Source organism: Noviherbaspirillum sp. (assembly GCF_035627455.1).
GTDB lineage: Bacteria > Pseudomonadota > Gammaproteobacteria > Burkholderiales > Burkholderiaceae_D > Noviherbaspirillum.
The window spans coordinates 57,066-166,239 of record NZ_DASPLS010000029.1 but is presented as its reverse complement, the minus strand read 5'-3'; the positions used below and the strand labels follow the sequence as shown (position 1 = coordinate 166,239).

General features: G+C 63.5%; 90 protein-coding genes, 2 tRNA genes and 1 pseudogene (1 of these 93 running past the window's edge). 49 read left to right on the top strand and 44 right to left on the bottom strand.

The window, feature by feature from the left end:
* From VEC01_RS05700 to VEC01_RS05680, 5 genes are all read left to right on the top strand, one after another.
* On the top strand, positions 1 to 152 hold a 152-nt coding region (locus tag VEC01_RS05700), incomplete at its 5' end, for a uroporphyrinogen decarboxylase family protein (protein ID WP_324899629.1).
* Between the two features lie 881 nt (positions 153 to 1,033).
* Positions 1,034 to 3,058, top strand: a complete 2,025-nt coding sequence (locus VEC01_RS05695) for a primosomal protein N' (RefSeq protein ID WP_324899619.1) — start codon at positions 1,034 to 1,036, stop codon at positions 3,056 to 3,058.
* 225 nt (positions 3,059 to 3,283) lie between these two features.
* On the top strand, positions 3,284 to 3,955 hold the full coding sequence (locus VEC01_RS05690; protein ID WP_324899617.1) for a glutathione S-transferase: 672 nt from the start codon (positions 3,284 to 3,286) through the stop codon (positions 3,953 to 3,955).
* Between the two features lie 113 nt (positions 3,956 to 4,068).
* Positions 4,069 to 6,231: a VTT domain-containing protein gene (locus VEC01_RS05685; RefSeq protein ID WP_414691418.1), complete on the top strand. Its 2,163-nt coding sequence runs from the start codon at positions 4,069 to 4,071 to the stop codon at positions 6,229 to 6,231.
* A complete protein-coding gene (locus tag VEC01_RS05680) occupies positions 6,228 to 6,977 on the top strand; it encodes an endonuclease/exonuclease/phosphatase family protein (RefSeq protein WP_324899613.1) in 750 nt (249 codons plus the stop codon). Before VEC01_RS05685 ends, VEC01_RS05680 begins: the two co-directional genes overlap by 4 nt.
* Positions 6,978 to 7,044: 67 nt before the next feature.
* On the opposite strand, the gene VEC01_RS05675 is transcribed toward VEC01_RS05680, so the two are convergent.
* The gene (locus VEC01_RS05675; protein WP_324899611.1) at positions 7,045 to 7,644 is read right to left on the bottom strand and encodes a hypothetical protein; all 600 of its coding nucleotides are present in this window, start codon (positions 7,642 to 7,644) and stop codon (positions 7,045 to 7,047) included.
* Between the two features lie 217 nt (positions 7,645 to 7,861).
* On the opposite strand from VEC01_RS05675, the gene VEC01_RS05670 reads away from it, so the two are divergent.
* Positions 7,862 to 8,512 (top strand): YsnF/AvaK domain-containing protein, encoded by a 651-nt coding sequence (locus tag VEC01_RS05670; protein WP_324899609.1) that lies wholly within the window; start codon positions 7,862 to 7,864, stop codon positions 8,510 to 8,512.
* A 105-nt stretch (positions 8,513 to 8,617) separates the two neighbouring features.
* Positions 8,618 to 9,859: a YsnF/AvaK domain-containing protein gene (locus VEC01_RS05665; RefSeq protein ID WP_324899607.1), complete on the top strand. Its 1,242-nt coding sequence runs from the start codon at positions 8,618 to 8,620 to the stop codon at positions 9,857 to 9,859.
* A 175-nt stretch (positions 9,860 to 10,034) separates the two neighbouring features.
* Here the strand turns inward: VEC01_RS05665 and VEC01_RS05660 are convergent, their stop codons facing one another.
* The 6 genes from VEC01_RS05660 to VEC01_RS05635 form a co-directional block, all read right to left on the bottom strand.
* Positions 10,035 to 10,508: an SRPBCC family protein gene (locus VEC01_RS05660; protein WP_324899605.1), complete on the bottom strand. Its 474-nt coding sequence runs from the start codon at positions 10,506 to 10,508 to the stop codon at positions 10,035 to 10,037.
* 43 nt (positions 10,509 to 10,551) lie between these two features.
* On the bottom strand, positions 10,552 to 11,757 hold the full coding sequence (locus tag VEC01_RS05655) for an EAL domain-containing response regulator (RefSeq protein ID WP_324899603.1): 1,206 nt from the start codon (positions 11,755 to 11,757) through the stop codon (positions 10,552 to 10,554).
* A 445-nt stretch (positions 11,758 to 12,202) separates the two neighbouring features.
* The gene (locus tag VEC01_RS05650; protein ID WP_324899601.1) at positions 12,203 to 13,327 is read right to left on the bottom strand and encodes an ABC transporter permease; all 1,125 of its coding nucleotides are present in this window, start codon (positions 13,325 to 13,327) and stop codon (positions 12,203 to 12,205) included.
* Positions 13,324 to 14,250, bottom strand: coding sequence for an ABC transporter ATP-binding protein (locus VEC01_RS05645; RefSeq protein ID WP_414691417.1), 927 nt, complete (start codon positions 14,248 to 14,250; stop codon positions 13,324 to 13,326). The genes VEC01_RS05650 and VEC01_RS05645 overlap by 4 nt, the downstream gene beginning before the upstream one ends.
* Positions 14,250 to 15,215, bottom strand: coding sequence for an HlyD family secretion protein (locus VEC01_RS05640; RefSeq protein WP_324899597.1), 966 nt, complete (start codon positions 15,213 to 15,215; stop codon positions 14,250 to 14,252). Before VEC01_RS05640 ends, VEC01_RS05645 begins: the two co-directional genes overlap by 1 nt.
* Positions 15,212 to 15,850 carry a TetR/AcrR family transcriptional regulator gene (locus tag VEC01_RS05635; RefSeq protein ID WP_324899595.1) on the bottom strand — a complete coding sequence of 213 codons (639 nt, stop codon included), beginning with the start codon at positions 15,848 to 15,850 and terminating at the stop codon, positions 15,212 to 15,214. The genes VEC01_RS05640 and VEC01_RS05635 overlap by 4 nt, the downstream gene beginning before the upstream one ends.
* A gap of 174 nt (positions 15,851 to 16,024) precedes the next feature.
* On the opposite strand from VEC01_RS05635, the gene VEC01_RS05630 reads away from it, so the two are divergent.
* From VEC01_RS05630 to VEC01_RS05615, 4 genes are all read left to right on the top strand, one after another.
* On the top strand, positions 16,025 to 18,082 hold the full coding sequence (locus VEC01_RS05630; protein ID WP_324899594.1) for a UvrD-helicase domain-containing protein: 2,058 nt from the start codon (positions 16,025 to 16,027) through the stop codon (positions 18,080 to 18,082).
* A gap of 231 nt (positions 18,083 to 18,313) precedes the next feature.
* Positions 18,314 to 19,327, top strand: a complete 1,014-nt coding sequence (locus tag VEC01_RS05625; protein ID WP_324899592.1) for a porin — start codon at positions 18,314 to 18,316, stop codon at positions 19,325 to 19,327.
* A 355-nt stretch (positions 19,328 to 19,682) separates the two neighbouring features.
* Positions 19,683 to 20,696, top strand: coding sequence for a porin (locus VEC01_RS05620; protein WP_324899590.1), 1,014 nt, complete (start codon positions 19,683 to 19,685; stop codon positions 20,694 to 20,696).
* Positions 20,697 to 20,866: 170 nt separating this feature from the next.
* Complete coding sequence (locus VEC01_RS05615; RefSeq protein ID WP_324899588.1) at positions 20,867 to 22,273, top strand: malonyl-CoA decarboxylase; 1,407 nt, start codon at positions 20,867 to 20,869, stop codon at positions 22,271 to 22,273.
* Between the two features lie 30 nt (positions 22,274 to 22,303).
* Here VEC01_RS05615 and VEC01_RS05610 read toward each other — a convergent pair whose 3' ends face one another.
* A complete protein-coding gene (locus VEC01_RS05610; protein ID WP_324899586.1) occupies positions 22,304 to 22,546 on the bottom strand; it encodes a hypothetical protein in 243 nt (80 codons plus the stop codon).
* Between the two features lie 158 nt (positions 22,547 to 22,704).
* On the opposite strand from VEC01_RS05610, the gene VEC01_RS05605 reads away from it, so the two are divergent.
* The 3 genes from VEC01_RS05605 to VEC01_RS05595 are packed head-to-tail and all read left to right on the top strand — an operon-like array spanning position 22,705 to position 23,926.
* Entirely contained in the window at positions 22,705 to 23,385 is a 681-nt protein-coding gene (locus VEC01_RS05605; RefSeq protein WP_324899584.1) for an SDR family oxidoreductase, read from the top strand.
* An 11-nt stretch (positions 23,386 to 23,396) separates the two neighbouring features.
* Positions 23,397 to 23,606, top strand: coding sequence for a SlyX family protein (locus VEC01_RS05600; RefSeq protein ID WP_324899583.1), 210 nt, complete (start codon positions 23,397 to 23,399; stop codon positions 23,604 to 23,606).
* A gap of 8 nt (positions 23,607 to 23,614) precedes the next feature.
* On the top strand, positions 23,615 to 23,926 hold the full coding sequence (locus VEC01_RS05595) for a DUF2288 domain-containing protein (protein ID WP_324899581.1): 312 nt from the start codon (positions 23,615 to 23,617) through the stop codon (positions 23,924 to 23,926).
* 258 nt (positions 23,927 to 24,184) lie between these two features.
* On the opposite strand, the gene VEC01_RS05590 is transcribed toward VEC01_RS05595, so the two are convergent.
* On the bottom strand, positions 24,185 to 24,403 hold the full coding sequence (locus VEC01_RS05590) for a hypothetical protein (RefSeq protein ID WP_324899579.1): 219 nt from the start codon (positions 24,401 to 24,403) through the stop codon (positions 24,185 to 24,187).
* Positions 24,404 to 24,584: 181 nt separating this feature from the next.
* Here VEC01_RS05590 and VEC01_RS05585 point away from each other — a divergent pair, with 181 nt between their 5' ends.
* A complete protein-coding gene (locus tag VEC01_RS05585) occupies positions 24,585 to 25,007 on the top strand; it encodes a flagellar basal body-associated FliL family protein (protein WP_324899578.1) in 423 nt (140 codons plus the stop codon).
* Between the two features lie 16 nt (positions 25,008 to 25,023).
* On the opposite strand, the gene VEC01_RS05580 is transcribed toward VEC01_RS05585, so the two are convergent.
* The 3 genes from VEC01_RS05580 to VEC01_RS05570 form a co-directional block, all read right to left on the bottom strand.
* Positions 25,024 to 25,926, bottom strand: a complete 903-nt coding sequence (locus VEC01_RS05580; RefSeq protein ID WP_324899576.1) for an NAD(P)/FAD-dependent oxidoreductase — start codon at positions 25,924 to 25,926, stop codon at positions 25,024 to 25,026.
* A gap of 24 nt (positions 25,927 to 25,950) precedes the next feature.
* Positions 25,951 to 26,397 carry a hypothetical protein gene (locus VEC01_RS05575; RefSeq protein ID WP_324899574.1) on the bottom strand — a complete coding sequence of 149 codons (447 nt, stop codon included), beginning with the start codon at positions 26,395 to 26,397 and terminating at the stop codon, positions 25,951 to 25,953.
* Positions 26,398 to 26,528: 131 nt separating this feature from the next.
* Entirely contained in the window at positions 26,529 to 28,307 is a 1,779-nt protein-coding gene (locus VEC01_RS05570; RefSeq protein WP_324899572.1) for a DUF4214 domain-containing protein, read from the bottom strand.
* Between the two features lie 212 nt (positions 28,308 to 28,519).
* Between VEC01_RS05570 and VEC01_RS05565 the strand changes: the two genes are divergently transcribed.
* The 3 genes from VEC01_RS05565 (at position 28,520) to VEC01_RS05555 (ending at position 31,080) form a co-directional block, all read left to right on the top strand.
* Positions 28,520 to 28,876: a hypothetical protein gene (locus tag VEC01_RS05565; protein ID WP_324899570.1), complete on the top strand. Its 357-nt coding sequence runs from the start codon at positions 28,520 to 28,522 to the stop codon at positions 28,874 to 28,876.
* 127 nt (positions 28,877 to 29,003) lie between these two features.
* The gene (dinB, locus tag VEC01_RS05560; protein ID WP_324899568.1) at positions 29,004 to 30,125 is read left to right on the top strand and encodes a DNA polymerase IV; all 1,122 of its coding nucleotides are present in this window, start codon (positions 29,004 to 29,006) and stop codon (positions 30,123 to 30,125) included.
* A gap of 43 nt (positions 30,126 to 30,168) precedes the next feature.
* On the top strand, positions 30,169 to 31,080 hold the full coding sequence (locus tag VEC01_RS05555) for a recombination-associated protein RdgC (RefSeq protein ID WP_324899566.1): 912 nt from the start codon (positions 30,169 to 30,171) through the stop codon (positions 31,078 to 31,080).
* 178 nt (positions 31,081 to 31,258) lie between these two features.
* On the opposite strand, the gene VEC01_RS05550 is transcribed toward VEC01_RS05555, so the two are convergent.
* Together VEC01_RS05550 and VEC01_RS05545 are read right to left on the bottom strand one after the other, a co-directional pair.
* A tRNA-Asp gene (locus VEC01_RS05550) sits at positions 31,259 to 31,335 on the bottom strand.
* A gap of 46 nt (positions 31,336 to 31,381) precedes the next feature.
* Positions 31,382 to 31,897 carry a DUF6622 family protein gene (locus tag VEC01_RS05545; protein WP_324899565.1) on the bottom strand — a complete coding sequence of 172 codons (516 nt, stop codon included), beginning with the start codon at positions 31,895 to 31,897 and terminating at the stop codon, positions 31,382 to 31,384.
* Positions 31,898 to 32,049: 152 nt separating this feature from the next.
* Between VEC01_RS05545 and pip the strand changes: the two genes are divergently transcribed.
* A complete protein-coding gene (pip, locus tag VEC01_RS05540) occupies positions 32,050 to 33,009 on the top strand; it encodes a prolyl aminopeptidase (RefSeq protein ID WP_324899563.1) in 960 nt (319 codons plus the stop codon).
* Between the two features lie 141 nt (positions 33,010 to 33,150).
* Here the strand turns inward: pip and VEC01_RS05535 are convergent, their stop codons facing one another.
* The gene (locus VEC01_RS05535) at positions 33,151 to 33,684 is read right to left on the bottom strand and encodes an SRPBCC family protein (RefSeq protein WP_324899561.1); all 534 of its coding nucleotides are present in this window, start codon (positions 33,682 to 33,684) and stop codon (positions 33,151 to 33,153) included.
* 208 nt (positions 33,685 to 33,892) lie between these two features.
* Here VEC01_RS05535 and VEC01_RS05530 point away from each other — a divergent pair, with 208 nt between their 5' ends.
* Positions 33,893 to 34,414, top strand: coding sequence for a TonB family protein (locus VEC01_RS05530; RefSeq protein ID WP_324899560.1), 522 nt, complete (start codon positions 33,893 to 33,895; stop codon positions 34,412 to 34,414).
* 255 nt (positions 34,415 to 34,669) lie between these two features.
* On the opposite strand, the gene VEC01_RS05525 is transcribed toward VEC01_RS05530, so the two are convergent.
* Positions 34,670 to 35,716 (bottom strand): hypothetical protein, encoded by a 1,047-nt coding sequence (locus VEC01_RS05525; RefSeq protein ID WP_324899558.1) that lies wholly within the window; start codon positions 35,714 to 35,716, stop codon positions 34,670 to 34,672.
* Between the two features lie 2 nt (positions 35,717 to 35,718).
* Here VEC01_RS05525 and VEC01_RS05520 point away from each other — a divergent pair, with 2 nt between their 5' ends.
* The 6 genes from VEC01_RS05520 to VEC01_RS05495 all read left to right on the top strand — a co-directional run bounded on the left by VEC01_RS05520 (position 35,719) and on the right by VEC01_RS05495 (position 40,467).
* Positions 35,719 to 36,252: a hypothetical protein gene (locus VEC01_RS05520; protein ID WP_324899556.1), complete on the top strand. Its 534-nt coding sequence runs from the start codon at positions 35,719 to 35,721 to the stop codon at positions 36,250 to 36,252.
* A gap of 189 nt (positions 36,253 to 36,441) precedes the next feature.
* Entirely contained in the window at positions 36,442 to 38,232 is a 1,791-nt protein-coding gene (locus VEC01_RS05515) for an ATP-binding protein (protein ID WP_324899554.1), read from the top strand.
* Between the two features lie 289 nt (positions 38,233 to 38,521).
* Positions 38,522 to 38,824: a DUF883 family protein gene (locus tag VEC01_RS05510; protein WP_324899552.1), complete on the top strand. Its 303-nt coding sequence runs from the start codon at positions 38,522 to 38,524 to the stop codon at positions 38,822 to 38,824.
* Between the two features lie 8 nt (positions 38,825 to 38,832).
* Positions 38,833 to 39,237, top strand: a complete 405-nt coding sequence (locus VEC01_RS05505; protein ID WP_324899550.1) for a phage holin family protein — start codon at positions 38,833 to 38,835, stop codon at positions 39,235 to 39,237.
* 8 nt (positions 39,238 to 39,245) lie between these two features.
* Complete coding sequence (locus VEC01_RS05500) at positions 39,246 to 39,614, top strand: hypothetical protein (protein WP_324899548.1); 369 nt, start codon at positions 39,246 to 39,248, stop codon at positions 39,612 to 39,614.
* Between the two features lie 130 nt (positions 39,615 to 39,744).
* Positions 39,745 to 40,467, top strand: coding sequence for an OmpA family protein (locus tag VEC01_RS05495; protein WP_324899547.1), 723 nt, complete (start codon positions 39,745 to 39,747; stop codon positions 40,465 to 40,467).
* Between the two features lie 93 nt (positions 40,468 to 40,560).
* Here VEC01_RS05495 and VEC01_RS05490 read toward each other — a convergent pair whose 3' ends face one another.
* The 3 genes from VEC01_RS05490 to VEC01_RS05480 all read right to left on the bottom strand — a co-directional run bounded on the left by VEC01_RS05490 (position 40,561) and on the right by VEC01_RS05480 (position 48,461).
* Positions 40,561 to 41,445, bottom strand: coding sequence for a c-type cytochrome (locus tag VEC01_RS05490; protein WP_324899546.1), 885 nt, complete (start codon positions 41,443 to 41,445; stop codon positions 40,561 to 40,563).
* A 233-nt stretch (positions 41,446 to 41,678) separates the two neighbouring features.
* On the bottom strand, positions 41,679 to 46,532 hold the full coding sequence (locus VEC01_RS05485; protein ID WP_324899544.1) for a hypothetical protein: 4,854 nt from the start codon (positions 46,530 to 46,532) through the stop codon (positions 41,679 to 41,681).
* Between the two features lie 36 nt (positions 46,533 to 46,568).
* Complete coding sequence (locus VEC01_RS05480; RefSeq protein ID WP_324899542.1) at positions 46,569 to 48,461, bottom strand: DUF4214 domain-containing protein; 1,893 nt, start codon at positions 48,459 to 48,461, stop codon at positions 46,569 to 46,571.
* A 986-nt stretch (positions 48,462 to 49,447) separates the two neighbouring features.
* Between VEC01_RS05480 and VEC01_RS05475 the strand changes: the two genes are divergently transcribed.
* Positions 49,448 to 49,523 (top strand) — tRNA-Arg (locus tag VEC01_RS05475).
* Positions 49,524 to 49,788: 265 nt separating this feature from the next.
* Here the strand turns inward: VEC01_RS05475 and VEC01_RS20615 are convergent.
* Both VEC01_RS20615 and VEC01_RS05465 read right to left on the bottom strand, forming a co-directional pair.
* A pseudogene (locus VEC01_RS20615) lies at positions 49,789 to 50,220 on the bottom strand (hypothetical protein); the annotation flags it as partial.
* 1,776 nt (positions 50,221 to 51,996) lie between these two features.
* Positions 51,997 to 52,773 (bottom strand): DNA-binding protein, encoded by a 777-nt coding sequence (locus VEC01_RS05465; RefSeq protein ID WP_324899538.1) that lies wholly within the window; start codon positions 52,771 to 52,773, stop codon positions 51,997 to 51,999.
* Positions 52,774 to 53,758: 985 nt separating this feature from the next.
* Here VEC01_RS05465 and mads1 point away from each other — a divergent pair.
* The 12 genes from mads1 to VEC01_RS05405 all read left to right on the top strand — a co-directional run bounded on the left by mads1 (position 53,759) and on the right by VEC01_RS05405 (position 78,458).
* Positions 53,759 to 53,971 (top strand): methylation-associated defense system helix-turn-helix domain-containing protein MAD1, encoded by a 213-nt coding sequence (gene mads1, locus VEC01_RS05460; protein ID WP_324899536.1) that lies wholly within the window; start codon positions 53,759 to 53,761, stop codon positions 53,969 to 53,971.
* Between the two features lie 63 nt (positions 53,972 to 54,034).
* A complete protein-coding gene (locus VEC01_RS05455) occupies positions 54,035 to 55,078 on the top strand; it encodes a DNA cytosine methyltransferase (RefSeq protein ID WP_324899534.1) in 1,044 nt (347 codons plus the stop codon).
* Positions 55,079 to 55,099: 21 nt separating this feature from the next.
* On the top strand, positions 55,100 to 55,543 hold the full coding sequence (locus VEC01_RS05450; RefSeq protein ID WP_324899532.1) for a very short patch repair endonuclease: 444 nt from the start codon (positions 55,100 to 55,102) through the stop codon (positions 55,541 to 55,543).
* A 35-nt stretch (positions 55,544 to 55,578) separates the two neighbouring features.
* Entirely contained in the window at positions 55,579 to 58,707 is a 3,129-nt protein-coding gene (gene drmD / locus VEC01_RS05445) for a DISARM system SNF2-like helicase DrmD (RefSeq protein WP_324899530.1), read from the top strand.
* Positions 58,704 to 63,068: an Eco57I restriction-modification methylase domain-containing protein gene (locus VEC01_RS05440; RefSeq protein ID WP_324899528.1), complete on the top strand. Its 4,365-nt coding sequence runs from the start codon at positions 58,704 to 58,706 to the stop codon at positions 63,066 to 63,068. Before drmD (VEC01_RS05445) ends, VEC01_RS05440 begins: the two co-directional genes overlap by 4 nt.
* Before the next feature lie 15 nt (positions 63,069 to 63,083).
* Positions 63,084 to 66,215 carry a DISARM system SNF2-like helicase DrmD gene (drmD, locus tag VEC01_RS05435; protein WP_324899526.1) on the top strand — a complete coding sequence of 1,044 codons (3,132 nt, stop codon included), beginning with the start codon at positions 63,084 to 63,086 and terminating at the stop codon, positions 66,213 to 66,215.
* Entirely contained in the window at positions 66,212 to 67,921 is a 1,710-nt protein-coding gene (locus VEC01_RS05430; protein WP_324899524.1) for a hypothetical protein, read from the top strand. The genes drmD (VEC01_RS05435) and VEC01_RS05430 overlap by 4 nt, the downstream gene beginning before the upstream one ends.
* Positions 67,922 to 67,987: 66 nt before the next feature.
* Complete coding sequence (drmA, locus tag VEC01_RS05425) at positions 67,988 to 71,995, top strand: DISARM system helicase DrmA (protein ID WP_324899522.1); 4,008 nt, start codon at positions 67,988 to 67,990, stop codon at positions 71,993 to 71,995.
* Between the two features lie 2 nt (positions 71,996 to 71,997).
* A complete protein-coding gene (locus VEC01_RS05420) occupies positions 71,998 to 73,854 on the top strand; it encodes a DUF1998 domain-containing protein (RefSeq protein ID WP_324899520.1) in 1,857 nt (618 codons plus the stop codon).
* A gap of 1 nt (position 73,855) precedes the next feature.
* Complete coding sequence (gene drmC / locus VEC01_RS05415; RefSeq protein WP_324899518.1) at positions 73,856 to 74,617, top strand: DISARM system phospholipase D-like protein DrmC; 762 nt, start codon at positions 73,856 to 73,858, stop codon at positions 74,615 to 74,617.
* 702 nt (positions 74,618 to 75,319) lie between these two features.
* Complete coding sequence (locus tag VEC01_RS05410; protein ID WP_324899516.1) at positions 75,320 to 76,351, top strand: hypothetical protein; 1,032 nt, start codon at positions 75,320 to 75,322, stop codon at positions 76,349 to 76,351.
* Positions 76,352 to 76,907: 556 nt separating this feature from the next.
* Entirely contained in the window at positions 76,908 to 78,458 is a 1,551-nt protein-coding gene (locus VEC01_RS05405; protein ID WP_324899514.1) for an AAA family ATPase, read from the top strand.
* 153 nt (positions 78,459 to 78,611) lie between these two features.
* Here the strand turns inward: VEC01_RS05405 and VEC01_RS05400 are convergent, their stop codons facing one another.
* The gene (locus tag VEC01_RS05400; protein ID WP_324899512.1) at positions 78,612 to 79,067 is read right to left on the bottom strand and encodes a hypothetical protein; all 456 of its coding nucleotides are present in this window, start codon (positions 79,065 to 79,067) and stop codon (positions 78,612 to 78,614) included.
* A 270-nt stretch (positions 79,068 to 79,337) separates the two neighbouring features.
* Here VEC01_RS05400 and VEC01_RS05395 point away from each other — a divergent pair, with 270 nt between their 5' ends.
* Both VEC01_RS05395 and VEC01_RS05390 read left to right on the top strand, forming a co-directional pair.
* Positions 79,338 to 79,523 (top strand): hypothetical protein, encoded by a 186-nt coding sequence (locus tag VEC01_RS05395; protein WP_324899510.1) that lies wholly within the window; start codon positions 79,338 to 79,340, stop codon positions 79,521 to 79,523.
* Between the two features lie 486 nt (positions 79,524 to 80,009).
* Positions 80,010 to 80,600, top strand: coding sequence for a hypothetical protein (locus VEC01_RS05390; RefSeq protein ID WP_324899508.1), 591 nt, complete (start codon positions 80,010 to 80,012; stop codon positions 80,598 to 80,600).
* Positions 80,601 to 80,759: 159 nt separating this feature from the next.
* On the opposite strand, the gene VEC01_RS20675 is transcribed toward VEC01_RS05390, so the two are convergent.
* Genes VEC01_RS20675 through VEC01_RS05370 form a run of 4 tightly spaced genes read right to left on the bottom strand, consistent with a single transcriptional unit; the run spans position 80,760 to position 82,326 of the window.
* The gene (locus VEC01_RS20675) at positions 80,760 to 81,110 is read right to left on the bottom strand and encodes a DUF7673 family protein (RefSeq protein WP_422656546.1); all 351 of its coding nucleotides are present in this window, start codon (positions 81,108 to 81,110) and stop codon (positions 80,760 to 80,762) included.
* A complete protein-coding gene (locus VEC01_RS05380) occupies positions 81,056 to 81,910 on the bottom strand; it encodes a hypothetical protein (protein ID WP_324899504.1) in 855 nt (284 codons plus the stop codon). Before VEC01_RS05380 ends, VEC01_RS20675 begins: the two co-directional genes overlap by 55 nt.
* Positions 81,907 to 82,077 (bottom strand): hypothetical protein, encoded by a 171-nt coding sequence (locus tag VEC01_RS05375; RefSeq protein ID WP_324899502.1) that lies wholly within the window; start codon positions 82,075 to 82,077, stop codon positions 81,907 to 81,909. The genes VEC01_RS05380 and VEC01_RS05375 overlap by 4 nt, the downstream gene beginning before the upstream one ends.
* A 54-nt stretch (positions 82,078 to 82,131) precedes the next feature.
* Positions 82,132 to 82,326: a hypothetical protein gene (locus VEC01_RS05370; RefSeq protein WP_324899500.1), complete on the bottom strand. Its 195-nt coding sequence runs from the start codon at positions 82,324 to 82,326 to the stop codon at positions 82,132 to 82,134.
* Between the two features lie 152 nt (positions 82,327 to 82,478).
* Here VEC01_RS05370 and VEC01_RS05365 point away from each other — a divergent pair, with 152 nt between their 5' ends.
* The gene (locus VEC01_RS05365) at positions 82,479 to 83,006 is read left to right on the top strand and encodes a type II toxin-antitoxin system PemK/MazF family toxin (RefSeq protein ID WP_324899498.1); all 528 of its coding nucleotides are present in this window, start codon (positions 82,479 to 82,481) and stop codon (positions 83,004 to 83,006) included.
* Positions 83,007 to 83,764: 758 nt separating this feature from the next.
* Positions 83,765 to 84,052, top strand: a complete 288-nt coding sequence (locus VEC01_RS05360; protein WP_324899496.1) for a hypothetical protein — start codon at positions 83,765 to 83,767, stop codon at positions 84,050 to 84,052.
* Between the two features lie 141 nt (positions 84,053 to 84,193).
* Here VEC01_RS05360 and VEC01_RS05355 read toward each other — a convergent pair whose 3' ends face one another.
* The 4 genes from VEC01_RS05355 to VEC01_RS05340 form a co-directional block, all read right to left on the bottom strand.
* Positions 84,194 to 84,937, bottom strand: a complete 744-nt coding sequence (locus tag VEC01_RS05355) for an ABC transporter ATP-binding protein (RefSeq protein ID WP_324899494.1) — start codon at positions 84,935 to 84,937, stop codon at positions 84,194 to 84,196.
* A 10-nt stretch (positions 84,938 to 84,947) separates the two neighbouring features.
* Positions 84,948 to 86,732 (bottom strand): branched-chain amino acid ABC transporter ATP-binding protein/permease, encoded by a 1,785-nt coding sequence (locus VEC01_RS05350; RefSeq protein ID WP_324899492.1) that lies wholly within the window; start codon positions 86,730 to 86,732, stop codon positions 84,948 to 84,950.
* Positions 86,729 to 87,784 (bottom strand): branched-chain amino acid ABC transporter permease, encoded by a 1,056-nt coding sequence (locus tag VEC01_RS05345; RefSeq protein ID WP_324899490.1) that lies wholly within the window; start codon positions 87,782 to 87,784, stop codon positions 86,729 to 86,731. Before VEC01_RS05345 ends, VEC01_RS05350 begins: the two co-directional genes overlap by 4 nt.
* A 249-nt stretch (positions 87,785 to 88,033) precedes the next feature.
* The gene (locus VEC01_RS05340) at positions 88,034 to 89,197 is read right to left on the bottom strand and encodes an ABC transporter substrate-binding protein (protein WP_324899488.1); all 1,164 of its coding nucleotides are present in this window, start codon (positions 89,195 to 89,197) and stop codon (positions 88,034 to 88,036) included.
* Positions 89,198 to 89,489: 292 nt separating this feature from the next.
* Here VEC01_RS05340 and VEC01_RS05335 point away from each other — a divergent pair, with 292 nt between their 5' ends.
* The 4 genes from VEC01_RS05335 to VEC01_RS05320 all read left to right on the top strand — a co-directional run bounded on the left by VEC01_RS05335 (position 89,490) and on the right by VEC01_RS05320 (position 93,540).
* The gene (locus VEC01_RS05335; RefSeq protein ID WP_414691415.1) at positions 89,490 to 90,656 is read left to right on the top strand and encodes an ABC transporter substrate-binding protein; all 1,167 of its coding nucleotides are present in this window, start codon (positions 89,490 to 89,492) and stop codon (positions 90,654 to 90,656) included.
* A gap of 131 nt (positions 90,657 to 90,787) precedes the next feature.
* Positions 90,788 to 92,140 carry a tannase/feruloyl esterase family alpha/beta hydrolase gene (locus tag VEC01_RS05330; protein ID WP_324899486.1) on the top strand — a complete coding sequence of 451 codons (1,353 nt, stop codon included), beginning with the start codon at positions 90,788 to 90,790 and terminating at the stop codon, positions 92,138 to 92,140.
* A 93-nt stretch (positions 92,141 to 92,233) separates the two neighbouring features.
* Complete coding sequence (locus VEC01_RS05325; RefSeq protein ID WP_324899484.1) at positions 92,234 to 92,521, top strand: PsiF family protein; 288 nt, start codon at positions 92,234 to 92,236, stop codon at positions 92,519 to 92,521.
* Between the two features lie 359 nt (positions 92,522 to 92,880).
* A complete protein-coding gene (locus VEC01_RS05320; RefSeq protein ID WP_324899482.1) occupies positions 92,881 to 93,540 on the top strand; it encodes an energy-coupling factor ABC transporter permease in 660 nt (219 codons plus the stop codon).
* Here the strand turns inward: VEC01_RS05320 and VEC01_RS05315 are convergent.
* Complete coding sequence (locus tag VEC01_RS05315) at positions 93,522 to 94,295, bottom strand: alpha/beta hydrolase (RefSeq protein WP_324899480.1); 774 nt, start codon at positions 94,293 to 94,295, stop codon at positions 93,522 to 93,524. The genes VEC01_RS05320 and VEC01_RS05315 overlap by 19 nt on opposite strands.
* Positions 94,296 to 94,515: 220 nt before the next feature.
* Here VEC01_RS05315 and VEC01_RS05310 point away from each other — a divergent pair, with 220 nt between their 5' ends.
* Both VEC01_RS05310 and VEC01_RS05305 read left to right on the top strand, forming a co-directional pair.
* Positions 94,516 to 95,445 (top strand): DUF4214 domain-containing protein, encoded by a 930-nt coding sequence (locus VEC01_RS05310; protein ID WP_324899478.1) that lies wholly within the window; start codon positions 94,516 to 94,518, stop codon positions 95,443 to 95,445.
* Positions 95,446 to 96,251: 806 nt separating this feature from the next.
* Positions 96,252 to 97,130 (top strand): DMT family transporter, encoded by an 879-nt coding sequence (locus VEC01_RS05305; protein WP_324899476.1) that lies wholly within the window; start codon positions 96,252 to 96,254, stop codon positions 97,128 to 97,130.
* A gap of 9 nt (positions 97,131 to 97,139) precedes the next feature.
* Here the strand turns inward: VEC01_RS05305 and VEC01_RS05300 are convergent, their stop codons facing one another.
* The 13 genes from VEC01_RS05300 to VEC01_RS05240 all read right to left on the bottom strand — a co-directional run.
* The gene (locus tag VEC01_RS05300; protein ID WP_324899474.1) at positions 97,140 to 98,036 is read right to left on the bottom strand and encodes a hypothetical protein; all 897 of its coding nucleotides are present in this window, start codon (positions 98,034 to 98,036) and stop codon (positions 97,140 to 97,142) included.
* Positions 98,037 to 98,114: 78 nt separating this feature from the next.
* Positions 98,115 to 99,074, bottom strand: coding sequence for a ChaN family lipoprotein (locus VEC01_RS05295; RefSeq protein WP_324899472.1), 960 nt, complete (start codon positions 99,072 to 99,074; stop codon positions 98,115 to 98,117).
* Between the two features lie 13 nt (positions 99,075 to 99,087).
* Complete coding sequence (locus VEC01_RS05290) at positions 99,088 to 100,263, bottom strand: hypothetical protein (RefSeq protein ID WP_324899470.1); 1,176 nt, start codon at positions 100,261 to 100,263, stop codon at positions 99,088 to 99,090.
* A complete protein-coding gene (locus VEC01_RS05285; protein WP_324899468.1) occupies positions 100,245 to 101,672 on the bottom strand; it encodes a VWA domain-containing protein in 1,428 nt (475 codons plus the stop codon). The genes VEC01_RS05290 and VEC01_RS05285 overlap by 19 nt, the downstream gene beginning before the upstream one ends.
* Positions 101,669 to 102,583 carry a VWA domain-containing protein gene (locus VEC01_RS05280; RefSeq protein WP_324899466.1) on the bottom strand — a complete coding sequence of 305 codons (915 nt, stop codon included), beginning with the start codon at positions 102,581 to 102,583 and terminating at the stop codon, positions 101,669 to 101,671. Before VEC01_RS05280 ends, VEC01_RS05285 begins: the two co-directional genes overlap by 4 nt.
* Positions 102,580 to 103,041: a DUF4381 domain-containing protein gene (locus tag VEC01_RS05275; protein ID WP_324899464.1), complete on the bottom strand. Its 462-nt coding sequence runs from the start codon at positions 103,039 to 103,041 to the stop codon at positions 102,580 to 102,582. The genes VEC01_RS05280 and VEC01_RS05275 overlap by 4 nt, the downstream gene beginning before the upstream one ends.
* Complete coding sequence (locus VEC01_RS05270) at positions 103,038 to 103,937, bottom strand: DUF58 domain-containing protein (protein ID WP_324899462.1); 900 nt, start codon at positions 103,935 to 103,937, stop codon at positions 103,038 to 103,040. Before VEC01_RS05270 ends, VEC01_RS05275 begins: the two co-directional genes overlap by 4 nt.
* Positions 103,934 to 104,905 carry a MoxR family ATPase gene (locus tag VEC01_RS05265; RefSeq protein WP_324899460.1) on the bottom strand — a complete coding sequence of 324 codons (972 nt, stop codon included), beginning with the start codon at positions 104,903 to 104,905 and terminating at the stop codon, positions 103,934 to 103,936. The genes VEC01_RS05270 and VEC01_RS05265 overlap by 4 nt, the downstream gene beginning before the upstream one ends.
* A 13-nt stretch (positions 104,906 to 104,918) precedes the next feature.
* On the bottom strand, positions 104,919 to 105,740 hold the full coding sequence (gene ccsA, locus VEC01_RS05260; protein WP_324899458.1) for a cytochrome c biogenesis protein CcsA: 822 nt from the start codon (positions 105,738 to 105,740) through the stop codon (positions 104,919 to 104,921).
* The gene (locus VEC01_RS05255; RefSeq protein WP_324899456.1) at positions 105,737 to 106,537 is read right to left on the bottom strand and encodes a tetratricopeptide repeat protein; all 801 of its coding nucleotides are present in this window, start codon (positions 106,535 to 106,537) and stop codon (positions 105,737 to 105,739) included. Before VEC01_RS05255 ends, ccsA begins: the two co-directional genes overlap by 4 nt.
* Positions 106,538 to 106,555: 18 nt before the next feature.
* Positions 106,556 to 107,497 carry a formylglycine-generating enzyme family protein gene (locus VEC01_RS05250; protein ID WP_324899454.1) on the bottom strand — a complete coding sequence of 314 codons (942 nt, stop codon included), beginning with the start codon at positions 107,495 to 107,497 and terminating at the stop codon, positions 106,556 to 106,558.
* A gap of 9 nt (positions 107,498 to 107,506) precedes the next feature.
* Positions 107,507 to 108,313: a formylglycine-generating enzyme family protein gene (locus VEC01_RS05245; RefSeq protein WP_324899452.1), complete on the bottom strand. Its 807-nt coding sequence runs from the start codon at positions 108,311 to 108,313 to the stop codon at positions 107,507 to 107,509.
* Positions 108,310 to 109,174, bottom strand: partial view of a hypothetical protein gene (locus VEC01_RS05240; RefSeq protein ID WP_324899450.1) — the 3' portion only. Its footprint extends 137 nt past the window's final position; only the last 865 of its 1,002 coding nucleotides appear in the window; the start codon falls outside the window, past its right edge; the stop codon is at positions 108,310 to 108,312. The genes VEC01_RS05245 and VEC01_RS05240 overlap by 4 nt, the downstream gene beginning before the upstream one ends.

The window sequence follows — 109,174 nt, the reverse complement described above, 5'->3', positions numbered from 1 at the left end:
AGCTGCTGCAAAGCTATGGCAAGCCGGCCGCCGGCCACGGCCATGTATTCAACCTCGGGCACGGCATCTCGCAATTCACGCCGCCGGAATCGGTGTCGGTGCTGGTGGAGGCGGTGCATGAGATGAGCCGCGAGATGCGCGAAGACAAGTAAGCGTCGCAGGCAAGACCTTGTCCGTCTGTCAGCACCAAATGAGACACTGCCGGACCGGTTTTGCGTCGCTTATTCACAAAATCCGATTTGTGCAAAGCAGCATAAAAATTTATGGAAAATAATTTTTCCTGCAAACATTCCTTTTGCAAGTCTTTGATTTTTAAGTCACTTTTTTTTGCTTTTCAATTTAGCATTTTGTTGGAACCCGCATGAATTCAGGCTTCCGGGGCTGTCAAGAGGCGGTTCTCCACAAAGTTATCCACAGACTTTGTGGATAGCAAAAAAACCTCTTACGAATCGGGCATTTAGAACGATTCTTTAAGATTTACATTAGGTATTGCATAACAGGTGACGATCGAAGAATCTTGACAGCAGATAAAAGCCTGGTCCTTTAATGCCGGGGGTCCAGTACCGGCGTAGCCTGACCAGTAAACACGTCGACCGGGGCTTGTAAGTCAAAATGGAAGTAGTTGACTGCCGGTTTTTCGGACTTATTCACAGAAACAAGTTGCCGGAATTCTTGTGAGGTATGTCAAGTATTTCTTATCAGAAATATTTTTAGTCAAGAATATGGCGTTTCAACGTACTGATTTTTAAGCAGTTTTTTTCTGCTTTTCAAATGAGCAATGTAAGAAAATCCGCATGAAATCGCGCTTTTCCGTGGATCAATGGTAGCTTCTCCACAAAGTTATCCACAGACTTTGTGGATTTCTCAAAAAGTCGTTACGAATCGGGGATTTAGAAGTCTTTTTCAAGAATTACATGAGGAGCGTTGGAGATCATGCTAGCCTGCGAGCCGGTTTTGGCGCGCTTGCCGCGCCGGCTGCGCAAGGCCCTCACTGCAGCCGGCCGCGCATCCTCTCTAACCCGCACCTGATCCTGTGACCACGCTCTACCTGACCATCGCCCTCGATACGCCGCTCGACACCTGCTTCGACTATCGCTGGATCGGTGCGCCTGCGGACCCGGTGCCGGTGCCCGGACAGCTTGCGCTGGTGCCGTTCGGACGGCGCCAGGCAATCGGGCTGATCGTCGCTGTCGGCGACAGCACCGCCGTCCCGGCCGACAAGCTCAAGGATGTACTCTCGGTACGCACCCAGCTGGCGCCACTGAGCGCGCAATGGATGGCGCTGTGCGCATTCGCGGCCGACTATTACCAGCGCCCGCTTGGCGAAGTCGCCGTCCCGGGCCTGCCGAAGAACCTGCGCGCGGAAAAGCCGGTCTCGCTCGACCGCGCGTTGAAAAAGCTTGCGAAGATCGAGCATGCGCATGACCCTTCACCGGCGGACGCGCCGCCGCTCAATCCGGCCCAGCAGCAGGCGGCCGATGCGATTGCCGCGGCCGATGGCTTTGCGCCGACATTGCTGTACGGCGTGACCGGCAGCGGCAAGACCGAGGTGTACCTGCAGGCCGCCGCGCAGATCCTCGCACGCAGCGACAACGCCCAGGTGCTGATCCTGATCCCGGAGATCAACCTCACGCCCCAGCTCGAAGGAAACATCCGCGCGCGCTTTCCCGGCGTGCGGGTGGCTACCCTGCACAGCGGGCTCGCCGAAGGCGAGCGCGTGACGAACTGGCTGGCGGCACACCTCGGCCAGGCGCGCATCATACTCGGCACCCGGCTGGCGATCCTGGCATCGCTGCCGAACCTCAGGCTGATCATCATCGACGAAGAGCACGACCCGTCGTACAAGCAGCAGGAAGGTCTGCGTTATTCGGCGCGCGACCTGGCGGTCTGGCGTGCGCGCCAGCTGCAGATCCCGATCGTGCTCGGTTCGGCCACGCCGTCGCTGGAAACCTGGCAGCATGTGCAGTCCGGGCGCTACCGCAAGCTCGAGCTGCGCGAGCGCGCTTCCAAGGATGCGGTGCTGCCCCGGGTGCGGCTGATCGACATGGAGCGCGACAAGCCGGGCGAAGGGCTGACCTCGACCCTGGTGTCGGCGATCAAGCTGCGCCTGGAGCGCGGCGAGCAATCGCTGCTGTTCCTGAACCGCCGCGGCTACGCGCCGGTGCTGGCCTGCGACGCCTGCGGCTGGATCGGCAATTGTCCGCGCTGTACCGCGTTCATGGTGCTGCACAAGCCGGAGCACCGGCTGCGCTGCCACCACTGCAGCCTGGAGCTGCGCATTCCGAAATCCTGCCCGACCTGCGGCAACGTCGACCTGCAGCCGCTTGGCCGCGGCACGCAGCGGGTCGAGGAGGGCTTGCAGCAGATCTTCCCGCAGGCGCGCATCATGCGCATCGATGCCGATTCGACACGCCTGAAAGGCAGCGCGCAGGCCGCATTCGACCGGGTGCACGGCGGCGAAGTCGACATCCTGATCGGCACCCAGATGGTCGCCAAGGGCCATGACTTCCGCCTGCTCACGCTGGTCGGCGTGCTCAATCCCGATACCGCGCTGTTCTCGCATGACTATCGCGCCAGCGAACGGCTGTTCGCGCAGCTGATGCAGGTCGCGGGCCGGGCCGGCAGGGCGGGGCGCAAGGAGGGCGGCAGTCCGAGCGAAGTGCTGATCCAGACCCGCTACCCGCAGCATCCGCTGTACGGCGCGGTGATGGCGCACGACTACGACCGCTTCGCCGGCCAGGTGCTGGAAGAACGGCAGCAGGCAGGCCTGCCGCCTTTCATGTACCAGGCGCTGCTGCGCGCCGAGGCACGCGAGCTGCAGACCGCGCTCGATTTCCTGCAGCACGCGGCGGTGTGTGTCGAGCATCCCGGCATCACCATTCACGATCCGATCCCGATGACGGTGACCCGGGTAGCCAACGTCGAGCGCGCGCAGCTGCTGGTAGAGTCGCCGTCACGTCCGGCACTGCAAGCCTTCCTCAAGGCCTGGATGGCAGCGCTGCGTGCCACGAAGACGCGAGCGAAGTGGTCGCTGGAAGTCGACCCGGTCGATATTTAACCGCGATGCCGTACAGCACTGCGACAGCACTGGCCGTTCCACGGTGCGGCGCTACCTTCCGATACAAAACCCCGATTGAAAAAGAGAGAGGCCGCCGGTGCCTACACCGGCACGGTGGATGCGTTCATCGCGTCGGTGCTGCACCAGGATCCGGCGAGGCCGCCCTGACGTCTTTCACCACTCGTGGGACAATAGGCCGCCAACGACAACAAGAAAAACCTTCCCATGATCATCGTTCATCACCTAAACAATTCCCGTTCCCAGCGCGTGCTGTGGCTGCTGGAGGAACTCGGCCTCGAATACGACGTGAAGCGCTACGAGCGCGACCCGAAGACGATGCTGGCGCCGCCGGCGCTGCGCGAAGTGCATCCGTTGGGCAAGTCTCCGGTGATCACCGATGACGGACTGACCCTTGCCGAATCGGGCGCGATCATCGAGTACCTGGTCGAGCGCTACGGCGAAGGCCGGCTGTCGCCGGCGGCGGGCACCCCGGAGCGGCTGCGCTATACCTACTGGATGCACTATGCGGAAGGCTCGGCGATGCCGCCGCTGCTGCTCAAGCTGGTATTCGACCGCATCGAACACGGGCCGCTGCCTTTCCTCGTGAAGCCGGTTGCAAAAGCGATCGCGCAGCGCGCGAAGAAGTCATTCGTGCTGCCACAGATCGAGCGCCACCTCGACTACCTCGAAAGCGAGCTTGGCAAGCAGAAATGGTTCGCCGGGCGCGCATTCAGCGCCGCCGACATCCAGATGAGCTTCCCGCTCGAAGCGGCGGCCGCGCGCGGCGGGCTGGACGCAAAACGGCCGAGGCTGATGGACTTTCTGGAACGCATACACAAGCGACCGGCATACAAGCGCGCACTCGAACGCGGCGGCACCTATGAACTCCTCGGCTGACGCCACGTATCCATTCTTCCCGGCGGCAACCCTGCACGGCGCAAGCCACAGAAACTAACGCACGAGCCGCGCGTCGAAAGGAAAAAGAAGACTTTCCAATCGACATCGTGAACCTGCCATTTCCCGAGGGGCGGATCGACAAGCCGTCCGCCCCGCCTGCCCTGCTGCAACCAGGGCACAACTGCTGGCGCATCGAACACGCGGACCGCTTTGCGATGCTGGTGGATGCGGACGCGTATTTCCGCGCGGTGCGCAATGCGATTCGCAACGCGCGCCACAGTATTTTCATACTGAGCTGGGACATCGACAGCCGCACCCGGCTCGTTCCGTGCGGCGCCAATGATGGTTTCCCGGAGCCGCTCGGGGATTTCCTGCATGCAGTGGTCGCGGCGCGTCCCGACCTGCATGCCTATGTGCTCAACTGGGACTTCGCGATGCTGTACGCGCTGGAACGCGAGTGGCTGCCGGTCTACAAGCTCGACTGGCGCACCCACCGCCGCCTGTCGTTCCGCATGGATGCGCGGCACCCGATCGGCGGCTCGCACCACCAGAAGGTGGTGGTGGTCGACGACAGCGTCGCGTTCGTCGGCGGTCTCGACATCACCCGCTGCCGCTGGGATACCCCGCAACACGCGCATGATGAACCCTTGCGCTGCGACAGCGACGGCAAGCCGCACGGCCCTTTCCATGATGTACAGGCGCTGGTGGATGGCGACGCCGCGCGCGCGCTGGGCGAACTGGCACGCCTGCGCTGGCAGAACGCGACCGGCGAAACGGTGCCGATGCCCGCGGTCGGCCTGCACGAGGCGTGGCCGGAAGGGGTGCTGCCCGACCTGACCGATGTCGAGGTCGCGATTTCCCGCACCGAGCCGGCTTTCGAAGGCCGCGCCGGCGTGCATGAAGTGCGTCAGCTGCATCTCGATGCGATTGCCGCCGCACGCCGCACCATCTTTTTCGAGAATCAATACTTTACCTCGGGCATGCTGGCCGATGCCCTTGCGGCACGGCTTGACGAGCCGGACGGCCCCGAGGTCTTCGTGATCTCGCCGAAGACACAGAGCGGCTGGCTGGAGCAGGCCACGATGGGCGTGCTGCGCGCGCGAGCGCACAAGCGGATCGTGGCGGCCGACCGCTACGGGCGCTACCGCATGTATTGCCCGCACGTGCCCGGCTTCACCGATCAGTGCCTGAACGTGCACAGCAAGGTGTTCGCGATCGACGATACCCTGTTTTCGATCGGCTCGGCCAACCTGTCGAGCCGATCGATGGCGCTCGATACCGAATGCAATATCACGATCGAGGCGCACGGCCCGGACGCGGCGCGCATCCGCACCGCGATCACGCACCTGCGCGACCGTCTGCTGGCGGAGCATCTCGACAGCACACCGGAGACGGTGCAGGCCGAAATCCGGATGCGCGGCAGCCTGCACCGCGCCGCGGCAGCGCTGCGCCAGTCGGAACGCACGCTGCACGTGCTCGAGCCGGAGACCACGCCGGAACTCGATGCCCTGATCCCCGAGCAGGCGCTGTTCGATCCGGAAAAACCGATCGAACCCGACCAGCTGGTGGCCGAATTCGTGCCCAAGGACGCGCGCAAGCCGGTACCGCGGCGCCTGATCGGTGTCGGCGTGCTTGCCATCGCGCTGGCGCTGCTTGCGGTCGCGTGGCGATGGACGCCGCTGCGCGACTGGGTCAACCTGGCGTCGCTGGTCGGACTCGCGCGCGACCTCGAACAACTGCCGTTTACGCCAGTCGCCGTCATCTGCAGCTACGTGATCGCGGGCATGGCGATGATTCCCGTCATGCTGTTGATCGCAGTCACAGGCATCGTATTCGGCCCCTTCTACGGCTCGTTATACGCGCTCGGCGGCACCATGCTCAGTGCAGCCGCCGCCTATGGCCTCGGGCACTGGCTGGGGCGCGACACCGTGCGCCGCCTGCTGGGTCCGCGCATCAACAATCTGAGCAGGCGCATCGGCAAGCGCGGCATACTGGCCATGGTTGTCGTGCGCATGCTGCCGGTGGCGCCGTTTACTGTCGTCAATGTCGTTGCAGGCGCTTCGCATATCGGATTTCGCGACTACCTGGTTGGCACCCTGATCGGAATGCTGCCGGGGATCACCATCACCGTGACCTTCGTGCATCATCTTGCGGAAGCGGTACGCAATCCGAGTCCTGGCACGGTAGCGGTGATGGCTGGTGTAGCGGCGAGCCTGATCGCGATCGCCCTTGGTTTGCAGAAGCTGCTGCGGCGCAAGGAGGACCAAGCCGCATGATGGATGATGTGACGGCGGATGTTGCACCACTGCGGCTGCGTGCCGCAGCCGACCTTGATCCTTGGCCGCTGACGGTCGCGACCTACAACATCCACGGCGCGGTTGGCTGCGACGGGCGTTTTGCGCCACAGCGCGTGGCGGACGTGCTGCTCGAGATGAACGCAGACATCGTCGCTTTGCAGGAAGTGCCGCTCGGCGGCAGCAGGACGCCGAATGTGCTGGCCGCGTTGCGCGATGCGACCGGTTTCTCCGCCGCCGAAGGTCCTGCCTGCGACACGCCGGAGCGGCGCTATGGGAACGCCGTGCTCAGCCGCTATCCGATCGTGTCGCTGCGTTCGATCGACCTCAGTTTCGGCAGCCGTGAGCCGCGCGGCGCACTCGACGCGGACGTCGACTGCCACGGCCATCTGCTGCGCGTGGTCGCCACGCACCTCGGGCTGCGCTTTGCCGAGCGGCGCGCGCAGATTCGCAAGCTGCTGCAGATGTTCGATACCGAGGAGATGCCGGTGATCCTGCTCGGCGACATCAACGAATGGTTCATTTGGGGCCGTTCGCTGCGCTGGCTGGCGTCGCATTTCCAGGCGGTGCCGGCACCCCGCACCTTCCCGTCGCGGCGGCCCCTGTTCGCGCTGGACCGGATCTGGATCAGGCCGCGCCATCGGCTGGTGCATGTGGAGGTGCATGGGACGCCGCTGGCGCGCGTCGCGTCCGACCACCTGCCGCTGATCGCGCACATCGACGGCTGACGGACTGACGGCTAACGGGAGCCGTCGCGCCGGGTGCCGCCGCGCAACAGCGGGTGCGGGATGCGCGCTATGCGCGCTGGTTTTGCCCGCCCGGACGTTTCTGCTCCGGCGCATTGCGCACAAGCTGCGGCGTGGAAGTCGGGTCGAAATCGGTCCAGTCGCCGTCCGCGATCGTGCCCTCGCTGCGTTCGATGTCGGCAGCGCCGAGTGAACGCAGCACATGGACCGCGCGGTCCTCGTACTCGCGATCGCCTACCGCGACGGCGAGCAGCATGCCGGCGTGACGCAAGGGAACCGCATTGTCCGCATCTTCCGCATCATCGCCGGTTTCGCCCTTGTCCTTCATCTCCGACAGTCCGCCGACCAGGCCGCCGACATGGGCGCCCAGCAAGCCGCCAGCCACCGTACCGACCGGACCGAGGAAAGGCGTTGCCGCGATCCCGACCGCGGCGCCGGCGGCGGCCCCTGTCGCGACCCCTTTGTCGGACGCATGCGCGCCGGCCGAGGTGGCATGATCGCCACCGATCGGATAGAGGTCGTGCTGTCCGGGCGGATTGACGTAGAAGTAGACAATCTGCGCCCGGTCGAATCCCGCGCGCACCAGTTCTTCGATACTGTCTTCGACTTGCGATTGCTGCTCGAACCGGCCTGCAATGATGACGCTCACGGCGAACTCCTCCGTTGACAATGACGAATACGTGTAAGAGCGCAAGCCATTGCATTAGTTCGACGCCGGCAAGTGACGGCCTCGCTGTAATTTTTTCGCTTCTAAGGTAAAAAAGGCCTGTGCTCCGCTACGTCATCGTGAACCGCACGCACGAAACTGCACGGCCCGGTCCTTGCATGCATTCGCTGTTCCCTTGACCCGAATGGGAAATCTCTCCATGGCGCACATCTCCGAACGCGGCGACATTGCCGCCTCACACGAAGGACTGGTCGGCGCGCGCGTGGTCGACACCGGCGGCAACGAGGCCGCAGTGATGGCAGTGCAGCCCGACGGCGGCGACAGTACCGCAGGTCCGCAGGCATGGATACGCGTGCAAAGCGGCGCGCAGGTGCTGGTGCCGGTCGGCTTGCTCGCGCCGCAGGATGACGGCAGTTTTCGCCTACCGTTCGCCTTCACGATTCCGTCCGGATCCCAGCAGCCGACCCAGCTCACGTTTCCTGTCATGGAAGAGCAAGTGCACGTATCCAAGCGCGTGATCGACACCGGCCGCGGCGTGCGCATCCACAAGACGGTTTCCGAACGTGAAGAGGTGCTCGACCAGCCGCTGTCGCGCGACCGTCTGGAAGTCGAGCATGTGGCAGTCGGACGCGTGGTCTCGGAATCGGACGTTCCGCAACTGCGTTACGAGGGCGAGACGCTGGTGGTGCCGGTGCTGGAGGAAGTACTGGTGGTGCAGAAGCAATTGCTGCTGCGGGAAGAAGTGCGGATCACCCGCTACCGCGAGGAAGTGCGCATGCCGGAAACCGTGATGCTGCGTTCCGAGCAGGTGCAGGTGGAGCGGTTCGATGAGGGCAGGGAACGCTCCTGACGGAGCGGGAAGGGCAGGCACGACTTATGCGTTCGCTACCCCCCTCTGGTCAAGGACGACCCCGGACGACCTGCCGGACAACCCCAGTTTAAGGAGATTGTGATCATGGAAAATACGGTAGTAGGCGTGTACGACAGTTATGCCCAGGCGCAAAACGTGATGAACGAGTTGCTCGCCAGCGGGTTCTCCCGCAGTGACGTGCAGTTGAGCCCGGAATCGGATCGCGCGGCGACCGGCGATACCACGACGACGACGACCGACCAGCATTCGGGCTCCGGCATCGGCCACTTCTTCCGCTCCCTGTTCGGGATGGACGACGACGAAGACCGTACGCACGGCGACATGTATTCGGAAGCGGTGCGTCGCGGCCATTGCGTGCTCACCGTTAACGCCGCCAGCGACGAGCAGCGCGAGCGTGCGGTGGAAGTGATGAACCGGTTCGACCCGGTCGATATCGATGAGCGCTCGTCCCAGTGGCGCAGCGAAGGCTGGACCGGCTATGACGCCGCGGCACCGATGTACACCGACAGCGAAGTCCAGAAGGACCGCTCGATGTATTCGCAGGGCCGCAGCAGTGCCGGCATGACCGCCGACAGCGGCACGACCGGCAGCACCGCCGGCATGAGCGCGATGTCGTCGACCGCGGATACCGGCCGCACGGCCCAGTCGACGACCGGCGAGCAGACCCGCATTCCGATCGTCGAGGAAGAATTGAAGGTCGGCAAGCGTGCGGTGCAGCGTGGCGGCGTGCGCATCTTCTCGCGCGTAACCGAAAGGCCGGTGCAGGAATCGGTCGACTTGCGCCAGGAACACGTGAGCGTCGAACGCCATCGGGTCGACCAGCCGGCGACCGAAGCCGACATGGCGGCCTTCAAGGAAGGTTCGGTCGAGCTGCGCGAAATGGGAGAAGAGGCCGTGGTATCCAAGACCGCGCGCGTGGTCGAGGAAGTGGTGGTGGGCAAGGAAGTCACGCAGGAGACCGCCGACATCAACGATACGGTACGCAGGACCGAGGTCGATGTCGAGCAGCTCGGCGCCTCCGGCAGCGGGACGATGCGCACCGATTACGCCGATACCTCGATGACAGCGGACGATTCCGACTTCCGCACGCACTGGCAGACCGCCTATGGCCAGTCGGGCGGCCGCTACGAGGACTACGACGCGGCTTATCGTTATGGATCGACCATGGCGGGCAGCGACGAGCGCTACAAGAACTATCGCTGGGAAGACGCCGAGCCGAACCTGCGCAGCGACTGGGAACGCAACCATCCCGAAAGCACGTGGGATAAGGTCAAGGATGCGGTGCGCTACGGCGCCGAGCGCGTGACCGGACGCGGCCGCCACTAAGGAGGGAATGCAAGCAGTCTGACGTCTGACGATCCCTCCCGAGATGGGAGGGGCACAGCGGGGAGCCGTCGCAGCGATGCACGGCTCCCCGCGCCATATCCGGGGTGCCGGATTGACGGGGGAGGGGAGTGGCTGCAGCAAGCGTACCCGTGTGGCGGCCGACCCGGCCGCTGCCTCAGTCGCCCAGCCTGCCCGCGTCCGCCATTTCGCGAATGGTCCGTATCGTGTCGATATCCGATTCGGTGTAGGCCGAGCGCCGGAAATCGTTGTAGAACGCTTCCGCGCCGTCTTCCGTCTCGCCCGCGCCGTCGCTGTATTCAAAGCGCACGAACAGGATGTCCGGCTCCGGCTCCTCGATGGTCATCGTCAGCCGCGATTCCGGAATGCCCTCTTGCGGCGGCACGTGGTAGACCACCTGGCGTTGCGGCAGGAAAGTGACGCGGTCGTGCACCACCAGGTCTCCGTAATGCAGCTCGCGCGACAGGCCCTGCTCGCCGCGTTCGATGATATGGCAGCGGTCGAGGTAGGGGACGAAATCCATCGGGGTTTCCGCGCGCAGCACCAGGCCGCGCCAGAGTTGCGAGCGCGACAGGCGTTCAATCAGCGGATTGTGCGGGTCGTTGATTTCAATCAGGTGTTCGAATTTCATGGCGGATCAGACCGTGCGAAGAATCGGTCAGTGTAGCGCCGCCTCAGAAAAACTGCGACCACTCCTCGATCCACCCCGGTACCGCGTCACGTTCCATCGGCCTGGCGATGTAGAAACCCTGCGCATAGGTACAGCCGAGGTCGCGCAGCAGGTCCCAGTCTTCGCGCGTTTCAACGCCGACCGCAACCGAGTTGCGGCGTAATTTCCGCGCCAGTTCCAGGCAGGAACTGAGGGCGATGTGCATCTGCTTGTTCTGCGACGCGCCGGCCACGAAGGAACGGTCGATCTTGAGGTCGAGGAAAGGAATGCGCAGCAACTGCTGCACATTGGAGTGCGCAGTGCCGTAGTCGTCGATCGACAGGCCGAAGCCCTTCATGCGCAGGCGCGCCAGGTTTTCCAGGCAGACCGGCACATCAGTCATCGCCATCAGTTCAGTGATTTCGATTGTCAGGTCCTGCGGCTGCAACCCGTGCTGGATGATGTACGCGAGAATCCTTTCCGCCAGTCCCTGCTCGGCCAGCGACGTGGCCGACAAGTTGATCGACACAGACAGCGGCAGTCCCTGGTCGTGCCATCCACGGCACGCAGCGATCGAGCGCTCGATCACCAGCCAGGTCAGGTCTTCCATGTGGCCGCTCGCTTCCAGGACGGGGATGAACGCGGGAGGCCTGATCAGTCCATGCTGCGGATGGCGCCAGCGCACGAACGCTTCAACCGCCTTCACCTTGCCGGTAGCAAGCTCCACCTTGGGCTGGAAGAAAGGCTCGAACTGCCCGGCGCGGATGCCTTCGCGGATTTCCTCGAGGGTGAACGCCGGCGCCGTCTTCGCGCGCCGCGCCGACGGCGGCTGGTAGCGGCCGATCAGATCCTGCAGCACTTCCGGCGTGGCAGGTTTTTCAAAGGTGCCGAGCAGGTTGACCTCGTAGGCCTTGGACATCGTCTCCACCGAGAACAGCAACGCCGAGCCGAGCGCGCTGGTGAGCACGATCGCGGTCCGGCTGTCGCTCTGCGCGAGGTGGCGTACCAGTTCGATGCCGTCCATGCAAGGCATGTTCAAGTCGATGAAGCTGACATCGATGTCGTCCTTTGACAACAGGCGGTCGAGCGCGGCCCTGCCGTTCTCCGCCTCTTCGATGTGCTGCGCGCCGAGCTTGACCAGCATGACGCGCAGCCAGTGGCGCTGGAATTCGTCATCTTCCGCAATCAGGAAGCGCAGGTCGGCGAGTCTCGTCCGGTTATCTTGGGTCATGGCGTTGTATCGAATGCGGCCGGGCGCTCGTTGCGCCATATTGATATTCGTCAATAAACATCAGTTTCGGTTCAATGTCCCGGTTTGTAAAGAGCGGCGCGACGCGCCCGGACTTGCCCCGGGTTTGTAAGAAATTAATTCCGAAAGGAGCTATTTCTCATGCTAAGGGTGTTTCGCATTTCCCGGCCGTGCGGCAGCAACGCGCAGTCGCTGCAGTCCCAGGCCGGGAACGCACCAGCGTCCGAGATCTGCCGTTTCCGGGGTGATCTGCCGCGCTCCTTCGGCTTTTCCCGCAACCCGCGCGGGCGCAGGTGGAAGAACACGCGGCCTTCTACCGCCGCATGCTGGCCGAACCGCCGCACGACGTCGCGGAAGGGATTTCATACCGTAACGGCACGGACCTGTTCGCCGCGCCTTGAGGGATGGCCCGAGGTTGCGGTGCGGCTCAGTCCAGCGTTTGACGGTAGCGCATCAGCGCGACCGAGCCCGCCGCCAGCATGAATGCGGCGATCGGCCATAGTTCAGGAGCGATCTCCGCGATGCCGTTCCCCTTGAGCATGATGCCGCGCACGATACGCAGGAAATGCGTCAGCGGCAGCGCTTCGCCGATGGTCTGCGCCCACGCCGGCATGCCGCGGAACGGGAACATGAAACCGGACAGCAGCATCGACGGCAGGAAAAAGAAGAAGGTGAGCTGCATTGCCTGCAGCTGGTTCTTCGCAATCGTCGAGAAGGTGAAGCCCACTGCGAGGTTGGCGGCGATGAACACCACCAGCGCCGCCGACAGCAGCGCCAGGCTGCCCATCATCGGCACCTCGAACAGCAGGCGCGCGGCGAGCAGGATCACCACCACCTGCACATAACCGATCAGAATGTAGGGCGCGATCTTGCCGACCATGACCTCGATCGGCCGCACCGGCGTCGCCAGCAGGTTTTCCATCGTGCCGCGTTCGCGCTCGCGGGTCATCGCGAGCGACGTCATCATCACCATCGTCATCGTCAGGATCACCCCGATCAGGCCGGGCACGATGTTGTAGCGCGACACCCCTTCCGGGTTGTAGCGGCGCTGCGGCCGGATCTCGAACGGCGCGTCGGATGCCTGCAGGCTGCGTAGCGGGCCGGTCAGGTCGCGCGCCAGCGCCTGCCGTCCGATCGCGCTGACGGCGGCCAGGGCATTGCCGGACGCCGCCGGATCGGTCGCGTCGGCCGCCAGCAGCACCGCCGGCCGTTCGCCGCGCAGCAGCTGCCGCGAAAAGTCGGGCGGGATCACCAGCAGGAACTGCACGCTGCCTTCATCGAGCAGGCGGTTTCCTTCCGCCTCGCTGCGCGGGCGCTTGGTGACGCGGAAGTAGTCGGAATTTTCCAGGCTCGCCACCAGGCTGCGCGAGAACTCGCTTTCATCGGCGGTCACCACTGCCATCGGCAGGCGCTTCGGATCGGTATTGATCGCATAGCCGAACAGCACCAGCTGCATGATCGGCACTGCGACCATCATCGCGAACGTCAGACGGTCGCGCCGGATCTGGCGGAATTCCTTGATCAGGATGGCGAGCAGGCGCGACCAGTTCATGATGGATAGTTGTCCCTCGAACGGCTCATCAGCGCGATGAACACATCTTCCAGGCTGGTGGCGACGCGCTCGACCCGAAGCGTGCCGCCGAGCAAGGGCGCCAGCGCCGCCTCCAGCTCACGCTCGGACGCGCAGCTGACATGCAGCGCGGCACCGAACGAAGCGACGTGCAGCGACGGGTGCGCGCGCAGGGCGCGCGCGGCGTCGGCCAGACCCGGCCCGGTGACGGAACAGGTCGCCAGACCCGCGCCGGCAATCAGTTCTTCCGCGCTGCCCTGCGCCAGCAGCTGGCCGTAGGCGATGTACGCGAGGCGGTGGCAGCGCTCCGCCTCATCCATGTAATGGGTGGACACCAGCACCGTCAGCCCGCCGGCTGCCAGCGTGTGCAGCTGGTCCCAGAATTCGCGCCGCGCCTTCGGATCCACGCCGGCGGTCGGTTCGTCGAGCAGCAGCAGCTGCGGGTCGTGCAGCAAGCAGGCGGCAAGCGCCAGGCGCTGCTTCCATCCGCCGGACAGCGCGCCCGCCAGCTGCGTGCGGCGGCTCGCGAGCCCGAGCTGTTCCAGCATCGCCTGCACCCTGCGTTTCGCGTCCGGCACTTCGTACACGCGCGCGATGAACGCCAGGTTTTCCTCGATGCTCAGGTCGTCGTACAGTCCGAACTTCTGCGTCATGTAGCCCACATGGCGCTTGATCTTGCGCGACTCGCTGCGGATATCGTAGCCGAGGCAGGTGCCACTGCCTTCATCCGGCGTGAGCAGCCCGCACAGCATGCGGATGGTGGTGGTCTTGCCGCTGCCGTTCGGACCGAGGAAGCCGTGGATGCGCCCGCGCGCGACCTGCATGTCGACATGGTCGACCACCACCCGCCCGCCATAGCGCTTGGTCAGGCCGCGCACGTCGATGATGGCCGGAGCGGCATCCATCATTTCGCCTGCGCGAGCCGGATCTCGACCGGCTGGCCCGGGTGCAGCGATGCCGCCTGCTCGGGCGCCGGGCGTGCCTCGATCATGAACACCAGCGTCGCGCGGTTTTCCTTGCTGTAAATCAGCGGCGCCGTGTATTCCGGCGCGGCGGAGATGTAGCTGATCTTCGCCGGCACCGCGGCGCCGCAGCCGTCGCAGTGCGCCAGCACCGCCTGGCCGATGCGCAGCGTCCCCAGTTGCGCCTGGGGCACGAAGAAGCGCAGCTTGATGTTCTGCGGCGGCAGCACGCTCACCACCGGGCTGCCCGACTGCACGAATTCGCCTTCGCGGTACAGCACGTCGGCCACCGCGCCGCCGACCGGCGCGCGCTGCGTCTTTTGCGCCAGCTTCCATTCCGCCTGCGTAAGCTGTGCCCGGGACGCGTGCAATTCCTGCCGCGCCGCATCGATCTCGTCGGGGCGGGCGCCGAGCCTGGCTATCCGCAGCTGCGCGCGCAATTCGTTCACGCGCGCCTGGTCGCGTTCCAGCGCCGCGCGCGCTTCATCGAGATGCGCGGCCGAGATGAACTTGTCGGCCACCAGCTGCTTCTGGCGCGCGAGATTGCCGGTTGACAGCTGCAGCGCCGCGTCCGCCTGCGCAAGCTGCGCCTGCACCGCGGCCACTTCCTCCGCGCGCCGTCCCTTCTGCAGATTGGCCAGCTGCGCCTGCGCGCGCTGCACCCGCGCTGCCGCTTCCTCGCGCGCCGCGCGTTCGCTGTCCTGTTCCAGCACAAATGCGGGCGCATTGCGTTCCAGCGTGTCGCCGCGCTGCACATGGAGTTTCGTCAGCGTGCCGGCGATCGGCGTGGCCAGCCTCACATACTCGGCTTCGGCATAGCCGGGATAATAGTCGGCCGGCTTGTCGCCGCAGCCGGCTAGCAGGGCGGAAATGGCCAGCGGCGCAAGCCAGGCGGGCAGGGGTTTCATGCAATGCCTCCGGGTTGGGACAGGCCGCGCAATGCGAATTCAATGCGTTGCTCGACCGCTTTCTTCGACAGCACGTCGCGTTCCAGTGCCGCCGCGACCGGCTGCGCCAGCATGCCGTTTTCCAACAGCGCGCCACCCAGCAGCACCGGCGACATCACCGCGCCGGCGATGAAGGCGATCACCTGCGGCAGCGGCGCTTTCACCAGATGGCCGTCGCGCTGCGCCTCGAGGATCAGCCCGGCGATCACGCCGAGGTGGCGCGGCAGATTCGCTTGCAGGAAATCGGCCGCCACCTGTTCCCCGGCCAGTGCGTCGGCGCCGATCCGCACCAGGAGCTGGCGGTGCGTGCGCCCGAAATGCGCGATCACCGTGACTGCGTTGCGCAGGTTGTCGACTGGCGACGCGCCTTCCTGCGCTTTCAACACCAGTTCCGAAAACATGCCCTCGTACATCTGTTGCAGCAGCGTGCGCACGAAATTGTTCTTGCTTCGGAAGTGGTAATGGAACATTCCGAGGTTCACGCCTGCATGCTCGGTCAGCTTGCGTGCCGACAAGCCGCGGCAGCCGGTGTGCGGCAGCAGTTCCATGCCGGCGACGAGCAGGCGCTGGTCGATGTTTTGGGAAGGGCGGGCCATGAGTTATTATACGGCCGTATAAAAATAATGCCAGTGGCGGGCAGGAGTAGCCGGTGCGCGCCGGAACGCAAGCGATTTATTGTCGTAGCTATGACGCAACGTTGCCGCCCGGATCGGCGCGCGCTGCTACAATGAGCCGCTTTCGCGCCACCGCTTTTCCGCTGCAATCTCCCGATGTCACACGCCCCGCACAAGACCGCCCCCGGCATGAACCGTCCGCAAAGCGAGGCCGTCCATTACCTGGATGGTCCCTGCCTGGTGCTGGCCGGCGCCGGCTCCGGTAAGACGCGGGTGATCACGCAGAAGATCGCACACCTGATCGAGGACTGCGGCTACGAGGCGCGCAATATCGCCGCGGTGACCTTCACCAACAAGGCGGCGCTGGAAATGCAGGAGCGCATTGCCAAGCTGCTCAAGCAGCCGAAGGAAGCCAAGCAGCTCACCGTCTGCACCTTCCATTCGCTCGGGGTGCAGATCCTGCGCCGCGAGGCGAAGGAACTCGGCCTGAAGGACCGCTTCTCCATCATGGACAGCGACGACTGCTTCTCGCTGGTGCAGGATCTCGCGATCACCACTGACAAGCAGCTGATCCGGCGCATCCAGAACGCGATGTCGCTGTGGAAGAACGCGCTGGTCGATCCCGACACGGCGTTGAAACAGGCGGTGACCGAGGACGACGCGCAAGCCGCCCGCATCTACCGCAACTACGTCGCCACGCTGTCTTCCTACCAGGCGGTGGACTTCGACGACCTGATCCGGCTGCCGGTGGAGCTGTTCCGCAGCAATGAAGCGGTGCGCGACCGCTGGCAGCGCAAGCTGCGCTATCTGCTGGTCGATGAATACCAGGACACCAACACCTGCCAGTACGAGCTGGTCAAGCTGCTGGTGACCGGCATCGGCAAGAAGCCGATGTTTACCGCGGTGGGCGACGACGACCAGGCGATCTACGCTTGGCGCGGCGCGACGCTGGAAAACCTCAAGCAGCTGCAGGTCGACTTCCCCGACCTGAAGGTGATCAAGCTCGAGCAGAATTACCGTTCCAGCACGCGCATCCTGCAAGCGGCCAACGCGGTCATCTCCAATAACCCGAAGTTGTTCGAGAAGCAGCTCTGGTCCGAGCACGGCCTCGGCGATCCGGTCAAGGTGATGGCGATGCAGGACGACGATCACGAAGCGGAACAGGTCGCGATCATGATTTCCGCGCACAAGTTCGAGCGCCGCGCGAAGTTTTCGGACTACGCGATCCTGTACCGTGGCAACCACCAGGCGCGCATCATCGAACAGGCGCTGCGCAAGGAGCGCATCCCGTACACCATCTCCGGCGGCCAGAGTTTCTTCGACCGTGCCGAGATCAAGGACATCGTGTCCTACCTGCGCCTGGTCGCCAACGGGGACGACGATCCGGCATTCATCCGCGCGATAACCACGCCCAAGCGCGGCGTCGGACAGGCGACGCTGGAAGTGCTCGGCTCCTTCGCCGGCCAGTGGCAGTGCTCCCTGTTCGAAGCGGTGTTCAAGGGCGGCATCGAAGCCAAGCTCAATGACCGCCAGCTCGGGCCGTTGCGCCAGTTCTGCAACTTCATCAACGGCCTGGAGGCGCGCGCCTCCAAGCGCGGCGAAAGCGCCGCCGAGCTGCTCGACGAGATGATGAAGGAGATCAATTACGAAGGCTATCTGTACGACGCTTTCGACGACCGCCAGGCGCAGGGAAAATGGCAGAACGTACTCGATTTCGTCAACTGGCTGAAGGAAAAGGGCACCGGCGGGCGCGACGGTACCGATGAGGAAAAGAGCCTGCTCGAACTGACGCAGATGGTCGCGCTGATGACCATGCTGGAAGGGAAGGACGAGGAACCGGATGCGGTGCGCATGTCCACGCTGCATGCGTCCAAGGGACTGGAATATCCGCATGTGTTTCTGGTCGGCGTGGAAGAGGGCATCCTGCCGCACAAGGGCGACCCCGACACGCCGATCGAGCAGCTCGCCGCGCGCATCGAGGAAGAGCGCCGCCTGATGTACGTCGGCATCACGCGCGCGCAGCGCAGCCTGCACGTGACCTGGTGCAAGCGCCGCAAGCGCGCAAGAGAGTACTCCAACTGCGAACCGTCGCGCTTCATCCAGGAGATGAAGCTCGATGAAGGCGATGCGGTGCCGAAGGAAGAGGAAAAGCTCACGCCCCAGGACCGGCTGGCCAATCTCAAGGCCTTGCTATCCAAGCCCAGGGCCGCGTAAAACGCGCAGAACGACGCGCTTATCCAAGCCGGCTTCCGCACAACATCCTTTCTTGTCGACACGCCGTCACGTCGCGCACTCGGCGGTGAAGTGTTCGTGCAGCCAGGGCTGCCGATTGGGGTGAACTCCTTATTGCGACCACATTTACCTTTGCTAAGATCGGTCCGCATTACCGGCACGCCAGGCAAGGCTGCTCAAACCACTTCTTGGTTCAACAAAAGGGAACTCGCAATGAAAAAATCGCTTATCGCGTTTGCGATGCTGTCAGCGTTCGCCGGTGTCGCGACTGCACAGACCAGTGTCTCCATCTACGGTATCGCCGACGCGGGCATCTCCCGCTTCGACAACGGCGCCGCGACGAACACCCGCGTCGACAGCGGCATCCAATCGGGAAGCCGCATCGGCTTCAGGGGAAGCGAAGCCCTTGGCGGCGGCCTGTCAGCCATCTTCACGCTGGAGAACGGCTTTAACATCGACGACGGCTCCCTTGGTCAGGGCGGCCGCCTGTTCGGCCGACAGGCTTTCGTCGGCCTGTCCAGCAGCAGCTTCGGCACCGTCAAGTTCGGCCGCCAGTACAACCCGATCCGGGTCGCGGTCGACAGCATCGACCCGTTCGGGCTTGGCCTCGCCGGCAGCGCATCCAATGTCTTCAATGTATACGGCGACCGCGCCGACAACACGATCAACTATTCGACACCGAACCTGAGCGGCTTCAGCGGGCAGCTCGCGTATAGCCTGGGCGAAGTCGCCGGCAATAACGCCGTCGGCCGCCATGTCGGCCTGTCGGTTGGCTACGCCGCCGGTCCGATCAGCATCGTCCTTGCCCACCACGACCAGAACCTGGCCGCTGCCGGCCTCGCCGCCGGCGATGCCCAGACCACGATGCTGGGCGGCACTTATGATTTCGGCCTGGCGAAGCTGCATGCCGCTTATGCCCGCAACAAGGGTGCCAATGCAGCGGGCGTGACCAACATCGACCGCGATGATGCACTGCTCGGCCTGACCATTCCCGTCGGCGCCTCCGGCCGTATCCTCGCTTCCTGGATCCGCCGCAGCGACGATATCGCCGCCAACCGCGATGCGGACCAGATCGCGCTGGGTTATACCCATGACCTGTCCAAGCGCACCAACCTGTACACCTCCTACGGCCGCACCAGGAACGAGGCCGCTGCGTCCCTGAACGGCGCATCCGCTGCCGGCCGCGATCCGTCGATCTTCAATGTCGGCATCCGCCATCGCTTCTGATCGTTCCACGCAAATAGCAAGGGCGCCCTTTGGGGCGCCTTTTTCATTTTGTGTCCGAAAACCTTCCCGCACCGGGAACGGCTCCACGCATGCCATTTCCCGTCCGGAGGACGTGCCGCGGCCGTGTTGCGCTGGCGCGACGCTGCCTGCCTGTCATCAAGTTGTAACATGCGCTCGTCACAATCCACCCGGTCGCGCATCGATACCTATCGAGATGCGTAGCCGCCGCGCGTACCTATACGCATAAATACGTATCCTGCCGAGGTCCAGCCAATGCTATTGTCTGGCGGCGACGCGGCAGCGCAAGCGAGGCCGCGTAAATAACCGCTTCTTGGTCCAACAAAGGGAAAACACAATGAAAAAATCGCTCATCGCCTTCGCCGTTCTGGCCGCCTTTGCCGGCGCCGCCTCTGCGCAGACGAATGTCACTATCTACGGCGTGGCCGATGCCGGTATCTCGCGCGTCGACAACGGCGCCACGACGACGACCCGCATGGACAGCGGCATCCAGTCCGGCTCCCGGGTCGGCTTCCGCGGTACGGAAGACCTCGGCGGCGGCTTGTCGGCCATCTTCACGCTGGAGAACGGCTTCAACATCGACGACGGTACGCTCGGCCAGGGCGGACGCCTGTTCGGCCGCCAGGCTTTTGTCGGCCTGTCCAGCGGCAGCGCCGGGGCGATCAAGTTCGGCCGCCAGTACAACCCGATCCGCACGGCGGTCGAAAACATCGATCCGTTCGCCCTCGGCCTGGCCGGCAACGCGTCCAACGTGTTCAACGTCTATGGCGACCGTGCCGACAACACGATCAATTATTCGACACCGAAACTTGGTGGCTTCAGCGGCCAGCTCGCGTACAGCCTGGGTGAAGCGGCCGGCAGCACCTCGGTCGGCCGTCATCTCGGCCTGTCGGCCGGTTATGCCGCTGGCCCGCTGAACATCATTCTCGCGCACCACGACCAGAACATCGTTGCCGCCGGCGCGGCCAACGGCGATTCCAAGACGACCCTGCTGGGCGGCACCTACGATTTCGGCATTCTGAAGCTGCACGCGGCATATGCCCGCAACAAGGGCGCCAACGCAGCCGGCGTGACCACCATCGACCGCGACGACGCGCTGCTCGGCCTGACCGTTCCGGTCGGCGCCACCAGCCGTGTCCTCGCCTCCTGGATCCGCCGCAGCGACGACATCGGCGCCAACCGCGATGCCGACCAGATCGCACTCGGCTATACCTATGACCTGTCCAAGCGCACCAACCTGTACACCTCGTACGCGCGCACCAGGAACGAGGCAGCGGCAGCGCTGAACGGCGCATCCGCGGCCGGCCGCGACCCGTCGATCTTCAACGTCGGCGTGCGCCATCGTTTCTGACCGTCGTCCGCAAGCCGCAAGGGCGCCCCTCGGGGCGCCTTTTTTGTTGCCTGCAGATACGAGAAAGCAACGCCCGCCTGCCGCAAGTCAATCCCCTTCCGCTTCCCCGGCACCGCATCCCCGGCACGCGTACAATCGGCGACAAGTCCGCGTTCACCGGAAAGGCCAACATGCAGAGCGAGAGTGTCGTCGTTGCAGAAACCAAAGCCAGGGAATCTTCCTTTCTAGCAGGCGCGCGCCAACTGTTCGGACGGCTGTTTGGCAGGCCAGAGACCGCCGACGGGGGCCGCAGCCTGTCCTCCGGCGAGCGCAAGGGCCTGCGCCAGCGTTTCGCCGAATGCGCGGCCGAACGCGGGGGCGTCGTGTCGGCGCGCCAGCGCGCGGCGGAAATCGGCCAGATCTACATGCAGCTCAACGACGACGGCCGGCGCGAATTCCTGCGTCTGCTGGCGCTCGAATTCGGTCCCGCGCAGGCGGCGGTGGAAGCCGCGCTGTACAACTGGACGCACGCGGCCGACGTGCCCGCCCGCAGCGCCGCCGAGACCGCGCTGCGCGAAGCGCTGCGTTCGCCGCGCTCAAAGATCCTCACGCAATTCAATGCAATTCCGGACGGCGTGAAATTCCTCGTCGGGATGCGCGACGACATGCTGCGTTTCCTCAAGGACGGCCCGGAACTGGGTGTGATCGAAAGCGAGCTGTATGCGCTGCTTTCGGCCTGGTTCGACGTCGACTTCCTGCAACTGCAGCGCATCAGCTGGAACTCGTCGGCCGCGCTGCTGGAGAAGCTGATTAAGTACGAGGCGGTGCACCGGATCCGGTCCTGGGACGACTTGCGCAACCGCCTGGATTCGGACCGCCGCTGTTACGGCCTGTTCCATCCGCGCATGCCGGACGAGCCGCTGATCTTCGTCGAAGTCGCATTGACCGACCGCCTGTCGGACAACATCCAGGTGCTGCTCGATGAATCACAGCCGCCGCTCGCGCCGGACCGCGCAACGGCCGCGATCTTTTATTCGATCTCGAATACCCAGCCCGGATTGCGCGGGCTGAACTTCGGCAACTTCCTGATCAAGCGCGTCGTCGACGACCTGTCGCGCGATTTCCCGGGGTTGAAAACCTTTTCCACGCTGTCGCCGATTCCCGGTTTCATGGGCTGGCTGAAGAAGCAGGATGCGATCCTCGAAAGGCTCAAGTCGCTGCCGGCCGGCGTTGACCTGCGGGAGCAATGGCAGGCCGACCCGGCAGCCTGCGTCGCCGGCCGCGACTGGCATGCAGACGCATTGCTTGCGCCCGCGCTGCAGCCAGTGCTGCTGGATGCCTGCGCCCACTACCTGGTGCGCGAAAAATCGGATAGCTTGCCGCGCGACCCGGTTGCGCGCTTCCATCTTGTCAATGGCGCACGCGTGGAGCGCATCAACTGGCTGGCCGACACGTCGGACAAGGGCTGGACGCAGTCCGCCGGCATGATGGTCAACTACCTGTACCGCAAGCCCGATCTGGAAAGCAATCACGAGAAGCTGATGCTCAAGGGCGAAGTCGCGGTGTCGCGCGCGGTACGCGCGCTCCTGCAGGAGTAACGGGCCCTGCACTTTGCGTCATCGCGCCGGCTACGTCTGGCCCCGGTTCTTGCCGGCCAGCTGCTTTTCAAATGCCGCATCGTGCCTGCTGATCTTCTGCTTCTTCTGCGGCCCAGTCTTGTTGACGAATTCCACGAATGCGTCCAGTTCGTACTCGCCGCCAATCTTTTCCGCGGGTGCGCCGGGAGCCGCGCGCAGCAGGTAGAACAGGCCGCTGCCGGTGATGCCCATCGAATAGCGGTACGCGGTATCCCGCTCGTTCAGCCGGGACACGGCATTGCTGGCTTTGGTTGATCTCGTTGCGCACATAGGTTGAAAAGCCGAAACGGCGGACATGCGGGATACTTCATCATCATAGTGCAGACAGGCGCGAACTGCATGCGCCGGCCACGCGTACAATAGGAGACTTTCCCTACTAGGAGGAAAGCCGCATGGCACTCGACCTGACCGGCAAGCGCGTCCTCGTCACGCAGGCCGCCGATTTCATGGGCCCGGCATTGTGCGAGGTATTGCGCGAACTCGGTGCCGAGGTGATCGCCGACGAACAGCCGCTGCTCGACCCGCAACGGCCGCAGGCCATTATCGACGCCGCCGGGCGCATCGACGCGCTGATTGCCAATCTCGCGATACCCGCGCCGACCACGCCTGCCGTCCAGGTCAGCGACGAAGAGTGGCGCGGCGCCTTCGCGCACATGGTCGATCCCTTGCCGCGCCTGGTGCGCGCAGTGCTGCCGCAGATGATCCAGCGCCGGTCCGGCAAGATCCTGCTGATGGGAAGCGCATCGGCGTTGCGGGGCATCAAGCGCACCTCCACCTATTGCGCGGCGCGCGGCGCGCAGCTGTCCTACATCCAGGCGCTCGGCGTGGAAGTGGCCACGCATAACGTGCAGGTGAACGCGATCGCGCAGAATTTTGTCGACAACCCGACCTACTTCCCGCCGGAAGTGCAGGCCAATCCCGCTTTTCAGGAAAGGCTCAGGCGCGAGGTGCCGCTCGGACGGCTGGTATCGCTGCGCGAAGATGCGATGTTCGCCGCCTACCTGTGCAGCGACGCGGCGGACTGCTTCGTCGGCCAGGTGTTTCCGGTCTGCGGCGGCTGGGTCGCACGCTGAAAGGATAAGACATGGAACTGGAAGAACGGCTGGTAGACATCGAGCTTCGGATCACCGGCCAGGAAGATCTGATCGATACGCTGAACCGCACGGTGTACGAACAGCAGAAAAAGATCGATGAACTGGCGGCGCTGTGCACGGCGTTCGCCCGCCAGATCAAGGACATGCGCGATACGATGACGGAACGCGGCCCGGCCAACGAAAAACCGCCGCATTACTGAGCAATGACATGATGAACGAGGAAAAAGGCGACCAGCTCCGCGCCAAGATCAACGGAGAAACCTCGCGCCTGCCGTGGAAGGAGCTGGAACGCTTCTTCGCGTCGGGCGTGCTGATCGCGGTCAGCAGCGACCTCGACCTGGTCGAGGTCGCGTATTGCATCGCCAGCGACGACAAGCATGCGATCGCCCAATGGATGGCGGAAAACCGGGTCGGCCGCGTCAGCGATACGCAGGCGGACGCATGGTCGCAGGCGGATGTGACGCTATGGGCGGTGGTGGTCAAGCCGTGGATCCTGGTGCAGTTGGAAAAGGCGCACTAGTAGATTATCCAGATGAACCTGTAGGGTGGGTGGGGCCGCCGAGGTGGGGCCGCCGAGGTGGGGCCGCCGAGGTAGAGCCGCAGGCGAAACCGACCGTTTTGGCTACGTCCACTGAGGCGCATGGTGGGTTTCGCTTCGCTCTACCCACCCTACGATCCTCTACGTGTCAAATTCATCTGGACGATCTACCAGCAGGTCATCCGGATGGTTTGGGCAGGTAGAGGATTGTAGGATGGATGCGCGCCCCCGGTCGGCCCCTCAGGCGGCGTTCGATGCCGCGTCGCTGACGTATTTCACCACCAGCTTGCTCTGCACCAGCGATAGCGCGGTGTCGCTGCCGAAGCGGAAGCCGCGCATCGCGGCGGTATTCATCAGGTGCAATACCTGGTCTTGGGTGAGCCTGTCGGCATCGCTGCGCGCGCCGAGAATCTCGCGGTTTTGCTTGTCGATCTGCTCGAGTATTTCTTCGGGTGCCATCGCGGACTCCAGGGAAACAGGTGCAGGCGGCGTGAAGTGAAAGGAAAGGCATCGGGCGGGCAGCCCGGACGTCGATTCTGTTGCCGCAATCTTACAAGGTTCTTACTGCGGGCCGTAGCGGCAGCAGCGGGCGGTACAATGGCTTCCCGTTCCGAGTTCTCCCGATTGCCGAAACAGCATTATGCAGAAAAAACCCGCGCAAGACAGAAAACTGTCGTCCATTGTCGGCATCGTTCTTGTCGTGCTGGCTGCCGGATTTGCAATCGGCTGGTTCTATCTGCGCCACGAAGACAGGCAAGCCACGCAGATCAATTACCTGCGCTTGCCGGAGGTGGCGATCAGCCGTGACGGCCATTCGATCCGGGCATCGTTCGCCTTCCGCACCAGCGCAGCCGACGCGGACTGGGTCGCGCGCAACAGGCCGGCACTGGAACAGGTGATGAAGCAGGTGCTTCTGGCGGTCGATCCGGTTCAGGTTCGCGCACCGGATGGACTCAGGGAATTCCAGGGCCAGCTGCGCGACGCGACTAACGGCGCGCTGCAGTCTTCACGCATCCAGGAAGTGCTGGTGACGGATTTCCTCGTGTCCGAAGGCGACTGGTAGCCGGCCGATTTTCGCGTTATCCCCGAAGGCGGTTGTGGACCGCGGTTGCCGCGATCGCTGCCTGCCCCATCGCCACCGCAATCTGGTTCAGGCCTGCCACCACGTCGCCGGCTGCATACAAGCCATCGACCGAGGTCTGCTGGTGCGGGTCGACCAGCAGGCAGCCGTCAGGCGCGTGCTCCGCCCCCAGCAACTGGGCCATGCCGGAATTGACCATTGTGCCCAGCGCCCCGTACAGCACCTCGACACGTTCGCGGCCGCCATCCTGCAAATGCACTTCGATGCCGTCGCCCGCGTACGCCAGGCGTGCCGCAGGCGTGTGGATGACGCGCAAGCCGGCGCGGTCGATACGCTGGCGTTCTTCGTCATCGAGCACGATCGGTTCGGTCAGCGACAGCAAGACGATGTCCTCAGTGTAATTGCGCACGAACAGCGCTTCTCCCAGTCCGCCCTTGCCGCGTCCGGCCACCGCGACCCTCTTGCCGGTCGCCTCGAAGCCGTCGCAGATCGGGCAGTAGCGCACATGGCCGTTGGCCACCGCTTCTTTTACATCCGGAAAATCCGGCTCCACATCGACCACGCCGGTGGCAAGGATGGCGGTGCGCGCCTGCCACTGGCGCGACTCGCCGCGGACCATGAAACTGCCGTCAGGGAGGCGTTCCAGCCCGTCCACCGTGCCGGGGGTCACGTCCACGCCGTAACCCGCTACCTGCGCGCGCAGCCGTGCAAGCAGGTCCTTGCCGTGAATGCCGTCGGTGTAGCCCGGGTAGTTGTGCGACGTCGGCACCGACAGCAGCCTGCTGCTCCCGCCGTCGAAGATGACGAAGCGCCGCCGGAAGCGCGCGAGGTAGGTGGCGGCGGTCAGACCCGCCGCGCCGGCGCCAATGATCGCGCAGTCGAGCGCGGCGGAGGAATCCATGCTGCATCCTTTCCTGTCGCGCCGTCAGCGCCGCTGCTGCGGCCGGCCGGCATCATTCCCGCGCGGTGGCGGCATGTCGGCATCGTCCGGGTCCGGGGCCAGGTCGAGATTGGGATCGTCGGCCGGGTCGATATAGTCGATGCGGTCCACATCAATGTCGGCGCCCATCTCGATGTCCGAATCGCGTCCGGCCGTGCCGTGCTCGCCGGTGCCCACGGCGTCGGTGTCGCTGTCCAGCCCGGCGTCGCCGATGTCAGGACCGGCGCTGCGGTCGCGCGGGCCGCTGTCCGGATCTTCGCTGGTGCCCTTGTCCAGGCCGATATCGGCTTCCTGCGCCCAGCGCCGGGCGCCCTGCACATCGCTACCCGTATCGGAGATGTCGCTCGGCCCGAGCGCGCTGGTGCCGTGGCCGCTGCCAAGCTTGCGGTCGGGTTCGGGAATGTTGTCGGGATCCAAGGTGCTGCTTGCCATGATCATGCTCCTCTAAATTCAAGCAGATCCGGGGGTGCAATATCCGTGCCGTGCGCAAGCGCCGAGAAAAAGCCCCGCGCGGGCGGGGCAGGCATGTAAATTCGGCAGCTGCCTCAGCAAATATTGCGCACTCAGGCGGCCGGCACGCCGATCAGTTGAATGGCGGCAGCGGTGTCGGTCGGCGTGATCGCGGCCGCCAGCGCCATGCCCTTGCTGATCGAGTCTTCCACGGAGTTGTAGTTGAGCGCGTTGTCGACGGCGAAATAGTTCGCCACCATCACCTTGTTGTCCAGCAGGTCGGCCACCCAGCCCCAGCTTGCATTGCCCTTGAAGCTGTGCGCCGAATCGAGCATGGTGCCGACCAGCGAGCCGCGCGTGGCCGAGCCGTCGGCCAGCTTGCCGGCCCAGTAGTCGACATCGGCGTCGGCCGGTGCATTCTCGCCGGCGCGGCCGAGCACATTCTTGTACACCACGCGCACGAAGTCCGCGTTGGTCATGCTTGTGCTGTAGCCGGTCAGGCTGGCGTACTGTACCGCCGCCGCGTAGAAGGATTCGCCGATCTGGGTGATCGACAGTCCGCCCTTGAGCTGGTCGGCCCAGTAGGCCAGGCCGTCGGCGTCCGGCACGCGGTTGAAGTAGGCGATGTAGAGTTCCTCGATCGATTGCAGCTGCGCGGCGGAGATCGCTTTCGCCCGCGCGGGCGCGCCGAGGTTGACGGTCAGGTCCGCGAACTGCACGCGCTCGACGTTGCTCATCGTGACGTTGGCCGACGGGGTGCTCGCGGTGGTCGTGCCAGCGGACGTTGCAAGTTTCCAGGTTTTCCAGTTGCCGCCCAGGACGACGGTATCGATTCCCGCGGCGCCGTCGATATCGTCATTGCCGCCGCCGCTGGTGATGCGGTTGTCGGCGGCGTTGCCCGTGATGAAGTCGCTCGCGGCGGTGCCCACCAGGTTTTCGATGACCGTGCCGGACATGATCGACAGGTTGTCGGCGGCGCGCCTGCCCGAGACTGCCGGACCGGCGGAACTGAGCGCGCCGGGCTGCAGGTTCACCACTGCGCCGATGCTCACCGCGCTCAGGTCGATCGTGTCCTGCGTGCCGCCGCTGTCCTGCACCATCACGATATTGCGGCCGATGTCGTCGGTGTAGCGGTAGACATCCGCGTCCCCGGTATGGATGCTCCTCGCGCCGTACAGGTATTGCAGCGCCAGCATGTCGTACAGGCCGTAGCCGGCGCGCTGCTGGCCTTCCGAAGTGGCCGCATCGCGGTACGACATCACCGTGTAGTTCTGGTTGTCCTCGTCGCGCCCGAGGTAGGTCGCGTCGGGATCGGCGGTCGTGGTCTCGCCGGCGTTGTAGTTGCCCGGATGCTTCAGGCCGAGCGCATGGCCGATCTCATGCACCAGCGTCGCATATTCATAGCTGCCCGGCGTCATTTTCGACGCGTATTCGGTGCTGATCCAGACGTCGCCCGCGAGGTCGGTCGTGTCCGAGTGCGGCAGGAACGCATAGCCGGCGGAATCGGCCTGCGTATTGTTACCGAACCGGATCTGCCCGTAGCTGTCCTCGCTGTCGGCGACCTCGCGGAAGCTCAGGTTCACGCTTGCCGAGAGCTGCGCGAAGATTTCGCGCACCGCCGCTTTCTGCGCCGCGCTGAAGGGCTGAAAACCCGTGCCGCCGTCGCCGTTGCCGTAGGTCGGCTCGGCCGTCATGAAGCTGTAGGTCACTTCGACCGCGGTGCCGAGCGGCGTGCCGGCATTCCAGCGCATGCCTGCCGTTTCCAGCAACGCATCGATGCGGTAGTCGCCGGAGATCGGCTTGCCGATCACAGGCTTGAGCGGGGCGTCCGGCAGGTCGCCGGAAGCGGATGCGGCCGCGCAGAGCGGGCAGGCACAGGGAAAATAATTCATGTTTTATTTCCTGAAGGACAAGCTGACTTTATATCAAAATTGTTCTGTATCAACAAATTACAAAATTGTTACAAAACTGTCCTTCAGTAAAGGGGCCGGAACTTTGTCAAAAGCGGCTTTGTCATTTCGGTAACGAAAGCCATTTTCGGAATAACGCGCTTTCTACCTGGTGCACCCCGCTGCACCTTCGGTCCACTTTTAAGGAGATCATCATGGCAACACTGCACAAGATTCTGTTCGGCTCGGCGCTGATCGCGCTGACCCAGGTCGCCACCGCACAGACCGCGGCCACTTCCACCACCGTCACCGATACCGGCAGCGGCGCCAGCGTGACGACCACTGCGCCGGCCGCCACCCCGGCACCTGCCGGCACCACGACCGCCGTCACCACCAGTTCGTCCAGCACCTCCGCCGACCCCTATGTGCAGCGGCGCGAAGCACGCAAGCAGGCCAAGGCGGAATACAAGCAGAGCAAGAAGGAAGCGAAGGCCCAGTACAAGGCTGACAAGCAGGCAGCGGATGCAGCGCTGCGCGCCGAGCGCGAGGCAGGCGCGACCTCCGGCAAATAACGCGGCAACCGACGCCGCCCGCGCCTCGCTCCCGGTCCGTCACGATTCGTGCCGGTCAGGACCGGCGCGCGGCGCGCTTCCCGCAATTTCTTCTTTCCTCCTGCGCGCGGCGCGGCGCGCCGGTACAATGCGGCATACCGTTTTCCCTGCCCGCGAGCGCCGCATCGTGTCCGCGCCGATCCGAAAAATCATCCACTGCGATTGCGACTGCTTCTACGCGGCCGTCGAAATGCGCGACGATCCGTCGTTGCGCGGCCAGCCGCTCGCCGTCGGCGGCCGTCCCGACCAGCGCGGCGTGGTCGCCACCTGCAATTACGAAGCACGCAAGTTCGGCATCCGTTCCGCGATGGCGATGTCGCAGGCGATCCAGCGCTGCCCCGAGCTGATCGTGATGCGGCCGAACATGGATAAGTACCGCGCCGCGTCGAAGCAGATCCTTGCGATCTATCGCGACTACACCGAACTGGTTGAACCCCTGTCGCTCGATGAAGCCTATCTTGACGTCACCGATGCGCCGCACTTCCAGAACAGCGCGACGCTGATCGCGCAGGACATCCGCAGGCGCATCTTCGAGACGGTCGGCATCACCGCGTCGGCCGGCGTGGCGCCGAACAAGTTCCTGGCCAAGATCGCCAGCGACTGGCACAAGCCGAACGGCCAGTTCGTGATCCGTCCGCAAGACGTGGAGGAGTTCGTCGCCGCGCTGCCGGTCGACAAACTGTTCGGCGTCGGCAAGGTCACCGCCATGAAGCTCAAGAAGCTCGGCGCATACACCTGCGCCGACCTGCGCCAGTGGACCCTGCCCGAGCTGCAGCACCACTTCGGCAAGTTCGGCGGCAGTCTTTACGGGCTGTGCCGCGGGATCGACCGGCGCCAGGTCAGCCCGAGCCAGGAGCGCAAGTCGGTCAGCGTGGAGGAAACCTATGTCACCGACCTGCCCGACCTGGCCGCCTGCCGGCGCGAACTGGAGCCGCTGATCGCGCTGTTGCGCCAGCGTGTGCAGCGCGCGCAGGCGGAGCGCCACATCCACAAGCTGTTCGTGAAAATCCGCTTCGACGACTTCCGACGCACCACGGCGGAATGCGTGAGCAGCACGGTGGACGACGGCTTGTGCCACAAGCTGCTCGACACCGCGCACCCGCGCGGCAACCGGCCGGTGCGCCTGCTGGGCGTGGGCGTGCGTCTTGAAGAGGATGAGGATTTCAACCAGCTCGGACTGTTTGGCGAAGAAACAACAGCGATGTCATGACGGGCAGGTAAAATGGCGCCTCCGTTTTTTTCAGGCGCGCATCATGTGGTTCAAGAATCTCCAGATCTATCGTCTCACCGCCCCGTGGACCCTGTCGTCCGAACAGCTCGAAGCGGCGCTGGCGCCGCAAGCCTTCGTGCCGTGCTCCAGCCTCGACATGCAGACCCAGGGCTGGGTCTCGCCGCGCGACAATGGCATGCTGGTGCATACCGTCAATCGCCAGATGCTGCTGCAGCTGGGCACCGAAAAGAAGCTGCTGCCATCCACCGTGATCAACCAGGTGACCAAGGCGCGCGCCGCCGAACTCGAGGAGCAGCAGGGTTTCAAGCCGGGCCGCAAGCAGATGAAGGAATTGAAGGAGCAGGTCACCGACGAACTGCTGCCGCGCGCATTCAGCATCCAGCGCAGCACCCGGGTGTGGATCGATCCGGTCAACGGCTGGCTGGTGGTGGATGCGTCCGGCGCGGCGAAGGCCGATGAAGTGTTCAAGCTGCTGTTGAAATCTCTCGAGAGCCTGCCGTTCGGCGCGCTGCGCACCGAGCGTTCGCCGCTGTCGGCGATGACCGACTGGCTGGCGGCCGACGAGGCGCCGGCCGGTTTCACCGTCGACCAGGACACCGAGCTGCGCTCGACCGGCGAAGGCAAAGCCACGGTGCGTTATGTGCGCCACACGCTCGACCCGGACGACGTGCGCCGCCACATCGCCGGCGGAAAGCAGTGCACGCGCCTGGCGCTGACCTGGGCCGACCGCGTGTCCTTCGTGCTGACCGAATCGCTCGCGCTCAAGCGCGTGGCGCCGCTGGACGTACTCAAGGAAAACGCGGATTCCGCGACGCAAAACGAGGATGAGCGTTTCGATACCGATTTCGCGCTGATGAGCGGGGAGCTGGCGAAGATGATCGGCGACCTGGTGGAGGCGCTGGGCGGGGAAGAGCAGCAGAAGAAGGCGGCCTGATCGAGAGCGAAAGCCTCGGCGAGCTTCAAGGACTGCAGGGTGGTGTTGAGCGAAGCGAAACCCACCGGCTTGACTACCGTCCTTGAGGCACGCGGTGGGTTTCGCTGCGCTCAACGCCACCCTACGCTTCTTTAAGGCGAAAAAAAAGACGAACCCGAAGGTTCGTCTTTTTTGATTCTGGCGGAGCGGACGGGACTCGAACCCGCGACCCCCGGCGTGACAGGCCGGTATTCTAACCGACTGAACTACCGCTCCAGGTTTGCTGCACGACGTTTGTCACCACGTCTGAAGGGCCTGAAGTCTACAGGAAATTTTTTGCGCTGGCTACTCCCTTTCGAAAAATAATGGCGATCTTCAACATCTGGCCGAGAAAGACCCCATTGAACACGCCGTAGAGCGCGCAGGCCGTGGCCACAAAGACGAGCTGTTCCTTCAGCTCCGGGCGCATCGCCAGCGCCGCATTCACCGCATACTTCGTCAGGAAAATCGCCAGGATCAGCGCCAGCGGCGTCCAGCTGCCGCGCAGCGCGACGCTGCCGCGTTCCGGATGCGGGACGACGCTGCGGTCATCAAACGCCAGCCAGGCGCCGGCGGCGCCGGCGACGGTGCAGGCGAGCCATACCGGCGCGGCGGCGGGATGGGCGCCGAAACCGGCGGCAATGCCCTGAACCGTCAGCCCCAGCATCGCCAGCGGCATCAGGAAGACCTTCGTGACGCCGGCTTCGCGGTCGGCGCCGGCCACGACGCCCCGGTAGACCAGGAAAACGAACAGCGGCCAGACCCAGAGCGGGGTTTTCACAATGAGCTGCAGCAGCATGCTTCCTCCTTGATGTTGGCGATGCAGCCATTGTCCCGGTCGCCGCCGGGCTTGCATACCGGATTGCGACGAGCTGGCGGAAACCGGGCGCGAAGTGCGCAAATCGCGGTGCGCGCCTACAATGAAGCGTCAGCCGCAAAAGCGAAGCCGCCATGAACGACTTGCCCCTGTTCCCCCCGATCGAGCCTTACCGTCACGGCATGCTGGCGGTCGACGACATCCACACGCTGTATTGGGAGGAGTGCGGCAATCCGCAGGGCGAGCCGGTGCTGTTCCTGCACGGCGGGCCGGGCGGCGGGCTGTCGCCGCGCCACCGCTGCTTCTTCGACCCGGCGCACTACCGCATCGTGCTGTTCGACCAGCGCGGCGCCGGGCAGTCGACGCCGCTGGGCGAGTACCGCAACAACACCACGCAGCTGCTGGTGGGCGATATCGAGCGCATCCGGACCATGCTCGGGATCGACCGATGGCTGGTGTTCGGCGGCTCCTGGGGATCGACGCTGGCGCTGGCCTACGGGCAGGCGCACCCGGAGCGCTGCACCGGCTTCGTGTTGCGCGGCATTTTCCTGTGCACGCAGGAAGAGATTGACTGGTTCCTGTACGGGATCCGCTGGTTCTATCCGGAGGCGCATGCGGAATTCATCGCGCCGATCCCGCCGGAGGAGCGCGGCGACCTGCTGCAGGCGTATGCGAAACGGCTGTTCGCCGACGACCCGGCGGTGTATGTCCCCGCCGCGCGCAGCTGGAGCCGTTATGAGGGAAGCTGCCTGTTCCTGCGCCCGGAGCCGGCGGCGATCGACGATTTCAGCACCGACAAGGTGTGCATCGGGATCGGCCGCCTGGAAGCGCATTACTTCCTGCAGCGCGGCTTCTTCAGTGAGGACCAGCTGGTACGCAACGTCGACCGCATCCGTCATCTGCCGGCAGTGATCGTGCAGGGGCGTTACGATGTCGTGTGCCCGCCGTCGTCGGCGTTCCGCCTGCATGCGGCATGGCCCGAGGCGAAGCTGCAGGTGATCGACGACGCCGGCCATTCAGGCTACGAGCCGGGCATTGCAATGGCGCTGGTGCGGGCGACGGAACGATTCAAGCGGATGCGACGCTTCGGCTGACCAGGCTCCGTTCGACAAGCGTAGCGAGCGGACCGGCGCCGAGTCGCGCACGCGCACGCGAGACACGCACAGCACCGCAGGCATCAAACCAGGTCAGGCAGCAGCTAGTCAAGCCGAGCCTGGCGCGTGCAGTGCAGGCATTCAGTGCATATTGCGCCGTTCGATCTCCGCCACCACCGCTTCCACCGTTTTCTTCAGGTTTGCCTGCACGATGCCGCGCCCGACCAGCGGCGGCACGAAGAAACCCGGCTCCATCGCACCGCTGAAGCTCACGCGCGTGCCGCGTTCGCCGTCCTGCTCGAGCGGATCGAGCTCCCAATGGGTGCGGTAGCGTTTCATGTCGCCGTCAAGCATCGTCACGTCGATGGTCGAATGCGGCCGCTCCTCGATCTGCAGGCGCATGCGGATCACCTGCGCGACGAACAGGAAACCGGCGCTGCTGGTCTGTTCCACCACTACCCCGTCTTCATTGCGCGACAGCACGCGCACCGAGCGCAGGTCGGGGACGAATTCATGCAAGTGTTCGTAGTCGGTCAGCACCTGCCAGGCCTGCTCCGGCGTCGCGTGCACGAAACCGATGGCAGTGACTTCGAAGAAGGATTCGCCGTGCCGGTGCACCCGGTTGGCGTAGGCTTGAACGGGAGTGCGGCGAATGAAATCGTGGTGTGCTTGCATGACGTTGTCCGGCAGGAATGATGGCATATCGATCGGGTTGAATGCAGCTTAGGCAACAGGTGGTGATTTGCAAGCGCTTACGAGAAACAGCGGGAAGAGAATTTGTAACGCAGGGTAAGATTGCTTCCTGGTTGCAACGCGACTACATTATGGTGAATTCACGTAGTTCAACTTCGGCATGCGGTGCAATGCCGCCGTGCTGATACGGATGCATGACTTTCTCCTCGCGCTTGCCATGAATGCCAGAATCGTCCTCCTGACCGTTGCAGCCGCGATCGCCGGTTGCGCTTCCCGTCCCGCCGAAACACCGGTGGCAGCGCCGGCCGAAAAGCCCGCACGCAGCGAAACGCGCGCCGAACCGCAACATCGTCCGGCGTCGCAGGCGAACACCGCGGATGCCTACAAGCGCGATCTCGCATTGCGTATCGCCGAAGCAAACGCGTCCAAGGTGTATCCGGGGCGTCCGCACGCACTGTTGCGCTCCGTGGTGGTGGTGCGCTATGCGGTGGATGCCCAGGGCAACCTGGTGCGCCATGAAATCATGCGCAGCAACCGCGACAGCGAAACCGAGGCGACGGCGTTGGCGAGCCTGCGCAACGCCGCGCCGTTCCCGCGCCCGGCATCACACCTGTTGCGGCGCGGCCAGTTCGAATTGTCGGAAACCTGGCTGTTCAACAATGACGGGCGTTTCCAGCTGCGCACCGTCGCGCAGCCGCAGATGGACCGGTAGCACCGCCGGCGCAGCACGGCAACCGGACTGCGGCAGCGCCGTGCCGCCGCCGTCATTGCGCGTCGCTCCACGTCGCCTTATCCCCGGCGCTATAAACCGTCCTGAAATGCGTGTTGCCTTCACTTGTTGCAACGGAAGCGTCAGGTCGCACGGCCAGGGCGGGGAAGTGGATTGTAAGTTCCTCCAGCCGGCGGCAAGCCGTTACACATTCTTACATTGTCAAAAAGTCTTTAATTTCAATCACTTGAAAAAAATCTAAGGTTTTTCGTCAAATACCGGCGCAGATTGTGCTGAACAAGCATGCAAACGTTGCATCCAAGCTGCTGCATCGGTGATGCTCTTTTTCCAATTAAAGGAGTTTCTTATGACGTTAAAAACCACACTTCGCTCACTGTCGTTGATCGTGGTCGCGTCGGTGTCGTCCATCGCACTGGCCCAATCAGGCAGCAGCACGACTTCCCCGGGTGGCACGCCGTCGAGCGCGACAAGTTCCCCGGCCGCCGCTTCCGGCGCCGACACCGGCAGCCCGGCCTCCACCGGCACTTCTGCGTCTCCCAGCACATCGGGTGCGTCGGGTTCGTCCGGTTCAGGTTCGTCCGGTTCGGGCGCCTCCGGTTCTTCCGGCGCATCGGGCAGCGGCGGTACGTCCGGATCGGGTGCTTCCGATACCTCGTCGGGATCCTCGGGCAGCACCGGCGCTTCCGGCTCGTCGGGTTCCGGCAGCGGCTCGACCGGCGGCAGCACGGGCTCGTCGGCGACCGGCGGCACTTCCGGCAGCAGCGGCACCACGGGTAGCGGCGCCACGGGCAGCGGTACCACCGGCGGCGGCTCCACCGGCGCCACCTCTGGCTCGTCGGCCACTCCGGGTGCGACCGGCAGCACCGGCGGCACCAGCGGCTCCACTGCGTCCCCGGCAGCGTCCTCCGGCTCTTCCGCTACGGATGCCACGACTGACGCAGCACCGAAGAAAGCCAAGAAATCCAAGAAGAGCAAGAAAGCCAAGCGCGCCAAGTCTTCCGGCGATTCGCCGAGCGCAGCAGGCGGCGCCGGCGCAGGCGCGGGTTCGACCAGCGGCGGTGCAGGCGGTGCGTCCAACACCGGTTCCGCCGGCAGCGGTGGTTCTTCCAGCACCGCAACCGGGAAATAATTTCTTCCCTGCAGCAGGAAAAAGCGGCTTCCGGGCCGCTTTTTTTTCGGTGGCGCGCGTGTACGCGCCGATAGGGCCGCGCTTTTGCGCGCCCGCATTTGTCGCCGGCCGTTTAATTTGATTAAATGGATGCAAGCCTCCTCCACCTGCGACATTCATGCATCCATCCCGCTCCAGTACCAGCGCCGCCACCGGCGCCCGTCCCGCAAAACTTTTCCTTTATGCATCCCGCACCACGCTCGAACGGGCATTGCAGTTCGGCGAGTTCCGACTGCTTCCGCCGGCCGCGCCGAGTGCACACGAGATCCGGCCCTTCGCTTCACGCGTCGGCCATGCATTCCTGACGCTGAGCATGACATCCTGCTGGGACGAGAAGCTGTTCGACGCAATCCCCGGCGCGGACACCTGCCTCGTCGTGCATGACCCGGAGCAATTCGGCGAGCGCGTACATCGCGCGGCGCAGCGCCTGCTGCCGAGCTGGGCGGGCATCGATGCGGCGGTTTCCTACGGCGCGCCGAGCCCGCTCGGACAAGTATTCTCCAAACCGCGCCACCTCGCATCCGAGCGCGAGTGGCTGTTCGCCTGGCGCCCGGCACAGCCCGCGCTGCTCAACACCGCGGTCATGATTTCCATCGGCAACATCGAAAGCATCGCCGAATTGCGCGAACGGCCGTCCAGCCCGCCACGATGATCCTGTAGCAACGAACCCGGCGGCGCGCGGCCGACGCCCGCGCCCCGGCCGGCGCTTTCCTTCCCGTGATCGGATTCCCGCACCAAATTCCGCGCGGCGGGTCTCATCAACGACAGACCCGGCAACAGTGCCGGAGGGCGACAGGATGGATGGCGGCACGCAGGTTCGGTACGGCAGCGGGGAAGGATCATGCAGCTGAAGCTCGGCGCATCGATCGTGCTCGCGGTCGTCATCGGGCTGGTGATACCCGTTACCGTGACCAGCATGCTGACCCTCGACCAGCGCCAGGAAGCGCTCACGCAGGCATTGCATGAGGACAATCACCGGGTCGCCGACATCCTCGCGCTCGGCATGCAGCAGCCGCTGTGGCACCTGAGCGAGGATGCGGGACGGCCATTGTTCGATTCGGTTTTCAGCGACGAGCGGGTGAGCTCGCTGGTGGTGCGCGACAAGGAATTCGGCGTTTTCCTCTCCGCTTACAATGCCGGGCGCCGCCACGGGCGGCAGTATCGCGTCGACCGAGATGTGGTTTACCACGGTGCCGTGATCGGTTATGTCACCATCGAAATGGACGGCGGCATGCTCGATGCGCAGATCAGCCGGGACCGCAACGTCTTCGCGCTCACCGTGCTCGGCCAATTGCTGCTCAGCCTGGTGCTGATCGTGGTGCTGCTGCAGATACGGCTGCTGGCGCCGCTGCAGCGCCTGATGCGCGAGTCGCAGCGGCTGGCGCGGCGGGAACTGTCCGAGCCCTTCGTCTGGCACCGCCGCGATGAGCTGGGCAAGCTCGGCAGCAGCCTGGAGAGCACGCGCCAGGCGCTGCAGGGCCTGTTCGACGAGATCGAAAGCAAGAATCGCGAACTGGAACAGGATATCGCGCGCCGCATGCAGGTCGAGCACGAACTCAAGCAGCACCGCGAACAGCTCGAGGAACTGGTGCGCGCGCGCACCGCGGAACTGACGGTTGCCAAGGAAAAGGCGGAAGTCGCCAACCACGCCAAGAGTACCTTCCTTGCGAGCATGAGCCACGAGCTGCGCACGCCGCTCAATGCGGTGCTCGGCTATGCGCAGGTGCTCAAGCGCGACACCAACCTCACGCCGCGCCAGGTCGCCAGCCTCGAAACCGTCCAGCGCAGCGGCGAGCACCTGCTCATGCTGATCAACGACCTGCTCGACCTGTCCCGGATCGAGGCCGGCAAGTTCGAGCTGTACCTGACTGCGGTCGATCTTTCCAGCTTCATGCAGGTGGTCGTCGACATCATCCGGGTCAAGGCGGAGCAGAAAGGCCTCGCGTTCGCGTATGAACCGGATGCGGGCCTGCCGCAGGCCGTGCTGGTCGACGAAAAGCGCCTGCGCCAGGTGCTGCTCAACCTGCTTGGCAACGCCGTCAAGTTCACCGACCGCGGCGAAATCGGGTTGCGCCTGCACAGCAGTCCGGCCGGCGAGGGCCGGCTGCGCGTTGCGTTCGAGGTGCGCGACACCGGCATCGGCGTGGCCGAGGATCAGGCCGAGCGGATCTTCCGGCCCTTCGAACAGGCCGGCGACATGCAGCGCCGCTTCGGCGGCACCGGGCTCGGCCTGTCGATCAGCCGGCAGCTGGTACGCATGATGGGCGGCGACATCAGCGTTGCAAGCCGGCCGGGGCAGGGCAGCGTGTTCCGTTTCGAGATCGATGTCGAACCGACGCGAGAGGCCGTAACGGCCGCTACGGAACGCCCCGCCGCCGCGTCCGCGGCCGACTCGCCGGCGCCGGAAGACCTGGCCGTGCTGGTGCCGCCGCCGCGCGAGGCGATGGACGCGCTGTACCAGCTCGTGCTCGCCGGCGACATGCGCAACATCCGGGCGTACGCCGCGCAGCTCGCGCTTCACAACGAACAGTACCGGCCCTTTGCCGCGCGCCTGCAGGCACTCGCCGAGGCCTACCAGTCGAAGGCGCTGGTGCGGCTGGTCGAGCATTACCTGGAACACAGCCAGCCCTGACCGTCCGCGCCCGGCCGGCATCAAGAAGGCCCCGGCAGCAACTACCTCGCCGATGATTGATGGCAACGCTTTACATTTCGATCATTACCTGAGATAAATAGATCGAATGTTTTTGTCGGCGTGCAACGGCTCGCAGATCCGCTGCGGATCAGGTAACTCTGCCGCGCGCCCTATCCGAAGTCCATGCGGCGCGCTGCGCAAGCGCACCCGCGCTATCCGGATCCTCTGCCCGCGCCGTGCGCTCAAGCCGACAAACGACCCGATAGCCATCAATTACAGGAGTACAGCCATGCTGACATCGAACATCAAAACCGTACGCAACGACATGAAGACCCTGGTCAAGGATGCGCAGGACCTGCTGCGCGAAGCCAGCCTCGCCACCGGCGAGAAGGCCGATGAGCTGCGCGCGCGCGGCCTGGCGCTGCTGGACACCGCAATGGAAAGGGCGCAGGAAGTGCAGGCGGTCGCGCTGGAAAAGGGCAAGGCCGCCGCGCAGAGCACCGACGAGTTCGTGCATGAGCACCCCTGGAAGGCGGTCGGCATCGCCGCCGGCGTCGGCCTGGTGGTCGGCATGCTGATCTCGCGCCGCTGAACGCACGCATGGAACGTCAGCAAGCGGGTGCCGGCGACGCCGGCCCGCAGGACAAGCCGGGGCTGGTCGCCGGACTGGCCGGCATCGCGAAAAACATGTTCGGCCTGCTGGTCTCCCGTATCGAACTGGCCGCGCTCGAACTCGGGGAGGTGCGCGACAACCTCGCGCGGCTGCTCCTGGTCGGCGCGCTCGGCATCGTCGCGGTCGTGTTCGCGCTCGGCTGCTGGACCGCGCTGCTGATCGTGCTCGCCTGGGAGGCGATGGGTTGGAAGATCCTGCTGCTGGTCGCCGTCGTGTACACGCTGCTTGCCGTCGCCATCCTGCGCCACGCACGCGCCTTCCTCGCGCAGGACAGGCTCGCGCTGCCCGCGACCATGGCCGAGTTGCGCAAGGACCGCGACGCACTGATGTGAGGACCGCGATGAACCGTGAAGACCGCAAGAAACAACTCATCGCGCAGGGCGCCGTCTACCGCGCCGAAGTGTTGCTGGCGACAGAGGAGGCCAAAAACAGCCTGCGGCCCGACTCGCTCGCCAGGAGCGCGCTGCAGCAGGCCGCGCTGTTCGCGGTCACCCTGTTCCGCAGCCGGGGCATGGCGGGCGTGCCTGGAATCAACCTGAAAACGCTGCTGCCGCTGGTCGCCACCAGCGTGTCGGCGCTGGCGCAGCGCAAGTCCTTGCTCAGGACGCTGCTCGGCGGCGGGGCGGTCGCGGCGGCCGCCGGTGTCGCCGCATTCGCATGGACGAAAAAAAAGCGCGGGCAGGCGCAGGCCGACGAAACACCATCCTGATGTCATCAAGGACCTGGCAGGTGACAAGCCGCGATCCTTCCCGGCAATCTTAAGCATTTGTAACGTCCCGAACTCGCGTTTTTTCCCTCTGTCCAAACGTTTGTATTCCCACGATACGAGGACAGGCAAAATGCGCAAGCAATTCACGGTAGGTACGCTGGCCGCGCTGCTCGCACTGGGCGGCTGCGCGAACATGAATGAAGTCCAGCGCGGCACCGCCACCGGGGCGGGCATCGGTGCCGGCCTTGGCGCGGTGCTGGGCGCGGCCACCGGATCCGGCGGCGGCAAGCGGGCAGCCACCGGCGCCGCGGTCGGCGGCGCCGCCGGCGCGGTGATCGGCAACATCTGGTCCAAACGCATGGAACAGCAGAAGCAGCAGATGGAACAGGCGACGCAGGGCACCGGTGTGCAGGTCACGCAGACCGCCGACAACCAGTTGAAGCTGGACATCCCGAGCGACATTTCCTTTGACACCAACCGCGCCGACATCAAATCGAACTTCCGGCCCATCCTCGACAAGTTCGCGTCCGGCCTGGTGCAGAATCCGTACGCGACGGTCAACATCATCGGCCACACCGATAGCACCGGCGGCGACGCCATCAACAATCCGCTGTCGGTCAACCGTGCCGCGCACACCCGCGACTACCTGGTCTCGCGCGGCGTTGCCGCAAACCGGATCAGCATCGACGGCCGCGGCGCGCGCGAGCCGCTGGTATCGAATAACTCCGAAGCCAACCGCGCGCGCAACCGGCGCGTCGAAATCTTCGTTGCCGAACAGCAGTCCACCGCGCAGGGGCCGGTGCCGGTTCAGCAGGCGCCGCAGCGCACCACCTACCCCACGTCGGGGCAATGAGGGCAGGGCGCGCTCCGCGCGCCGTTACCTCCCGGGTGCTGCGCCCATAAAAAAAGCCGACCATCCGGTCGGCTTTTTTGTTGCGTGGCGTGCTTACTTGGACGCGGCGGTCATGTAATCGACCGCGGCCTTGACTTCCTCGTCCGACGCGGACGAGCCGCCCTTGGCGGGCATCATGCCGGCCTTGCCCTGGAAGCCCTTGATCGCATGCTCGTACAGGGTCGCGTTGCCCTGCTTGATGCGCGGTGCCCAGTTCTCCTTGTCGCCGAGCTTCGGCGCACCGGCGATGCCGGCGCCATGGCAGGCGGCGCAAGCGGTGTCGTACACCTTCTTGCCGTCGACCTTGCCCGCATCGGCGACCGCCTTGCTTTGCTGGGATGGCGAGGACGTCAGCGGCGCGGTCGCCGACGCGGTTTGCGCGCCGGCTTCGGATGCGGCCGGTGCGCCTGCGGAGGCTGCCGGGGCGGCGGCCTTGGCTTCCGGCTCCTTCAGCTTGCCGCCGGACTGGTTGGCCATGAAGACCACCGCGCGCTCGACTTCAACTTCATCCAGGTCCGGATTGCCGCCCTTGGCCGGCATCGCGCGGATACCGTTGACCGCGTTTTCCACCAGCTTTGCCTGGCCCTGGCCGAGGCGGGCCGTCCATGCGCCGTTGTCGCCGGTCTTCGGCGCGCCGGCCGCGCCGGTATCGTGGCAGGCGGCGCAGACCGCCTTGTACACCGCTTCGCCGGTCTGCAACTGCTTGGGACCGCTGGCGCCGGCCATCGTGAAGCCTTCGTCGGCCACCGGACGCAGGCGCGTCGCGATCGCTTCCGGCGTCTGGCCGTCGGAACCGGCGCCGACCTTTTCGGCATTGGCGACGTACTGCACCAGCAGCACGATGCAGATGATCGGCACCAGGAAGCCTGCTGCCACGGCGGCGATCAGCTGCTTCGGCGTGCGGATCGGGGATTGGTGTTCATGGTGTGCGTTGCTCATTTTTCCCTCAAAGCATTTTTTGAAAACCGGTGGGTGGAGGATGGCGACGCCTGAAGATGCCGGATGTTGCGGCGCGATACCTCGCAAAACCCTTGATTATAGTCGGAAAAGCGGGGAGTTGTAACGGAGCGGCGGCAGACTCCGCAACAGAAAAAAACCCGCCTCCTTGTGGGAGGCGGGGGCATGCTCTTGTCAGCCTATTGCTGGTTTTCCGCGGAGGGCGTCACCTGCCGTCAAAGCAACCCCAGGACCAGGTCGCCGAGGTTCATCCCGACCAGGCCGATCGCCCGGCCGCCCAGCGTCATTGCCGAAGTCATGCTGTCGAACTCCAGCGCAAACCCGTCCTCGCCGATGACAATGATCTGCACCTCGGCAGTGCTGGACGTCCCGATGCTCGCCACTTCTTCGCCGTTCACCCAGAAGAAGGCAGTGGTCCCTGACCTCGACACCGTCAGGTCCCCAAGGCTGTATCCCGACAGCGTGATCACGTTGCTGCCTTGCGCGCCGCTCAGGTGAAGCGTGCCGCCATGGTCGACAACAAATTCCTGCGCGTCGGCCGCGTCGTATACCTTCATCACTTCGCCGGCGGCAACGGTAACGTTGGTAGCGGTGCTGTCCAGGATGTTGTACTGCGTTTCTGTCTTGGCAACGCCCATGGTGTTCAGCTGGATCGAGAGCGGGCCATTCTCAAGGGTATCGGTAGTGGTTGCATTGCCCAGCATGTCGAGGGCGAAGCCTGCTGCGATGTCCAGGCTGTTGGCAATCGTGCCGAATCCGTTGCCTGCCTCCAGCGCGGCGGCTTTTGCGCTTGTCAGCACCACCTTCAGGGCCGTGTCGCTGACGACCTTGGCCGAACTGATGTCGTTTGCCGCAAAGCTCACGTTGGCGGTAACGGCGTCGTCGCCGTTGGTGTCCCACACGAGTTTGGCCCAGTCCAGACGGCTCTTGATATCCGTTGCCGCGCTTTCGTCGGATTCCAGCAGCGTGCTGAAGCCTTCCCCGAAGATGACCAGGGTGTCGGTCCCGGCGGAGTAGGTGCCGCCCGTCGTGGTAACGGTTGGTGCGGTGCCATCCACAGTCACGGTGTTGGTCGATGCAATGCTCAGGTTGCCGGCGGCATCGGCCGTGTAAACCGTGTAGATCCCGCTCGAAAGGCCGGTGGCCGCCAGGCTGGTGCCGGCATTGACTGTCGTAATTGCCGCCGAATTGAAATTGTCGTCGTCGGCGCCGGTGATATCGGCGACGCTGTTGACCGTCACAGAGCTCAGGACCAGGTAGGCAGTGCCGGTTTCGGTGCTTTGTACGACGGCGTTGCCGGATGGCGCGATGGTCGCTGACATCACCGAGGCGGTCGGCGCCGTGCCGTCGATTGTCACACTGTTCATTGATGCGACGCTCAGGTTGCCGGCAGAGTCTTCCGTGTAGACCATGTAGATGCCATCGGAGAGTCCGGTTGCGGCGAGCTCGGTCAAGGTGTTGGCACTGCTGATCGCGACCGGGTTGAAGTTGTTATCCCCGGAACCTGTGATGTCCGCGACGCTGGTAACGTTCACCGCGCTGTTGACCAGGTAGGCGACGCCGGTTTCCGTGCTTTGCACGAGGGCGCTACCGGAAGGCTTGATTACCGCCGTGATGACGGAAGCGGCAGGTGCGGCGCTGTCGATAACGACACTATCGTTCGAAGCCTCGCTCAGGTTGCCCGCCGCATCCACCGCATAGACCTTGTAGGTGCCATCCGAAAGCCCGGTTGCCGCGAGGGCGATGCCCCTATTGGCAGCGTCGATTGCGATGGAGTTGACGTCTTCATCTGCAGCGGCGGCAAGGTCGGCAAGGCTCGCGACAGTCACGGTGCTCTTCACCAGGAAAGCGGTGCCTGTTTCCGAGCTTTGAACCTCTGTGCTGACGGACGGTTTGATCGTTGCCGACATGACGGAGGCACTGGGTCCGGTGGTATCGAAGCTCTGGTTATCCAGCGTGCCGGCGGTAGAGGTATTGCCAGCCGTATCAGTGAGTGTTGCACTCAGGTCGATGTCTTCGTTGCCGTCGAAGGCATCCGCGCTTGCGGAATAGGTGTCGAGGCCACCGGCCGTGGTCTTGGTAAAGGCGGCATTGATGCCGTCGGTGTCCAGTACCTGGCCATCAACGGTGATGGTGACGGCAGCACCGGCATCGACGCTGAAGCCCTGGCCGACTTTGGTAAGGGTCGGTGCTGCCGGAGCGGTGGTATCGAAGCGCTGGTTATCCAGAGAGCCGACGGTAGAGATATTGCCGGCAGCATCAGTCAGCGTGGCACGCAGGTCAATGTCTTCGTCACCATCGAAGGCATCCGCTTTTGCAGCATAGGTGTCGATACCGCTGGCCGTGGTCTTGGTGAACGCGGCATTGATACCGTTTGCGTCCAGCACTTGGCCATCAACGGTGATGGTAACGGCAGCGCCGGCATCGACGGTGAAGCCCTGGCTGACTTTGGCGAGGGTTGGGGAAGCCGGAGCGGTGGTATCGAAGCTCTGGTTATCCAGGGAGCTGGCGGTAGAGATATTGCCGGCAGCATCAGTGAGTGTTGCACTCAGGTCAATGTCTTCGTCACCATCGAAGGCATCCGCTTTTGCAGCATAGGTGTCGACACCACCGGCCGTGGTCTTGGTAAAGGCGGCATTGATGCCGTCGGTGTCCAGTACCTGGCCATCAACGGTGATGGTGACCGCAGCACCGGCATCAACGCTGAAGCCCTGGCTGACCTTGGTGAGGGTTGGTGCTGCCGGAGCGGTGGTGTCGAAGCGCTGGTTATCCAGGGAGCTGGCGGTAGAGATATTGCCGGCAGCATCAGTCAACGTGGCACGCAGGTCGATGTCTTCGTCACCATCAAAGGCATCCACCTTGGCGGCATAGGTGTCGATACCGCTGGCCGTGGTCTTGGTGAAGGCGGCATTGACGCCGTCAGCGTTGAGCGCCTGACCGTCAACGGTGATGGTAACGGCAGCGCCGGCATCGACGGTGAAGCCCTGGCTGGCTTTGGCGAGGGTTGGGGAAGCCGGAGCGGTGGTATCGAAGCGCTGGTTATCCAGGGAGCTGGCGGTAGAGATATTGCCGGCAGCATCAGTGAGTGTTGCACTCAGGTCGATGTCCTCTGTGCCGTCGAAGGCATTCACCTTGGCGGCATAGGTGTCGACACCACCAGCCGTGGTCTTGGTGAACGCGGCATTGATGCCGTCGGTGTTCAGTACCTGGCCATTAACGGTGATGGTGACCGCAGCACCGGCATCAACGCTGAAGCCCTGGCTGACCTTGGTGAGGGTTGGTGCTGCCGGAGCGGTGGTATCGAAGGTCTGGTTATCCAGAGAGCCGACGGTAGAGATATTGCCGGCAGCATCAGTCAGCGTGGCACGCAGGTCAATGTCTTCGTCACCATCGAAGGCATCCACCTTCGCGGCGTAAGTATCGAGGCCACCGGCCGTGGTCTTGATAAAAGCGTCATCGACGCCGTCCGCGTCCAGAACCTGACCATCAACGGTGACGGTGACGGCAGCGCCGGCGTCGACGCTGAAGCCCTGACCGACCTTGGTAAGGGTCGGTGTTGCGGGAGCGATGGTGTCGAAGCTCTGGTTGTCCAGGGAGTCCGCTGCGGAGACGTTACCGGCAGCATCAGTGAGTGTTGCACTCAGGTCGATGTCTTCGCTGCCGTCGAAGGCGTCCACCTTTGCGGAGTAAGTGTCGAGGCCACCGGCAGTGGTCTTGATAAAAGCGTCATTGACGCCGTCCGCGTCCAGCACCTGACCATCAACGGTGATGGTGACGGCAGCGCCGGCATCGACGCTGAAGCCCTGGCCAACCTTGGTGAGGGTGGGTGTTGCCGGAGCCGTGGTGTCGAAGCTTTGGTTATCCAGTGCGCCGGCCGCGGAGACGTTGCCGGCAGCATCAGTGAGCGTGGCGCTCAGGTCGATGTCTTCGCTGCCGTCGAAGGCATCCGCTTTCGCGGTATAGATATCGAGACCACCGGCCGTGGTCTTGGTGAACGCGGCATTGACGCCGTCGGCGTCCAGCATCTGACCATCAACGGTGATGGTGACGGCAGCGCCCGCATCGACGCTGAAGCCCTGGCCGACCTTGGTAAGGGTGGGTGCATCCGGCGCAGTACCGTCGACAATGACACTGTCGTTCGAAGCCGCGCTCAGGTTGCCCGCCGCATCCACCGTGTAGACCTGATACGTGCCATCCGAAAGCCCGGTTGCCGCGAGGGCGGTGTCCGTATTGGCAGCGTCGATGGAGACGGAGTTGAGATCTTCGTCGGCGGCAGCGATGAGATCGGCAAGGCTCGCCACACTCACCGTACTCTTCACCAGGTAGGCGGTACCCGTTTCCGAGCTCCGTACCATGGCATTACCGGACGGCTTGATGGTTGCCGTTGTGACGGAAGCCGTCGGGGCCGTTTCGTCGATTTGCGGGACTGTGAAGGTCAGGTCATTGTCGGGGACGTTGTCCGCGGTGTCCGCCAGCACGGACTTGTCTATGCTGATGATGTCGCCCGCCGCCACCGTCGGGCTCGTACCCAGCAGGATCTCGAAGACGCTCGCATTGCCCTCGGTTGCGTCCACGGCGGAGATGGATGCGCCGGTACCGAAACTGTGTCCGTTGTCGAGTGCCAGGTGTTCGACCGCAAGAGTGTCCGCAACCGCTTCGCTAAGGGTAATGGTCAGCTTGTCGCCGGCGGTGTACGTGCTGCTGCTGTCCTCATCGGTCCGGATGATCGAGACGGCAGCCGGGGCATGGGCGTCGACCGCGGGCGCGTCTCCCGCGGCCGGCGCATCGGTAAACGCCGTGTTCGATTCCGTGTCATTGACCAGCACGACACTGACAGGAATTGCTTCATCACCGGCGATGTCGCCGTCACCCTCGCTCACCGTGTAGGTCACCGCATAAGTGCCGTCACCGTTGTCGGTGAAGGCGGTGATCGCTTTGCCGTTGATGGTGATGTCACCCGCGGTATAGCCCGGGCTATCCGCGGTAATGGTTGCAACCAGCACGTCTCCGATCTTCAGCGTGCCGGTGGTTTTGTCAAATGCAATGCCAGTGATGACGGGGGCGGCCATGTAGTTCTCCTACAGATCAAAAGTTGGAAATTCGAATCAGGAAATCGTCACATCGCCCACGGGCAGGGCGTTAAACGCCGCCAGAGAACCGATTGGCTGCGAAGCCGTCGTCACCCCCACCAGCGTGATCTGCGAAACATGTCCCGCACCGTCATTGGCGGTGATGATCACGTCGCTGCCGCTGCTCTCGAACACCACGGTGGTCGTACCGTGATTGGTCAGTGCCAACGTATCGTCCGCACTGAAACTGGCGATCCTGGTAAAGCTGGAGGTAGCGATCGTGTCGGTGAACGCGTACTTGCCGCCGCCCGAGCTGGCATCAAAGGTGGCGGGCGCTTCCGCGGTGCTGCTGAGGCTGTCGAGGACCTTCGTCTCCGTGGAAGACACTACGCCGCCACCACCTCCGCTACTGGTTCCGCCTCCACCGGTATTGGACGTCGTCCCGCCCGAATTCACCGAGCCGATCGCCGTGCTGTCCATGGTGCTGGCCGGATCCAGGTCGCCGATGTCGGCATTGCTCACGATCGTGTTCAGCGCCGAACCGGTCACCTGGCTCACGATGTTGGTCAGCGACCCGGACGACGCCGCGGTCTGGATCTTTTCCGCCACCGTGCCCTGCGTGGCGCTCTGCACCTGCGCGATCTGCGCAATCGCGCTCAGCGCATTGCTGCTGGCGCTGGTCACCACCGCGTCGACCTTGGCCGCGGTCTCGGCCAGGATGGTTGCAAAACTGGTCGACATCTCCGTGACCTTGGTCGCGGCGCTCTTCAGCGCGGTGTTAGTGGTCATTGCCGTGCTGTCGGCCAGCACTGCCTTGAGCAGGTTCTGGTCGGCCAGGCTGACCACGCCGTCGGCATCCTTGGTGATGTTGCTGGCCAGCGAGGCCAGCACCGCGCTGGTCGCGTCCTTCGCGTCCGCGGCCGAGCCCCCTGCACCCACCAGCGCCGTGCTGGCCGTCACCAGCAGGTTCTGCACCTTGGCGGCGGCCGCCTGCAGCTTGACCGCCAGTTCCTTTTCCGCGGCGCTGGCGTCGGTCTTGAACGCGGCCTTCAGCGGATCGTAGTCCTGCAGGCTGACGTTGGCGCTGATGCCGAACGCCTTCGTGACCACAGCTTGCGCTTCGGCCGCGCTCTTGCCCTGTTCCACCAGCGCCTGCTGCAGCGAGGTCAGCGGGTTGACCACGGCCGAGCCTTCCGGCGCCTTGAGCACGCCCTTGTGCGGCAGGTTGGTGGCGATGTCGGTGCCGCCGGTGGCGATGATGGCGCCCTTGGCGCCGGTCAGCACGAAGTCGCCGTTGTTGTCGGTGGTGGTCTTGGCTTCGCCTTCGTCCCAGACGCCGTTGCCGTTGGCATCGGCAAACACGGTGGCGCCCTTCACATAACCGTCGGCGACCTTGCCGGCAATCTTGGCGCCGGTGTACTGGTCCAGCCTGGCGCCGGCGGCGCTGATGCTGGCGCTGTCGGCGTTGACCGCTGCCATGATTTCGAGCAGCTTGGCCGGCGTGATCTCGACGCCCTGCGCCGCCTGCTTCTCGACGGCCTGCCTGGCCGATTCCAGGCGGTTCACGATATAGCCCTTGCCGGGAGTGCCGTCCGGCGTGCCGAGGCCGGCTTCGATCATGGTCATGACCAGCTGGCTGCGGTCCTGGCCGTTGGCGAGCTGCTTGGTCCAGTAAGCCAGCCCTTCGGCATCCGGGGTCTTGCCGAAGATATTGTTGTAGATGCTGGTGAGGAAAGTGGCGTCGGAGGACGACTTCGGGTAGATCGCGGTGACGATGTCGAGGCTGAAGATGGTGCTGACCACCTCGGCCATTGACTTGCCGGCATTGAGCTGGTTGTTCCAGTAGGTGAGGCCGCCGGTCTCCGGGGCGCGGTTGAAGGCCGCAAGATAGAGTTTGGTCAGCGCGAGCTGGTTAGGGGTAAGTGCCATGTTTTCCCTCTTCTTCAGGTAGAGCAGGCCGCAATGGATGTGCGGCCATGGTGGTCGGGCGGCAGCGGAAGCCGAGACTGCGGAGGACATGCAGCAAATTCGGGAAAAAGAGATCCCCTGGCGCTCAGCCGATGAGCGCCATCGATTTGGTTGCCGCAGGTTTTTTCCCAGTGCTAGTTGCGCTTACGGAGGTGTCTCCGGATTTGCTGGCGTGTCACGCAGGAAGGTAAAAAAGTCCGGTGCAGGTAATGTCGGTCCAGTGCAGTTGTACAAAAACGAATCGGCAGCAGAATCCCTGCGCCTGTCATACGACTGTGTGACAGCGGGGGGCCATTTGCCAGTGGGCGCGATATTGCCGTTTATGCACAAATATGAACATACGGTAATTGCAGTATTTTGATGGACGGCGCATGGAATTCCCGGTGCCGGAGGCCTGCGGGAAGGCGGGGGCACGAGATGTTGCGGCCTCCAGGATCATGCGAATGACGGATCAGGTCCGAAAAAAATCCGCGCTTCCTCGTAAGAAGCAGGGATGTTGGGCGTCCGGCGGCTGCACAGGGCTATGCACCTGCCAGGACCACGGTCAGTGGCGCGACCGTCGGCGCGGATGAAGTCAGTGCGAAGGTCAACTTCACCGTTGTCGACGCCACCCCTGGCTCGACGGCTGACACGCCCCGGTCTGCCCGAGGCAGCCCGACTTTAAAGTACCGCCCAGTCCTATCAACACGGGAAAAAGCAACGAAAACGGAACGAAATATTAATAAAGTCGCAATTTTATCGGGAGTCTTTTCGCACTTTGTGGTGCTGGCCGGCACAGGGCGCGATCAGGGGAAGAGGTAAGGCGGGCAGGGCTGTCCTGCACCCGAATCGGCGCCCGAAAGCATGTAGTTACGCCTGCCGAAACCCTTTGCATGGACGATTAGCGGGAAAAACGGTATCCTTCATGCCTCTCTTCGTTGCTGCACGATTTCGGGCAGCATCATCACGCGGCTGTAGCTCAGTGGATAGAGTATTGGCCTCCGAAGCCAAGGGTCGTGGGTTCGATCCCCGCCAGCCGCGCCAGTTTTTCCTTTTCCGTCAATTGCTTGGCTGTTTCGCCTTTTTCCGCTTCCGGCAGGGTGGGGGACTCGTGGGGGAGGCTCGCTTTCTCGAACACCAATCGCTTGGCGGCCGCCTCGCGCCGCAGACTGTCCAGCGTGCGATTCTTCCGTCCCGAATCATCCTTGATCAACTCCAACGCGCGGTGAATCTCGATGACTTGAGCCACCGAGTAGTGGTCGGTAATGTCATCGTTGGCATGCCACAGCACCTCTCGCAACGTTGATTTTGCCACACCGGCTTCCCGCAGGCGAGTCGCGACCGTTGACCTCAGGTCGTGAACGCGCAGATCCGGCATGCCTGCCTTGCGCCGCGCAGTTTGCCATCCAGAATTGTTCATCTTCGCGACCGGTCGCGGTTCGGGTTCGCGCTGTACCTTATGCCGGCTTTTCCCGATGCGGACGCGGGTCTTTTTGGTTTTCTGTCGACAATAGGTGAAGACGTAGACGGAATGCTTGCCGCGTTGCCTTTCGATGATTTCCTGTGCCAGGCTGTTGCACACGATAACCCGGTCGATGATGTAGGTTTCCTCGCCCTTCACATGCTCGCGAGGAACAATAAATACAGACGCATTAATTTCTGGAACGAAAACTTCCCAACTCCACTGCAGATTGCATACGACTTCCTCGCGCACCCCAGTCTGAAGGTCGAACAGGACCATCTCGGCGAGGTGGGATGGGAGCAGCGGCATGAGGACCGTCTGCTCAGGCCACAGCAACGGCCGCGGCGGCCGCTTGTCATGCTCGGACAGAAGGGAAATAGTTGGCGCTTTGTCAAGCAAGTACTTTCCTCCGGCGTCTCGCCACTTTTGTGCGCACAACAAAAGGATCCGACTGACCATCTTGAGGGACTTGTTGATGGTTTCGCGCTTGTAAGGCGTCCGCACACCGGGTTGCGTCACCGGGGATTTTTCGCGTCCCGCCGTCTTCATGTGCTGCACGAACGGCTTGAGCGTGTCGTCGTGCACCTCGCAGATAGGCAATCCGCCGATGAACGGCAGCACGCGGCGCAGGTTGATGATGTCAGTCCTCAATGTCGGCTTGTCAACCGCATGTTTCTGGACATAGTACGTTGCGGCCTCGCCAAACAGCATCGTGCCCGGCTTGCCCCGGTCGCTCCAGGACTGAATCCGGCCCTGTTGCGCGATCAGGTATTCTTCCGCTTCTTCAAGACTTGTGAAGCCGCGACGTCGAATTCGCTCACGTCGAAAGACCTTGTCGACTTCGTACTGGTCGCCCGTCCTGTAAATGCCCGAGATGCGGGTACGCTGCATTTCTGATCTCCTTCCTGCTTTTCTTTCGCAGACTTCTGCTTTTCTTTCTTGAACTCTTCCCACGCGAGGTCAAGGTCCGTCACTTCGTAGACGGTCGCTGTACCGACCTTGACACCCTTGTCCCGAATTTTCGGCAGGATGTTGGCCTCGAAGGCGCCGCGGCTGAGTCCCAAATAGCAGCGCGCCTCCGCCGTGTTGAAGCAACGTTTCATTGGCATGCCCTCTTCACCTGACATGCCTCCATCGTGTTGGACCGCGAATTACGGTTTCGGTTTACCTGCATCTGCATTCTCCTGATTGCTGTTGAACCGCTCATCTGGCGCAGCGACCGTCAGGGGGGCGCCGGAAAGGACAGATCCTCCATGCAGGTCGTTTAGTGAAGATTTCGCCGACTTTCGATCGATCCGCCTTCACCTACCCGCTTCGCACAGTACGCCGCGCACTCGAAACGCAGCTTGCCAAACCGCGCGACGCGAGCCGCACTATTTTTGTAAAAATGCGACAGTCGGCCTTTTGCTGCAGCTCGAGCATTCGACTTCGATAGAATCAGAGGAGGGGACCGCGTGCCGGTCAGTACCTTGGATTGCCGCAGGCTTGGTCTGTAAGACTTTTGGACATGCTGGTTTGGTGAGTGCCGAAGCATGTTAATGAACGCGTCCATATCTGTATTCCATTCCCGTACCACGTCATGCGGAAGCTTCGAGGCTGGTTGCGAGGACAACGAGGTGCACCTACAGCGCTGCCCAGCCATTCGAGCCGAAATCTGGCAGGCGTGGCTAGGCCACTACCTAGTAGCAGTTAGGCGAGCGCGCGGGCGGACGCTTTCACGCTGATGCCACGTGCACCTTCCACCTACGGCGAACGGACCTCGCAGCTGCCTTGCACCAGCTGCCAAAATGGGCCACGGCGGCCGCAAGCTCTGGACCGCTGGGAAGGGGCTTAAATGCTCATGCTACGCGCCGTAGCACATTGAGCGGCAGGCTCGGCAGCAATGGGCACGAAAGTCCCTGCTCAAGTGGCAGCTGAAACGTGCAGATCCCGCGGACGCCCCAGTTTCTGTAGATGCTTGCGACCGTCGTGCCGAGGAGCTTAAGTGAACGGCGTAAGACACCGTTAAGTGCTGCGCCAGCATGCCGTCGCACCGGCGTTGGCGATGCGCTGAATTCACTGCTGCACTGAACCCGGACCCGACTGCACGCCGCGTGAAGATCGATCTTCACTGGCTGTTGTGGCTTTCGTCTGCAATATTTCAAGGTCACCGGGTGTCCTAATTGCCAAACCGGCGAGAATGGCCAGCGTGCTATCGATGCGCAGCATGGCGTTGCAGGCTTGCTGCAGGAACGCGTTCTGCTCCTTGAGCTGCGCCTCGATTCCTTCTGTGGTGACAGCGTGGGTGACAGGCACCGATGCAGGGGAAGTATCAGTCGTGACGGCGTTGCGCTGGAAGGTTGGCAGTTTGCCCAGTAGAGCAGTCAATGCCAGGTTGGCCTGTTGATAGTGCTGAATCTGTGCCAGAGTCTCGTCGCGCTGACGCACCAAGGCTGCATTGTGTTGCTGCATCTCTTTCAATCGCACTTCCATCTGCTCAGCTTCCTCGACAAGAGCCTCCGCATCATCGGTCAGCCGCGCGATGGTTTCCGCATCCCGCTGTTCCTTGGCGGCGATGGTCGTGGCAGCTTTCGTAAGAAGGGCTTGGCTCGACTGCGTGTCTGCAAGCGGTGTTTCTGCGCGCCGGCGGGCCTCGTAAAGCTCTATCCAGGGCTTGCGCATGCGCCAAATCGTCGTGTACGAGCCGCGCTGCCCCAAATAGCCGTACACCGCGCGGACGGTGGGGATCCTGCCGTTGTTGGCAGCACGAGCCAGCGCGTCCAGCGCCGCGGAGACTTCAGCCTGCTGCAGGTCAGATCCCCGCGGGCGCGGCGTTGCTGTGTTCTGTTCCATATTGCCTCCCATGTGACGAGCTTGCCGGGCGTCCCCGACCGATTGATGTCGCGACAGACAGAATTGAACCACACTGGATCGGGCGGCCTGCAGCAAATTCCCCGGCTTGCCGGATTCCCCTAGAACTGGTGCTATTCGTATGGTTTTTATTAATACATGAGCTGAGGAGGAGCACTTTTGCAGCTAGTGCTGACAATATTGGCAACTAAGGCTAGGGATAACGGTACCTGCTGTTATCTGTAACTTGTTACTTCGCTGTTATCTGTTACTTGTTATCTGCTGTCAGTTACCACCCCACCGCGACGTGATCAGGACTGTACGACTGTAATGAGTCGTGGTTCCAGAAGCTGAGGATCACGCCTTAGTGCAGAGCAAAGACTGCAGCGTGCTCGGATGCTGCACTGGATAGAGGGCTGTAGTAATCCACGTTTGGACCGAGGTAAATCAGGCGCCGTGGGCTGGGGTGCTCGACTTCCGATTCCTCGGGCGCGCGTTTAACCAGGCGCTCCTCACGGTCCAACAGAGCACACCTTTACATCTGCCCGGTCGGGTTAATGGACAATTGCCTGCGGCCTCCTCTGTGATCACGAGCGCCGTCGATTACCGAAGGGGGAAGCTAAGGACTATCTCGGGGGACGGTGTGCACGCCATCCCGCCGACCTTGCTCTACTGCTCGGTGGCGGCAACTGAGCCCCAGGGACGCCTCGCCTGGATAACTGCCGCTCAGCGACTGCGCCGATGAGTCTGCCGTCGCGGAAAGTGCTGCCTGGACTTCTCACCTCACAAGAGGCCGAAATGGCTCTACTGTTTGACCGACCGAGCCAAAAGGTCCAACCATTACGGTTGGATGCTGCAGCGCCGTGCTCACCTCTCTGCGACTCAACCCATTTAAACCGAACTAACCCAACATAATCCGATTAAATCGGGTTTGCTCTGCCACTGATTTGTGCGATCATTTACAAATTACCCAGATTCCGACTTCCTAATGGAAAACGACGTCATGTCAGATCGCTGGTTGTCGGTCGAGGAGATCGCCGAGTATCTCGGCGTGAGCAAGGACACCGTTTATGCGTGGATCAGCAAGCGGAACATGCCTGCTCATCGAATCGGCCGGCTTTGGAAATTCAAGACCGAAGAAGTCGATGACTGGGTGCGGTCCGGTGGCGCTGCAGAGAGTGAAAGTCGAGGCAAGGAATGATGACTTGCCTGCGGCTGGTTTCGATCGACCCTCCGGCGGTCGAAACGAAATGGGAGGTTTGATGTGACAACGATTTCTTGTGTGGATTTGTTCTGCGGCGCGGGCGGCCTGACGCATGGCTTCGTCCTTGAGGGGTTACCCGTGGTCGCCGGTATAGATCTTGACCCTGCCTGCCGCTTTCCTTATGAGGCCAACAACCAAGCCCGATTCGTCGAACGTGACATCAGCACGATTACCACGGCTGAACTTAAGGCGTTATTCGGTGACGCTGACCTCAAGATTCTCGCAGGTTGCGCCCCGTGCCAACCCTTCTCGACCTACGCACAGCGCTACGAATCGGACGGGAAGAACGGCAAGTGGGGCTTGCTGTATGAGTTCGCGCGTCTCGCCAAAGGCACTAAACCCGATGTCATCACGATGGAAAACGTCCCTACCGTCGCGAAGCATGAAGTGTTTCATGACTTCGTTGACACGCTGAAGCGACTTGGCTACAGCGTCTGGTTCGATGTCGTTGACAGCTCCCGCTATGGTGTCCCGCAGATGAGGCGACGCATGGTGCTGTTGGCATCTAGGCATGGTGACATCAAGATGACTGAACCGACTCACGAAAAACCGAAGACGGTTCGTCAAGCCATCGGTCGCCTACGCCCTTTGAGGGCAGGCGAGGCTGCGCCGAGAGACAAATTACATGTCACTTCGACGCTGACGGAAAAGAATCTCAAGCGGATCAAGGTATCGAAGCCCGGCGGCACCTGGCGCGACTGGCCGGAGGATCTGATCGCCGACTGCCACCGCGCCGAAAGCGGACGCACCTATCCAGGCGTCTACGGGCGCATGGAATGGGACAAGCCTGCACCGACGATGACGACTCAGTGCTACGGATTTGGTAACGGTCGCTTTGGCCATCCCGAACAGGATCGCGCCATTTCCCTACGAGAAGCTGCGATCTTGCAGAGCTTCCCACGCGACTACGCATTCATCCCGCCAGATGGCGAGGTGAGCTTCACGGCGCTCGGGCGGCTCATCGGCAACGCGGTCCCTGTTGACCTCGGTCGCGCCATCGCTCGCAGCATCAATCAGCACCTCGCGTCGGTCACGGCCCGGTGATGGACTGACGAGGACTGCTCTATGCCGAAACTCCTCCCCCCGTCACCCGATACCAGCCGCCGCATGGCGAAGGTGAGGCAGAAAGGGACGGATGCGGAAGTGGCGTTGCGGAAGGAGATGTATCGAATCGGTCTGCGTTACAGGATCGATTACGAAGTTCTAAGGAGGCCTCGACGCGTCGCGGATATTGTTTTTCCTGGGAGGAAGATCGCCATCTTCGTCGACGGTTGTTTCTGGCATGGCTGCCCCGAGCATGCAACTTGGCCGAAACGGAATGCGGAGTTCTGGCAGCAAAAGATCAGAGCGAACCAGATGCGGGACATGGACACGAATGAGCGGCTTCGCGCCGTCGGTTGGACCGTACTCCGATTCTGGTCACATGAATCACCGACCGAGGCGGCAAGAACGGTCGCGCGCGTAGTCGCCACGGTCGACGCACAGCGTCGCGTTTCGTCTCTGACGTGAATGCGAAAAACTGAAAAAGGGAAGATGATAATCGCATGAGCGTCCAAACCGAACAGCAAGCACAAACATATCGCTCAAGGCCCGAGCCAGGACAACTGGTCGAGGTGCGCCGTCGTCAGTGGGTGGTGGCCGATGTCGATGCCGCTCGGCTGGATACCGGCACGCTCCAACACTGCTTGACGCTGTCGTCGATCGACGAAGACGGTCTCGGTGAGGAACTGGAAGTCGTCTGGGAAATCGAGCCGGGTGCCCAAGTCATCGAGCGCGCAGGTCTGCCATCGATCACGGGGCAAGACGATTCGGACACGCTCGAAGCCTTCCTCGACGCCGTGCGGTGGGGCGCTGCCACCAACGCCGACCGAGGGTTCCTCCAGGCTCCGTTCCGCAGTGGCGTCAGCATAGAGGATTTTCAACTCGATCCACTGGTGCGGGCCATCGACATGGCTCGCGTCAACCTTCTCATCGCCGATGACGTCGGCCTCGGCAAGACCATTGAGGCCGGTCTCGTCATCCAGGAGCTGCTGCTGCGGCATCGCGCACGCACAGTCCTGATCATCTGCCCCGCGTCGCTACAGGAAAAGTGGCGTGTCGAGATGCTGGAAAAGTTCGGCCTCGATTTCCGTGTGGTCGACACCGACTACATCAAACGATTGCGGCGCGAGCGTGGCATCCACGCCAATCCGTGGACGTCGCATCCACGCCTCATCACGTCGATGGATTGGGCCAAAGGCGGCGAAGGATTGCGTGCCATGCGGGACGTGATCCCTCCACATGTCGGTCATCCGCGCAAGTTCGATCTGCTGGTCGTGGACGAAGCACACAACGTTGCTCCCGCCGCGGGCGCGCACTACGCGGTGGAGAGCCAGCGCACGCGGTTCATCCGCGCCATCGGCCCGCACTTCCAGCATCGTCTGTTCCTGACCGCGACGCCACACAACGGTTACACCGAGTCGTTCACCTCGCTGCTGGAATTGCTCGACGATCAGCGCTTCGCGCGCAACATCCTCCCTGACGAAAAGCGCTTGAGCCAGGTGATGATCCGCCGCCTGAAGAGCGATCTGGTCGATGCACAGGGCAACCCCTTGTATGCCAGGCGCACGCTGCAGACGCTCGCGGTTCCCTACTCAAAGGAAGAGCGCGAGATACATCGCAAGCTGAACGACTACTGCGCCAGCCGCGAAAAGGAGGCCGGGAAGGCTGGCAACGGCTTCGGCACGGCCTTCGTGAACCGGCTCCTCAAGAAACGCCTGCTCTCGTCGCCCGCGGCCTTCGCGTCCACGCTCGAAAAGCACGTCGCTTCGCTGTCTGGAACGCGATCTGAGAAGCCGGACGCCATGGCCGAGCGCATTCTACACAAGGCCATCCTCAAGGCCGACGAGGACTATGCCGACGATCGAGAGGTCGAGAACGCTCAGGGGGAAGCCGTCGAGGAGGCCACGCGCCGTTCGTTGCCGCTGACGCCGGAGCAGCGGGCGACGCTGGACGAATTGAGGGAGTGGGCCCAGCGAGCCAGGAATCAGGCCGATTCCAAGGCCAAAGCCGTCCTCGACTGGCTCGCGGTGAATCTCAAACCGGACGGTCAGTGGAGCGATCGACGAGTGATCTTGTTCACCGAATACCGTACCACCCACCAGTGGATGCATCAAATCCTCGCCAGCCACGGTTTCGGCGGCGAACGCCTCGGCCTTCTCCACGGCAGCCTCTCCCAAGAGGAGCGTGAACCCATCAAGGCGGCCTTCCAAGCTTCGCCACAAGATTCGCCCGTTCGCATCCTGCTCGCCACCGATGCGGCATCCGAAGGCATCGACTTGCAGAACCACTGCAGTCGGCTCATCCACTTGGAGATTCCTTACAACCCCAACGTGATGGAGCAGCGCAACGGCCGCATCGACCGCCATGGGCAGCGAGAAAAGGAAGTGCTGATCTGGCACCCGGTCGATGGCGGCGAAACGGGCGGCGCGTCAGTCGGCGGCCATGGCGAAGACATCCTGCGTGCTCTGCGGAAGCTGGACTCGATGCGCGCCGACATGGGTAGCGTCAATCCTGTCATCGCACCGCAAATGTCCGGTCTCATCGAAGGCTCGTTGAAAGAGTTGGACACGCGGCTCGCCGAGGCAAGGATCTCCCGAGCCAAAAACTTCGTTCGCGCCGAACGTGAGTTGAAGGAGCGTGTCGCCAAGCTGCACGAGCGCCTGCTCACCACCCAGCAGGACTTCCACCTCACGCCCGACCACGTCCTGATGGCCGTGAAGACCGGCCTCGCACTGGCAGGCCGTCCTCCGCTGGAACCCGTCGAACTGTCTGATGCGCCCGTGGGCAGCGTTTTCCGGATGCCCGCATTGTCCGGCTCGTGGGCGCGTTGTCTGGAAGGGTTGCGCCATCCGCATACGCAACGGATTCGTCCCGTCACTTTCGACCACGCCGTCGCCAGTGGTCGGGACGACGTGGTGCTCGTCCACTTGAACCATCGCTTGGTACAGATGTGCCTTCGCTTGCTGCGCGCTGAGATCTGGGCGCAGGACGACGTGAAGAAACTGCATCGCGTCACCGTCCGCACCATCCCGGATGCGCTCATTGACGGCCCCGCCGTGGTCGTCGTCTCGCGGCTCGTCGTCACCGGCGGTAACCACCATCGACTGCATGAAGAACTGACGGTGTCGGGTGGCTACCTGCGAGATCAATCCTTCCGCCGTGAAGACAGCATCACGCGGGTCCAACAGTGGCTGGACGCTGCGAGGCCGGTCACGGCGAACACATCCCTGTTCGAAGTGTTTCGGCTCCGCTTCGACCGTCAGCGGGATGCCGTCCTGAAATCGGTCGATGCACGTTCCAAGGAACGCCTCAAGTTTCTGACCAACACGCTCCAGACCCGTAGGCAGCAGGAAATCGACGACATCGGCGCCGTGCTTGACGAACTGGAGAAGGCAATCCAGTCCGAATTGAAGAAGGAGCAGCAGCCGGAACAGCTTTCACTCTTCACCGAGGACGAGCGCACGCAGCTTCGGCGCGACATCGCGGCTCTGGAAGCCCGCCTCGCACGCATCCCGGATGAGCGTCGAATGGAAACGCAGGCCATCGAAGCTCGCTACACCAAGCTCGACGATCGCACTTTCCCAGTCGCCGTAATCTTTATCGTGCCTGAATCCGCCGGAGGCGCCGCATGAGCATCCGCGACATCCACTACGATTGGCTCTCGCTTATCGAAATTTCCGGTCCGTTCCTCGCCGTTCCCGTCCTGAAGGAGGCCTTCCCGCAAGGATTGGAGGAACTTGATGGAAGTAAACGCAAACGGCTGCGGCAGGCCTACGACGAGTGGCGTGAGGCGCAGGAAACGGACGATCCAAGTTTCGCTGATCTGCACGCGGCATGGATCGAGGAGGTCTTATCACGCGGGCTGGAACTTGATGAGGACGGTCGAGGCGACGTGCTAAAACGCAAGGACTGGTGCGTTGCGCACTTGAGCGTCAGCCTGCCCGAGCACGGCGTGAATCTATCGCCGGACTTCTCTGTCGTCGGGAACGACGACAAGCCGCTGATGCTCATCCACGTCTACGGGTCGGACGTCGATCCCGATGCCACTTCGAAACTGGACGGCTGGGCCAGCACACCGGCGGAACGCATGGTGACGCTGTGCCGCGCCACGAACTGCCGTCTCGGCCTCGTCACCAACGGTGAGCGCTGGATGCTGATCGACGCGCCGGTGGGCGCGGTCACCACGTTCGCCAGTTGGTATGCGCGCATCTGGAGCCAGGAACCCGTCACGCTCCAAGCCTTCGCCCACCTCTTGGGTATCCGGCGCTTCTTCGTCGACGAGCTTGAACGGTTGCCCGCGCTGTTCGATCGTTCGCTGAAGTTTCAAGACGACGTGACCGACGCCTTGGGCGAGCAGGTGCGGCGAGCAGTCGAAGTGCTGATTCAGGCGCTGGACAAGGCCGATCAAGACCGCAGCCGCGAGTTGCTGCGCGGCGTGAAGGAGGCCGAACTCTACGAAGCCGCATTGACGGTGATGATGCGGCTGGTCTTCCTCCTGTCCGCGGAGGAGCGCGGCCTGCTGCTCTTGGGTGACGAACGCTACGAGGCCAACTACGCACTCTCGACCCTGCGGATGCAGTTGCGCGCCGAATCGGACGAGATTCTGGAGCGTCGCTGGGACGCATGGTCACGCCTGCTGGCCGTCTTCCGTGCCGTGTACGGCGGCATCGAACACGAAAACCTGCGCTTGCCCGCACTGGGCGGATCCCTGTTCGATCCGGACCGCTTCCCCTTCCTCGAAGGCCGCGTCAAAGGCTCCGACTGGTGCACCGACCTAGCCAAACCGCTGCCGATCGACAACCGCACCGTCCTGTTGCTGCTCGAAGCCATTCAGCAATTCCAGGGGCGTACATTGTCGTATAGGGCGCTGGACGTGGAGCAGATCGGCTACGTGTATGAGGGCCTACTGGAGCGCACCGTCAAGCGCACCGTCGAGGTCACGTTGGAACTCGACGCTACCAAGAGCGCCCAATCGCCCTGGGTCACCTTGGCCGAACTCGAATCCGCGCGGCTCGACGGTAACGATAGGCTGACCGAACTGCTCCAGCACCGCTCCGGCTGTTCCGCCAGCCGTGTGCGCAACGATCTGGACCGCCTGGTAGACGATGCGCTCGCCGACCGCCTGCTGGCCGGCTGCCATGGCGATACGGCGCTGCGCGACCGCATCAAGCCCTTCGCCCATCTAGTGCGCACCGACCCTTGGGGCTATCCCTTGGTCTATCCCGCCGGTGCCTTCATCGTCACCACAGGCTCCGACCGGCGTGAGACCGGCACCCACTACACGCCGAAATCGCTCACCGAGGCCATCGTCGCTGAGACGCTCACGCCCATCACCTACATCGGCCCGGCGGAGGGTGTGCCACGCGCGGAGTGGATGCTCAAATCGCCTGCCGATCTGGTCAACCTGAAGATCTGCGATCCGGCGATGGGTTCAGGCGCTTTTCTCGTGCAAGCTTGCCGGTGGTTGGCTGACCGACTGGTGGAGGCGTGGGCACTGGCTGAAATACAGGGCCAGATGGTCGGCATTGATGGGCAGGTAGTAGATGCAGACGCCAACATTGAGTCGTTGCCACGTGACACCGAGGCACGCACCATCATCGCCCGCCGGCTCATCGCCGAACGCTGCCTCTATGGCGTCGATCTGAACCCACTGGCGGTCGAACTGGCAAAGCTCTCCATCTGGCTGGTGACGCTGGCCAAGGGACGTCCCTTCGGCTTTCTCGACCATAACCTGCGCTGCGGCGACAGCCTGCTTGGCATCCATCGGTTGGATCAACTCACCCAGCTTTCGATGCATCCCACCGGCCAGGACCAGATGCGCCTGTTCGGACAGAGCATCGAACGGGCCGTGCGCGAAGCTATCGAACTGCGCTCGCGTCTGCGCGAGATGCCAATCCGCGATCTCCGCGACATCGAAGCCATGGCGCATCTGGACGCCGATGCGCGTCGCAAGCTCGAAGTGCCAGAAATCATCGGCGATGCGTTCATTGGGGAAGTGTTCGCGTCGGGTGGCAATCGCGCGGCACTGGAGAACACGCTGGCGTCTGTGACCATCCACGCCGGACAGGCCATCGACGGCGACCATGATGTGCTCGCCGTGATGCGCCGGAGATCGGTCGCTGCTCTTTCGACCGATCTGTCCACCGATAAGCCCGCGCGTCAGCCTTTCCATTGGCCGCTGGAGTTTCCGGAGGTGTTCGCGCGTGAGCGCGGCGGCTTCGACGGCATCGTCGGCAATCCGCCTTTCCTAGGCGGGCAGCGCATCACTGGCATCGCGGGCACTGCGTTTCGGGACTGGCTGGTTTCGCATATTGCCGAGGGGCGTCGCGGTTCGGCGGATCTAGTCGCCTATTTCTTTTTGCGTGCATGGAGCCTCTTGCGCGAGGGTGGCGGCTTCGGGCTGCTCGCGGTCAACACCATTGCGGAAGGCGACACGCGGCAGGTTGGGCTGGAGGCCATGGTCGGCGCGGGTGCCGTGATCTATGCGGCCTACCCGAACGAACCTTGGCCTGGGAAAGCTGCTGTCATCACCAGCCGTGTCCATGTCCACAAGGGTGAATGGCAGGGCGAACGTTCGCTACTCGGGCGATCAGCTCCTTACATATCGGCTTTTTTGTCTAATCGTGAAGAGTGGAGCCTGAAGCGCCTGAAGGCCAACGAGGGAAGAACATTTATTGGGTCCTATGTTCTTGGCATGGGTTTCGTGCTTTCACCTGATGAAGCACAACGGATGTTGGCCGCCGATTTAAAGAATGCTGATGTGATCTTCCCATACATGAATGGTGAAGACCTCAATTCAGATCCGGAACAGCGCCCGAGTCGATGGGTGATTAATTTTTGGGATTGGCCGGAGCAACGCGCTAAAGCGTACAAACTTCCATGGCGCCGAATTGAGGAAACGGTGAAGATGGAACGCGAGAAGAACAATCGCAAGGTTTACCGAGACTATTGGTGGCATTTTGCGGAGAAGCGGCCGGCCTTCTACCATGCTATAGGCCGCGGCTACCATTTCGAACGTCACCCGGATGGCTGGTCAGCTAGCAAAAAACCACCGCCAAGGATTCTTGCAATAACGCGTGTCAGCAAGACGCTTGCTTTCTCCTTTGTCGATCCCGACATCGTATTTTCTGAGGCAACCGTTTTGCTCTCTCTCAGTCGAGGGAGAGATTTCGCTCTGCTGCAGTCCAGTGTCCATGCTGTTTTCGCATGGCAGCACGCATCACGACTAAAGACAGATTTGCGGTATAGCCCGACGGACGCATTTGACCCGTTTCCTTTTCCTGATGGGTTTCATGAAACATCGGATGGTCCACTCAATAATTTGGGAGATCGGCTCCACCAGGGCCGCATCGAAGTTATGCGTGCCGATCGCATCGGTCTGACTAAGCTCTACAACCGCTTCCATGTCGAGACTGAACGCGACCCTCGCATTGAGGAGTTGCGTGAGTTGCAACGCGAAGTGGACATTGCCGTCGCGCGCGCCTACGGCTGGGACGACATTGATCTTGAGCACGGATTCCATAAAGTGCCGTACTTGCCGGAGAACGACCGCGTCCGGTACACCATATCGGAGCCTGCGCGTGTCGAAGTATTGCGGCGGCTGTCGGAGTTGAACCGTCAGCGATATGAGGAAGAAGTTGCCCAAGGGCTGCATGCCGACGCCGCACCGCGTGCTTCAATCCGTGCTCCGCGCGCCAGTAGCGTCGCCAACGCCGCTCCGGCTCAACCATCGCTCGACTTTGGTGTCATTCCCGCCAATGAAGGTCAATACCTCAAAGCAGCCGAACCTCGCGCCGACTATCGCGCTGGCCCAGTCCACACCATCGTCGAACATTTGAAAGCGCGTCCAGGCTGGCACGCCAAGGCCGACATCCTTGCCGCTACCGGCATCACGGATGGGCAGTGGAACGCTGCGATCGCCGATCTGATCGAGAGAGGCAGAGTCGAGCGCCAAGGAGAACGGCGCGGTGCCCGGTACCGATCAATCGAATAGCAAGGAGCGCTCGTCATGCCATGGAATCCAGGACAACTCGTCCGTCACATCGACGATCCAGCCAAGATCGGTACAGTTACCGATCAGACCCGGGCGCGCGCATCCGGCCAGCAATATCGCGTGAACTGGAATGGCCGGTTGGACTGGCACTACGACGAGGAGCTGGTTGCGGCCGATGCGGGCGGTGACGACCCACTGGAGCTGATCCGCGAAGGACGCTATGGGCGGGTGGAGGACTTGCGAAGTTTGCTGACCCACGTCCACCTCGCGGGTAGGCTGGCGAACGTGGTCTATGCCATGGGACTGACCCAGACGGAATTCTATCCACACCAGTACAAGCCGCTGCTGACCCTACTGGATTCACCGGTCAATGGGCTCCTCATCGCGGACGAAGTGGGCTTGGGTAAGACGATCGAGGCGGGGCTGATCTGGACCGAGCTACGCGCCCGCTATGACATGCGTCGTCTGCTCGTAGTTTGTCCAGCGATGCTTCGGGAAAAGTGGCGGGCGGAGCTCTCGTCACGATTCGGTGTCGACGCGCGCGTCGTCGACGCGGCGGATCTCCTGAAGGAGCTGGATTCGAGTGAGAACCACGAACGGGCATGGATCATCAGTTACCAAGGCATCCGTGTACCGAGCGGCTGGGACCCCTCGGGGAGTGACACGCCCAAGCGCTCGACCCGCGCCCGTCTCGCCGACCTCCTATACCGCAATGCCGATCGGGAGCCTCTGCTCGATCTGGTGATCTTCGACGAAGCGCACTACATGCGCAACGAAGAGACCGGCGCGTGGCGAACCGGCAGCCTATTACGAGACGTCAGTACGCATCAATTGATGCTCTCTGCCACGCCGATCAACCTCGCCTCTGACGACCTGTTCAACGTGTTGCGTCTCCTCGATCCGGATCATTTCGAATATCCTGAGGATTTCCGCAACGTCGTCCTGGCCAACCGTCCAGTGATCGCCGCGAGCGACGCGGTACGCGATCCGAAGAGCGATGCCGATCGAATCTTGGCGGCGATCCGGGAGATCAAGTCGTCGCGGTGGTTCGAGAGATCCGAGCGTGTCGATCGTCTGATCGAGGAGGTAGAGACGGTCGAGGAATGGACGAACGAGCGGCGCATCGATGTCGCGGCCAAGCTTGAGCGACTCAACCTACTCGCACACATCGTCAGCCGCACGCGCAAGCGGGAGGTGCAGTCCGAACGAGTGTTGCGTGACCCGACCGTATTCGAGGCCAAGATGTCGCCCGTGGAGCAGGAGCTGTATCGGGCGATCACCGAGGGCACGCGTGAATATGCGCAAGCCAACGGCATTGAGCACGGATTCTTGCTCTCCACACCACAGCGGATGGTGGCGTCGAGCCCCGCCGCCTTGCTTCGGACTTGGCGTGACGATGGGCTTGATGCCGACGCGCTGGCAGTGACGATGGACGAGACGAATGAAGACGAAGAAATACTGCGCGAGGCGTCGTCCGGCCTCAAACGCTGGCTGGCGCGGCGAGCGCTGCGTGAGTTCGACCTCGGAGAACTGATCCGGAACGATTCGAAGTTCGACGAACTCGCTCAGGCACTGAATCGATTTTTGTCTGAGGATCGCGAAGCGAAAGCCATCGTGTTCACCACGTTTCGTGGCACCGCACGCTATCTGGTCGATCGTCTGTCCGCTGAGAACGTGGAAGCCGGGCTGTTGATGGGGGGCACGGAGTTCGACAAGGATGCCGTGGTCTCTGCCTTTCGCGATGACCGCAACTGCCGCATATTGGTGTGCACGGACGTCGCGGCGGAAGGCGTGGACCTGCAGTTCTGTCGCCTCGTAGTCAACTACGACCTGCCGTGGAATCCGATGCGTATCGAGCAGCGGATCGGACGTATCGACCGCATCGGGCAACGATCCAAGCGCATCCTGGTGTGGAACTTCGTCCATAAGGATACGATCGACGCACTCATCCTTGCGAGGCTGGCCAAGCGCATCGGGGTGTTCGAGAGCACCTTGGGCGAAACGGAAGCGATACTCGGCCAGGTCAGACGGCTCGAAGATGTCCTATTGTCGAGGCATTTGACGGCCGAGGAAGAAGCGCGCCTGATCGAGGAAGTAGCACTGGCCATCGAGAACGCCAAGCGCAAGCAGGAAGAGCTGGAGCGAGAGGCGATCCAGCTAGTGGCTCACGGCCAGCAGTTGCTGGCCCAGATCGAGGCGGCGCGAGGCGAGGGGAAGACCGTCACCCGTCACGATTTGGTTCGATATGTCGACGGGTATCTCCGGAACGTTCCTGGTTGCCGGTTCGTCGCGGCACGTGGCGAATCGGACACCTTCGACATCGGTCTAAGTCCCGGCGTGGCGGCGGAATTGGACGAATTCGTCAGGAGGGAGAATCTGGTCGGAAAGACCGGTCTGGGTACCGGTCAGACGAGGCGTTGTCGCTTCACTGACACGATCACCGAGAAGCCTAAGCCCGGAGAGGAGATCGTCCATCGCTTTCATCCGATCATCCGGTTCCTGTCGCGTAAGACCGAAGACGATGGGGATCGATTTCCGCTCTATGCGTCCAGAGTCGCCGCCGGTAACGTCGCGGCGGGGCGATACGCTCTGATGGCAAGATTGGCGAGTTTTTCCGGCGTGAAAGAAGAAGAACACCTTCTTGCCGCCGTCGCACCCCTCGAACAGGATACGCCCCTCGACGATCGAGAGGCGGAGGCCCTACTCGACTTGGTCAGGGAAGCGGGGCTCGACTGGCCAACGGTGGCGGTCGATGTCGCTCCGGAAGCCGGGGTGGCGGCCGTAGAACGATGCGAGGAGATTCTCAGGGATCGTTACAAGGCACTGAAGGATGAAAAATGGCGCGAGAACCGAGACCGCGCCGACGTGCTCTCGCACCTATTGGATGACCATGTTCACAAGAAGCGGGAAGGATTCGAGAAGCGGATCGCCAGCCACGAGACCTTCGCTTCATTGTACGGGAACAGCTCTGACGGTAAACGACGCAAGGGCCTGGCGAACGCGGAACGGAAAAAGCTGGAGGATTTCCTGGCCAGGATGGAAACGCGCCGGGCGACGCTGGCCAGGAAGAGTCAGACCTTTTCGGCAGAGACGCGAGAGATCTGTGTGCTGCTAGTAGACGTGGTACGGGAGGAGGATAGGCCGTGAAGAGCTGGAAAGAACAACTGAAGGGTGTCAAACGAGCATTACATGAGGCGGACGTACTAGACGAGAAACGAGGTGGAAAGCCGGCCAAAGTGGACTTTGAGCCACCGAAATCTTGGATGACCGACGACCGTTCGATATCGAAAAGGGATCGCGAATCGAAGGAGGGTTCTCGCCCCGCTCCGATTCCGTCGAAGGCGACCGGCCAACAGACCAGTGTCCACCGTCAGGTCGCCTTGACTGCCCAGAATCCCGTCCGACAACCTGCCACTCCAAGCACCGCCAGTCCTTCGTCCGACGAGCCATTGGTGTCTCCCAACAGGACGACGACGCCACCCGCTTTCCGACCGCACATCGAGGGGCATGCCCTGACCATGCCCGACTGGAGTGGCGCCGGCAGGTCGTTGCAGCATCCCGACCAACAAGGCGGGAGAGCGGCGCCGATGATCGTCAGAATCGGTGTGGATTTTGGGACCGCCTTCACGAAGGTGGCGATTCGAGCAGGTATCGATCTGGTGCCCGTCGATTGGTCTCCGATAACGGGCGACCAATCGGCGACGGGGCGCTATGTGATACCCGGTTTTGTGGTCCGTGCGTCCGATGGAGTGTACTGTTGGCAGCGGCTTGCCGAATCCGAGATCCAGGGGAATCTCAAGTTACCGATCTTGGAGATGGCCGGCTGCGACAAATGTCCAACGGCCACCCTGGCTTATCTCGCCTTGATCATCCGCTATGCCAGAGCGTTCCTGTATCGCCACCCGGAGGTCGGGAGAAAACTTATGACGCGTTCGCTTCGTTGGGAGTTGAACGTCGGATGCCCCACCGAGCCGCACGAAAGACCGGAGATCGTCCGGCTGTTCGGTCGCGTCGCGCAGACTGCTTGGCGATTGGCGGCAATGGACGATCTCCGAGAGTCGAACATCAAGGTCGCATGGGAGACTGACAAAGAGGACGGCGGCTTGGAGGCGGAACCGGGCGTCGTGCCGGAGTTCGTGGCGCAAATCGCCGGCTACCTCGGATCACCCCAGTTGAGCGAAGGGCTCCACGCGCTGATCGACGTCGGTGCCGCCACTCTCGACGTGGCGACGTTCAACGTCGTCTTGCCGAACGATCTTGATTCATCACCACGGATCCCAATCTTCTTCTCGGCCGTCCGCCCATTCGGTACCCATTACCTATCCCACAATCGCCATTCCCGACTAGACCTTGATTTACTATGGGACGATGCTGCACCGATTGAGCCGGCCGATAGCTTCGCGAAACGACACGGCAAACGCCATAGCGAGGTCGATGCCGCCGATTCGGATTTCATGAATCGAGTCACGAGCTGCATCACCAGGGTGATCGACGGCACACGCACCAACGCAAGGGGAGACCCGCGAAGCCCGGCTTGGCGCGAGGGATTGCCGATATTCGTCACTGGCGGTGGATCTAGTTGTCAGCTCTACCGGCGGGTCATCGAAGGGGTACAAATCGACCTGAAGCGACGACTGGGTTCATCGAGCCGCTTCCGGTTCGTCGAATTAGACCCGCTCGGTGCAAACGCATCGCACTTCGGCATTGATTCCGGAGGAAGACTCTCCGTCGCGATCGGTTTGACGCAGGATGCCGAAAACATTGCTCGCGTCGTCCCGCATCGCGATGTCGAGCCGATTTTCCAGGTCGCGAAGGAGCGTGTCGACCATAGTGAGATCTATGGCGACCGGTGAATCGACGCAAAGCTTCTTTAATCGACAGGTATAGCGACTCGGGCGAATGCCGATGAGGTGAAATTGATGAAGGAAAAAGACAAAAACGAACCAAATGTAGGCGCAGACAAGCAGCCTCATGCCTGGATCGCCGTCGATCATGGTCTCGGCACCGATGACAGGATCGCGCCCTATACCTTGGTATTGAAGGGTGATCGGTCCTTGTATCAGGACATCGCCGAGGACGATTGGATCATCGTCTTGAATCCCGCTGGAGAAATCGTCCGCGCCGGACGTGTGCTACGGGTTCGCTCCGATCTTGAAGTCACCATGCTCTTCTTCGACCGGGTGTCCGCGACCGACGCACCCATGCCGGTTACCAACGCCTCGCTGGCTCTCCCATCTTCGGGAACCGTCGGCCGAATCCAGTGGGCGGAATTCGTCGCAGCGCTACACACCGCGCTAAACCAGACCATTGATGGCGTATCGACGGTCGAGGATCGAGCTTACATCCGCGAGTTGCTGCAACTCGCCGTGGTGGACGACTTGCTTGGCCCGGCGGGTGGCCCGCACGAGCGCATCGTCGACATGAGCGTGCGTGACCGTTATTTGGTGGGCAAGCTGGCACCACGCGAGGCGCCGCAAGGCGGCATCGAGGGGCTGGAGGGCCCGCTGGCAGAGGAAGATGTAGAGGAACCCGACGATCCGATCGCGCCCGGTCAGCACGAGCCCGGAGCCGAATTCGGAACGGCGACCGGACGCGTGGAACCTGAATCGGATGCAGCCGACGAAATCGACGCCGCCAGCAATCAATCGCTCGCACCCAGCAGCTTCGGTATGACTTTCTGTGTAGATGGCGACGTGGAGCGTATCGAGGTCGAGGCGCGCTGGGGGCAGTACGAGCGCGTGCCCAACGGGGAGCACGAACTGACGAGGCCAAATGGACAGAAAGTCAAGGTTTGGCAGCGTATTCCTTGTGGCGGGAAGCTGGTGCTGCCGCTCATCGAGGGCGTGATTCCTCATCAAGCACCGGACGCGCATCGTCCGGCGGTGCGGATACAGGGTTCCATCCGTGCCAAGAACGCCAACGGCGACCGCTTGGTGACGCTGTTCCTGATCAACGCGCAGGAAGAACCGGACACCAACCGTGACACGGCTTGGGTGTTCCAGCCGGAACTCATCGTGCGGGCGGAAACGGAGACTTCCAGTCGCGCCATCTTCCGTCGGCGTCCGGTGCTGGATGCTGACGGAATGGACCCCGAACGCGAGTCGTTGGAGATGATCTACCGCAATCGTGTGGAATTCGCGGTCGGACATGGAGTCGCCGTCCACGCGGTGACGGCAGACGACGTGACGCTGGCCACCGAAGTGCGCACGACCGTCCTGCCGCAGTACGAAGTGCAGGTAACGGAGACGCCGGGCCTCGATCCCATAGACCGTCCGGCAATGAAGGCGATGGTGGAAAGCGGTCTGCTCGACATGCAGCGCCTCGCCACGCTGGACGTCGCCCAGTTGTTCGATGCCCTCAACATGCTAACCAAGGATTACGCGGCGTGGATCGACGAGCAGCGTGCTCGCATCGGCAAGGACGTGATCGGGTACGATACGCAGGCTGGGCAAGCGCTGGATCGGTGTCAGGAGATCCAGATGCGCTTACAGCAAGGTATCGACACGTTGAAGAGCGACGAGAAAGCCTTGGCGGCCTTCCGCTTCGCCAACCGAGCAATGGCGATCCAGCGCGTGCGTAGCCAGTACGCGCTCGAAATACGGCGAGGCCGGGACGTCACCGTCGATCAGTTCGACCTGCCGAAGAACCGTAGCTGGCGTCCGTTCCAATTGGCGTTCCTGCTACTGTCGATCCCATCGCTGGCGGACCCCACGCATCCGGATCGCGTGCAGCCCATGGAAGCCCATGCCGATCTATTGTGGTTTCCCACCGGCGGCGGCAAGACCGAAGCCTATCTTGGCGTCGCGGCGTTCACCATGGTAATCCGACGCCTACAAGGCAAGCTGGGCGGATACGACGGTTCGCGCGGGCTAGCCGTGATTATGCGCTACACCCTACGCCTGCTGACGTTGCAGCAATTTCAGCGCGCCACTGCGTTGATCTGCGCAATGGAAAAACTTCGGCGAGATGCATTCATACGAGGTGATGAATCACTGGGTAGGGAACCCTTCAGCATCGGCTTGTGGGTCGGCAACAAGGTGACACCAGGCACGACTGAGGAAAGCCACTACGCCATTCAAGCCCTGCGAGATTCAGGAAAGAACAAAGCAGGGCGTACTTCACCTCTTCAGCTCACCAGTTGTCCTTGGTGTGGCTCTGCGATCGATCCGGGAAAAGATGTCGTTGTAGATAAGGATCGTGGCCGAACGGTGGTTTACTGTGGCGACAAGAAGAGCAGTTGCGCTTTCTCGCGCGGCAGATCGAGCAACCTTTCGCATCCCGGCATCCCAGTCCTGACCGTGGACGAGGAAATCTATCACCGCCCGCCGACGATGATGATCGCCACCGTGGACAAGTTCGCCATGATGGCGTGGCGTGGTCAGGTACGCACACTTTTCGGTCGCGTGAGCCAAGAGTGCGAGCGCCATGGTCTGCTCTGGCGCGAGGCGGACTGCTGCAACGGAAATCACCAGGCCGGGAAAGGCCTGCCCGCGGTCAAGATCAAGAACGTCGCGCCGATCCGACCGCCCGATCTCATTATCCAAGACGAGTTCCACCTCATCAGTGGCCCACTCGGCACGATGGTCGGCTTGTACGAATCCGCCGTCGACGAGTTGTGTGGATGGACGCTCGATGGCAAGACGGTCAAGCCGAAGATCGTCGCGTCCACGGCGACGGTACGTAAAGCCAAGGAACAGGTGAACAACGTGTTCATGCGGCACGTATCGGTGTTCCCGCCGCACGGCCTGGACGTGGAAGACAACTACTTCTCGGTTCAGCGTCCAATCGAGGACAAACCCGGAAGACGCTATCTCGGCGTGTGCTCCCCCGGTAGCTCGCGCCCCGCGATGCTGATCCGTGTCTACACCGCCTTCCTAACCGCTGCCCAGGCCCTGTTCGATCGCTTCGGCGACCCGGCCGACCCGTACATGACCATGGTCGGCTACTTCAATTCGCTGCGAGAGTTGGGCGGGATGCGGCGTTTGGCCGAGGACGACGTGCAAACGCGCTCCTATCGCGTGCAGATGAGCATGGTGGAAAGACCCGCGCTCGCGCAGCGCAGCGTCAATAACATCCGCGAGCTGACGTCGCGCGTCTCCAGTCAGGACATACCGAAGTACCTTGATGACCTGGAAGTCAAGTTCGGGGCGATGTTTGATGCGAGCACCGGGAAGTACGTGACGAAATGGAATGAAGGCGACACACGCGCGATCGACGTGGTGCTGGCGACCAACATGCTGTCGGTCGGCGTGGACGTGAATCGTTTGGGCTTGATGGCGGTCAACGGCCAGCCCAAAGGCACGGCGGAATACATCCAGGCCACCAGCCGCGTGGGTCGATCCTTTCCCGGCTTGGTCTGTACGGTTCTCACCTGGGCGCGTCCGCGCGATCTCTCGCACTACGAGACGTTCGAGCACTACCACGCGACGTTCTACAAGCATGTGGAAGCGCAGTCGGTGACGCCATTCTCCCCACGGGCGATGGATCGCGGCTTGACCGGCGCACTCCTTTCCCTGATGCGTCTGGAGAACGACGCCTTCAGTCCGAACGTGGGCGCAGGCGAGCTGGAAAAATCCGACAACCCCGAGGTCACGGAAGCGATTGACGTATTGGTGAGGCGGGCTTGGAATGTCAGCGAGACGCCCGCCATCAAGAATTTGGCCGAACGTGAATTGAAAGAACGTGCAGACGAATGGGCGAAAGAAGTGAGCGTTCCCGGCCGGACATTGGCTTACGAAAAGCGCGGCGCCCAGGCGGCGACGATGTTTGGGTTGCTCAAGTCGCCGGGCACTCACGCTTGGGACAATTGGACGGTTCCGATGTCGATGCGCGAAGTTGAACCGGGCGTACGCCTGATCATGAATACGGAACATATCTCGGACTACCACGGATGGAAACCTCGTCCGCTGCCCAAGAACGAGGACTAACCATGACTACGAATCGAACACCCGTCGGAGAAGTCCGACCCAGTCAACTGCTCTGGACATACGGACCCGGCGCCCTGATCGACTTGCCGAGCCTCTCGGTGGTGACGCTGGGCATTGACCAATGGGAGAAAGACAGGTGCCAGCCCATCGTCGAGCCGCGACTGCTCGCCGCCGTCCGCAAGATCCTCGGGCCACAGGTCGAGAATCTGCGCGTCCCCCCTTTTCAGAAGAGCGAGCTCGTCGACCCGTGGTCGGCGGAAGCGAACATTGGTGTCCCCGTCCGTCCGTTTCCGCGCTGGATGCGCTGCGTGAAGTGTGGTCTGCTATCGCCCTTCGATGCGGGCCTGGTCGAGATCAAGGAAAACCGCTTCCGTCCAGAACGAACCCGCTTCGTCCACAAGGGATGCAGGGGCTCCAAGGGTGACCAGCCCGCGAAGGATGCCGATGCGGTTCCGGCGCGTTTCCTCTTGGCCTGCCGCGATGGCCACCTCGACGATTTCCCTTGGCATTACTTCGTCCATGGCGGCAACAGCTCGTGCAAGGGGACACTGCGCTTCTTTGAAAGCGGAGCCTCGTTGCAGACGGAAAACCTATGGGTGAAGTGCGATGCTTGTGGCGCGTCGCGCAGCATGGCACATGCCTTTGGCAAGGCTGGAAAGGAAAACCTGCCGAGCTGCCGAGGCAGGCATCCTCACCTCGATCATTTCGACGAAGAGTGTGACGAAGAGGCACGGGCCGTCCTGCTGGGTTCGACGAACAGCTGGTTCCCAATCACGCTGTCCGCGCTCGCCATCCCACAGGCCAAAGACCCACTCGGCCAACTCCTTCAGGATGGGTGGGAGTTCTTCGATGATCTGGACTCTGAGGCCGCCGTCGCCGTGACGGTAAAGACGCTGAAAAAGACTGGGGCCTTACCGGGCATCGACAAGTACTCGGCATCGGATATCTGGGCGGCCATCGAAGCCAAGCGCAACGGCGGTGGAGAGGAGGTCGACGGTGAGGCAGACATCAAGGGGCCGGAATGGGAGGTGCTGACGTCTGCCAATCCGCCTTCTGACTACCCACACTTCATGAGCAAGAAGGTGGCCACGCCACCTGGCTTCGAGAATCGGATCAACAAAGTGTTACTGCTTGAGCGGCTCCGCGAAGTCAACGCACTATTAGGCTTCACCCGTGTGGAAGCACCCGAAGAAGCCAGCGATCCTAACGAGCGCCCCCAAATGGCGGGCCTCGCGCGCCGCAAGCCAGATTGGGTTCCTGCCAATCAGGTTCACGGTGAGGGCATCTTCATCCAATTCGACGAAGCCGCACTGCGCACGTGGGAAGCGCAGGATGGCGTCAATCGAGTGGATAGAATGCTTGAAGGTGGGCATCGGGGATGGCGCAACGCACGCCGCCTCGACCCAGACGAGGGCTACCCCGGTATCCGGTACGCCATGCTCCACACACTTTCACACCTGCTCATCCGCGAACTGGCGCTGGAATGCGGCTACAACGCGGCGAGCATCCGCGAACGCATCTATGCCGACGGGTCGGGCGCCGACCCGCAAGCGGGCATCCTCATCTACACGGCGGCGGCCGACTCCGATGGGACGCTGGGAGGTCTCGTCGATCTCGGCAAGCCGGAAAACCTCGGGCGCCTGTTAAGACAAGCATTGAATCGTTCGAAGATCTGCTCATCTGATCCGCTTTGTTCTGAGCATGATCCCGAGAAAGATCGCTCCCTTCATGCTGCGGCATGTCACGCCTGTAGCTTGGTGGCGGAGACCTCCTGCGAACGCGGCAATCGCTATCTGGACCGGTCATTGTTGGTTCCGACGCTGGAACGAATCGACGCGGCTTTCTTCCAGGGATTATGAAATGGAAAAGCTTTTGGACGCCGTCGCGGCCGTGGTCTGTCTGGTGTCTCCTGAAAAGGTGCACGCCATAGCCAGTCGGATTCGCCGGACCGATACCAGCAAAGTAGGCAGCACACTGTCTGGCGTAGTCGGCACGCCTGCGGCGGCTGGAGTCGTGGATCAGCTCGTTGATGCTTGGCGCGCGACCACTGTCAGTGCCGAGGAACTCGCATCAATGCTGCTCGCCGCCGGCCATGTCTTCATTAAGGCTGCGAACCAGCAATCCACCGAACTCGTCTGGACGGGACCGACGACGCCCTTCGTATCGGCTCGTCGAACAGAGCAAGCACTATTGCAAGTCATCAATGCAGCTGAGCATACCTTGTTCATCACCAGCTTCGTTGCCTATGACGTCGCGAGCATCGTCAAGGCGCTAAATGTGGCAAATGACCGGGGAGTAGTCATTTCCATGCTACTCGAATTATCTCAGGACCACGGTGGAAGCATCAGCTTCGACGCGATAGGTAAGATGAGGACGCAAGTCCCCGCCTCGCGACTCTACGCCTGGCGAGACAAGGCCGCTCCCTTCATCGACGGGCGCGTCCATGCCAAAGTCGCTGTAGCTGATGGCAGGATGTGTTTGATCACCAGTGCGAACTTGACTGGGCATGCGATGGATAAAAACATGGAGGCTGGCGTTCTCATCTCAGGAGGCCACATTCCCCAACTATTGAGTGACCACTTGGGATTCTTGGTCGATACGAAATTGGTTTCATCGGTGTAGGATCAAGAACTATTGTTCGTTGATGTAGATAAAGGGTAGTGTGCTGTTCAAGAACCCTGCCAATTCCCAAGGCATCCTGCACCGAAGTGTGAAGGCAGGTGGTTTTGCACCATCTGCAATGTGAACACCGCGCTGTTCTGAATGTGCTGATGTATTAGCGCGTCAACGCGAGCGGCGAAAGCTCAAACACGTATTGTTTTCGGAACGCCAAAACGGCAGGGCGATGCAGCATACAGACTTGGTCTGGTTCTTCAGTTTTGGGAGGAGGCACGCGCCGCGCGCCTGAGCCGCCTTGCCTATTCTTTATTCATCTTTGCAACGTATCCCACGCGGACGGTTTGACAGCCTCTTCAGCCGGCCCCTGCGGTGACCACACTCCGAAAAGTCCTACTTCTGAGAGTAACCGGTCGCTACCCCTACATTTTTTGATTTCCTGAGCAGCCAGTCCTGCGAGTCGTTCGTACCAAACGTGCGAAAGCGTCTCTGCAAGACTTTTGTGTCATTGCAGGCGACTACACTGAATAGGGTATTGGCGGGTTAGGCGCCATAGCCCAATCCACACACATAACGGGGGTGCCGCTTTTTGACCCATTAACATAGGGATAGCCCCCGGGACACTCGCTACCCAATGCACCGTGGGAAGCACACTGCAAGTTCGCCGTTGAAACGTTTCCATCCATGCTTTTGCGACCAGGAGGCTCTATGACGACAAGCGACACCAAGCAGCAGACTCTGGTAACCAGGACCGCACAGACCGAGCAGCGGTATCGTCAGCTGTTTGCCATGTTCCGCAAGCTGGCACAACAAGCTCTTGATGCCGGCATGGCCGATGCAACGGTGCCAGAACCGGTACGTATGGTAGCAATCTTCTTGGCGCGGGAGGCAAGCTGGTCGGCCGCGACCGCGCGCACCTACCGGGCCTCACTCGTTTTCGGCCTGCAGCAACTTGATGACGAGGCTGTCACCCAGGCGTTGGAAATGCTGTATCACGTCGGAGAGGACGCTGAGGACCGTATGCGGCGCCAGATGTCGATGCAAGAAGAGCGTCGACAACGTAAAGAGGGACGGCCGGTCGGCGGCCAGCAAAAAGCAAAACGGTTTTCCAAGGCACAAGTCAACCGCCTACTGGCAGAACTGCACACATCGCGCAGCCAGTGGGCCGATGCAACCAGCGATTGGTTCATGGCTGGAGCGCTGACCGGCCTACGCCCTTGCGAGTGGTGCCGTGCCGAACTGATCGACAGTGACGGGCTGAGTGCGCTACGGGTACAAAACGCGAAAGCCACCAACGGCCGTAGCCATGGCCCAAACCGCACCATTCTGTTGGCTGATCTCGATGGCTGGCAGCGTGCTCTGATCGTGCGCCATCTCGTGCGAGTACAGGGGTACGCGCGACAGGAGCGCTTCGAGAAGATGTATGAAGCCTGCCGTCAGCTCATCCGTGATGCCGCAGACCGCGTGTTTCCGAAAGACGTCCGGCACCCAACTCTCTATACCGCGCGCCACATGTTCGCCGCCAGTGTGAAAACCATGTTCAGTCAGGCAGAGGTTGCCGCGCTGATGGGGCATGCCTCCATTGAAACCGCCGGTCGTCATTATGCCGAACGATGGAGTGCCAGCGGTGTTGCAGGTGTGCGCCCCAGTAATGGGGACGTCGAGGCGGTCCTCAATCGAAACTCATCGCGATCCGGCGCCGAGCCCCTGCACACGTTTGTAAAGAAAGTTCATCCGTAGAGGCTCAAGCCATCGTGCTGCCGGTCTGCTCAGGTTCGGCAGCACCATCTTTTGCATGACCCAGAGACTCGAACGCTATAACCTCCCACAGCGCAGATATAGCACCGCGATGTGGGCGCGCCGGCAAACGAACCACCGTCCTGGACCACCAGGGAGTCGGCACTACTGCCCCAGGGTGACAGCAGATGCCTGCTGTGTCATTTCCCACGCGTGCCTCCGCGATCGGTCAATCCGGTCGGGCTCACTAATCTAAAACCGTACCTTGATCGCGCAGCATGGACAGATGCAATTGCCTTGTCCTTGCCACAAGGGGAGTCTGAGCGCAAGCCGGCTGCTTCAGTGACGCGAATCGGTCCACATCGCGGCCTCGTCATTCGCGGGCAGTAGCCCTACGCAGATCGGCGCAATGCCTGGGCAGCTCATTGTAAGCGGTGCCCGCTTTGCACCTTGCGCTTTCGGCGGATGCGACTATAACTAAGTCCATTGCTTGCGTGCTTGCTCTCTTGAGCAGCGCGCATACCCGATCTGCTGCTCATTTTTTGTGCAAGGGAGTTTCATGAATCACCAAGCGCTTTCCATGCAATTGACGCGCACCGTCATGCAGGCGAATCATGCAAATCAGGCGTCGAGCACCCTGCCTAGCAGCCTTGGCATTCACGACACCGAAGCAGAAGAATCCGGTATCCAGGAACAGAACAATTCGCTCTTCATTCCACGGTCGTCGGCAATCGTCCTGCTGACCAAATATGCGAAGAAGCCCGAGCGCTTCATCCGCCAGATGTGCGCCCTAGTTGCTTCGGACCTTCGCGCGGCACGCGACCTTGCCCAATACCTGTGCCGGTCCCCGGACCCGGCGCGGCGGCGATCCGGACAGTTGCTGCTTGACTGGTGTAATGAGCAGGAGTGCTCGGTCGGCACCTGCGACGATGACAGTACGGACACGACTACTGACGACCTGTTTGATTTGGTCGACTTTGATGACGAATTCGAAGATGCTGCGTCCAGTGTGCGCGAGGATGCAAAGACGAGCACGGCGGACATTGATGCCAACTGTGTCGAGGCTGACGGGATTCCATCGCTGCGCGACGCGGACCTGCCTCCCCCCACGCTACTCGCCTGGCCGCGCCCAGCAGAGCTGGCGCAGCAGGTGGCTCTGTTCTCTGCGGAGGAAATCGATGCGTATGCCGCCACCTTCGAGCAGCGCGTGAAGGACAGCGAGGAACGTGCTGCAGTAGCCGAAGTGATCAACCATCTGCGCCGGTCTGGCATCCATCGCAAACTCGCCACGCCTGGCCCGTCCTGGCGGGAACAGGTGGACCACTTAGAAGCGCAGTTTCCAAATTGCGTCCATTATCTCGACTACCTGCGCGCGTCCATCGTATTGGCCGAACGCGAGGGAACTGTCCTACAGCTGTCCCCCGTGGTGCTGGATGGCCCCCCCGGCGTGGGTAAAAGCCTTCTTGCCCAACGCGTTGCAGAATTGCTGGGTACCAGTTCTCACACAATTGATGTCTCTGCAGAGCAGGAGAACAGTGCGATTGCAGGCAGCAGCCGATTTTGGGCAAACGGCCATCCGGGGGAGCTGTTTCAGCTGTTGGTATATGGACAATATGCCAACCCCGTGATCGTGCTCGACGAAGTGGAGAAAGCCAGCGCCGACCTTCGTTTCGACCCCCTGGCTCCGCTTCACGCCCTTTTGGAATGCGACAGCGCCTCTCGATTTCGGGATAAATGTCACCCTTGGTTAAAGATCAACGCGTCTTGTGTGGTATGGGTCTGCACGTCGAATGACGCGCACAGGCTGCCTGCCCCAATTCGCAATCGTCTGCGGGTATTTTCCATTCCGCCACTGACGGCGACGCAGGCGATGTCGATTGCACTGCAGCTGTGGCAGTCCCTGTGCGCGGAATTGCCTCGTGCAGCTGCTGGCGTACAGCTGACCGAGGAGGCATTGGCGGTGCTCGCACATCACCCGCCCCGGTCGATCCGCAAGGCGCTGCGGGAGGCATTGGGCCGTGCCGTTTATGCGGACCGCCTAATAATTGCCGCAGACGACATTGCCGGCGTTCTGGGAAACGTCCGTAAAACCAGACTCGGTTTTCTTTAAAACGAAATAGTCGCCTTCCTATCCAGCGCTTCGCACCTGCCGTCGCGTTGAATAGGTCTTTCAAAACCGTACGACCTGTATCCGATAAAGGGTCGGAGCCGGGCGGGTAGGGCGACCCGCGACCAAGACCGGTCCGACGGCTGCCTGAATGCACTATTTCAGTCCATATTCCTTAAAGACGGCGCGTGCGACGGCCAAGTATGGCTGCTGAGCTTCGAGCAACTTACGGGCGTCGTTCAACAGGTCCGTGGCCAGTTGTTCCTGTTCCTTACGCCGCTCGGCTCTAAGTTCGCCCACCGCGATTTCCTCCGCTTTTAGCGCGCGCTCAATGGCCGTGCGCACGAGCCGTTCCCTTTCGCCCCGCTGTTCCACGAGGTCGGTGCGCCGCAGGCCGAAGACCTCAATCGATTGCGCGCCGCGCAGGCTTTCCACGCCGCCCCGCTTCTTTGCCCTAATCACGCCGCCGCGCAGGAATTCCAGGTGAGATTCCGGCCGGTCGTCGCAAGGATTCGACAAGAGGTGGACCTCCCGACATACGGCGCGATGGCTACGCCAACGCTTCTTCTCGTCCTCCACCGGGAAGATCTTAGCGTTTTTGTCGACCTGCAATTTATTTGTCTACCAAAATGGGATTGTGTAAAGGCGATGTAGATAAATGCGCGGATTTACTCGTGATAAAAGACGTTTTCAAAAGTAAATCTGGAAATTGTTTTTTAACATCAATTCAAAAATTGACGAACAGTCCGTTATCCGTCACCGTTACATCAAGCACGGAAGAAGCCGGGTGAATTGGTCGCCCTGCCTAGACGTGCCTGCTCAGTACGGCTTAAAAAGGGGGCAACGGCTGCGCCACACAAGAAATCCCTGACAATTTTTATCATGACAACTATTGCTTTTCTGAAGGCTGCATCTTTATTGGTGTCCTCCTTCCTCAAAACCACCCTCGCAGTACTATCAGCCGACGTGATCGGCGGCGTGCTGTTCCTGCTAATCCTCGGCGCAGTGACTAAGTTGCTATCCGCAGCAGCTGACGCGATGCGCGCGTGGAAGGGAGGTGAAAAGTAAGCTTTGATGCCGCCCTCCGGGCGGCTTTTTTTTTGAAACGCCGTCCCAAGTCTAAGGTCTAAAAGTTCGCACTTCATCTCCACCACTCCTCCAAGCCCGACCCTTTGTTATGATCGTCGACGACAATCCGGACGGTTGCTTGATCCTAGATCATCACCGCCTGAACGCTCGTCCGTTCGTCGATGAACTGCGGGCGCTTGGACGCGCCAGGTCGGGGCCTGACGATGACATTCCGTAGATGCAATGCTGGCCGCATAGACACTTACAGGGGTCAAACCGATACCGCTGTTGTAAAAACGCCGACCGCCGCAAATATTTTTGCGGAGCCGCCGTGCGCGCCGGGGAAACCGGCCCGGTTGCGTTGGCGGCTCTCCTTGACGCGCCGCGGCGGCCTGCTTGCGCGAGCAAAACAGGGGGGCTAGACGCGCCAGGCGCGACCAGGCTACCTTGAATGGACCGACTTCACTCCACGCGAAGGAACCTTCCATGCACGCCACAACGATCGCCATCAGCCACGCCGCAACCGCCCTCTGCGCGCCGGTGCCCCAGCTTGACCCCGCCTATGCCCGCATCCTGCGCCGCCGCGGGCGCATTCACCTCGCCATCGTCGGCATCGACTGGTTTCCGACCGGCGCCACGCGTATCCCGTTCTGCAAACGGACTTGGGCCGAGCAGCGCAAGCGCAACGGCGCCGGCTTCACGGTCCTCGATGCGCTCGGCATCGACATGATGCGCGCCCAGGACCTGTTTGACACGCCGCGCGAACTGTTCCTGTTTCTGGCCGAGCAGTACGGCATCGTCTTCCTCAATGCCGCCTATACGTATGTCGGCGGCAAGCGCACCGCGCACACCCTGTCCGTGTTCCTGCGCGCGCGCGTGATCAACCTGCCGGTATTTGCCAAGGCGCGCCATATCCTCCTATGCGGCAACCCGGCGCACCGGGAATACGGCCACCTGTCGCGCACAACTTGCGTGCTGCATCCGGCGGCCAAGCGGCCAGCCTTCAAGGCGCGCTGGAGCGCCCATTGGTCTTCGCACGCGATAGCGCGCCAACTGAGCCTGAAGATCGTGCTCTAGGCGACCATGATCTTGGCGAACGATGAGTATCTACTTCGATGAGTATGGCGGCCATGATTGGTTCGGCTATGGTGGTTCCCTGATCGAACGTGGCTTGCTTTTATGCTGCGCGGACCGACTTCGACACCAACAGGTTGCAGCGCTGTACACCCCGCCCCACTACGACTCCGGCCGCCATTGAAGCGCGATGGTTTCGAAATCATCCTGCAGGCCAAGGTCGTACACCGAAAAATCGTAATAGGCCAGCGCGGCGACCACCGTTACCATGTCATCGGCAATGTTGATCAAGACGCTCAACAGGTAGCGCGGATTCCAAGCGCCGTACTGGTGGGCGTCCGTTACGACCAACAGAAAATTGGCGACGTGGCGCGGCTGGCCGCTGTGCCGCTGTGCCGCTTGGCTATGTCGATCAGGCGCAGCAGTGCGGCGCGTTGCGGCTCGGTAAGGGTGTTTTTTCAGTCCTGATCTGCCGTGCCTGCCATGAGCCTTTTCAAGAGCCCCTTTGCCCATGCAGGATCTCGCGCCATTGCACTGCCTATTGGAGCGCTTTCGGCACTGGTTGGCGACGGCTGTCCGATGTCAGCGTCCACATCGACCACGGCACTGAAGTCATTGGCAGCCTGCCCCGAACGCTCCGCCCGGGTCACTGGATCAGCATAGGTGCCGCGCAACCAGTAAACATTGGACGGCAGCTTGGTGAGATCACCCTCACGGCGAGCCGTGATCAGCTCGTGACCGGTGAGCGTGGAAATGCCGTGCGAGATCTGATTCCGCCCCAGCTTCAGCACTTGTTGCATCTTGTCGTAAGTGACCGTGGCCTTGTGCGTGTTTTTGTCGCGCACCGAAGCCAGGTACAGGTACATCTGCAATGCGTCCACGGTGGCTGCCTCGCGATTTGGTAAGGCGGTAATGGCCTTGACCTCGCGCCGTTTATACCTGTCGCCGAACAGGTAGAACTTCGGCAGCTTGGTCCAGTACTTCGGGTTTTCGTAGTTGCACAGCTGGTAGACCGCCGGGCGTCCGCCCAGCTTGTTGATCAATCCCCAGCTCTCCAGGTGACGCAACCCCTCGACCACCATCGGGCGCGACGTCCTGATCAACGTACACAGCTGCGTGAGGCTAGCCCTGACACAGCCGGGCGCCGGCAGTTCTTCCTTTGCCTTGTAGTTCGCTTTCAGACAGAACGCGATATAGAGCTTCAGGGCCGCGATCGCCTCCCCGCAAGGGGTGCTGCGGATCACGGCGTGAACCCGTGCATCGGTTTGCCAAGTACAGGGCATTTTCGCCCAGGTTTCGTCCAGTGCGGTCATTTCTTTGTCTTCGCTCCCTTGATAGCGGTAGCAGCAAGCCAGATGGCCGCCAGGGCGACCACGCCGACGACGATCATGGCCAGATTCGTAGGATCGATCGCGGCCGCAGCGGCGATCAGGTGAGAATTCAGTGTTGGCAAAGCAACCTCCATAAAAGTGATTTCCACTTTTTAACTGATGCAACACCTACCGTCTAGATATAAGTATCCAGCGCAAGTTCCTTAAAACCTAATATTCATGCGGGTTTCGGGACGAAAATCAGCCGCTTCGACGGTAAACGAGATTTCGGACTTTTGGTTTGAGGGCTTGGAAAAACCACTTTTAACGTGGACGATGCGATGTGCCACCGTCGCGCCGGTGACCAGCCAGTGGCTGCCAATAACCAGCACATCACTGCCATTCGAAATTGCTTGCAATCAGCCTGATTCATCTTGCTACGCCTGCCATAGACGGGATCTCCCGCTGGACAACCGCTGCGCAAATTGGATTGGCTCATCCGCAAACGCAGTTGCAGTTCATTCAACAGGCTGATGTAAGCGCGTCAGGAGATTGTCATTGGCGACTTATAATGAGCGAGTCATTTAGCTTGAAAGAATTTATGGCCCTGATGTTTCAACCGAAGGTCGGCAGTGTGCTGATGTGCAGTTTCGAAGGTTTTGTGGAACCCGAGATGGTGAAGCGCCGTCCGGTTGTCGTCATCGCGCGCAACAAGGGTAATTGCCGTCTTGTTACCGTGGTGCCACTCAGCACGACTGAGCCGGACTTCGAAGAGGCTTACCACTACCAGCTGCCCACCAACCCGGTACCGGCCTACGCAGCGAAGCGATGCTGGGCAAAGTGCGATATGGTGGCGACAGTGTCCATCGAGCGTATGGACCGCCTGAAAAACAATAAGCGCGAGCGCGTCGTGCCAGTGATCGCTGACAGGGATTTGAAGGCAATACGGCTGGGTGTCGTCAACGCGCTGCAACTTCGAAACACCATTGTGGCCAACAACGCAGCCCATGCGGTCATTGAGGCTGCCGAAGCCATCTCGAACGCGGAAGCGCCCCGGGCAGTTGAAGCCACCGTTATCACCCCAAAGGAAACCGAATAGATTTCCCTCAAAGGGGGCCCCTGTACATTTTGGTTAATTGTGGGATAATACCCCGGTACCCAATTGGGACTTGTGAGCCTCTTCGCAAGAAGAGCCAGGTGCAGCGACCGGCGACGACAAGCCTGCTGCCTCTGTGAACAGGGCGCTTCGGCGCCCTTTGTCATTTCTAGCCTGGGAATTTCAACCCCTGTCGAATAGGCGTGATGCGCCCGGACTAAGAGCGATCGCCTTTTTCGGCAGCAGACGCAGCAGCTTATCGACGCCGGGCAGTTGCTTGCGCCGCTGCTCAATGCTTAAGCAAGGCCACACCGCCGACTGCCAACAGGCGCCCACCTGGTGCGCGGCGCCTGCGCCACGTCCGGGGGGAAGGCCGTCTTAACGTCCGTGTCCGGGCTGTTCAGTAAAGGAGGCGTGGTCAGATGGGGGAAATTTGGGGGAAATGTGCAGTGCTGTACGTTGCATTACGTAGCAGGATTGGGGGAGAGCATAAATATAAAAAACCAATGAAATCAACAGTTTGACTACGATTTCTTTCCTCCGAAGCCAAGGGTCGTGGGTTCGATCCCCGCCAGCCGCGCCATTCCATCTCCATTCCCAAGACATTCCCTCCGCATAGGGCCGTGTCTGTAGCGCGGTCGCCAACGCAAGCAGGGAAAGTTTCCGTAGTTGTTGCTTGCCCCCTCGCCGCCAGTAAATCCTTCCGTATCGATTCGGAGTCGGGCATTGGCGACGAGCGGTACGCGTGATGGAACCGCCACATGTCGGCCACGAGCGATGGATGGGACGCGCCGAACACGCCGGAACTGGTGAACGAACACACGGCGCTTTCAAAAGCCGTCGGGGCGGCAATTGCGAAGTATGTGGACGCGTCGCGCTCGACGCTCGTTGCGACCTGCAGCATCAACCCCGGATGGATCTTGTTGTCGCTGCTGGTGATCCGGTGGCGCCGTCCCGTAGGCGGATGCGTGCTTTTGCCGTTGCGCCGGGTATTCCGCCTCACCGGCCTTACTGCCCGAGCGGCGAAAAAGGTGCATGACAAGGTCTGAGGATGGTCTATCGTGCTCCGCCGCGCCTGGACGTCGCCCGTTCGCGCAACGCCAGCCTGACGTGGAAGATCCGCTGGCCGGCGCCGTGCTGCGACACTGCAGTCCCTTGCCGGTACGAAGTCGGCGTCACCCCGTGCTGCGTTACGCCGTCTTCTTCCCCAGCCCCAGATAGGTCTCGATCACCTTCGGATCATTCGCCACCTGCTGCGCCGGCCCCTGCAGCACCATCTCGCCGGTCTCCAGCACGTACGCATGGTCGGCCACCTGCAGCGCCGCGTGCGCATTCTGTTCCACCAGCAGGATCGCCACGCCGGTCTGCTTCAGGCGCACGATGATCTGGAAGATTTCCTTGACGATCAGTGGCGCCAGGCCAAGGCTGGGTTCGTCGAGCATCAGCAGATCCGGCTTGGCCATCAGCGCGCGGCCGAGCGCGAGCATCTGGCGCTCGCCGCCGGACAGCGTGCCGGCTTCCTGCGCGCGGCGCTCCTTCAGCCGCGGGAACAGCTCGTACACCACGCCCATCTGGTCGGCGTAATTCCTTTCGCCCGTCTTGTGGCGGCGGTAGCTGCCCAGCTGCAGGTTGTCTTCCACCGTCATCGTGGCGAACAGCTCGCGCTTTTCCGGCACCAGGCTCATGCCGCGCGCGACCCGCGCTTCGATCGGCACGCCGGTCAGGACGTGGCCGCGCAGCACCACGGCGCCGCGCACGGCGCCGCTGGCCGGCAGTGTGCCGGCGATGGCATTGAGCATGGTCGACTTGCCGGCGCCGTTGGGGCCGATTACCGTGACGATCTGGCCGGCGCCGACGGTCAGGCTGGCCCCGTGCAGCGCCTCGACCTTGCCATAGGCGACATGCAGGTCGCGCACTTCGAGTATCGGTGTCATCGTCTTTCCTTCATTCCACGCCGCCCAGGTAGGCTTCCAGCACCGCCGGATCCTTCTGCACCTCGGCCGGCAGGCCTTCGGCGATCCTGGTGCCGAATTCCATCACCACCAGCCGATCGGTCAGGTTCATCACGAAATCCATGTCGTGCTCGACCAGCAGGATGCTCATGCCTTCTTCCTTGAGCTTGCGCAGCAGGTCCGCGAGCGCCTGTTTTTCCTTGTAGCGCAGGCCGGCGGCCGGCTCGTCGAGCAGCAGCAGCGTCGGGTCGCAGCACAGCGCGCGGGCGATCTCGACGATGCGCTGCTGGCCGAGCGACAGGCTGCCGGCTTCCTCGTACAGCACATGGCCGAGGCCGACCCGCTCGAGCTGCCGCTTCGCCTCGAACAGCAGCGTCTGTTCCTCCGCGCGGTTCAGGCGCAGGATACTGGCGGCGATGCCGGCGACATTGCCGTGCGCGCCGCGCAGATGAGCGCCGAGCGCGACGTTCTCCAGCACCGTCATGGTCGGCAGCAGCCGCACATGCTGGAACGTGCGCGCGATGCCGAGCTTTACAATTTCGCGCGACGGCAGCGTGTCGATGCGGCGCAGCTCGCCGTGCGAGCGGAAGCGGATTTCGCCGCGGGTGGCCGCCAGCACGCCGGTGACCAGGTTGAACATGGTGGACTTGCCGGCGCCGTTGGGGCCGATCAGCCCCATGATCTCGCCGGCTTTCACCTCGAAAGACAGTTCGTTGACCGCGACCAGGCCGCCGAAGGTCTTGGTTGCGCCCTTGACCTGCAGCACGATTTCGCCGGCCTGGTGCCTGGCGCGCATCGGCAGCGCAGCGGCCTGCTGCGGCGCGACCGCGGCCGGCTTTGCCGGCAGCCACTGGCGCAAGGCAGGCCACAGGCCGTGGCGGGTACGCTGCAGCAGCAGCACCATCATGATGCCGAACACGATCACTTCGAAATTGCCGCTGGCGCCGAGCAGTTTCGGCAGCACCGATTGCAGCTGGTCCTTGAGCACCGTCAGCAGCGCCGAGCCGACGATTGCGCCCCACACATGCGCGGCGCCGCCGACCACCGCCATGAACAGGTATTCGATGCCGGTGTTCAGGCCGAACGGCGTCGGATTGATCGCGCGCTGCAGGTGCGCATACAGCCAGCCGGAAATGCTGGCCAGCAGCGCGGCCAGCACGAAGGCGGCAATCTTCATCGACGCGGTATTGATGCCCATCGCCTCGGCCATCACGCCGCCGGTGTTGAGCGCGCGGATCGCGCGCCCGGGGCGGGAATTGAGCAGGTTCTGCAGCGCGATCACCGCCAGGATCACCACCAGCCAGATCAGGTAGTACATGTCGCGCCCGCTGCTGAGCGTGACGGAAAACAGCGTGATCGGCGCGATGCCGGTCAGCCCGTCGTATTTGCCGAGGAAGTCCAGGTTGCCGAACAGGAAGTAAAGCGACAGGCCCCAGGCGATCGTGCCCAGCGGCAGATAGTGGCCGGACAGGCGCATCGTGATCGCGCCGAGCAGGAAGGCGGTGGCGGCCGTGATGGCGATGCCGGCCGCCAGGCCGATCCAGGGCGACAGCCCGTACCGGGTCGACAGGTAGGCAGTCGCATACGCGCCGAGGCCGACGAAGGCGGCCTGCCCGAACGAGGTCAGGCCGGCGACGCCGGTCAGCAGCACCAGGCCGAGCGCGACGATCGCCGACATGCCGATGTAGTTGGCGAGGGTGATCCAGAACTCCGGCGTCGGCAGCAGCGGAACCAGCGCGACGGCGGCGATGAAGAGGGCGAAGTAACGGTTCATCATTCCTCCCCTTCGTCCACATGCCTGGTCGTCAGCGAGCGCCACAGCAGCACCGGGATGATCAGGGTGAACACGATCACCTCCTTGAAGGCGCTGGCCCAGAACGAGGAATACGACTCCAGCAGGCCGACCAGGATTGCGCCGGCGGCGGCCACCGGGTAGCTCACGAGGCCGCCGATGATTGCCCCGACGAAGCCCTTCAGGCCGATCAGGAAGCCGCTGTCGTAGTAGACCGTGGTCAGCGGCGCGATCAGCACGCCGCACAGCGCGCCCATTGCAGCCGCCAGCGTGAACGCGAGGCGGCCGGCCTGGGTGGTGCCGATGCCGACCAGGCGCGCGCCGAGGCGGTTGACGGCGGTCGCGCGCAGCGCCTTGCCGGACAGGGTGCGGTCGAAATACAGGTAGAGCGCGACGATCAGCGCCAGCGACACGCCCAGGATCACCAGGCTCTGACCGGATACCGCCAGCGCGCCGACGTCGAAGCGCGCATCGGAGAACGGCGTGGTGCGCGAGCCTTCCGCGCCGAAGATCACCAGCCCGATGCCGAGCATCGCCAGGTGCACGCCGACCGACACGATCAACAGCACCAGCGTGCTGGCCTCGGCCAGCGGCTGGAACGCGAGGCGGTAGATCATCGGGCCCATCGGCACCACGATCGCCAGCGTCAGCAGCACCTGGAAAAACAGCGGCAGGGCGGCGCTGCCCACGGATTTCGTGACGAAGTAGATGGCGCCGGGCAGCACGACGAATTTTGCGAACGCCAGCGGCAGGTCGCGCCCCGCGCCGCGCCGCCGTTCCTGGTTGCCGAGGATGGCGACCGCTTCCTGCGCGAAGCTCAGCCCGCCGAGCGCGCACAGCAGCGTCGCCGATTCGGGGAACTTGTCGGACTGCATGGCCGCCAGCGTCAGCGCGCCGAATGCGACGAATTCGCCCTGCGGGATGAAGATGATGCGGGTGACGGAAAACACCAGCACCAGCGCCAGCGCCAGCAGCGCGTAGATCGCGCCGGTGGAAACGCCATCCTGCGCGAGGATGGCGGCAATCGATAAATCCATTCTGATTCCTGCGTGTTTAAAGCCGGGAAAAGGGCGCAAGCCTTCGGCGCACCTTGGAGAGCGGGGTGGTGCGGGCGGCGCAGCTCACGCTCGGCATACTGCTTGTTCCGTAGGGTGGGTGGGGCCGCCGAGGTAGAGCGTAGCGATATCCACCATCAGTGGCCACCGGTGCGCATGGTGGGTTTCGCTACGCTCAACCCACCCTACGATCCATGAGGTGCAGGGTGCACATGTGCCCTGCGTGCGCTTTTACTTCGCCTCGCCGCCCAGCTTCCACTTGCCGTCCACGATCTGCACCATCACGCGCGAGCGCTGGTCCAGGCCGAGGTGGTCGGTGGCGCTCATGTTGAAGATGCCGTGCGCGCCGGCCAGGTTCTTCACGTTTTCCAGCGCATCGCGCATCGCTGCGCGGAATTCCTTGGTGCCCGGCTGCGCCTTCTTCAGCGCCTCGGGGGCGGCGGCGGCGACCAGCGCGCCCGCATCCCAGGCGTGGCCGCCGAAGGTCGACACGCTGCCAGGGCCGTAGGCTTTTTCATAAGCGGCCTTGTACGCCAGCGCGGATTGCTTGACCGGGTTGGAATCCGGCAGCTGGTCGGCCACCAGGATCGGGCCGGACGGCAGCCAGGTGCCTTCGCAATCCTTGCCGCACACGCGCAGGAAGTCGTTGTTGGCCACGCCGTGGGTCTGGTAGATCTTGCCCTTGTAGCCGCGCTCCTTCAGCGTCTTCTGCGGCAGCGCGGCCGGGGTGCCGGCACCGGCGATCAGCACCGCGTCCGGATTCAGGCTCATGATCTTCAGTACCTGGCCAGTGACTGACGTGTCGGCGCGGGCGAAGCGCTCGTCGGTGACCACCTTGATCTTGCGCAGTTCGGCCAGCTTGGAAAACTCGCGGTACCAGCCTTCGCCATAGGCGTCGGTAAAGCCGATGAAGGCGACCGTCCGGATGCCGGCATTGGCCATGTGCTCGGTCAGCGCGGTCGACATGTGGGAATCGTTCTGCGGCGTCTTGAAGGCCCAGCGGCGCTTGCCTTCGACCGGCTCGATGATGGAGGCGGAGGCGGCCATCGTGATCATCGGTGTGCCGGTTTCCTGCGCGACGTCGAGCATCGCCAGCGAGCCGGGGGTGACGGTGGAGCCGATCACCACGTCGACCTTGTCCTCGGAGACCAGCTTGCGCATGTTCTTGACCGCGGTGGTCGAATCGGTGGCGTCGTCGAGCACGATGTATTCGACGCTCTTGCCAGCGATGGTTTTCGGCAGCAGCGCAAAGGTGTTCTTTTCCGGGATGCCGAGCGAGGCGGCCGGGCCGGTGGCGGAAACGGTGACGCCGACCTTGATCTGCGCGAAGGCCGGGGCCGACAGCGCGAGGGAAAACAGTGCGGGAAGCAGGGCGCTCAAGTACTTCTGTTTCATGGTGTGATCTCCGTGGTTTGAATCCCGGAGCACATCCTGGCGATCTGCTCCGTCTCCGTTGTCTGCCGTGCAACGTCTCTATGTTGCACGGCAGCTATAGTAACAAGGCATTGCCCGTCACGGCAGCATATTATTTGTTCTAACCCAATTTTTCCCGTCGAAAAATCGTGAGGAAGGCGGTTTTTCGACGAAGCCTGCCCCGGTCTCCCCTTGGTCGGGCTTGCGAAAACCATGGCCTTCCTGCCAACATTAGCCGACTCCATCCCCCGACTGTTTGATCAAAGGACCATCCATGCGCTTTTTCCCGTTGCTGCGCCGTCTCGCCATCGCCGTCATGCCGCTCGCCGCGTTCCCACTGTCCGCCCTGGCGCAGCTCAAGGTCGGCGTGACGATTTCCACCACCGGACCGGCGGCCGCGATCGGCATCCCGTCGAAAAACGCGATGCTGCTCTGGCCGAAGGAGATCGCCGGGCAGAAGGTGCAGTACCTGATCCTCGACGACGGCTCCGACCCGACCAATGCAGTGCGCAACGCGCGCAAGCTGACCGCGGAAGAAAACGTGGACGTGATCGTCGGCCCCAACACCACGCCGAATGCGCTGGCGATGCTGGACGTGGCCGCCGAAGCCGAAACGCCGATGATCACGCTGGCGGCATCGGCGTCCATCGTGGAGCCCATGGATGCGAAGCGCGCGTGGGCCTTCAAGATGCCGCAGAACGATTCGCACATGGCCAGCATCCTGACCCAGCACATGGCGGAAAACGGCGTGAAGACGGTCGGCTTCATCGGCTTCGCCGACGCGTATGGCGAAGGCTGGTGGCGCGAGTTCTCGAAGTTCGCCGAGCTGCGCAAGCTGAAGGTCGTCGCCGGCGAGCGTTATGCGCGCAACGATACCTCGGTCACCGGCCAGGTCCTGAAGATCATGTCGGCCAGGCCCGACGCGGTGCTGGTGGCCGGTTCGGCGACGCCGGCGGTGCTGCCGCAGAAGACGCTGGTCGAGCGCGGCTACGGCGGCCGCATCTACCAGACGCATGGCATCGGCACGCTGGAGTTCCTGAAGGTCGGCGGCAAGGATGTCGAGGGAACCTTTTTCCCGACCGGGCCGGCGGTGGTCGCGAAGCAGTTGCCAGACACCAATCCGGTGAAGAAGACCGCGCTCGAATTCGTCAAGCTGTATGAAGCCGCCTACGGTCCGGACAAGATCACGCAGTTCGCGGCCGACGCCTGGGGTGCGTGGATGCTGATCGCCAACGCGGTGCCGCAGGCGCTGAAGGCCGGCCAGCCCGGCACGAAGCAGTTCCGCGCCGCGCTGCGCAACGCGCTGGAAAACACGAAGAACCTGACCGTGCCGCAGGGCGTGATCAACATGAGTCCGACCGACCATGTCGGCCTCGACCAGCGTTCGCGGGTGATGGGACGCGTCCAGGGGAACAAATTCACCTACGCGTACGGCGGCTAGCGACGGGGGCAGCCGGCACCCTTTGCTCCCGCTCAAGAAATCGACGCGGCCGCGCCGGTTCCGGGCCGCATCCCTCGAACCCGTCTCCTCCTCTGTTGTCGAAAGGACATTCCAACAACGAGGAGACATGCATGAAGCTGCACGCCCGCATCGCGCTTGCGCTGGGTGCCGGACTGCTGTCGGCCGCAAGCTTTGCCGCCGATTGTTCGAAACTCAATCTGCTCACCGTCCCCGGCGCCGAAAAGCAGGAGGCCGCCTGCCTCGACGACCTGACCACCCCCTATCTCACCGCGAGCGGCCACACCGACGCCAGCGACTGGCTGCCGCTGCATTCGCAGGCGACGCGCAACCCGCCCGGCGCGGTGCCCGGGATACAGATCGACGGCTACTTCCCCGACACCTCCACCACCAATGCCTACAAGGGCTGGAACCATGACGCGCAATTCGTGATCCGCCTGCCCGACAACTGGAACGGCAAGCTGGTGGTCACCGGCGCGCCCGGCGTGCGCCGGCAGTACGCCACCGATTACCTGATCAGCGACTGGGTGCTGGCGCGCGGCTATGCGTTCGCCGCCACCGACAAGGGCAACAGCGGCACCAGCTTCTACAAGGACGGCGCGGCACCCGGCGATGCGATCGCCGAGTGGCACCGCCGCGTCACCGAACTGACGGTCGCGGCCAAGCAGGTGGTGGCGCAGCGCTACGGGCGCGCGCCTGACTACACCTACATCACCGGCATCTCCAACGGCGGCTACCTGACGCGCCATGCGCTGGAAAACCGGCCCGACCTGTACGACGGCGGCGTCGACTGGGAGGGGCCGCACTGGCGTCCGGAAGGGCCGAATCTGTTCACCTTCCTGCCGGCGGCGCTGAAATACTATCCGGCTTATCGCGCCACGCTGAGCGCCGACGCGCACGACAGGATCATCGCCGCCGGCTTCGCGCCGGGATCGGAATTCCTGTGGGAGCACCACTACGCGGTGTACTGGGACCTGACCCAGCGCACCTATCGCGAAGAGATCGACCCGGGTTATGACGGCTTGCTGGAAGCCGGCGTGCCGTTCTGCCCGTCGGGCACGCTGTATTGCGATGCCGATTACGACTATGCGCAGCGGCCGCCGGCGGTCAAGAGCGCTGTCTCTTCGGTGTCGCTCACCGGCCGCATCGGCAAGCCGATGATCACGCTGCACGGCACGCTCGACACGCTGCTGCCGATCCGCACCAACTCCGATCCGTATGCCGCGCTGGTCAGGTCCAGCGGGCGCGGCCACCTGCACCGCTACTACGTGGTGGAGGGCGGCAACCATGTCGACCAGCTGTATGACCTGTTCCCGGACCGGCTGCGGCCGATCGCGCCCTGCTACCGCGCCGCGTTCGTCGCGCTGGAGCGCTGGGTGGAAGGCAAGGGCAAGGTGAAGCCGCCGGAGAGCAGGACGATTTCGCGGCCGCCCGCCGGCGATGTGGCGAACGAATGCGGGTTGTAGGGCGTGACCCGACGCCGGCGAATTATGTTGTAATGAAACCGGTCGTACCCCAGCGACCTTAACCAATCGTTGCACTGGAACAAGGAGAAGAACATGAAAAAACTCGCAGCCGCCTGCCTCTTCGCGTTGCCGTTCGTGCTGAACCCGGCGTTCGCCGCGACCGAACAGCAAAACAAGATGGCGACCTGCAACAAGGAAGCCGGCGACAAGAAGGGCGAAGAGCGCAAGGCCTTCATGAAGGAATGCCTGAGCAGCAAGCCGAAAGTCAGCGAAGCGCAAAAGACGCAGCAGGACAAGATGAAATCCTGCAACGCCGAAGCGAAGGGCATGAAGGGCGACGAGCGCAAGAAATTCATGAGCGATTGCCTGAAGAAGGGCTGAACGCTCTTGCAGTCGACGGAGCGGGGCGGCGCCGCCAGGGCCGCCCCGTTTTGTTTTCCAGTTGGGAAAATCACTTCGTGCGGCATGCGGGCATCCAGCTTCGGCACCGCCGTGTCTTCCCCCCGTCGTCCCCGCGCAGGCGGGGACCCATGACCCGGGTGGCAGCCAGTAGACAGGGATACTCTCGAGGCGGCGCAGGCTCGGCATGGGTCCCCGCCTGCGCGGGGACGACGGGCGGACTGCTGCCGTGCGGGACGCCAAGCTTCTTCACCCTGCTGCCGAACTCCCTCATCCCGATTGCGTCAAACATTGGCAAAGAGATACTGGCGCGCCGCGCTTCTCTTTCTATAATGACCGCCATGGGTATCTTTTCCGAAACATTGCCGCCCGCACTGGCGCTGCTCGCCGGCGCCGCGGGCCTTGCGATCATCTCCCACAATGCGCGGCGCGCGAACTGGCAGCGGCTGAACGCGCCCGGCGCGTTTTCCGCCTGGTGCTGCTCGATCATCCTGCTGCCCTTCCTGTGGCACATGAACATTCCGGTAGCCGGCGGCGCCGCGCTGCACCTGGCCGGGATGCCGATCTTCATCCTGATGTTCGGCCGGCGCCTGGCGATGACCGGCATCAGCCTGTCGGTGCTGGCATACACGCTGGCGTTCGATGCGCGCTGGGCCAACATCGGCATCAACCTGATCCTGCTGGCGGTCGTGCCGTCCTACGTCGGTGATGCGGTGATGCGGGCGACCGAGCGCTTCCTGCCGCATAACATTTTCATCTACCTGCTCGGCAACGGCCTGTTCGGCGCGATGCTGATGCTGGCGACCATCGGCCTGTTTTCACTTGGCGCATTCCAGGCGCTGGCCGCCACCGCGCCGGCCGGCGGCGATGCGGTCGCCTACCTGCTGCTGCTGTCCTGGGGCGAAGCCTTGCTGACCGGTTTTCTGCTCACCATCTTCACCGTGTACCGGCCGGAGTGGGTGCTGACCTTCGACGATAACGTCTACCTGCACGGCAAGTAAGCCTTGATGAATTCGCCGGCCGCGCGGCTGACCGCCGCCGGCTGGTCGCGCTGCGGCGAATGGCCGCAGTGCGCGATCGGCAGCGCGCGCGCCTGCTGCGCCAGCCGCCCGATCCCGTAGATCTGCTCCAGCGTCCCGTATTCGTCGCCTTCGCCCTGGATCGCGAGCACCGGGCAGCGGATCTGCGCCACCTCGCGCTCGATGTTCCAGTCGCGGAACGCGGGTTCCAGCCAGGCTTCGTTCCAGCCCCAGAACACCGACTCGGCGTCGCGGTGATGGCGCGCAAGCCTGCTTTTGAGGTCGGTCTGCAGGAAGGCCTCGCGCGCGGCGCGGATGCCGGCGATGGTGATGTCTTCCACGAAGATGTGCGGCGCCATCACGACGATGCCGCTGACTTTGTCCGGAAAGCGCGCCGCGTACAGCAGCGCGATCGAGCCGCCGTCGCTGTGTCCGAACAGCCACGGCCGCGCCACGCCGAGTGCTTGCAGCAAGGCCGGCAGCGCCTCCCAGGCCTGCTCGTGCAGGTAGGTGACAGGCAAGTGCGCCTCGCGCGGCCGCGGCGTCGACTGCCCGTAGCCATAGCGGGAAAACACCAGCCCGCGCAGCCCGTGCGCTTCACAGAAGCGCTGCGGGAAATCGCGCCACATTGAAATCGAACCCAGTCCCTCATGCAGGAACACCACCACCGGCAGGCCGGGCGCCGCGCTGCCGACCCAGCGGTATTCGAGCGACACGCTGCCGTCTTTCCATGGCACGTCGGCAAACTGAATCGGTTGTTGCTGGTTTTCCAAAATCGGCCCTCTGTCGTGTTCTTTTCCTGATGCGCAGATTATTGCAGCTCGACCGGATTCCTGCTGCCTTCCGGGAAAGGTTGACTCAGATCATTGCTCCGCCGATGTCGTCCCTCTAGCCTGATGTGGTATCGGGAAAGCATCCGCTGTTCCCGCACGCTGGGTCGATCAGGACGGGAATGGGATGAAACGTAAAGCGATCGCGGCCGCCGCCGCGGCAACCGTGTGGCTGGCCGGATGCGGTGGCGGCGGAAGCGACGCGCCGGCTGTCGCCGCAATACCGCCTGTGCTCGTGCCGCCGCCGCCTGTCCTGACGGCGCCGCGTTCGGCTTCCCCGCCGCAGGCGCTGGTTGCCTACGGCACCGTCAACGTCGCCGGCACCCGCGGCGGCTACAGCCTGGCGCGGCTGCCCGCCGGCATCGCCATCACCGACCGCAGCGGCGCGACCGCTCTGGTCACCGTCAGCGAAGCGCAGGCGCTCGCGTTCACCGACATCACGATCAACCTCACCATCGGCGACAAGTCCAGGACCGTCACGCCGGCCGCGTTGAAGCGCCTGATGGAACTCTACGTCGCCTTCTTCAACCGCGTGCCGGATGCGGACGGGCTGGCGTACTGGATCGACCAGTACCGTAACGGGATGACGATCGAGCAGATGGCGGAAAGCTTCTATACCGCCGCGCTGCAGTATTCGTCGCTGACCGGCTACTCGCCGACCATGGGCAATGCCGATTTCGTGCGGCTCATCTACAAGAACGTGCTCGGCCGCTCCGGCGCCACCGCGCCGCCGGACGCCGACGTCACGTACTGGAGCGGGCGCATGGGCAAGGCCGGCGTGTCGCGCGGCCAGCTGGTGGGCACGATGCTGGATTCGGCCCATACCTTCGCCGGCGATGCCACCTGGGGCTGGGTGCCGCAGCTGCTCGACAACAAGGTCGCGGTGGCGGAGTTCTTTGCGATCCAGCAGGGGATCAACTACAACACGCCGGCGGAATCGATCGCCAAGACGATGGCGATCGCGGGGGCGGTGACATTCAGTGATACCGGTACTGCCAGGAATCTGATCGGGTTTTCGGATACGGCGTTTGATTTGAGGCAGGTGGGGAAAGAGTAGCCCGTTGCTTGGGTGCGGATGGGGATTGTGGTCTCTCTTCGGTGATTCAATTCTGTTTGTTCTTCGTGGAGGCTTGCCGGGACTGGCCCCGGCGGGCCACCTACCTTTTTGCTTCGCCAAAAAGGTAGGCCAAAAAGGCGACCCCGATGCCGCTGCCCCCTTCGGGGGTGCCCAAAAAATTGGAGCGACAGGCGGGAAGCGCAAAAACTCGCCCTGCGGGCTCAGACATTTGCGCTTCTCTTTCCGCCTGCCGCTCCAATTTTTTGGCAGCGTCAAAGGGGATTTGAAAAGCGCCCCCCATCCCCACCCTGGCCCTCCCCTTGAAGGGGAGGGAACTGGTGCGCGTGCAATTAGCGTTGTCAAACTTGTTCGTGCCCCCTATTACGCTTTTACGCCAGATGCTGTGCGCGCTTCCGGATATTCCCTCCCCTTCAAAGAGAGGGTCAGGGTGGGGATGGGTTTCGCATTGAAATCCCCTTTGACGCTGCCAAAAAATTGGACGGCAAGGCGGAAAAAGAAGCGAAATATGTCTGAGCACCGAGCGTAGCGAGGGCGAGTTATTTCGCTTCCCGCCTAGCCGTCCAATTTTTTGGGAACCCCGCAGGGGCAGCGGCATCGGGGTCGCACCTCGGCGGCCCCCTTTCTTTGCTTACTTTCTTTGGCGAAGCAAAGAAAGTGAGCGGCCCGCCGGGGCCAGTCCCGGCAAGCATCGACGGAGAATAAGCCGCAACGAATCACCGGAGAGAAAAAACAAACAAACGTGAATCCGCGTAAAGTACCCGCATACAGACGCCAAACCACCCCGCATGCCAACAAAAGCAAAAACCGAATCCCTCCTCGCCTGGTACTTCGTCCTCATCTGGGGCTCCGGCTACCTCGCCAGCAAGACCGGCATGCAATACGCTCCCCCCTTCACCTTCCTCACGCTGCGCTACGGCTTCGGCGTCCTCTGCCTGATCCCCTGGATCCTCATCGCACGCCCCGCCTGGCCGCAAGGCCGATGGGAATGGTTCCACGTCGCCGTCGCCGGCCTGCTGATGCATGCGATCAATCTTGGCGGCAGCCATTATGCGCAATACCTCGGCATGTCCGCCGGCATTACCGCCTTGCTGCTTGGCACCCAGCCGTTGTTTACCGCGCTGTTCGCGCACCGCGTCCTTGGCGAACGGCTCGGCCCGCTGCAATGGGCCGGCGTGGCGCTCGGCCTGGCGGGCGTGGCGCTGGTGGTATGGCACAAGGTGGATGTGAAGGCGGTGACCGCGGCCAGCCTGCTTGCCGTCGCCGTGTCGCTGGCGGCGATCACCAGCGGCACGCTGTATCAGCGCAGCTTCTGCAAGCAGGTCGACCTGCGCAGCGCGGCCCTCATCCAGTTCCTGCTGTCGCTGCTGGTGCTGGCGCCGCTGGCGTGGTCGGTGGAAGGATTCGTCGTGCGCTGGAGCTGGCAGATGACGGTGTCCATTCTGTTCCTGGTGATCTTCGCTTCCATCCTCGCGGTGAATGCGCTGCATACGCTGATGCGGCGCGGCCATGCGGCCAAGGTGACCAGCCTGCTGTTCCTCACGCCGGTGGTTGCGGTGCTGCTCGAATGGATCATGTTCGGCGTCGTGCCGACGCCGCTCAGCGTAGCCGGCATCGCGGTGACCTGTGCCGGGGTGGCGCTGGTGTCGCGCCCAGGGCGCCGGTAGGCGCTTCCCTCAATCCGCGAACAGCACGGCTTCCGCCGCCTTGCCCATCTTCGCCGCGTTGTGTCCGACGCCGGGCACCGTGGCGATGCGCCAGTTGAAGCGCAGGCCGAGCGCACGTGCCTGCGCCTGCGCGGCCGCATAAAAGTTCCTGCCGCGCTCGAACCGGTGCTGCCCGAGCGCCATCGCTTCGCGCGAACGCGGTAACGCATCGTCGCCGGCATCCGTGTCTTCCTCGCCGAGCAGCACCACCAGCCGCCGCCCGAATACCGCTTCCAGCTTGTGGCGGTCGAACAGACGCTCGTCCAGCGCCCACGGATAGCGCGGCGCGGACGGCGCCGCCGGCCAGGCGGGAACCATGTAGGCGCCGGCATTGGCCGCGACCGCGGTCGACACGCGGGTGTGGTCCAGCGCGAGCACGAAGCGGTGCACGAACTGCGCGCCGGCGGAATGGCCGAACATCAGGTAGCGGCTGGTCTGCAATCCCTCTTCACGGCGGATCGCATCGAACAGCTGCTCGATGAGCTGGAAGGTCCAGTCGGATGGATCGCGGCTTTGCATGCCGCCGAGCTGATAGGCGTCGGCGGAAAAGCGCGGGTAGTCCAGTTCCGGCGCGACCACGATGGCGCCGTGGCGATCGGCGGCGCGCATCCAGATGTCGCGCGCCTGCGCGCCGTTGCGTTCCGCGCCGTGCAGGGAAAACAGCAGCGCGGCACCGGCACCGGCATGTTTCGGCTTGTAGTAGTGGACGGTGAGCGGGCGGTCGGCAAAGCGGCCCTGCGGCGTGAAGGTGAAGCGGCCCGCTTCGCCCGCCGCCAGCAGGCCGGCCTGCGCGCCCGGCGCTTGCAAGGCCAGTGCGAGCAGCAGCAATGCCGGGCCGTGCCAGTTCGGTCTTCGCGCGCGTGTCATGTCCGGTGCCGCCTTTTCTCGAATGAACGTGGCCGAAGTGTAAGACGGCGGCCGGGACATGTCCATGCCGCCGCCGGTTCAGCGCTTCGCCGCCGCCGGGATGCTGTCGCAGGGATCGCTCTTGCGGCGCGTCGGCTGGGTGAACCAGAGGTAGTCGTGCAGCGGCCCGAGCGGGCCGATGGCGTAAGCGGCGGGATCGGTGGTGCGCGGGTCGACCTCCATCAGGCCCACCGACAGCACCTTGTCGTCCGGTGCGCGGGCGGCGAGATAGAGCGGCACGCCCATGTCCAGCCGCGCATGGTTGCGGCCGATGATCGCCACGCCGCCGGTCTTGCGCACCAGCAGCAGCATGTCGGCCATCACTGCGTCGCGCGCCCGCTGCGACTTCGCGATCGCTTCCAGCATGTGGTCCGGCACCTTGCCGCAATGGCCAAAGGCGATTTCCTGCGCCAGCTGCTGCTGCCGCTCCGGCGACCACACGCGCTCGATCGCCAGCCGCGCTTCCGCGCCGCTGCCGAGCACCCCGTAGCCTTCGCGCGCCACCTTGCGCAGCGCCTCGCGCGGCATGTTGGCGGCGATCAGCGGCAGCTTCTGCTGCACCGCGACTGTCACCAGCGGCGCATACAGCGGCCAGTCCCAGCCCTTGCGCATCAGGTCCGACAGCACGCGCAGCTTGTCGCCCTGCGTGCTGCCGCCCTGCAGCGCGCCGTTCAGCTGGTCCTGCTGTTCGACGTCGTACTGCTCCATCACCAGCGCCGGCCGCTTGCCGCCCTGCACGATGGCTTCCAGCAGGCGCGCCTGGATGCGGTGCTGTTCGACATTGTCGTGGATCTCGCCGAGCAAAACGAAGCGCGCCGCCAGCGCCCGTTCGACCACCGCGGAAGGCTCGACGAAGCGGCCGGCCGCGACATCCCAGATCTTGCCGGTCAGCGGATGGCTGCGCGCATGCGGATCGCGCAGGTGCATGCAGGAGGACAGCAGCAGCGCCAGCGCGGCGCAGAGCAGGAATCTCGCAAGGGAAGGCAGGCGTGTCGTCATTGTTTTTGTTCCGTCATGGGTGTTTTTTGTTGCCGCGCATGGCGCGCCGCGCGTCGCCGACGACGGCGGCCAGCGCGGCCGGGGTCCAGGGCGTCGCGGCGGGGCCGTACAGGCTGCGTTCCAGCGCGCGCACGCGTTCGGCCGCAGCCGCGTCCGGCAGGCGGTCGGCGAGCGCGCCGAGCGTGCGCGGCGGGTCGGCATACGCGTGCGCCGCCAGCGCGAGCAAGCCGTCGCGTACCGCTTGCAGGTCGCCCGCCTTGCAGGCTTGCCGCAGCCGCAGCGCGTAGCGCATGCGGCGGGTGCGCAGCAGCGCCAGCGCCAGCAGCAGGACGGCGGCGGCGCCCACCGCCCACAGGTGGCCGAGCGCTACCGGCACGATTTCCGCACGCGGTGAGTCGGCGGCGCCGGGGTCGCCGAGGTAAAGGGTGCGCGCGGGCAGGCTGGCGCGTGCCGCGGACCGGGTGCCGGTGTGCCACCAGCGCAACTGCAGCTCGGGCACCCTGGCCAGCCCGCCGCGCGTCGGCATCAGCACGAAGGTCTGTTCGCGCAGCGCAACGTTGTGCTCGCCGGCGAAGCGGTTCTGCAGCACCGGTATGCCGGCAAGCACATTCATGCCGTCGACCTCGACCGCCGGCTCCGGCAGCGCCGCCGCTTCCACGCCGCTGGCTTCGATCCGGATGGTGCGCCGGTGCACGCCGTTGTCCTGCGTCTTCCATTCTTCGGACAGTGTCAGCGACGCCGCCGGCAGCCAGGGCGCGCCATCGGCGCCGATGTCGGCCGGCAGCACGGTCAGCACGCGGCGCGGCGCCTCCAGCCGCAGCGGCTGGCCAGACGCGCTGTGCCCGCTCGCGTGCGCGCCGTCGAGTTCCAGTTTGCCGCTGGAAAAGGGAAACACTGCATAGCTGCGTTCATGCACCCGGTAGCGCTTGTCGCCGCGCCGCGCTTCATACACGCGCGCGTCGCCAATCGGGCGCAGGTCGGCCAGGCGCACGCCGGGCGCGTCCAGCTGCACGTCGCGCACGTCGACCGCGTGCAGGAAACGCAGGCGGTAGACCGCCTGCGCCTGCACATACACCTCGGCCGGCGCGAGTTCCGCTTCCAGCAGCAGGTCTTGCGCGCGCGCCTGCAGCGCGGCCGCAAGCAGCAGGAGCAGCGCGGCGCAGCAGCGCTTCACCATGGCTGCTCCCACGGTTTCTCCATGCCGCCTGTGCGGCGGCGCTGGTGTTCGATCTGCAGCTTGCGCCGCAACAGGCTGCCGGGATCATCCGGCACGCCGCGCAGCCATTGTGCGGCGAGCCGTTCGGCATCGACATCGGCTTCGCTGCCGCCGCCAGCACCGCCGCCGCCGGCACCGCCCTTGCCGCCGTTGTTGCGCTGGAGCAGGCGCCGTACCAGGTCGCGGTTGTAGACCGTGTCGGCGTCGCCCGGACGCAGCGCCAGCGCCGCCTCGTACGCCGCCAGCGCGTGATCCAGCCGCCCCAGCTTCGCCAGCGCATTGCCGCGGTTGTAGAGCGCACCGGCTTCCTCGATGCCTTCCAGCAGGCGCGCCGCTTCCCCGAAGCGTCCGGCCCGGTAATATGCCGCCGCCTGCCAGCGGGCATCAGCGAAGCGGCGCGCGGCTTCCTCGTGCCGCCCCTGCGCGAACAGCGGATGCGCGGCGACGTCGGCCAGACGTGCTGCTTCCGCCGGCGCCGGCAGCATGCCGGCGCACAAAATCAGCGGCAGCAGCGCGAGCAGTCCGCGCCGGAATTGCAGCGCCGCCAGCGGCAGCAGCGGCAGCAGCAACCAGTAGCCGAGGTCCGTGCCGTCGCTGCCTTTCGCCGCCGGCCGCGTGCTCCCGGAACGCAGTATTTCCGCCAGTTGCATCAGGTCCGTATCGTCATTGCGCATCCGGACGAGTATGCCACCACTGCGCCCGATTGCAGCGCGCAACGCCGGATCTTCGTCCGCTCCCGCCTGCAGCACGGAAAGCCGTATGCCATTCAGGCCGGCCGGGAGTGCGGCGCGCGCGCTGCCGGCGCTGATCCAGACGATGTCCTGTACAGCCGCCTGGTTGCGGGCAAGAAGGTCCGCTGCCATGCGCAACGCCCGTTCGGGACGGTCGCCGGGGGCAGGCATCGCATCCACCGCCAGTTCGGGGATGAAGCGCGCCACCACCTGTGCGTCGCTGCTCGGCGGCACCACCAGGTAGGGTTCGTCCGCGTAGACCAGCAGCGCGGTCTCTCCGCCGTCGAGCATGCGCAGCAGCGCATGCAGCTTGTGCTGGATGCGTTCCAGTTGCGGTGCGGCGCCCGGCGACAGGTCGACCACCAGCACCCGGACGCTGTCGCGCATCGTCGCATCGCGCGGCAGCGCGACGGTGCCGGCAGGACCGGCAAGCGCCAGCACCGCCAGCGCCGCGGCTAGCAGGAACAGGAATGCGTTGGCGCGGCCCTGACGCGTCTGCGTCAGCAGGTGCGGCAACAGGTGCGGCTCGACGACCCGGCGCCACGCGGTGTTGTCGCTGCGGGAACGCAGGCAACGCCAGGCGGCGAGCGCGACCGGCAGCAGCGCCAGCAGCCACCACGGACGGGAAAACCAGAGCAGCGCCGACATCATGCCGCCTCCCGCCGGATGCATGCGGTTGCCGCCAGCACGAGCAGGCAGGCCAGCGCCAGCGGCCACGCATAGAGTTCGCGCATCGCGCGCACACCCGGCGCCGTTGCGCGCGCAGCGACGTGCAGGCCATCGAAGAATGCGGCGGCGGCCGCGCCGTCGGTGGCGAGCAGGTAGCTGCCGCCGGTGCGCCGGGCAAGGTCCCGCAGCAGCGCCTCGTCCAGTTCGGCGGCCGCGCCTATCCCCAGTACCTGAATGCGCACGCCCTCACGCTGCGCCAGCCATGCCGCCCGCTGCGGCGCCAGCGTGCCGGCGGTATTGGCGCCGTCGGTCAGCAGCACCAGCATCCGGTCCTGCGGCGGTTGCGTCTTCAGGTATTTCACGCCGAGTGCAATGGCATCGCCGAGCGCGGTTTCACGGCCAGCCAGCCCGGGTTGCACGCCGCCGAGCGCCGCGCGCACCGCCGCCAGGTCGGCGGTCATCGGCGTATGCAGGTAAGCCTGCGAGCCGAACACGACCAGGCCGGCGCGGTCGCCCGCTTGTCCGGCGAGAAAGCGGGCGGCAAGCCCGCGTGCCGCCTGCAGCCGGTCGACCGGCTTGCCGTCCTGTTGCAGGTCGGCGGTCGTCATGCTCATCGATACGTCGAACGCCAGCATCAGGCTGCGCGCGCCCGCCGTAGCAGGCAATGCCGCGCCGGGAAGCTGCGGACGGGCGGCGGCGGCCAGCAGCAGCAGCCATGCGAGCGCGGCGACGGCATGCGGCAGCGCCGGGCGGCCCGCACCGGTGGATATTGCGGACATGGCGGGCAGGCGCGGCAGGCGCAAGGCCGGGCCGGCGGCGGCCGGCGCGAGCACCGCGCGCAGCAGCCACGGCAGCGGCAACGCGAGGAAGATCCAGGGCCACGCAAAGCTCATCGCGGATGCGCCTCCAGCCAGGCGCGCACCGCCTGCAGCAGCGCCGGCACGTCGGTGGCATCGTCGGCAGCGGATGCCCGGTAAGGCAGCACGTCGAGCACGGCGCCGGCGCCGGCCGTGAACGCCCCGCTGCCGCCATGCGCGTCGAGGAAATCGAGCCAGGCCCGGCCGGCCAGCCCCGCCACATCCACTTGCGGATAGCAGGCGGCCGCATAATCTCGCAGCAGCGTCGACAGGCCGCGCCCGAGCGCCGCAGTATCGCCGTTGCGCGCATGTTGCGCCGCCAGCGCGGCGAGCGCGGACAGTGCCGCCCGCAGGTGGCGGCGCGCATGCAGCCGCCTGGCCTGCCAGCCGAACAGGCCGGCCAGCGCGAGCGCCGCCAGCCAGGCTTCCGGCGTCTGCCAGAGCAGCGGCTCGGGCGGCAGGTGGATGTCGCGCAGGGTTTCCAGGCCGTTCATGACCGCGCCAGGGAAGACAGGGACGGGAGCAGCTGCAGCACGCGCGACGCGTCCTCGTGCGTGGCCAGCGGCAGCAGCCGCAGGTGCGCACCGCGCGCGAGCTGTTCCAGCCGGGCGCGGCGGGCGGCGAAGGGCGCGGCATGGGCTGCACGCGCGGCAGCGCCGCGCAGGTCGAGCACCGCGTCGCGTTGCCCGTCGCTGACCGGGTAGTTGCCGGGCGGCGGCGCTTCCGCCTCGAACGCATCGTGCACATGCACCAGCGCCACGTCGTTGCGCAGCGCCAGCGCGCCGATGTCGCGCGCCATCCGCTCGTCGAGGCCGTCGAAGTCGCTCAGCAGCACCGCGATGCTGCCCGGGCGCAGGGTGCGGGCGAGGGCGGTCAGCGCCGCGCCGAGTCCATCACCGCACAGCGGCGCCGCCTGCGAACCGGCTGCCAGTTGCCGCAGCAGGGCGAGCGCGCCGCGCTCCCGGCCTTGCGGCCGCACCTGCTGCTGTACCGCGCCGCACACGAGGCCGCCGACGCGCCCGCCCGCGGCCGCCGCCTGCCATGCGAGCAGCGCCGCCGCGCGCGCCGCCACCACCGACTTGAACGCGCCGCGGGTGCCGAAGCGCATGCTCGCGCCGAGGTCGACCAGCAGGTGCACCGGCCGTTCATGTTCTTCACGAAACAGCTTGGTGTAGGCGCGGCCGTGGCGCGCGGTCTGCCGCCAGTCGATGTGGCGCACGTCGTCGCCGGCGCGGTAGGGCCGCGATTCCGCGAATTCCATGCCGCGCCCGAGGCGGCCGGCATGACGGCCGCCATGCATGCCCGAGGCATGCGCGGCAGGCTGCGGCGCCGGCACCCGCGCGCGCAGCGCCAGCAATTCTTGCAGCGGCGCGGCGATGCCGGCAGTCATGGCACGCGCACCTTTTGCAGCAGGGTGGCGAGCAGGCGCTCGGTCGTCAAGCCGCCGGCCTGCGCCTCGTAGCTGAGCAGCACGCGGTGGCGCAGCACATCCGGCGCGACCGCCTGGATGTCCGCCGGCGACACGTAGTCGCGTCCGGCCAGCCAGGCATGCGCGCGGGCGCAGCGTTCCAGCGCGATCGTGCCGCGCGGACTGGCGCCGTAGCGCACGCTTCCGGCCAGCGCCGGGTCCAAGGTTTCCGGCGCGCGGCTCGCGGCCGCCAGGCGCACGATATAGTCTTCCAGGTCGGGCGCCAGATGCAGAGCGAGCACCTCGCGGCGCGCGGCGAACACCTGCTCGCGGGTCGCGGCCGGTTCCACCGGCGCCGCAGGTGCGTGACTGGCCGCAAGCGCCTCGCTGCGCGCCAGCGCGAGGATGTCGCGCTCCACCGAAGCGTCGGGATAGCCGACCTGCACCTGCATCAGGAAGCGGTCGAGCTGTGCTTCCGGCAGCGGATAGGTGCCTTCATGCTCGATCGGATTCTGCGTCGCCAGCACCATGAACAGCGGCGGCAGCGGGTGGCTGGCCAGGCCGATGGTGACCTGGCGCTCGGCCATCGCTTCCAGCAGCGCCGACTGCACCTTGGCCGGCGCGCGGTTGATCTCGTCGGCCAGCACGAATTCATGGAACAGCGGGCCGCGCTCGAAGCGGAAGCTGCCGTCCTGCGGCCGGAACACCTCGCTGCCGGTGAGGTCGGCCGGCAGCAGGTCGGGCGTAAACTGCAGGCGGTGGAAGCTGCCTTCGACCAGCGACGCCAGCACCTTGATCGCGCGTGTCTTGGCCACGCCGGGCGGCCCTTCCAGCAGCAGGTGGCCGTCGGACAGCAGCGCGACCAGCAGGCGCGCGGTCAGCTGCCGCTGCCCGAGCACGGAGCCATCGAGGCGTTCCTGGAGGCGGAGGAAAACTGCATGCATGCTCATCGCCGCTCTCCGTTTACACGATGCCCTGGTGCAGCGCCTTGGACACGAAGGGAATGCCGAAGAAGGTGAAGAAGGCAATCACGAAGGTGGCCACGATCAGGACCGCATTCGTGTGCGGCAGCGTGCGGAACGGCCGGCGCACATGCAGCGTCAGTCCGATCGACAGCCAGGTGACCAGCGACCATACCTCCAGCTTGTCCCACGACCAGTAGCGGCCCCACGCGTCCTGCGCCCAGATCGAGCCGGCGACGATGCCCAGCGTATCGAAGATCAGCGCCAGCGCCATGCAGCGGTAGGCGGTGCCGTCGAGCGAGTCGTTGTCCGGCAGGCTTGCGAAGCGCGAGGCGCCGATGCCGACCGTGCGCAGCAGCACGATGACCGACAGGCCGAGCGCGATGAAGGCCGCGCCGAGGAACAGCTTGATGAAGGCGATATGGATGAACAGCCAGACCGTGTGATAGGTCGGCGGCAGCGACGACGCCTCGCGCGGCACCAGCAGCATCCAGGCCATCACCAGCATCACCACCGGCAGCACGACGGCGGCGAAGTGGCGCAGCTTGGGCAGCAGCCAGTAGCCGATGACCACGGCCGCCATCAGGCCCCACACGTTGGCCGACAGCATTTCGAAGATGTTGATGAAAGGCAGGTGCCCGAGGCGTTCCCAGCGCGCGCCGATGGCCCCGGTATGCAGCAGCCAGGCGCAGGCCATCAGCGCCAGCAGCGTGCGCTCGGGGCGCTTCCTGAAGACCAGCGCGTACAGCGCGATGGCGGTGGCGACGGAATAGCCGGTCAGCGCGGTCCAGAAGCAAAGCAGTTCGATGTTCAGCAGGTTCATTTTTTCCACAGTTCCGGGAAGCGGTCTCCCGCCTTGATTTCAAAATCCATCGTGCCGTCCGGACGCATGGTCTCGGGACGGCCCATCATGATTGCGGTGCCGCGGCCGTCGCGCTTGAGCTGGTCTTCGGTGAATCCCGGCGGGATGCCCTTCGTCGGCCCCCATGGGCCGCGTCCCAGCTTCGATTCCCATTCCCAGATCGCCGAGCGCGCCTGTGCGACCTGCAGGCGGAACGGGTCGTTGTTCTTCACCAGGTGCAGGAAGCTGCGCATGCCGCCCAGCGCGGATTCGAGGTCGCCCAGCGCATCGGAAGAGGCCGCGTGCGCGAAGTAGGCTTCGGCGTAGGTTGGGTCGAGGTCGATCGCGCGGCCGATGAAGTCGCGCGCGGTCGCGTGGTCGCCCTTGCCCTGCAGCGCCTTGCCCAGCAGCAAGTAGGCTTGCGCGGACTGGCCGGCGAGCGGGCGCACGTCGTTCAGCGCGCGGATCGCGTCGTCGTACTTCTTTGCGGCGATCTGCGACTTCGCCTGCTTCAGCGCCTTGTCGAGTTCCGGGTTGTTCTGCACCTCGTTTTTCGCCGGTTCAGGCGCTTCCGGCACGGCCGGGCGAGCCGGGCTTTTCTGTAGCGCCAGTTCGGACAACCCGGGGCGCGCTGCCGCCACCGGCTGCGAGTCGGCTTCGATGCCGCGGCCCGGCATCAGCTTGACCAGGTAGCCGAGGCCGGCCACCAGCGCGATCAGCGATGCGGCCGCCGCTAGGCGGTAATCGCGGCGCTTCGGCGCTTTTGTTTGCGGGATCATTGCCTTGCCTTCCCGCTCTTACGGGGCGACCACGGTCGCCGTGCCCTTGGCGAGATGCGCGCGCACAGTGGCCACGTCCAGCGCGAAGCGCACGCCGAAGCAGCGGAACTGTTCCGACGGGACGTAGTAGGTGCGCGAATAGACATGGATGAAGCCGGCGCCGGAGCCCCAGCGCCCGCCCTTGAGTATCTTCATCGGCTCCTTGAAATCCATGTCGAGCGAGCCGGTCGCCGCCAGCGGCGGATTGCGGTCGCCGTCCTTCAGGCCGAAATCGAACTGTTCGTTGTACCAGTCGGCCACATACTCGAGCACGTTGCCGGCCATGTTGTAGGCGCCGTAAGGCGACTTGCCGTTGGCGAACAGGCCGACCGGCACCGGCGCACAGGGGCCGCCTTCGCCGCTGGCGCTGAAGCCTGCGTAGGTATCGTCCGGGTACTCATTCCCCCAGGGGAAGAACCGGCGATCGGTGCCGCGCGCCGCCTTCACCCACTCGGCTTCGGTCGGCAGGCGGAAGCCCATCCAGCGAGTGAATTCATCGGCCAGGTTCCACGACAGGTGGGTCACCGGCAGGTCGAGTTCCGGGTGCAGCAGGTAGTAGCTGCCGTCGGTGTAGCGCCTGACCGCGCAGCCGCGCTCGTCGCCGGCGGCGTAGTCGGCACGGTGCTTCACCTCCTTCGTTTCCATGAAGGTCTTGAAATGCCGTGCGCGCGCTTCGTACTTTGCGATATAGAAAGCGTCGAGCCAGACCTTGACGTCGCGGTGCCACTCCCGGCGCAGCTTCTGGGTCTCCTCGAAGTCGCCGTTCTGCACCGCGTACCAGAACCAGCCCTCGGGCACGAGCACGAACTCGACGTCGTTGATCACCACTTCGCGCGGCAAGCCGTCCTGCTGCGCGGCGGCGGGTTGCAGCATGCCCGCGCCGAGCACGCAGAGCATCAGGGCCAGCATCATCTTTCGCATCGCAAACTCCTATTGTTCCCGGACCAGGCGCAGGCCGATGGTGTCCAGTCTTTCCGCGGCCGGGTAGTGGCCACGCTTGCCGCAGCGCGTCTGTTCCGGCTCGGTGCGGATGCTGCCGCCGCGTATCACGCGCCTGCCCGTCTCCATGTCCACCCGCGGGTTGTACAGCGCATGCTGCGCATAGCCATTTGCTTCATAGCTGTCGGCGGTCCATTCCCAGACGTTGCCCAGCATGTCGTGCAGGCCGAAAGCGTTCGGCTGCAGGGCGCCGACCAGGTTGGGCTTGTGGATGCGGTACTGGGACCATGCCGTCTTCTTGAGTTCGTCCCTGTCCGGCTTGTCCTTCTCGGCCTTGCTGTTGGCGCGGCAGGCATATTCCCATTCCGCTTCGGTCGGCAGGCGGAACTTGTGCTTGCCGCCCGAGCTTGCCGTCAGCCGCTCGGCGAAGGCGCGCGCCTCTTCCCAGCTCATGCCGGCCGCCGGCAGGTTCCTGCCTTCGGCCTGCGCGTTCGCGCTGTCCATTACCATCCGCCATTCCGCGGCGCGTACCTCGAACTTGCCGATCCAGAAGCGGTCCACGCAGACCTCGTGCTGCGGTCCTTCGTCGGCGGAAATGCTGCCGGTGTAGCCGATCCGCTCCCACTGCGTATCGGACGGCAGCGGCAGCTGCTTCGCCGTGCCCATCTTGAAACAGCCCTTGGGCAGCTCGACGAACTGCATGCCGGTTGCCGGCTCCATCCAGACCGTCTCCGCCACGGCGCAGTGCGCGGCTGCCAGCATCAGCAATCCCATCGCTACATAGTGTCGATGCATCATTCCCCGCCTTCGATAAGCGCGCGCTTCCGACCCTGCCGGAACAGCCGCGCATAAAACCACAACAAGGTCGCGATCGCCGCCGCCACCGTCGCCGCCAGCCACGGTTCGGTCGGGTCATACACGATCCGGTAACCCATCCAGGATGCCAGCCGCACATAGGTGAGCTTGCCGCCCTCCAGTTCCACGGTCTGGCCGGGACGCAGCTCGGTGCGGCTGCCCCCCACGCGCAGCACCAGGCGGTGCGCGATGTCGTCTGCGCCCAGGTCGTCGCGCTTGCCGCGCACCGGCTCGCCGTCCTGCGCACCAAGCTGCAGCGTCACCGACGCTTCGCGCCCGTCCGGCAGACGCCATTCCACCGGCGGGCCGATTTCGAAGCCGCGGTTGTCGGGGAGCTGCACCGTGCCGTAGCTGCTCGCGCCTTCCGCTTCCCACAGGAACAGCGGCGAAAAGCCGCGGCGCGGGGTCGTGTAGATCCGGTAGCCGTCGAGCACCAGCGGCCGGTCGTCGCCGATCTCCGCGACACGGTCGCGGCCCGCGTCGTCGCGCCAGCGCACCAGGTTGTAGGTCGCGTGGTACCTGCCGCGGTCCGGAAAGTGCTCGGTGAAGCCGCCATTGGCAAAACGCAGCGGCAGCGGACCGTCGCGGTGCAGCGGCCCACGCCGGTCGACCACCAGCTTGCCTTCGAAGCCGGTGCCGGAAGTCAGGATGGTCGCGCCGTCGAAATAGATCAGGCGGCCGGCGCCGATCAATGCGACGAAGGCCAGCAGCGCGAGATGGAATGCCAGCAGCGGCAGGTCGGTGCGGAAGCGCGGCGTGGTCGCGATCGCCGCCGCCAGGTTCAGCACCAGCAGCGACAGGGGC

Excerpts from the sequence above, each read along its gene's own strand:
- VEC01_RS05450 (WP_324899532.1), top strand. The coding sequence starts at position 55,100 with ATGCCGAAACTCCTCCCCCCGTCACCCGATACCAGCCGCCGCATGGCG.
- VEC01_RS05630 (WP_324899594.1), top strand. The coding sequence starts at position 16,025 with ATGTCACACGCCCCGCACAAGACCGCCCCCGGCATGAACCGTCCGCAA.
- VEC01_RS05380 (WP_324899504.1), bottom strand. The coding sequence starts at position 81,910 with ATGACCGCACTGGACGAAACCTGGGCGAAAATGCCCTGTACTTGGCAA.
- VEC01_RS05345 (WP_324899490.1), bottom strand. The coding sequence starts at position 87,784 with ATGGATTTATCGATTGCCGCCATCCTCGCGCAGGATGGCGTTTCCACC.
- VEC01_RS05495 (WP_324899547.1), top strand. The coding sequence starts at position 39,745 with ATGCGCAAGCAATTCACGGTAGGTACGCTGGCCGCGCTGCTCGCACTG.
- VEC01_RS05480 (WP_324899542.1), bottom strand. The coding sequence starts at position 48,461 with ATGGCACTTACCCCTAACCAGCTCGCGCTGACCAAACTCTATCTTGCG.
- VEC01_RS05525 (WP_324899558.1), bottom strand. The coding sequence starts at position 35,716 with ATGTCGCAGGTGGAGGAGGCTTGCATCCATTTAATCAAATTAAACGGC.
- VEC01_RS05510 (WP_324899552.1), top strand. The coding sequence starts at position 38,522 with ATGCTGACATCGAACATCAAAACCGTACGCAACGACATGAAGACCCTG.
- VEC01_RS05605 (WP_324899584.1), top strand. The coding sequence starts at position 22,705 with ATGGCACTCGACCTGACCGGCAAGCGCGTCCTCGTCACGCAGGCCGCC.
- VEC01_RS05280 (WP_324899466.1), bottom strand. The coding sequence starts at position 102,583 with ATGAGCTTTGCGTGGCCCTGGATCTTCCTCGCGTTGCCGCTGCCGTGG.
- VEC01_RS05690 (WP_324899617.1), top strand. The coding sequence starts at position 3,284 with ATGATCATCGTTCATCACCTAAACAATTCCCGTTCCCAGCGCGTGCTG.
- VEC01_RS05485 (WP_324899544.1), bottom strand. The coding sequence starts at position 46,532 with ATGGCCGCCCCCGTCATCACTGGCATTGCATTTGACAAAACCACCGGC.
- VEC01_RS05545 (WP_324899565.1), bottom strand. The coding sequence starts at position 31,897 with ATGCTGCTGCAGCTCATTGTGAAAACCCCGCTCTGGGTCTGGCCGCTG.
- drmD (WP_324899530.1), top strand. The coding sequence starts at position 55,579 with ATGAGCGTCCAAACCGAACAGCAAGCACAAACATATCGCTCAAGGCCC.
- pip (WP_324899563.1), top strand. The coding sequence starts at position 32,050 with ATGAACGACTTGCCCCTGTTCCCCCCGATCGAGCCTTACCGTCACGGC.
- VEC01_RS05465 (WP_324899538.1), bottom strand. The coding sequence starts at position 52,773 with ATGGAACAGAACACAGCAACGCCGCGCCCGCGGGGATCTGACCTGCAG.
- VEC01_RS05535 (WP_324899561.1), bottom strand. The coding sequence starts at position 33,684 with ATGCAAGCACACCACGATTTCATTCGCCGCACTCCCGTTCAAGCCTAC.
- VEC01_RS05635 (WP_324899595.1), bottom strand. The coding sequence starts at position 15,850 with ATGGCCCGCCCTTCCCAAAACATCGACCAGCGCCTGCTCGTCGCCGGC.
- VEC01_RS05500 (WP_324899548.1), top strand. The coding sequence starts at position 39,246 with ATGAACCGTGAAGACCGCAAGAAACAACTCATCGCGCAGGGCGCCGTC.
- VEC01_RS05585 (WP_324899578.1), top strand. The coding sequence starts at position 24,585 with ATGCAGAAAAAACCCGCGCAAGACAGAAAACTGTCGTCCATTGTCGGC.
- VEC01_RS05335 (WP_414691415.1), top strand. The coding sequence starts at position 89,490 with ATGCGCTTTTTCCCGTTGCTGCGCCGTCTCGCCATCGCCGTCATGCCG.
- VEC01_RS05360 (WP_324899496.1), top strand. The coding sequence starts at position 83,765 with ATGTCGGCCACGAGCGATGGATGGGACGCGCCGAACACGCCGGAACTG.
- VEC01_RS05615 (WP_324899588.1), top strand. The coding sequence starts at position 20,867 with ATGCAGAGCGAGAGTGTCGTCGTTGCAGAAACCAAAGCCAGGGAATCT.
- VEC01_RS05490 (WP_324899546.1), bottom strand. The coding sequence starts at position 41,445 with ATGAGCAACGCACACCATGAACACCAATCCCCGATCCGCACGCCGAAG.
- VEC01_RS05660 (WP_324899605.1), bottom strand. The coding sequence starts at position 10,508 with ATGAAATTCGAACACCTGATTGAAATCAACGACCCGCACAATCCGCTG.
- VEC01_RS05305 (WP_324899476.1), top strand. The coding sequence starts at position 96,252 with ATGCCAACAAAAGCAAAAACCGAATCCCTCCTCGCCTGGTACTTCGTC.
- VEC01_RS05350 (WP_324899492.1), bottom strand. The coding sequence starts at position 86,732 with ATGATGAACCGTTACTTCGCCCTCTTCATCGCCGCCGTCGCGCTGGTT.
- VEC01_RS05440 (WP_324899528.1), top strand. The coding sequence starts at position 58,704 with ATGAGCATCCGCGACATCCACTACGATTGGCTCTCGCTTATCGAAATT.
- VEC01_RS05680 (WP_324899613.1), top strand. The coding sequence starts at position 6,228 with ATGATGGATGATGTGACGGCGGATGTTGCACCACTGCGGCTGCGTGCC.
- VEC01_RS05620 (WP_324899590.1), top strand. The coding sequence starts at position 19,683 with ATGAAAAAATCGCTCATCGCCTTCGCCGTTCTGGCCGCCTTTGCCGGC.
- VEC01_RS05325 (WP_324899484.1), top strand. The coding sequence starts at position 92,234 with ATGAAAAAACTCGCAGCCGCCTGCCTCTTCGCGTTGCCGTTCGTGCTG.
- VEC01_RS05420 (WP_324899520.1), top strand. The coding sequence starts at position 71,998 with ATGACTACGAATCGAACACCCGTCGGAGAAGTCCGACCCAGTCAACTG.
- VEC01_RS05640 (WP_324899597.1), bottom strand. The coding sequence starts at position 15,215 with ATGAAACCCCTGCCCGCCTGGCTTGCGCCGCTGGCCATTTCCGCCCTG.
- VEC01_RS05530 (WP_324899560.1), top strand. The coding sequence starts at position 33,893 with ATGCATGACTTTCTCCTCGCGCTTGCCATGAATGCCAGAATCGTCCTC.
- VEC01_RS05255 (WP_324899456.1), bottom strand. The coding sequence starts at position 106,537 with ATGATCCCGCAAACAAAAGCGCCGAAGCGCCGCGATTACCGCCTAGCG.
- VEC01_RS05340 (WP_324899488.1), bottom strand. The coding sequence starts at position 89,197 with ATGAAACAGAAGTACTTGAGCGCCCTGCTTCCCGCACTGTTTTCCCTC.
- ccsA (WP_324899458.1), bottom strand. The coding sequence starts at position 105,740 with ATGAACCTGCTGAACATCGAACTGCTTTGCTTCTGGACCGCGCTGACC.
- drmC (WP_324899518.1), top strand. The coding sequence starts at position 73,856 with ATGGAAAAGCTTTTGGACGCCGTCGCGGCCGTGGTCTGTCTGGTGTCT.
- VEC01_RS05265 (WP_324899460.1), bottom strand. The coding sequence starts at position 104,905 with ATGAGCATGCATGCAGTTTTCCTCCGCCTCCAGGAACGCCTCGATGGC.
- VEC01_RS05390 (WP_324899508.1), top strand. The coding sequence starts at position 80,010 with ATGCACGCCACAACGATCGCCATCAGCCACGCCGCAACCGCCCTCTGC.
- VEC01_RS05575 (WP_324899574.1), bottom strand. The coding sequence starts at position 26,397 with ATGGCAAGCAGCACCTTGGATCCCGACAACATTCCCGAACCCGACCGC.
- VEC01_RS05625 (WP_324899592.1), top strand. The coding sequence starts at position 18,314 with ATGAAAAAATCGCTTATCGCGTTTGCGATGCTGTCAGCGTTCGCCGGT.
- VEC01_RS05570 (WP_324899572.1), bottom strand. The coding sequence starts at position 28,307 with ATGAATTATTTTCCCTGTGCCTGCCCGCTCTGCGCGGCCGCATCCGCT.
- VEC01_RS05670 (WP_324899609.1), top strand. The coding sequence starts at position 7,862 with ATGGCGCACATCTCCGAACGCGGCGACATTGCCGCCTCACACGAAGGA.
- VEC01_RS05320 (WP_324899482.1), top strand. The coding sequence starts at position 92,881 with ATGGGTATCTTTTCCGAAACATTGCCGCCCGCACTGGCGCTGCTCGCC.
- VEC01_RS05355 (WP_324899494.1), bottom strand. The coding sequence starts at position 84,937 with ATGACACCGATACTCGAAGTGCGCGACCTGCATGTCGCCTATGGCAAG.
- VEC01_RS05645 (WP_414691417.1), bottom strand. The coding sequence starts at position 14,250 with ATGGATGCCGCTCCGGCCATCATCGACGTGCGCGGCCTGACCAAGCGC.
- VEC01_RS05285 (WP_324899468.1), bottom strand. The coding sequence starts at position 101,672 with ATGATGTCGGCGCTGCTCTGGTTTTCCCGTCCGTGGTGGCTGCTGGCG.
- VEC01_RS05595 (WP_324899581.1), top strand. The coding sequence starts at position 23,615 with ATGATGAACGAGGAAAAAGGCGACCAGCTCCGCGCCAAGATCAACGGA.
- dinB (WP_324899568.1), top strand. The coding sequence starts at position 29,004 with ATGCGGCATACCGTTTTCCCTGCCCGCGAGCGCCGCATCGTGTCCGCG.
- VEC01_RS05275 (WP_324899464.1), bottom strand. The coding sequence starts at position 103,041 with ATGAACGGCCTGGAAACCCTGCGCGACATCCACCTGCCGCCCGAGCCG.
- VEC01_RS05590 (WP_324899579.1), bottom strand. The coding sequence starts at position 24,403 with ATGGCACCCGAAGAAATACTCGAGCAGATCGACAAGCAAAACCGCGAG.
- VEC01_RS05300 (WP_324899474.1), bottom strand. The coding sequence starts at position 98,036 with ATGACACGCGCGCGAAGACCGAACTGGCACGGCCCGGCATTGCTGCTG.
- VEC01_RS05515 (WP_324899554.1), top strand. The coding sequence starts at position 36,442 with ATGCAGCTGAAGCTCGGCGCATCGATCGTGCTCGCGGTCGTCATCGGG.
- VEC01_RS05655 (WP_324899603.1), bottom strand. The coding sequence starts at position 11,757 with ATGACCCAAGATAACCGGACGAGACTCGCCGACCTGCGCTTCCTGATT.
- VEC01_RS05310 (WP_324899478.1), top strand. The coding sequence starts at position 94,516 with ATGAAACGTAAAGCGATCGCGGCCGCCGCCGCGGCAACCGTGTGGCTG.
- VEC01_RS05245 (WP_324899452.1), bottom strand. The coding sequence starts at position 108,313 with ATGATGCATCGACACTATGTAGCGATGGGATTGCTGATGCTGGCAGCC.
- VEC01_RS05365 (WP_324899498.1), top strand. The coding sequence starts at position 82,479 with ATGAGCGAGTCATTTAGCTTGAAAGAATTTATGGCCCTGATGTTTCAA.
- VEC01_RS05650 (WP_324899601.1), bottom strand. The coding sequence starts at position 13,327 with ATGAACTGGTCGCGCCTGCTCGCCATCCTGATCAAGGAATTCCGCCAG.
- VEC01_RS05565 (WP_324899570.1), top strand. The coding sequence starts at position 28,520 with ATGGCAACACTGCACAAGATTCTGTTCGGCTCGGCGCTGATCGCGCTG.
- VEC01_RS05330 (WP_324899486.1), top strand. The coding sequence starts at position 90,788 with ATGAAGCTGCACGCCCGCATCGCGCTTGCGCTGGGTGCCGGACTGCTG.
- VEC01_RS05600 (WP_324899583.1), top strand. The coding sequence starts at position 23,397 with ATGGAACTGGAAGAACGGCTGGTAGACATCGAGCTTCGGATCACCGGC.
- VEC01_RS05295 (WP_324899472.1), bottom strand. The coding sequence starts at position 99,074 with ATGACGACACGCCTGCCTTCCCTTGCGAGATTCCTGCTCTGCGCCGCG.
- VEC01_RS20675 (WP_422656546.1), bottom strand. The coding sequence starts at position 81,110 with ATGGGCAAAGGGGCTCTTGAAAAGGCTCATGGCAGGCACGGCAGATCA.
- VEC01_RS05505 (WP_324899550.1), top strand. The coding sequence starts at position 38,833 with ATGGAACGTCAGCAAGCGGGTGCCGGCGACGCCGGCCCGCAGGACAAG.
- VEC01_RS05250 (WP_324899454.1), bottom strand. The coding sequence starts at position 107,497 with ATGCGAAAGATGATGCTGGCCCTGATGCTCTGCGTGCTCGGCGCGGGC.
- VEC01_RS05665 (WP_324899607.1), top strand. The coding sequence starts at position 8,618 with ATGGAAAATACGGTAGTAGGCGTGTACGACAGTTATGCCCAGGCGCAA.
- mads1 (WP_324899536.1), top strand. The coding sequence starts at position 53,759 with ATGGAAAACGACGTCATGTCAGATCGCTGGTTGTCGGTCGAGGAGATC.
- VEC01_RS05580 (WP_324899576.1), bottom strand. The coding sequence starts at position 25,926 with ATGGATTCCTCCGCCGCGCTCGACTGCGCGATCATTGGCGCCGGCGCG.
- VEC01_RS05395 (WP_324899510.1), top strand. The coding sequence starts at position 79,338 with ATGACAACTATTGCTTTTCTGAAGGCTGCATCTTTATTGGTGTCCTCC.
- VEC01_RS05405 (WP_324899514.1), top strand. The coding sequence starts at position 76,908 with ATGAATCACCAAGCGCTTTCCATGCAATTGACGCGCACCGTCATGCAG.
- VEC01_RS05410 (WP_324899516.1), top strand. The coding sequence starts at position 75,320 with ATGACGACAAGCGACACCAAGCAGCAGACTCTGGTAACCAGGACCGCA.
- drmD (WP_324899526.1), top strand. The coding sequence starts at position 63,084 with ATGCCATGGAATCCAGGACAACTCGTCCGTCACATCGACGATCCAGCC.
- VEC01_RS05520 (WP_324899556.1), top strand. The coding sequence starts at position 35,719 with ATGCATCCATCCCGCTCCAGTACCAGCGCCGCCACCGGCGCCCGTCCC.
- VEC01_RS05555 (WP_324899566.1), top strand. The coding sequence starts at position 30,169 with ATGTGGTTCAAGAATCTCCAGATCTATCGTCTCACCGCCCCGTGGACC.
- drmA (WP_324899522.1), top strand. The coding sequence starts at position 67,988 with ATGAAGGAAAAAGACAAAAACGAACCAAATGTAGGCGCAGACAAGCAG.
- VEC01_RS05270 (WP_324899462.1), bottom strand. The coding sequence starts at position 103,937 with ATGACTGCCGGCATCGCCGCGCCGCTGCAAGAATTGCTGGCGCTGCGC.